The organism is Paenibacillus piri (assembly GCF_004354045.1).
Classification (GTDB): domain Bacteria; phylum Bacillota; class Bacilli; order Paenibacillales; family NBRC-103111; genus Paenibacillus_S; species Paenibacillus_S piri.
The window spans coordinates 230,686-328,377 of sequence record NZ_SMRT01000007.1 but is presented as its reverse complement, the minus strand read 5'-3'; the positions used below and the strand labels follow the sequence as shown (position 1 = coordinate 328,377).

The window sequence follows — 97,692 nt, the reverse complement described above, 5'->3', positions numbered from 1 at the left end:
TTTTAATAGGAGATACTTGAACATGCGGATCGGATCGATCGCATTGCGACCGTTGTCTAAACAGTATTTATCTTTCAATTCATCGTATATGAAAGTAAAGTCCACCAGATCGTTGATTTGGCGCAACATATTGTCCTTTGGCACGACGATGTCATATAACCCTGCATATGGACTTAAAACCATTGATTGTTGTTGCCGAATCATTCGATCACCCGCTCTTCATGATGCTTTAATTATAAGCGAAAAGAGGCACAGCCTGCTCAATTTTCTTGAGGGACTGTACCTCTTATAGATGATGCAGACTTTTTCAGTGGCCTCGTTTTCTCCGGGCGGCTTTTTTATTGTTTAGGAAATGGCGCAGCATATTTCCGTGCATAATCGGGGGCTCCCCCAAAAGTAAGGTCTAGAAATATAAAGTTCATATTCTTAGATTTTTCAATTCACATACTCTAACACCGCTTGGTGAACAATAAGCTTGATTCATTAAATAGGCAAAAGGTTGGTTGGCAAAGGATGAGATTGTATTTAGGCAAGCTTGTGACCGTTTTATTGCTTGGAATCTTTATTGCGGCTGCGGGCCCTGTTCCCGTTGCTTCCGCATTGGCGCCGATTCCGCTCGAAGCCATTCGGGAAGAAGGCGTCTACATTGAAATTAACAAAAAGAGAAACTGGCTTACCGTTTTTGTCAACGGTCACCCCATGTACGGTTTTCCCGTTGCAACCGGACGAAGGAAAGAGCTGACGCCGAACGGGGAGTTTCATATCGTCACCAAAATTGAGAAACCCTGGTATGTCCGAAAACAAATTCCGGGCGGAGACCGGCGCAATCCGTTAGGCACCCGGTGGATGGGCATTAACGTTCCGGGAACAGGCGGATACACATACGGGCTTCATGGAACAAACCGTCCTTATTCGATCGGAAGTCATGCCTCGTCAGGCTGCGTCCGCATGCACAACCGTGATATTGAATGGCTGTACCGCCATATTCCGCTTGGCACGAAAGTCATCATTAAAGATAAATAAAAAGGGTTGTATGAAATCAAAGCATACGGACATACTACTAGAGCGGTGAAAAGAGAGGTGTGGTTCCGTTGAACGTTCCAACGAAACATTCCGGTAATATGGTGTTAGACTCCAGATAGAAGCGGAGGGATGTGCCAAAGACACGTTAGTGTAGTACCTGTACTGCAATAAAGTGACAAGGTTTCTGACCAAGCTTTTGGAAGGTGCTCGAGGCTTTACTACAAAATCAATTCACCGCGAAGAGGATCCCGAGAGGGGTCCTTTTTTGTGTTTGTTTTTTTAAACATAAAGGGGCCGGCAAATCCGACAAAAGAACTAGAAGCTCTTATTATTTCACACTTTTTTTACATTTAAATCATAGTTTCATCATGAATGTGCGCTAAGTTGATGTTATGCTTGAGCATCGGCAATCGAGTATCCATGATCCGCAGCATACGACAGATCAGATACTGGACTTACCCTTGTAGGGGGCGTTGGGAAGCGTTTTCCCGATCGGATAAGAATACATGGAGGTATGGGAATGATCAGGTGGATCCAGAATGTATCCAAAAAATGGGTGGTTGCCGCCATTGCCGTTATTGCGGTTATCGCAGTAGTCGGAGGTTCGTTTATGAACTGGGGGGGCGGAGGCAATACGGCGCAGCAGGGAGCCGGTCAAAGGCCCGGCGCCGGAGCTGCCAGACAATTTCCGGTCGAAACCCAGGTTGTTAAAAAGGCGGAGGTGGGCGGAGGCCAAGTGTTTACCGGCTCCATTACGCCGATCTATACATCGAACGTATCCTCCCGCGTGTCCGGCAGAGTAACCGAGATGATGGTGAAGCCGGGGGACCGGGTCACGGTCGGCCAGCCGCTGGCGAAGATCGACACGACCGCTCTGCAGCAGCAAATCGCCCAATCGGAGAGCGCGGTTGCGGTTAGCGCCGCCCAGCTGCAAAGAACGGCCAACGATCAGGCGAACAGCGCGGCTACCGCGGAAAAGCAGCTGGCCGTTCAGAAGGCCAATCTGGAGAAGGCGATCGTCGACCAGCAAAATGCAGTCGCTGCCGCCAAGCAGCAGGTTGCGCTGTCGCAAGCCAACTATAATAAAGCAATCAACGATCAGCAAAGCTCGATCGCGAACGCCAAGCAGCAGCTGGCGATTTCGCAGCAAAACTTTAATAATGCGATTACTACATACAATACGAACCTGGCGAATGCGCAAAATACGTTGAATTCCCAACAGGATACCATTCAAAACTCGCAGGTAAGCTCCAATAATTCGATAGATACTTTGCAGCTCCAGCTGGAGCAGGCCATCATGAATTTGAACAGCGTCAAGGCCAACAACGCCTCGAACAGCACCGCAATGGATACGGCTCTGCAAAAGGTGCAGTCCGCTCAGCTTGCTCTGGATCAAGCACAGCAGACGACGCCGAATGCGCTTACCTCGGCTTCGGCCGCGCTGTTAAAGGCGCAGAGCGACCTTGCGACGGCGCAAAATTCGCAAACGGTGCAAATCGCGCAGGAGCAGCTGAACCGGGATTCGATCTCGATGGCCAATGCGCAAAATTCGCTTGCGGCTATTATGGAAACGAACCAGCAAACGCTGCAGAAGGATCAGCTTTCATTAACGAATACGCAGGCATCCCAGGAGCTTGCCCTGAATGTGACGAAGGCACAAGTTGAGCAGACCGAGCAAGCGGTGGCGACGGCCAAATCGGTTGATGCGGTTGCCGTAAGCAACGCGCAGTTTCAACAGGCGCAGACGAACCTGAGAGTTCTGAACGAACAGCTGCAGGATGGGGTGCTGCTGTCGCCGGTCGACGGCGTTGTCAGCGCGATTAATACGCCGGTCGGACAAAATGCGGGCGGGACGTCCAACATTTTATCGATCGCCGCTCTGGACCCGACGCAGGCAACGGTGAATATTTCGGAAGCGAATATCGGAAAAATTAAGGTCGGCATGGAAATGAAAGTCAATGTGCCTACGCTAAACAAAACGTATGACGGCGTAGTGGCGGCTATACGTCCGACGATGGATTCAGTCACCAAATCCTACGGCGTCGATATTAAAGTGAACGACGAGAAGCACGAGCTGCTGCCAGGTATGTTCGCCACCTCCAGTCTGAAGAGCGAAGGACGGAGCGCGATCATGGTTCCGGCCGATGCGGTTCTCAGCCAGCCGAGCGGTAATGCCGCGTTTATCGTGCAGGACGGCCGGGCGAAGAAAGTATCGGTAAAAGTCGGCACGCTGACCAGCTCGATGTTTGAAATAACGAATGGATTGGCTGAGGGCGACGAACTGGTCGTGAAAGGACAGGAGCTGCTTTCCGACAAGGCGGCGGTCCAGGTGGTGAAGCCTGGCCAGGAAGGGCAAAAACCGCAGGGCGGTCAAGGCCAGCAGGGCGGTCAAGGCCAGCAGGGCGGCCGGGGCCAGCAAGGAGGCCAAGGACAACAGGGCAGCCAAGGCCAGCAAGGCGGTCAAGGCCAGCAGGGAAACCAGGGCCAGCAAGGAGGCCAAGGACAACAGGGCAGCCAAGGCCAGCAGGGCGGTCAAGGCCAGCAGGGAAGCCAGGGCCAGCAAGGAGGCCAAGGCCAGCAGGGAAGCCAAAGCCAGCAGAGCAGTCAAGGCCAGCCGGCTAATGCAAACGGCGGAGCCTCCGGTCAAGCCCCGAGAGCAGGTGGGGGTCAGTGAATTTAGCCAATTTCTCCGTCAACCGTCCCGTTACCATATTTATGATGATGATCGCGCTCGTTATTATCGGCTCGATCGCGGCACCGCTTTTGCCGGTTGACTTGTACCCGAACATGGAAATTCCGACAGCGAACGTAAGCGTGAACTGGCCGGGTGCCTCGCCGGGGCAGGTGGAGAGCCAGGTGACGAAACGGATCGAAGCTTCCATGGCGACGATAGCCAACGTGCAGTCCGTCTCATCAACGTCACGAACGGGCTCAAGCAACGTGACGGTGCAGTTTAATTTCGGCACGGATATAAGCGAGGCCACCTTGACGATGCGGGACCGCCTGGACAGAGTCAAGCGGCAGCTGCCGACGGATGCGGACGCACCGGTCGTTTCCCGCGCCGATCCGAACAGTCAGCCGATTCTCAACCTGGCGCTGTACAGCAACAGCGTGGACCTGATCACCCTCCGCGATTTGGCGGATAACGTCGTAAGCCCGGCGGTGCAGCGGGCCGATGGCGTAGCGTCGGTCGGCGTGACGGGCGGCCGGGTCCGGCAAATTCAGCTTTTGATCGACCAAAATAAGCTGAATCAATACGGGTTGACTTTTAATCAGGTCACCTCGGCTCTAAGCAACGACAACCAATCGACGGATGCCGGTCTCGTTTACAAGGGCGATCAACTGGTGCCGCTCACCATTAAGGGCGAGTTTAAATCGACCGCCGAGATTGAAAAGGTAAGGGTATCGCTGTCCCGCGGTCAATCGATACCGATCGGCGAGCTTGGCCAAGTCATTGACACGTACCAGGAGATTACGTTTGAATCGCGCCGCAACGGAGAGAAGAGCGTCGGCATCTCGGTACTGAAGCAATCCGACGGAAATACGGTATCGGTTGCCGACAATATCCGCAAGGCGATGGCCGATATTGAAAAAAACTTGCCTGAGGGCGTAAAGCTCGGCGTACTCAACGATTCGTCGAAATTTATTAAAAGCTCGATCAATACCGTCGTTGAGCATACGCTGCTCGGCGGAGTATTCTCCGTTATTATTTTGATGCTGTTTTTGAACAGCATCCGCGCTACGTTGATCATCGGCGTCGTTATTCCAATTTCGGTCATCAGCGCCTTCAGCATGATGTATTTTTCCGGGCAGACGATCAATACGATAACGTTAGGGGGTCTGGCGCTGGGTCTCGGCTCGCTCGTTGACTTTGCCGTTGTCGTGCTGGAAAGCATTTTCCGCAAACGCGAAGAAGGATTGACGCCTGTCGAAGCGGCCAAGCAGGGGACTGCGGAGGTCGGTACCGCGGTTCTCGCTTCGGCATTGGCCCAGATTGCCGTGTTTGCGCCGACCTTGTTTATAAACGGTTTGGTTAAAAACTTTTTCGTTCCGATGGCGCTCACGGTCAGCTTCTCGCATATTGCGGCCTTGTTTGCAGCGATCACGCTGGTTCCGATGCTTGCCGCCAAGCTGTTGAAGAAGCATAGTCATGACGAAACGCTGCCGGAGGGAAGATCGTACAACCCGGCCGTTTGGTTCGGACGCGGCATGAATAGGTTGACAAGGGGCTACAGCGGGTTGTTGAAATGGTCGCTCGGCCACCGTGCCATAATCGTTCTGGTTACGGTGGGCATGCTGGGCGGCAGCGTATTTTTGGCCAGATTCGTCGGTACCGAAATTACGCCGAAAACCGATGAAGGACAGCTGTTTGTCAATATTTCGTTGGCACAGGGCACGAAATTTGAGATTACCAATGCGCTGGCGACGAAAGTGGAAGACTTGATCAAGAATATTCCGGATATCGAGTCAATCTTCACAACAGTCGGCGGCGGAGGTGGAGGAGCATTCCAAAGCGCCTCGACGAACTCGGCCAACATCCAGGTGACGCTGAAGCCGCTTGCCGAACGCAAGCAAAAAACCGAGCAGATTGTGGAGCAAATCCGCAATTTGACGAGCGGCAACCCGGGCGCGCAAATTTCGGTAAACGCCCGTTCGTCCATCCGTCTGCCCGGATTGGGCGGCGGCGGCGGCGCGGACATCCAAGTCAACCTGAACGGACCGGATATGGCGGTGCTGAGCAAGCTGGGCGACATGGTTGCGGAAGAGCTGCGAGCCATTCCTACGCTGCGCAACGTTCAAAATACGCTGGATCGCAACATTCCCGAGTTCGATATGACGATTGACCGCGAAGCGGCGAGCTATTACGGGATATCGGTCAGGGAAGTGATGACGTCAATCCGTACCGCGTATCAAGGCTCGGTGGCGACAAACTTCAAGACAGGAGACTCGCAAATATCGGTGCTTGTCAAATATCCGTCGGAATTTACCAATAATTTGGAAAATTTAAACCAGGTCGTTCTTACTACCGCCTCCGGCGCGCAAATTCCGCTGAACGCCATTGCCAAGGTCGAGCCGGGCTCCGGACCTGCCCAGATCAGACATATTAACCAGCAGCGGCTTGCGACGATCCAAGGCGCGGTATTCAACGCCCCGATCGGCGACGTATCGAAGGAAGTACAGGCAAGACTGGATACGATCCAGCCTCCGGACGGCTATACCATTTCATTGGGCTCGCAGGCGGATTCGAACAATGCGTTTAAAAGCTTGTATATGATGCTCGGTTTATCGATCGTGCTCGTGTATATGGTAATGGCGAGCCAGTTCGAGTCGCTTTACGGTCCGTTTATTATTATGTTCTCGCTGCCTCCGACATTTATCGGGGCGATTCTGGGCTTGTATTTAACGCATCGGACGATAAATATGAACTCGGTCATGGGAATGATCATGCTCGTCGGGATTGTGGTCAACAATGCCATCGTACTGGTCGATTATACGAACCAGCTGCGCAAGCGGGGCATGACGCTGTACGATGCGCTGCTGGAAGCCGGCAGAATTCGGCTGCGGCCGATTCTCATGACGACGGCAACAACCGTGCTCGCAATGCTTCCGCTCGTCATCGGCTTCGGCGAAGGCGCGGAGGCGCAGGCATCGATGGCGACAGTAGTCGCCTTCGGCTTGACGCTGTCCACGATGATTACGCTGCTGCTGGTCCCTGTTGTGTACACGCTGATGGATGGGCTTAAAGATCGTTTGCAGCGCTACTGGAAAAAACAATCCCCTCCAGCCCTGCCGGCCGACCATTAATCGGAACGGTTTGAGAACTCGGGCGCTCATGAACGGAATGAACATGCGGGCTTCTCGATCCTGTACGAATCACACATCAGGTAAGCGGGGTTAGACTGAAATATCATAATGGAGGAGATACGTGCTATGGCTCGGAAACGCCGTAAACAGAACAATGGAAGGCTTGCGTTCGGTCTCGTTTTGGCGCTCGTGCTTCAGCTGCTGCTGGGCACAAGCATGGCTGCGGCGGCGGAAACGTCATCGCCATCCGACGGAAACGGCAGTGCCGCGGCAGAGGCGGTTGCCGGGAACGAAGCTTCGCCGTCCCCGGTCGTTCCCAATTTCAAATATACGCAGATTACCGGCGGTCTCAGTCATACGGTCGCATTGAAAAACGACGGCTCCGTTTGGACTTGGGGAGACAGTCTCCACGGAAAGCTTGGAACCGGAACCGATGTACAGCGCTATATCCCGACACAGGTGAAACCGCTGTTCGATATTATCGCAGTCGCTGCAGGGATGAATCATACATTGGCGCTGCGTAAGGACGGAACTGTATGGGCATGGGGCCAAAACTCGAAGGGGCAGATTGGCGACGGAACGACCATCGACCGCCTTGAGCCATATCAGATCGAAGATTTAAGCGATGTAATTGCGATCGCCGCGGGAAATAATCATTCGCTTGCCCTGAAAAAAGACGGTACGATCGTAAGCTGGGGCGACAATGAGCGGGGACAGTTGGGTAATGGTCTCAATTATGACATCGGATTGAAGCCGAGTCAGCTGACGAATCTTTCGGGGATTAAGGCTATAGCGGCGGGGGGTAATCATTCGCTGGCAATTAACAAGGACGATTATGTCGTCGCCTGGGGAGACAATACTTACGGACAGCTCGGAGACGCCGAAACGAGTTCTCATACGAACAGGCCGACTATCGTGAATTTCACCTATACGACGAAGGCCATTGCCGCCGGAAGCAATTTTTCCGTAACCTTGAAAGAAGACGGCTCCATCTGGACATGGGGCTACAACATTTCCGGCCAGCTGGGCAGCGGTACGGATAAGACCCGCAATTTTGCGGCGGCGGTCGTCGGCATCAAAGACGCCGTTGCGATCTCCGCAGGGAATTCTCATACCCTTATTTTGCATAAAGACGGCTCGGTAAGCAGTTGGGGGTTGAATAATTACGGCCAGCTCGGCATCGGAAACAACGTGAACAGCGTTGTGGAAGTTTCCGTCATGAAAAATGTAGCGATTATCGGAACCGGCCATTTTCATTCGATGGCCATCAATCCCGACGGAACGCTGTGGACTTGGGGAAACAGCACATTAGGCCAGCTGGGCGACGGTTCTGCGACAAGCCGGGTAAACCCCGTTGCGGTCCCGCGCTTTTCGATGCTGACGCGTCCGCCCGATCCATCAGGCGCCAATTTCAGCAATGCGGCTGTCGTCCGGCCGCTTGCTGCCGGAGACAGCTTCAATCTTGTTTTGAAAAACAGCAAGCTGTGGGCATGGGGCGAAAATATTTACAGCCAGCTCGGTGCGGGGATCGGCCCGGCCAAAAATGCACCCGTTCAGGTTGAAGCCGGGGATCAGATCGAAGCCGTATCAGCCGGAACCGGCCATGCGCTTGTGCTGAAGAAGGACGGTACGGTGTGGAGCTGGGGGCTCAATATAAGCGGACAGCTGGCGGACCAAACCACCGGCAATAAGAATACGCCCGCTCCGTCCCCTCTATTAACCGATGTGACCGATATTGCCGGCGGCAACCAGTTTACGGTTGCCTTGAAAAAGGACGGCACCGTCTGGGCTGTAGGCGACAATACGTTCGGCCAACTGGCCAACGGCGGCACCAAGGCAAGCTTGACACCGGTTCAAATACCCGGACTGTTTAAAATCAAAGCGATCGCGGCCGGATACAACCACGCGCTCGCTTTGGCCAATGACGGCACCGTCTGGTCGTGGGGCGACAACAGCAACGGTCAGCTGGGCGACGGCACATTGTCGCTGCGCAGGAGCGTCGTCCAGCTGACGGATTTGACGAATGTAAAGGCGATAGCCGCCGGCAGGAATCATTCGTTGGCGCTTAAGGATGACGGTACGGTGTGGTCATGGGGCTACAACGCGTTCGGCCAGCTCGGGGAAGATTCGACGACGAACCAGTCTTCGCCGGTTTTGGTAAGAACGATGATGAATGTGACGGCGATAGCTGCCGGCAGCTATCATTCGCTCGCCGTCCAGTCCGACGGTACGGTATGGACATGGGGCTTCAACGGCTTCGGCCAACTGGGCGATAACAGTACGGCGAACCGGTCGCGGGCGGTTCAAGTGAAAGGCATCCGCGGCGCTGTGGCCGCCGCCGCAGGAAGCAATCATTCCGCCGCAATCTCGGCGGATGGAACGGTATGGACATGGGGGGCCAACATGTCCGGGCAGCTCGGCGACGGTACGTTCCAGAACCTTACCGTGCCTGCCGCAGTGACCGGCTTCACGGCGTCGTTCAGCGACGCGGCCGGTCACTGGGCTGCCGCCGCGATTGCCGCCGCAGCGGATAAAGGCTACGTGGACGGCTACCCGGACGGCACGTTTCAGCCGGAGCGGACCGTCCTGCGCGCCGAGTTCGCAAAGCTGACGGCAGCTGCGGTCAAGCTGCCGGTAAGCCCGCCTGCTGCAGGACAGGCGTGGTACGAGCCGTATGCGGAGGCGCTGTGGATGGCGGGCTATATCGGCCAGGACGACGTCGGGACCGATTGGGAGAAGCCGATTACGCGTGCGGAAATGGCTAAAATCACCGTGCGCGCCGCCAGCAAGGAGCTGCAGTCCGCCAACACGACGGTGACCGACCAGCTCGCCATGTTATCGGCTGTGCAAAAAGGGATTTTGCAAGGCTTGGACAATGGGAGCCTGGAGCCGCAGGCAACGACGAACCGGGCGCAGGCCGTTACCATCATCGAACGGCTGCTGACATTGCAGAGCGGCGGTACGCTGACCGTGGACGCCAAAGCTTTGCAAAATGCGCAGCAGCAGGCGAATCCGCAGTAAATCACTGCGCTAATAATAATTCAGCTGACAACGCAGCTTTAAAGAAACCTTTCATCTCCGCCAACAAACGGAGGCGAAAGGTTTTTTAACATAATGCCGGTTTGCCGCCGATTGTTATTTGCGGCATCCGGGATATATTTCATTCAATTAGGCGATTGCACATGCCGCCTGGCGTTTTGGCACATACGATATTATCGTCATAATCTATGTAGACGGGAGCCCGAACTTATGCATATTTCCTCTTCTGTCCTTATACTGGTTCTGTTTATTTTATTGGTCATCCTGTTGATGATCATGGTGTAGGAAGTGGCGACGCATGCGATCGTCCTCCCGCAGGGGGCCGGCTCAGTTGGGTTTGCGCAGTGAGTCAGCCCTCGGCAAAAAGCGGATTTTATTCGTTTGATACCATAAAATGAACCTGACGTTCCGCAAACGAAATTTGGATAACGGGAGAGACAGTTGGAGAAAATAACGGTTACCTGAGTCAATGACATCATTTTGCAGCGATTGAATGAAAGGAGGCCGGTTATGGCTACGAAAACGAAGCAAAAAATGACCTGGACCCAAATGGAGTACCAGGACCTGGCCAAAAAGAAAGAGCCGTCCAGACCGGTTGTGAAAAACTGTTTGCGCGCCTTTTTAGTGGGGGGCATCATTTGCATTCTAGGACAAGCCCTAATGGAGCTGTTCGTTAAAGGCTTCGGATTTACCCGGGAAACGGCCGGCAATCCGACGGTGGCTATTTTAATTTTGTTGTCGGTCATCTTGACATGTATGGGGGTTTACGACAAAATCGCGCAGTGGGCGGGTGCAGGCTCCGCGGTGCCTGTTACCGGATTTGCCAACTCCATGTGCTCCGCCGCGCTCGAATCGAAAAGCGAAGGCTACGTGCTTGGCGTCGGCAGCAACATGTTCAAGCTGGCCGGTTCGGTTATCGTATTCGGGACAGTGGCTGCATTTATCGTCGGAATCGTACATCTGATTGTCAATACGACACTTGGGAGGTGAACAAATGCTGCAGGGTCATCAAAGCTGGAAGTTTTTGAACCGTCCGGTCATTCAGTCGACCGCGACTGTCGTTGGCCCCGACGAAGGCAAAGGTCCGCTGGTCGACGATTTCGATATCGTTCACGGCGATCTGCAGCTGGGCCAGGACAGCTGGGAGAAAGCGGAGCGTTCGCTCATGGAGGAAGCCTCCAGCATTGCGGTGAAAAATGCCGGTTTGACAACCGGCGAGGTTCAGTTTTATATAGGCGGCGACTTGATGAATCAAATCATCAGCAACACGTTTGCGGCCAGGACGCTGACGATCCCGTATTTAGGCATTTTCGGTGCTTGCTCCACCTCTATGGAGGGACTTGCGCTTGCAGCGCAGCTGGTTGATTCGGGCGGCGCGAAGCATGCCATGGCGGGCACCTGCAGCCATAACTGCACATCCGAGAAGCAGTTCCGCTACCCGACCGAATACGGCTCCCAGAAGCCGCCAACCGCACAGTATACCGTGACGGGAGCGGGCGCCGCCGTATTGGCAAAATCGGGCGACGGTCCTGTCGTGACGGGAGCGACCATCGGCAGAGTGGTCGATATGGGGATCAAGGATCCTTTCAATATGGGTGCGGCGATGGCGCCCGCGGCCGTGGATACGCTGCAGGCGCATCTTCGCGATTTTAAACGCCAGCCGGGCTACTACGATCTGATTGTGACCGGCGATCTGGCCAAAGTCGGCTACGAGATTGCGCTTGAATTGATGGACAAGCACAAGCTGCCGATCGCGCAAACGACTTATAAAGATTGCGGCTTGATGATTTATGATATTGAAAATCAGGCTGTGAATGCGGGCGGCAGCGGCTGCGGCTGCTCTGCGGCCGTAACGTACGGTCATATTCTAAAGCAGCTGCGCAACGGCAGCCTCAAACGCGTGCTGGTAATCGCAACCGGAGCCTTGCTGTCCCCGCTCTCTTTTCAGCAGGGCGAAAGCATTCCGTGCATTGCCCATGCCGTATCGATTGAAAGCGGAGGTTGAACAGATGGAAACCTTTATGCATTTTGTATGGGCGTTCGTCATTGGCGGCGCAATCTGCGTAGTCGGACAATTGATGATGGATTTAGGCAAATTGTCGCCGGCACATACGATGAGCACCTTGGTCGTAGCCGGAGCGGTTGCCGACGGGGTCGGCTGGTACGATCCTTTCATCAAGTTTGCCGGCGCCGGCGCGACCGTCCCGATAACAAGCTTCGGCAACTCGCTGGTTCATGGCGCGCTGCAGGAATTGAACCAACATGGAGCGATAGGCATTATAACCGGCATTTTTGAAGTGACGAGCGCGGGTATTTCGGCCGCGATTATATTTTCTTTTCTCGCTGCGCTTGTGTTCAGGCCCCGGGGCTGACAAGGGCGCAGCCCAGGCAATAAGCATCAATGACATACGAACAATCGAAAGTCCCAAGACCTATAAAGCTTGGGGCTTTTTTTGTCGTTATCAATGAAGTTGCCTCAAAAAAAGGCGAAAAAGCGCAATAATGTGCAACTGTACAAACAAATTCAGCATTTTAGCATGTATACGGCGTTTTTTGAATCCTGTAGAATAGAAGATAAGTCACTTTACCCAAAACTTAGAAACCCAAGGAGGATCAGGAACATGGAGGCCATCGTCAAAGAAGACATACAAATACTGAAGCGCGTTCAAGCGAATTTGGAATCTTGTATCCTTGGTAAAACGGACGAAATCAAGCTGCTGCTGACAGCGATGCTGGCAGGCGGACACGTTCTGCTCGAGGATGTTCCGGGCACCGGGAAAACAGTGCTTATAAAATCGCTCGCCAAATCGATTCGCGGACAATTTCGCCGGATCCAATGCAATCCTGACTTGCTCCCTACAGATATTACAGGGGTTTCCATCTATCACCCGAAGGATGAAGTTTTCGTATTCAGACCGGGGCCGGTCATGACCCATATTTTATTGGCGGATGAAATCAACCGCGCAACGACGAAGACGCAATCCGCGCTGCTTGAGGCAATGGAGGAGGGCCACATTACGGTCGACGGAGAAACGCATACGCTGCCCAAGCCGTTTCTGCTGCTGGCCACGCAAAACCCGATAGATTTTGAAGGTACCTACATGCTGCCCGAAGCCCAACTGGACCGGTTTATGATGAAGTTCAGCCTTGGTTACCCCGACGAAGCAACCGAAACGAAAATGATTATTTCGCAAAGCGTTTCCCACCCGTTGGAGCATCTTCAGCCGGTGGCCGATGTCGAACATATCGGCGAAATTCAGCAGCGCGCGAAGCAGGTTCATCTGGATGATGCGGTTGCGGGCTATTTGGTGGCCGTCATCCGTAAAACCCGCGAGCATGCCGCCATTTTCTTAGGCGCAAGCCCGCGCGCGACCCTCGCTTTAGTGCAAGCCTCCAAAGCTTACGCTTTAATTCAGGAACGCGATTATGTCATCCCTGACGACATAAAATTTCTGGCTCCGTTCGTGCTGGGGCATCGTATTATTTTGCAGGCGGAGGCCCGCATGGACGGCGCTACCGTACAATCCGTACTGCAGTCCGTCTTTCAGCAGGTTAGAGTGCCCGTGCGATTGGAGAAGTGAGGATGATGAGGGAATCGATTGTGCAGAAACTGACAGAAATTCCCCGATTAAGCAAACAATTTTGGGCGGTGCTTATCAGCCTGTTCGGCAGCCTCGGATTTTTACTGTTTCAGGGCGGCAAGCTGGCGCTCATGCTTTTCGTTATTATTTTGATTTTAAGCATATATTTGCTGCTCGGGCAGTGGAGCGGCATCAAACGGACTCAAGGCGTGCGCCAGCTGCAAAACATGGAGCACTCCGGCTTGCTTGAGGCGGGCACCACGCTTGCCGTTTCCATCCGGCTGCAAATCCCCGGCTTTTGGCCGATGCCATACGTTTTCGTCAAAGACCGGTTGTTCCATAAAAACGGCAGAGAGCTGGTTTTCGAAACGACGATCGTTCCAGATTGGCGCCGCCGCGGCGACTTGGAATTCCGGACGCCGCCGTTGCGGCGCGGCGCCTATTCGTTCGGCGCGACGGAATGCGTGACCGAGGACATATTCGGCCTGTTCGAGCACAGCGGAATGCTGGAGCTCCCTCACAGCTTCGTCGTAGTGCCGCAAACGATTCCGATTCGCGATTGGCATCAGTTTCATCAGATGATGAAAGGAACGAATCACCACTCCTCAACGACGCGGGCTACGCGCGAAACGACGCAGATTAACGGTGTGCGCGAATATATGTACGGCGACCGGCTGTCAAGAATCCATTGGAATGCGACGGCGAAGACGGGGACGTGGAAATCGAAGGAATTCGAGCGGGAATCTTTGCCGAAAAGCTATCTGGTGCTGGATCGCCAAAGCAGCGCGTTTAAGGATGCCGAACAATTCGAGCTTGCGGTATCGATTGCCGCCTCGCTGTCCCAATACGGGATAAGCCGAAACCTGGCGCTCGGGCTGATCTCGACCGGTTCGGATGATGTGTACTTTGAGCCGAGGAACGGGCAAAATCAATTCAAGGCGGTACAGCAGCACTTCATTCATGTGGAAGCGGACGGCGTACATCCGTTGAGACAAGTATTGAGGGAAAAAGCGCAAAATATGGTGCCTGGCAGCTTTGTCGTATTAATTACGCCGCATTATGGCGAGCAGCTTTTGCCGATTTTCAGCTGGTTGAAGCAGCTGCAGCTGAACCCTTGCCACCTTTGGATCAGCACGGACCTTGAAGCGGACAAAGACATGTGGCTGCGTCAGCTGCATTCGCTCGGAATAACCGGCTATGCCGTCGGCTCGCTGCAAGAGCTTCCGGCCGCGTTGGGAGGTCGGAGCGGATGAACGAACCTAACGTATGGTGGCACCGTTTGTTATGGCAAAATTGGCCGCATCGGCTGAGCTCGCTGTTGGTCGGGCTGATCCTGCTGCAAGTCGTATTCTGGATTACGAAGGAACAGGGAACCTGGCTTCCCGAAACGGTTGTTATCGTCGAGCTTGCGCTGCTTGCGACCTTTGTGCTGGAGCATTTTCCGAAGCTGCATTGGCTTATTCGCGGACTTATTCAATTAGCTATACTTATATTCATTAATGTGCGGGTCCTGGTCAGCTATAATGTGATTGAAGAGATGTCGCTCGGCAGCTTCTTTTCATCCAAGCTATTTTTAAATTTATATCAGCTTACCCCTTATTTATGGTTCAGTCTCAGCGCTTGGGTTATTTATTTGACCTTAATATGGTGGGTCGAGGTCAAATGGCGGGTCTATCTGCTCATGATTGTCGGTATTTTGGCAATGTGTATCCGGGATTCGTTTTCGACCGTCTATTTATGGCCGCAGGTGGCCATGACGCTGGGCTGCGGTCTGTTCTTATTGATCCTGTGCCATTTTCAGCGGCTTCGCCGAAAAGATCCGGCCGCTTGGAGCTACTTGGCCGATTATCCGATGTCGATTGCGGTTCCGGTCATCTCTCTGGTCAGTTTGACCTTGGCGTTCGGGGCCATTATGCCGGAGGTGAGCCCGATTTTGACCGATCCGTATACCGCATGGCGCAATTTCCGCGGGCAGCCGGTCAATTTCACTACGGGCAAGGGCAATGAGGTGGCCGTCATGGCCGCAGCCGGCGATACGTCTTCCGGCTACAGCCGCAGCGATGCCGCGCTGGGGAGCGGCTTCGAATACGATTTTACCCCGGTGATGACCGTCGAGACTTCCCATCGCAGCTATTGGCGCGGCGAAACACGTTCATTTTACAGCGGCAAAGGATGGGAGGCTAGCGACGGCGACAAACGCGCTGCCGTGATCGGAGTAAGGGCGGACGCCGTGCTGCCGGGAGATCCCCGGGCAGCGGGCAGTCCGTTGAAATCGATTGAAGTGAAGCAGACGGTGACGCTGCTGTCCGAGGAAAAATATCCGGTGCTGTTCGGCGCGTACAATGTGCAAAAGCTTATCGATATCAATGGCGCCAAAACCGGCTTCGACCCGATTTACTGGGCGGCCGGCCAGTCGGAGCTCCGCTTTAACGAGCAGCGGCAGGCGCCGTACCCGAAAACGTATTCGCTCGTCTCGCAGATGCCGATTGTCGATGAGGAGGCGCTGCGCCAATCGCCGCTGGAACCGCCGAACCGGGCGGAGCTTGCGCCTTATCTGCAGCTGCCGGATAATGTGCCGGCCCGGGTCAAGCAGTTGGCCGCCGATATTACGAAGGATTCGGCGAATCCGTACGATAAGGCCAAAAAGATCGAGCAATATTTGCGCGAAAAGTATCCGTATACGAACAAGCCGGATGTCAGCAAAGGGCGCAGCCGCGATTTTGTCGACCGTTTTCTGTTCGAAATCAAGGAGGGCTATTGCGATTACTACTCCTCGGCAATGGCGGTTTTGTCCCGCAGCGTCGGTCTGCCTACCCGTTGGGTAAAGGGCTACGCTTCCGGAATTTCCGCCATGCAGGAAGAAATGATGTTTTCCATGGGCGACGAAAGCTTGATCGATCCGGATGCCGCCGGCGTTTATACCGTCCGGAATGCGGATGCACATTCCTGGGTGGAAGTGTATTTCAGCGGGCTGGGCTGGATTCCGTTCGAGCCGACCTCCGGATTTGCGCTGCCGCGCGCCGTACCGGAGCAGGAGCTGACCTTCGATCTGTCTATGCTGCCGGACGTTCCCGCTACACCGGAGGAGACGACCGTATTTGCCAATCCGGGCCAAGCGGCCGGAATCGGCGGAATCGCAGTGCTGCTTGCGGCGCTTGCCACCTTTCTCGCCTGGAAGCTGCAGATTGTCGAGCTGATCCGCGAGCGGCTGGAACGCCGGCGCGCTTCGCTTTTGAAGCAAAAGGTGATCGTCGAGTGCGAGAGGCTGCTGCGGATTTGCCGGCGCAACGGGTATACACGCTTGGAGCATGAGACTTTGCGGGAAGCGGTTCGCCGCTGGTCGAAGCAGAGCAAGTGGCTGAAGGCCGATTTGGAGCAGGTGCTGTCGATTTTCGAAAAAGCGAAATACAGCAAGGCGGAAATAACCGAGGAGGATTGGCAGAGCACGTCGCAGCTCGTTGAGAAGCTTCGCTCGCAATTTTAATAACGCTGCACAAGCTTGATCGGGTTGTTTAGCCCAGGTCAAGCTTTTTTTTGAACGGAAACCATAAGATGTTATACTTAGTTTTTGTACAATCTTGACAAATGCGCTCGTTCTCGAAGGACGGCGAAGCCGTTTATCCTTGCTTGAAAGGCGAGAAGGCATACACCTTTCGGATCACAAGAGAGGCCGCTGCTCTCGCGGAGCGGCTCCGAAAATATTTGATTCGGCATTTTGCAACAAAAAGGACATATATGGTATAGTTTGCGTATATAAGCATGTTCTTGAGGTGAATTCGTTGTTGAAAAAGCTTCTGCCCGGTTTACAGGTAAATACGATTTACGATCTGGATTTAAACGCATTATGGGAGCAAGGAATCCGCGGCATTATTACGGATCTTGATAATACATTGGTCGGCGCCAAGGCCCCGTTGGCCACGCCGGAGCTGTTGGATTGGCTGAAGGTCGTCGGACAGATCGGCTTTCAAGTCGTGATCGTATCAAACAATAACCGGCCGCGCGTCAGCAAGTTTGCCGAGCCGTTGTCGCTGCCTTTTATTTACCGGGCCAAGAAGCCCACAAGCGCCGCATTTCGTAAAGCTATGGGAATGATGGGGTTGACGCCGGAGCAGACGGCTGTTATCGGCGATCAGATGATGACGGATGTGCTTGGCGGAAACCGGCTCGGGCTTTATACGATACTGGTGCTGCCGATAGCCCGGGCGGATGAAGGCATTTTTACAAAAGTCATTAACCGTTCATTAGAGAAAGTCGCTTTAAGCTGGATGAAAAGGTAGGTAAACCATGACACAATTGCAATCCGAACAAACCGGCTGTGCCGGCTGCGGCGTCAAGCTGCAGACCGAAAGCCCCGATAAGCTCGGCTATGTGCCGCCGCAAGCGTTAAACCGCACGCCGGTAATATGCCAGCGCTGCTTCCGCATCAAAAACTATAACGAATCGTCGGGCATCACGTTGAATCACGACGATTTTTTAAAGCTGTTAAGCCATGTCGGACATACGAAAGCGCTCGTGGTCAACATTATCGATATTTTTGATTTCGAGGGCAGTCTGATCAGCGGGTTGCCGCGGTTTGTGGGCGACAATCCGGTCGTGCTCTGCGTCAACAAAATCGATCTGCTGCCGAAGGTGACCAATTTTAACAAAATCGTCAACTGGGTGCGCAAGCAGGCGAAAGAATTCGGTCTCAAAACCGTTGAAGTGGTGCTCTGCTCAGCTAAGCAAAATATGGGCTTTGACAGAGTCATTCAAGCGTTGGACGAGTACCGGAACGGTCATGATATTTATGTGGTCGGGGCGACCAATGTCGGCAAGTCGACGCTCATTAACCGTTTGATCCGCGATTACAGCGATCTTGACGCAGAGCTGACGACATCGCAATATCCGGGCACGACGCTGGATATTGTCAAAATTCCGATGGACGACGGCACTTTCATCATCGACACGCCGGGGATCGTGTATCCGCATCGGTTGACGGAGTTGGTCAATAAACGGGATTTGCAGAAGCTGATGCCGGACCGGCCGGTGAAGCCCATCGTTTTTCAACTGAACGAGCGCCAGACGATCTTTTTCGGCGGTCTCGTCCGGTTCGATTTTGTCCAGGGCGCGAGACAGTCGTTTACATTCTATGTATCGAATGCGCTTCAGGCGCACCGGACGAAGCTCGAACGGGCGGATGAGCTGTATGAGGAGCATAAGGGCGAGCTGCTCAGCCCGCCTTCGCGCGACGAACTGGAGCAGCTGCCCAAGCTGACCAAGCATCCGGTACGGATTCCAAAGGGCAAGGTGTACGATGTGTCCATTTCAGGCTTGGGTTGGGTGAAAGTCAACAGCGATATCGGAGCGGACTTGATGATTCATGTGCCCAAAGGCGTAAAAGTGGCGGTTAGAGAATCGCTTATTTAAGGGGATCAAGGCGGGAGGAAAAGAAATACAATGGGGACACGCAATTTGGACAGCTACACGATTATGTACGCGGTTTTCGGAGATCCGATCCGGCATTCCAAGTCGCCGATCATGCTGAACCGCGCATTCGAAGAGACGGGAATCAATGCGGCATACGCGGCTTTTCATATTTTACCCGGGCAGTTGAAGGATGCGGTAAACGGCATCCGGGCGATGCAGTTTCGCGGCGTTAACGTGACGATTCCGCATAAGCTGGAGGTCATGGATTACCTCGACGAAATCGACGAAGGCGCACGCATCATCGGCGCCGTCAACACGATCGTTAACGATAACGGCAGGCTGATCGGCTATAATACGGACGGAATCGGTTACGTGCGTTCCTTGAAGGAAGAAACCGGAATCGAGCTGAGCGGTAAAAAAGTGCTGATGATCGGCGCCGGCGGTGCCGCCCGAGGTGTCGGCTACGCGCTGGCGAAGGAAGGGGCCTCGCATATTTACATCGCGAACCGGACGCGCGGGAAAGCCGACGAGCTGGCGCGGAACATGTCCGAATTTACGTCGGCCAGCGGCCTCGGTCTGGACGAAATTGCCGGTGTGATCGGCGAGGTCAGTCTGATCGTTAACAATACGTCGCTCGGCATGCATCCGAATGAGGACGGCGTGCCGATGGACACATCGCTGATCGGGGATCGGCTGGTCGTCAGCGATCTCGTATACAATCCGATCATCACGCGATTTCTGCGTGAATCCGAGGCGCGGGGGGCGAAAATCCACAGCGGCTTGGGCATGTTTATTTATCAGGGAGCGTACGCGTTCGAATATTGGACCGGCGTACCGGCCCCTATCGCCGCCATGCGGCAGGTCGTTATCGACTCATTTTAGACACACCCTTGACAAACGCGCCCGTCCCCTAAAAGGACGGCGGAGCCGTTTATCCTGGAATTTCAACCGAATTGAGGCAAACACATGTTAACTGGCAAACAAAAAAGATATCTCCGCTCTTTGGCGCATCATCTGGACCCGATTTTTCAAGTGGGCAAAGGCGGCGTCAACGAGCATTTAATCCGGCACATCGAAGAAGCGCTGGAGGTGCGGGAGCTGATTAAAGTTACCGTATTGAACAACAGCGGAGAAGACCGCGACGAGGTCGGTCAGCAGCTGGCCGAAGGCGCGGGTGCGGAATTGGTTCAAGTGATCGGCAAAATTATTGTGCTGTACAAGGAATCCCGCGATCATAAAACGATCGAACTGCCGTAAAAAATAGTATAAGCAATAACCGTAAAAAGAGGTGCAAGGATGAAGGTTGGAATCATGGGGGGGACCTTTGATCCGATCCATATCGGCCACATGATAGCGGCGCAGTGCGCTTACGAGCAGGCGGGGCTGAGCGAGGTGTGGTTTATGCCGACCAACGTTCCGCCCCACAAACAGCAAGCAACCATGGCAAGCAGCGGACAAAGATGGGAAATGGTTTGCAGAGCGGTTGAGGGGCAGCCCCATTTCCGTCCGTTCGATTTCGAATTGAAAAAAGGCGGCATTTCCTACACGTTCGATACGATAAGCCTGCTGCTCAAGGAATATCCCGGCATTCATTTTTATTATATAATCGGGGCCGACATGGTTCAGTTTTTGCCCAAATGGTATAAGATCGGCGAGCTGGCGAAGCTCATCTCGTTTATCGGTCTGCAGCGTCCGGGATACACGCCCGGGATGGAGCAGCTGCCGGAATCGCTGCGCGATGCGGTCGAGCTTGCCACGATGCCTCTTATCGAGCTTTCGTCAACGTCGATCCGGCAGCGTAAATCCGAAGGCAGAACGATTCGGCATCTGGTGCCGGATCGCGTACACGAATATATCGAGGAGAGCGGATGCTATGGACCCTAAACATTTAATTGAAGCGGTGCAATCGCAGATGCCGGCTAAACGTTGGGAGCATACGCTGGGTGTAATGGAGACGTCAGTCCGATTGGCGAAGGCTTACGGCTGCGATCCGGATAAAGCTTATGTGGCCGCTATTCTGCACGATGTCGTCAAATATTGGCCGGTCCAGGCTCAAGGCGACGTTATCCGCAAAAACGGCCTGCAGCCCGATCTGCTTGACTACGATAAAGAAATTTGGCATGCGCATGCGGGAGCTTTCGTGGCCCGGAGGGATTACGGCATTGACGACGAAGAAGTGCTGGACGCGATCCGCTATCATACGACCGGACGCGAAAAGATGACAATGCTGGAAAAAGTGGTTTGTCTTGCCGATTATATCGAGCCGGGCCGTGATTTTCCGGGAGTGCATAATATTCGTGAAATCGCCGAACATAGTGTTGAGAAGGCGCTGCTTGCCGCTTTTGACGGAACGGTTCTATTTTTGGTGGAAAAGGGTAAAAAGGTTTATCCGTTGACGATATTGGCCCGAAACGGCTTAATTGAGGAAATCAAACAACAATCCCAAGGAGGAAATTGAATGAGTATAACCCCGGATAAATTGATGGCTCTGATCGTGGACGCGGCTGACGACAAAAAAGCGATGAACATCGTTACCTTGAATCTGCAAGGCATTTCCCTGATCGCCGATTATTTCATCATCTGCCACGGAAATTCCGAGACACAGGTGCAGGCGATCGCAGCTGAGGTACGTAAAAAAGCCGACGAGCAGGGCGTTCGAGTTCGCGGATTGGAAGGTATGGACACGGCGCGCTGGGTGCTTATCGACTTAGGCGACGTCGTCGTGCACGTATTCCACCGCGATGACCGGGAATATTACAATATTGAGCGCTTATGGTCCGATGCGAAAGTGGTTGAGAACGTATGAGGCTTGAAGCGGGCAAGCGGGTTGCGCTGCAAGTGGCAAAGGAGGTTTCGCCGAACGGCTACTTTGTGACGAATGGCGTTCAGGAAGTGCTGCTCCATTACAGCGAGGTAATCGGCGAAATTGAGGTAGGCGACCGGGTGGAAGTATTCCTGTACTACGATACGGAGGACCGGCTGGCGGCAACAATGCGCAAGCCGCTCATCGAGCTCGGAGAAGTCGCGCTGCTGGAGGTCGTCGATGTTCACCCGAGATTCGGCTGCTTTCTGGAGATGGGCCTGGGCCGCAACCTGCTGCTCCCGTTTAAAGAGCAGCCTGACCTTAAGGAGCTGCGGCCGCAGGTAGGCGACAAGGTATTCGTCGTGCTGAACCACGACCGTCAAGGCCGGCTGGTCGCCAAGACGGCCGGAGAAGCGGAGCTGAAGCCGCTTTGCTTCGATGCGCCGGCAAGCTGGAAAAACAAAAAGGTGCTTGCCCGCGTGTATAAGCCACTGCAAATGGGAACGTTCGTCGTGTGTGATGGAGGAATCGTCGGGTTCGGCGTCATCGGATTGATCCACGACGCCGATCGGACGCGGCTGCTCCGATTGGGCGAGGAAGTAGAGATACGGATTACGTTCATCCGTGAAGACGGCAACGTTAACGGCTCGATGAGGGCCGCGAAGCATATCGGCCGCGATGAAGATTCGGAGCGGATATTGGCGGTGCTGAGAGACAGGCCGAACGGCGCGATGCCTTATTCGGACGAAACGCCGGCGGATGTGGTCAGCCAACGGTTTCAGATCAGCAAAGCCGCATTTAAACGAGCGCTTGGCAAGCTGATGAAGGAAGGCTTGGTTTATCAAAAGGGCAGCTGGACGCACTTGAAGCAGGAGCAGGGAAGCTCCGAAGAGTGACGTGAAGCTCCGAAGAGTGACGTGAAGCTCCGAAGCGAATTCCGCTAACCCGTATCCACCGGGTTTCGTCAAGAGTGCAGGCAACTCTTGACCTTACTTTTGGGGGCGCCCCCAACTTAAGTCCCCCAAAAGCCGAACGGCCATAATCGGCAAGCAGATCAAAATCCGGAAGGTTGCTGAAAGCTTTGGCTTATGATGAATTCGCATTTTATTACGACCGGTTGATGGAGGATATGCCCTACGACGAATGGCTCGGATTTCTGCGACAATGCTGGGACAAGTACGGCCAGCCGCGATCGATTGCCGATTTGGGCTGCGGTACGGGCAGTATAGCCATCCCGCTGGCGGAGCAGGGCTTCGAGGTGTTCGGGATCGATCTGTCCGAGGACATGCTCGCCGTGGCGCGGGACAAGTCGGATGAAGCCGCGCGGCGGAGCGCTTTTCCCGGATCGGGGGGAGTGACCTGGCTGCAGCAGGATCTGCGCGATTGGGAGCTGCTGCGTCCAGTCGATGCGGCCGTTTCGCTATGCGATTGCATCAATTACTTGCTTGAGGAAGAAGATGTGGCGCAAGCATTCGCTCAAGCTTATGCGGGATTGAAGGACGGCGGCATTTTTGTATTCGACGTTCATACGCCGTATCAACTGGAAGCTTATGCCGCGGCGCAGCCTTTTTTTCTGAACGAGGAGGACATCGCTTATATTTGGACAAGTGAACTGAATGCGGGGCGCGGCGAAATCGAACATGCGCTGACGATTTTCGCCAAGGAGACGCCGGCCGTTCAGGGCAGCTCGGACGATACGGCGGCGGACCGGTTTCGCCGGATCGAAGAATATCACGTCCAGCGGGCTTACCCGATCGACTGGCTGAAAAAGCGGCTGCTTGCGACCGGTTTTCGGGAAGCGGAATGCTATGCGGACTTTTTGTGGAAGCCTGTGACGGAGACGACGCGGCGGGCGTTTTTTGTGGCGTTAAAGTAAACGATAAAATAGAAAGTTCTGCATCGGAACAATCCGGCGCCATTTAATGCGAAACGATCAGACGCACAATCCCAAGTATAATGCCCCATAAGGGCAGAGCCAGAGCGACGCCGTTTATGAAACCTGTCAATGTGAACACCTCTTCAACTTTCGGCTTGGTTGAACCGCTATAGCATCATCTTTTCCAGATTGGGTCGAAATTAATCCACAGCCGGAGGAAAGACGTACGGGCCTGCTTGCGGCCTAACGCTTCCATCGTGAGAGAAGGATACTTGACATGGTTGCCTGTTTTTACATATAATCGCTTTATATCATGACTAACGGCAGTGAAAAGAAGCAGTAGCTCTGTCCCCAATGTTCAGAGAGCCAGCGATTCGGTGCGAGCTGGTACTTGGCAGGAGTGAACTCGTCTTGGAGCCAGAGGGTGAAACGCTTTGCATCGCAGGCCATGTCCCGCAGGACGCAAAGCACAAGCCTGATCGAATCCCCCGCGTTAAGGGGAAGAGTGAACTCGGGCAAAGAATGCCTGCAGTTAACTAGGGTGGTACCACGGGAAGCATGCCTCTCGTCCCTAGCCGTTGCGCTAGCGATGAGAGGCTTTTTTATAATAATAGAAAGTATAAGTTTTCAGCGGAGCTGAAGCTTTCTATCATTGCAAGAAAACCTACATTTTAATCGCGGTCGCTCATCCTTGAAAGGCCTCGATAGAGGGTTTCTTATAATATCAGAAAGTATAAGTTTTCAGCGGAACTGAAGCTTTCTATCATTGCAAGAAAACCTACATTTAAATCGCGGTCGCTCATCTTGGATAGGCCTCGATAGAGGTTTTCTTAAATGCACAGGAAATATGTGCAAGCAGTTTCCTATGGATAGGGGGCTCTCCCGAAAGCAGCTGCGAACGGCAGCTTTTGATAGATTGTCGATGAACAAGGAGGCACAACCGAAAATGACACAGGATCAAAAAGAACAACAGGGCTATAACCCGCTTGTAATCGAGCCGAAATGGCAGACGTATTGGGAGCGGAACAAAACGTTTAAAGTGCTCGATGACGACAGCTTGCCGAAGTTTTACGCGCTGGATATGTTCCCTTACCCGTCCGGCGCAGGTCTGCATGTAGGCCATCCGGAAGGCTATACGGCAACGGACATCGTATCGCGTTTTAAAAGAATGCGCGGGTTCAATGTGCTTCATCCTATGGGCTGGGACGCGTTCGGACTGCCGGCTGAGCAGCATGCGCTCGATACGGGCCAGCATCCGCGCGATATTACGTTCAAAAATATCGATAATTTCCGCCGTCAAATCAAATCGCTCGGCTTCTCTTACGACTGGGACCGCGAAATAAGCACGACCGATCCGGATTATTACAAATGGACGCAGTGGATTTTTATCCAGCTGTATAACAAAGGCTTGGCTTATGTCGATGAAGTGCCGGTCAACTGGTGCCCTGCATTAGGGACTGTGCTCGCCAACGAAGAAGTCATCGACGGTTTGAGCGAGCGCGGTGGCCATCCGGTCATCCGCAAGCCGATGCGGCAATGGGTGCTGCGGATTACGGAATATGCCGAACGGCTGCTGGAAGATTTGGAGGAGCTCGACTGGTCGGAATCGATCAAAGATATGCAGCGCAACTGGATCGGCAAGTCGAAGGGAGCCGAAGTGACGTTCGGCATCGAAGGCGCCCAAGGCGAAGGGCTGAAAGTGTTTACGACGCGTCCGGATACGCTGTTCGGAGCGACGTACTGCGTCATTGCGCCCGAGCACGAGCTTGTCGACCGGATCACGACGCCGGAGCAGGCAGCGGCCGTGAAGGAATACCAGGAGAAAGCGGCGCGCAAGAGCGATTTGGAGCGTACCGATCTGGCGAAGGTGAAAACCGGCGTATTTATAGGCGCTTATGCGATCAATCCGGTGAATGGCGCCAGCACGCCGATCTGGGTTGCGGATTACGTGCTGGCCGGCTACGGCACCGGCGCTATTATGGCCGTTCCTGCGCATGATCAGCGGGACTGGGAGTTTGCCAAGCAGTTCGGCATCGACATCGTCGAGGTCGTACAGGGCGGGGACGTATCCAAGGAAGCGTATGCGGGCGACGGCGTGCATGTGAATTCGGGACTGCTGAACGGCATGAATAACGAGCAGGCGATTGCCGCGATAATCGAATGGCTGGAAGCGAACGGTAAAGGGCAGGGCAAAGTGACCTACCGGCTGCGCGACTGGCTGTTCAGCCGTCAACGGTATTGGGGAGAGCCGATCCCGATTTTGCATCTGGAAGACGGCATGATGAAGACAGTGCCTGTGGATCAATTGCCTCTGCTTCTGCCGGATGTCGATCAGATCGCACCGTCGGGCACCGGCGAATCGCCGCTTGCCAACGTTACCGAATGGGTCGAAACGGTCGACCCGGAAACCGGCATGAAAGCGCGCCGCGAAACGAATACGATGCCGCAATGGGCGGGCAGCTGCTGGTATTATTTGAGGTTTATCGATCCGAAGAACAACGACGAGCTGTGCTCGCAGGAGCTGCAAAAGAAATGGCTGCCGGTCGATCTTTATATCGGCGGCGCCGAGCATGCGGTGCTTCATCTGCTGTATGCGCGCTTCTGGCATAAGGTGTTATACGACCTGGGTGTAGTTTCGACGAAGGAGCCGTTCTACAAGCTGGTCAACCAGGGCATGATTTTGGGCGAAAACAACGAGAAAATGAGCAAGTCCCGCGGCAATGTCATTAATCCTGACGTTATCGTTAACGAATTCGGCGCGGATACTTTGCGCATGTACGAAATGTTCATGGGGCCGCTGGAAGCGACGAAGCCTTGGAATGTGAACGGAGTGGAAGGAACGTACCGCTTCCTGGCACGGGTTTGGCGGTTGTTTGTGGGCGAGGACGGCCAATTGAACGGCAAAATCAGCGACGACGAGTCGGCCGTTGGCGACAGCTTCAAGCGAACATGGCACCGCACGATCAAAAAAATTACGGAGGATATCGAAGCTCTTCGCTTCAATACGGCGATCAGCCAGCTGATGATTTTCGTGAACGAGGCGTACAAGACAGAAATTTTGCCGAAAGCGGCCATGGCCAACTTCGTCCAAATGCTGTCCCCGATCGCGCCGCATATCGCCGAGGAGCTGTGGGAGAAGCTGGGTCATAGCGAATCCGTTACTTATGCGGCATGGCCCGTTTATGAAGAGGCTTGGACGGTGGACAACGAGGTAGAGATCGTCGTGCAGGTCAACGGCAAAATCGTAGAGCGCGCGCTTGTATCCAAAGATGCCGATGAAGCGGCATTGCAGGAGCTGGCGTTGGGCCTGGACAAAGTTCAGGAAGCGATGTCGGGCAAAACCGTTCGGAAAGTAATCGCCGTAAAAGGCAAGCTGGTCAATATTGTTGCAGGATAATACGTCGGGATAAGCCAAAGTCGGCACAGCAAAATATAAACCCAAATTCTTTACAACAAAAACAACCGCCCTGCGGCGCTGCAGGGCGGGTTCATACGGAAAAGACGTAAAAGCATTGCGTTTTAGTCGACACTCGTGCCGAAAAACCGGCTTTCTACCTTTTCCAAATCTTCTTCGTATTTGGCATGAGTTGTGTGGATGAGTTGACTAAACAATCCGCACAGCTCTTTTTCCATTATGCGGAGCCCTTCGGCAGTAATTCCGCCCGGGACCGCTACTCTTTCCTGCAATGCTTCGGGCGTGAAGCCGCCTGCGGTTAACAGCTTCCCGGTCCCTAGCGCCATCTCGCAGGCAAGCCGGGTAGCGTCATCTTTGGAAATGCCGGTTTCCTGCACCGCCACTTCGATATATTTTTGAATAAAATAAGCTAAAAAAGCCGGGCCGCAGCTGGACAGGTCCGAGCAAATCCGGGTATGCCGTTCGTCGATGCGGATCGGTGCGCTAATTGGAGAAAGCAGCTTTTCAATCAGTTCGATATCGTCCTCACCCATTCGTTCGCCGTATACGCAAAGAGTAGCGCCGCTGAACACATAATTGGTGATACTCGGAATAACCTTTACTATTTTGCTGTTAAGCAGCCCCTCCAGCTGCTTGACCATCACCGGGCTCGTGATGGATACAACAATGCACTCCGGACCGGCTTCGCCTTTAATATCGTCGATGACCGTTTTGTATTCAGCCGGTTTAATGCACAAAAAGATGATGGAACAACTGCGTGCAACATCTATATTCGAATGGGCGATTTGCAATTTTGGATAAGCCGCGGCCAACCGTTCCGTTTTCTCGATGGTCCGATTCGTTGCCACGATTTGTTCCGGATTCAAAGCTCCGGATAGGATAAGTGCTTCGATAAGTATACTGCCCATGCTTCCAGTGCCAATGAATCCAACTTTCATGGCCATCCCTCCTGAATAAGTGAAACCTTCTTAATCCCTATGATGTGATCGGGGCGAATATAACCATATTCAATCAATTGGTAAATAATTACCATAATCTTTGGAATAAAGGAGGAATTTATCATGTTGTTTTTGCAACGTTGGGGAAACAAGACTGTGTTTGCCATAGTCGCGGCTGTCATAGCGCTGATCGGTTGGTTGGGCTATGAGTTGGTGCACCGTTCGTCACAGGCCGCCTCCGAATGGCGGTCCGCCGATGAGGAAATGACCCGGCTGCTCGCTCAGCAAGCTGATGCAAGGCATAACAAATCAGGGACCGCGCCCGGATTAGGAAAAGAAGGGCAGCAGGCGGGTCAGCAGACAAGGCAGCAGACCGGACAGCAGACCGGACAGCAGACCGGTAATGGAAGCATGCCGGTTGAGCAAATGGAACCCGAAAAAAAAGAACCCTCTGCTGCCGAGCAAGGAAAAAAACAGGAGGAAGCAGCGGACAAGCAGGAGAATGGCGCAGCGGTGCAGAGGGAAAATGGAGCGAAGCAGGAGGAGGCGTTATCCAAACAGGGGAGTGAGCCGGCAAAACAGGGAAACGAGACGGTCAAGCGGTCGAATGCGGCGCCGGACAGCAAGAGCGGAACCTCCTCCAACGTCGGATCCTTCGATCTGAACAAGGCGACGGCGCAGCAGCTGACCGCGCTTCCCGGTATTGGCGACAGCAAAGCGAAAGCCATCATTGTGTACCGGGAGCAGCTGGGAGGCCGATTTCGAACAGTCGATCAGCTCCTGAATGTAAAGGGAATCGGGGACAAGGTATTGGCCAAAATAAAACCGTATTTGTACATTGATTCGTGATCCGGTATGGCTCTTTTGTTTTTCTAATAAATATGAGAGAATGTAAGCGAATGTAAAGCATTATAATATCGATCATTAAAGGGAGGAACAGCTCAATGACTAACGAACGCAAGCTTGGCTTGGAAACTTTAGCCGTCCACGCCGGACAGGAAATCGACCCGACAACTATGTCGCGCGCGGTGCCTTTGTATCAAACGACCTCTTACGGCTTCCGCGATACGGAACATGCAGCCAATTTATTTGCTTTAAAGGAATTCGGCAATATTTATACGCGCCTGATGAATCCGACCACCGATGTATTCGAGAAGCGGGTCGCCGCACTCGAGGGGGGACCGGCCGCGCTGGCAACGGCTTCGGGACAAGCAGCCATTACATATGCCATATTGAACATTGCCGGAGCGGGCGATGAGATTGTTTCCGCAGCGAGCTTGTACGGAGGTACTTATAATTTATTTTCTACCACACTGTCGAAGCTCGGCATCAAGGTAACGTTCGTCGATCCGTCCGATCCGGAAAATTTCCGCAAGGCGATCACCGGGAAAACGAAAGCGCTGTATGCCGAAACGGTCGGCAATCCAAGAGGCGATGTGCTTGATATCGCCGCCGTTGCGGCGATTGCGCATGAGAACAAAATTCCGTTGATCGTTGACAACACGTTCCCAAGCCCTTACTTGTGCCGGCCGATCGATCACGGCGCGGATATCGTCGTTCATTCGGCAACCAAGTTTATCGGCGGCCACGGTACGTCGATCGGCGGCATCATTGTAGACGGAGGCCGGTTTGACTGGGCGGCCAGCGGCAAGTTCCCGGGCTTGACGGAGCCGGATCCGAGCTACCATGGAGTCGTATATACCGCAGCCGTAGGCCCTATCGCATACATAATCAAAGCGAGAGTCCAACTGCTTCGCGATATGGGCGCAGCGATCTCGCCTTTCAACTCTTTCCAGCTGCTGCAAGGTCTGGAGACGCTGCACTTGCGCATGGAGCGCCACAGCTCCAATGCGTTGAAAGTCGCACAATTTCTGGAGGCACACGAAGCGGTTGAACAAGTGAGCTATGCCGGGCTGCCGAGCCATCCGTCTTACAAGCTGGCGCAAACCTATATGCCGAAAGGTCAAGGAGCCATCATGACCTTTGACATCAAGGGCGGCATCGAAGCCGGCCGCAAGCTGATCAATAGCGTCAAGCTGTTCTCGCATTTGGCCAATGTGGGGGACTCCAAGTCGCTTATCATCCATCCTGCAAGCACAACGCATCAGCAGCTTAGCGAGCAGGAGCAGTCCGCGGCCGGCGTTTCGGCCGGCATGATCCGGTTGTCGATCGGCACCGAGTCGATTGACGACATTATCTATGATCTGGATCAGGCCATTCGAGCCAGCCAGAACTAATCGGAGACAATATGTCATGACCATCCGCAAAGATTGGGACACTTATTTTCTGGATATGGCTTATATGGCTTCAACCCGTTCGCGCTGCAGCCGCAGACATGTAGGAGCTGTGCTGGTGCAGGGGAAGAAGCTGCTCGGAGCCGCATATAACGGCGCGCCTATGGGCGTCCCCGATTGTTCGGAAGCCGGCTGCATGCTGGTTGAGGAAATTGAGCTTGCGGATAACGACGGGGCCGAACAGCTCGTCAAAAAGCAGCGCTGTATCCGAACTATTCATGCCGAGCAAAACCTGCTGCTGTTTACCGATCCGAAGGATCGCGAAGGCTCCGTGGTCTACGTAACGGATCAGCCATGCTGGACCTGCGCCAATATGCTTGCCAACAGCGGCATACTGGAAATCGTTTACCACAGGCCATATCCGAAGGACAGCGAAAAAGTAAAGACCTTAATGCAACAGAAAGGGATCACGTTTCGCCGGCTGGAAGCATACGAGCCTCCTTCAGGAACAATTTCGGAGGTACGGCATTAAGAGACGAACGGCTAAGTTGTGAATTGACGACATCAGGCTGCCGCTATATACAGCCAGGTTCCCGGGAAAGCCCTCTGACAAGCCTGGCACGTTCGTATACAATAGAAAAGCGAATGAACGGGGAAGAACCTCTTGACGCATTGATTTCGCGTCGGGAGGTTCTTTTTTGCTGTTAAAGAAAAGATATGCTGCCTTGAAGGAGGGGACGCAGATGTTGAAACATCGGCCCGCGGTTGCGGCGGCGCTGCTGTGGACAGCCGGCTATGCGCTTGCCTGTTGGACGCAATGGAGCTGGCTGTCCTTGTATACGAGCTTGTTTCTGGCCTTGGCTGCAGCTGCAGTGTGGCTGCTGAGGGCGCCGGGAAGATCCGTTGTTTGCGGTATCCTGCTGATCGGGATAGCGGCAGGATATTATGCGAATTATGACCGTGGCAACCAGACTGCGCTGCCGATTGCAACGCGTATGAGCGAACAGCAGGAAGCAATCGACTACGAAACCGCCGGCTTAATCGTATCGACGGTCGATGTCGATGGGGATAAGGCAGCGTTTACGATTCGCTCGGATCGGGAAGGCGAAGGCGGGGAGGCGATTGCCGTCACTGTCAGGCTGTTGACAAAGGAGGAGCAGGAACAGGCGCGCACGTGGCGGAGGGGAGACGCGGTGAGCCTATCGGGGCTTATTCAGCGGCCCGGTGAAGCGCGAAATTTTGACGGCTTCGATTATCGGGCTTACCTGAGATTAAAGCATATTCATTGGCAGTTGAATGTGAAGGGCGTGGAGCAGATACAAGTGGGCGGGAGCCGTTCCTGGAATTGGTATACCGTACTCAGGTGGAACGATCAATTCCGGGAAACGCTGGGCGGCGGGATTGAACGTATTTTTCCGGCCGATCAGGCGGGATTTATGAAAAGTATGCTGGTTGGTGTAAGGAGCGACATGGATCCGCTGCAGTTCCAACAGTTTTCACAGTTGGGCTTGTCGCATATATTGGCAGTGTCGGGGCTGCATGTCGGAATTTTTCTGGCCTGCCTGTTATGGCTCATGCGTCGGCTCGGTTTCACCAGAGAGGCTTATCTGCTCACGGCAATGGCCATGATGCCCATTTATATCGTCGTGACCGGTGCGGCGCCTTCCATCGTGAGAGCCGGCCTGATGGCGATGATTGCGTTATATGCGGCCTATCGCCATGCATTGAAGGACGGACTGAATACGGTGCTGATCGTCGGCTTCGGAATGCTGGTTTGGGATCCGTACTACATACACGATGTGAGCTTTCAGCTTTCTTTTTTAGTGACGATAGGGCTGATTATTGGCGTTCCGGCGGTCAACCGATTGCTGCCGATCCGATCGGCCGCTTGGAAAAATGCGGTTTCCATCGCATTGGTCGCCCAGCTGGTCTCATTTCCGGTATCGATTTACTATTTTAATCAGTTTTCGTTGCTGTCTCTCGCCGCCAACTTTTTCCTGGTGCCTGTATTCAGTTTGGTATCGATGCCGGGCGGGACCGCCTCCCTAATTCTCGGGCTCATATATGCTCCCGTCGGCAAGGCCGCCGCATGGCTAATTGCCAGGGTGAACGACTTGGTATTCGCGGTGGTTGATGTGTCCAGCCGTTGGGATGTTTTCCAGACGATTTGGCCGAGTCCCGGAATCGGTTGGATCGCCTCTTACTATGCAAGTCTGACTGCGGTGGGCTGGCTCCTGCTTGCGATAAAGGATCGACGGACGGAAAATGATAGACCTATGCTGACGCCGGCAGCTCGAAGCAACCCGATTTCCGGTTTGGCTTCTGGAGCGGCTGGACGTACGGCACCGGCCGTCGGGTTGACGCTTAGCATACTATCCCTGCTGGTGCTGCTGGGCTTTGCCTACAAGCCGGATTTGCTGCGGGATTTTGGCGGGGAAGTGGATTTTATCGATGTGGGGCAAGGCGACAGCATTCTGATTACGACACCGCTAAGCCGCAGCGTTATTCTGATCGACGGCGGCGGTACCGTTTCGTTCCGCAAGCCGGGCGACGAATGGAAGCAGCGAAAAGACCCGTATGAGGTTGGCCGCAAACTGCTTGTACCGCTGTTGAAAAAACGCGGCATTCAGCGAATCGACTATTTAATCGTAACGCATCAGGATACGGATCATATCGGCGGGCTGCAGGCCGTCATCGAACAAATTCCGGTCGGCCGCCTCTTGTTCAACGGAACCTTCAAGCCGGGCCCCGGTGCGGAAAAGCTGTTCCAAACCGCTCTGGACAAACAGGTCCGGTTGGTGAAGGCGCATGCGGGGGATACGCTTCAGCCGGACGGCGCAACTCTGCTGCACATATTGGCACCCGCTCCCCCGGAAGATCATGCCGGCTTGCGGCTGGAAAAAAATCAGAATGGGGAGTCGGTCGTAATTTACATGGAGATGTCAGGCACCCGATGGCTGTTCACCGGCGATATGGACCAGGCTTCCGAGAACGACGTTCTGACCCGATTGGAAGCGGTAAATGCCGCCGGTGGGACAACAACAACCTTGCCAACCATCGATGTGTTGAAGGTGGCGCATCACGGCAGCAAAACATCGACGGGCGTCTTGTGGCTGGACGCCTGGAAGCCTCGCATGGCAGTCATTAGCGCAGGCGTGCACAATAGCTACGGACACCCGAATCCGCTAGTGCTTGGACGTCTGGAGGAGCGGAATGTCAGCATTTTACGTACTGATAAGCACGGGGAGGTGCAGATGAAAGTAAAAGGGGGCAATATCCGGCTGCGGACAAAGCTCACAGACAGTACCGGAAGATGAATCGGATACATGAACATCCCTTACAACGGGCATGATTCATCTGATTTTAAGAGGTTCAGCGGCCGGGTCGAAACCGGACTGCCGCCGCTTGTGCACAGCACGTGGATTGTAGGCATCGATCATCGTACTGAGCCTGATGCCGCCGGCATTTGCGTCATTTACCGGGGATATTCATATCGGAAAATAAGAAGCCGCCCCCCGGGCTCCAGCCGCTGCGATCTGCAGGCAAGAGCTAAGCTCGGGCAGGGTAGATGGAGCTATCCCGCTTAAGCGGCATGATGGCTTCGACCACATGCTGCTTTGACATAAGCGTGGCTTAAATTTGCATAAGGTTTAACGCAAGTAAGGCGGTACCGACATGAGCATGCAAGCTTCATGGCTGTACCGCCTTTTATATTATGTTCGGTCGAAGCTGCTTCAATATAACGCTTTGTCAATAGGAAAGCTGTCGCCGCTCCATGCTTTTTGGGACGTCCAGGCAGCTTTACCTTGCCAGAACGGATCGTCTGCCGACAAACCGAGCGGCAAAAATACGGCCGAGCATAAATATAGGCTGCCTGTCGAAATATACGTTTCGCCGATTTCCGGCTGGTGACCGCAAAACCCGATCGTGAGCCAACCGTTCTCGTCGAACGTGCCTGGCGCCTCGATCATTCGCCGTATAACGGCGGTCAGCGCGCAGCGTACTTGTGCCGGCTCAAGCGATGCATCGAGGCGATGCTGCAGCGCCATCTGGCTCAGCAGCTGAAATGCGCCGAACCGGTAAGCGAGCGAACGGCCGACAGCGGGGAAGGTGCCCTCCGGCGAAATCAGGCGCTCCTGTTGGACGGCATGCCGCTGGGCGCGCTGGACCGCTTTCTCTTTCATGGCCGACCAAGCGGGATCTTCATGGCCAATCGTATCCAATATGTCGACGAGCATAGGTTGAATAACGAAGCTGTTGTAATAATCGGCGTGGAAATCCGGTCCGTCGCCATAGACGCCGTCGCCCTTGTACCACAGCTCATGCTGTCTGAGCGCGTAGTCAACCCGCATCCGGTCCCAGTCGGCGCCGGCACGGTATAAAACGGTTTCAATCATCGCGGCAAACAGCAGCCAATTGTTGAAGTGAGGCTTGCGAGTGCGCGTTGCTTTCAATGCTTCAATCACATTGCGCTGAACGCGCGGCCCCAGCTTGTCCCACAATTCATGGGGAGCACGGAGAATTGCGTGGGATAAGAAGGCGGCATCAACGATCGGCTGGTAGCCTTCCGAGAAATTCATAAAATCGGCCGAGGCCGGATCGGTTCCCGCATCCACTGCTTGACGCGCCCAATTGGCGTAATGCTCGCGCAGCCGTCCTTCTTCGCCGTCGCGGCTCCCTGCTTCAAGCCAGGGCGCCATGCCGGTAAGCAGCCGGCCCAGCGCTTCCAAATGCGTAAACAGATGTCGGTCATCCATTTTTTTTTCAATCGGCATCGTTTGCTTCAGGCTGCGGTTCGCGAGATGGTGGAGTACAGGCTGAGCAATTCGGCTTAAAGTATCAATCCAATAAATACGGTCCTCTGTAGCTTGCGGCATGCAAGTTTCCCTCCTGAGTAATTTCGACAATATTTTTCTTCTTTTGACCATTTTATAACAAAACGAGATAAGGGTCACTAGCGAACTTGACAATTATATTTGTGTAAAATGGCTTCCCGGGTGCGCTGTCGGGCTGGAAGTCCCCATTTTGCCAAAATGCTCCTCGTATGTACCTTCTATCAAAAATTTGATATCCTTGATAGTATCGGAATCTTTGCGTTCTTTTAACCCTGAATGCTTACGTAAGAAACTTGCACAAACATCGGTAGACTGGAAAAAAGATAGAGTTAAATAAAGAGTGCAACATTATGGAATCGAATTTCGTTTATAAGGTTGCAAGAGAGGGGGATCCCAGTGGTAGCGCCAGAACTTATAAAGGCTGCCCAATCGGGCGATCGCGACGCTCTAATTACCCTACTGCGTGAAATTGAAAATCATGTGTATCGAACTGCTTATTACATTCTGGGCAATGAGCAGGACGCTATGGATGCCGCACAGGAAGCGTTAATACGGATTTACAGTAAAATCAATTCCTATGAAGAAAAGGCTCAGTTTAAAACGTGGGTGCAGCGGATTGTAACCAATCTATGTATTGATAAATTCCGCCGGACCAAGCCCACCGTTTCGATAGAACAGCATGAGTTGAATTTTACTGCGAATAAGACAGTAGAAGATGAGGTTATGTCCGCGTATATTGCCCAAGATATTAGAGAGGCGATTGATAAGCTGCCGGAACATCATCGATCGGTCGTTGTGCTGCGCTATTTGCAGGACTTTTCCTACAGCGAGATTGCCGAATCGTTGGATTTGCCCATCAACACCGTCAAGTCTTATTTATTCAGGGCAAGGCAGCAGTTACAAACGTTATTGCACGATTACAAAAAGACCCGAAGCGACGTTATCCGCGGATAAACGGCGGGACTTGCGTTTAATCTGTACGCATGGAGCGGCTTTAGGGGATTCTTGTCACATGCTTCGTTATTGTAAAATATCAGTTGTGAATCGATCAGAAAGGTAGTGTGCGGGGATGAAGTGTCAAGAGGTGATCGAACTCATGCAGAGATACCTCGATCAGGATCTCGATGAAATGGAATATAATCGGATGCTTGGACATATGCAGCAATGCCCGGTTTGCACAGAGCTGTTTGAACGGCTCGTGGCGCTGTCTCATGAATTGGAACAGCTGCCGAAGGTCACTCCGGCCTATAGTATAGTGGATTCAATATTGCCCAAGCTGCAGCAGATCGACTTGGGGATGCCGACAGACACGGCTGTAGCTGTCACACCTGCCGCGGCTCCTCTCGTAACGGATGCGAAGAAGCTGGCGGATAGAGCAGCACGGGAAGACGGTGCATCGGCGGGCCGCCGCCGTCCGCGCGGTCTGGTCTCAACCCGAATCGTCGGCGGGGTCGTCGCAGCGGGACTCGTGCTTGGTTTTTTCATCTTTCAACAGCAGCAGCAGAACGGAATGAAAAATGCCGACGGGCTGATTGCTCCGCTCAGCGTATCTGCGCCGAACCCGAAGTCGGCTGACGGCAAGCAGACCGGAGGCGGAGCTCCGGCTGCGGATACCGGCGCCGTTCATAAAGATTCGGCTGCCGCCAAATCGGAATCGGTCCCTCACGCCAATGAGGCAGGCGCAGCGAAGTCTTCACAAAGCGTCAGCACTGCGTCTCCTGAGCCGACGAAAGATTCGGCCGTTTCGCCGCAAGCGTCGAAAGAGGGCAAGGAAGGCAGTGCGCCCAAGGCAGACGCACCCGCTGCGCAATCGGACAAACCTGATCCCGCGGCGTCCAAAAAAAGCATTGCAGCGGGCGATACCATTCCGCAGGCAGCGGGCAATCAGGGGTCTGCCGATCAAGATAAATCGGTTCCGCCACCTGGCGCGCCGTCGATGTATGGCGGCAGTTCAGTCGTACCCGAGGAGCCGTCTTCAGCCGAGAGGAAGAGCCCGCCGCAATCCGCTGCGCCGGATAAGTCATTGAAAATAGCGCCGACGCAGCAAGCCCCGGCCCTGGTCGCCCCGGATGCGAAGCAAAAAGCCGAGAGCATGGGGATCAGCAGCATCCAAAGCGCGGCTCCGCATGTACTGGCTTCCCCGGACGGAAGCTACAGCGCATCGGTGTCCAGCGACCTGCATGTGATCATTACCGACAAGCAGGGAGCGACTGTATTCACATCGGCGAATAAGGCGGCGAACGCGGATTCGATCGTGCTGGTAAAGTGGGAGTCCGACAACCAGTTCTCGTACGAGTTGAAAAACGGCTCCGAAACAACCGTTTATGTCATTCATGTAAAGGATAAAACCGAAGTAAAAAAATAGGTGTTATTTTACCGATAGCGAGTCACATTTGTTGCGGCATTCACGTATGATAAATTACGTTTCATCAACGAATTTCGTCGTATGACCGCGTGAGGGCGGGTTTCTAGAGCCCCTCCCCATGTGTTTATATAGATGGGGTATCGTACAAAGGGATTACGATAGAACCGCGAGGTTTTAGCGTAATCCTTTTGTTGTTGATCCCTGAATTGCCACTTCCGTGTTTTTGGTTTAACATAAAAGAAATGAACCGCGGATAGAACGCGGGGGTTGAAAGGTGAGTCAGGGGAAATGGACTATAAATCCGCTGTAAAGCAAATTTCCAAAGGGCAGTTTGCCCCGATTTACATATGTTACGGAACGGAATCTTATTTAATTCAGGAACTGATCCGCAAGCTGACGGACAAGCTCATCGATCCTGAACATAGGCCATTCGCGGTATCCAAGTACGATTTGTCGGAAACGCCGATCGACACAGTCATCGAAGAAGCGGAGACCCTGCCCTTCATGGTGCCGAAGAAGCTCGTCATCGCTGCGAACGCTGCGTTTTTGACGGGAGCCAAAGACAGCGGCAAAGTGGAGCACAAGCTGGAGCTGCTGACCGATTATATGAAATCCCCGGCTGAATTTACGGTACTGCTGCTGACCGTTAGTGCGGATAAGCTCGATGAACGGAAAAAAATCGTCAAAACGCTGAAGGAATCGGATTGCCTGGTGCCATGCGCGGCATTGTCGGCGGAAGAGCTGACCCAATGGGTCAGGCAGATGGCGGAGCGGGCGGATTTTTCGTTTGCCCCGGGCGTCGAAGAGAAGTTTATTATGTACACGGGCACCGGCCTGCAGGCACTTTCCAGCGAGCTGGAAAAATGCGCGTTATACGCGGGCCGCGGAGGCGTCATTACCGAGGAAGCGCTGGATCAGCTTGTAACCCGGAGCATCGAGCAAAATATTTTTGTCTTGATCGAGCATATTGTGCAGCTTCAGCTGGAGAAAGCTTTTACCATGCTGTCCGAGCTGCTGCGGCGCAAGGAAGAACCGATCAAAATTATGGCGCTGATCGCCCGGCAATTCCGCATCATGTTCCAAGTGAAAGATCTGCAGCAGCAGGGGTATTCCCAACAACAGATGGCATCGCAGCTTGGTCTTCATCCGTTTGCCGTCAAAGTCGCTTCCGGACAATCCAACCGGTTCGAACTGAAGCGGCTGGCCGATATATTAAGTCAGCTGGCCGATCTGGATTATGAAATGAAAAGCGGGAAAGTGGACAAGGTGCTGGGGCTTGAAATGTTTTTGCTGCGCCTGATCGCCTGATCGCTTGCGGTGACAGACGCAAGCGCCCAAAACGCAAAAAAACGACCGGTTCCTCGAGGGAGCCGGTCGTTTTCCGCGTTACGCCTGAGCAGAAACCTGGTTCAGCTTTTTCGCTAAACGGGATTTTTTGCGGGCAGCGGCATTTTTATGGATTAAACCTTTGGTCGCTGCTTTATCCAACTTTTGGCTGGCAGTGATTAAGGCTGCTTTTGCAGTTTCCACATTGCTGCTGGCTGCAGCAGTTTCAAAGCTTTTTACTGCAGTGCGGAGAGCGGATTTCTGAGATGCGTTGCGAAGACGGCGCTTCTCGCTTACTTTTACTCTTTTAATCGCGGATTTAATGTTCGGCATTGACGTTCACCTCCTACTACGACTTGCATGAAAACGACCATTTTTCTTTTTGTTGACAACTCTAGATATTCTAACATGACCCATATCAAAATGCAATAGAGTACCGAATCCGGTTGTGACAATAGTTTGCATAACGTTTGGCGCTTTATCACACAATAATCGGGCATGTTTAAAGGTGAAAGGAGATGGCACGATGGATTTGAGCGAATACTCCGTCAGGACCGATCTTGCCTTGGAGGCTCACGAGATGGCCTCTTCATCCGGGCAGTTGATTCCCGGCGTACATAGGACATCGGAAAATTTGGACGGCATCCGGATCAGCAAAATTGATATCACGTCCCAGGAGGGTGCCGCCGCGATCGGAAAGCTCCAGGGCCACTATGTCACATTCGAGGTGCCGGAGCTGCGGAATAAGGACAGCGAGCTGCAGGATCGGGTAGCGACGGTGTTTGCGCGTGAGTTTGAAGCTTTTTTGGCCAAGCTGAACTTTAACCCGATGGGCAAGGTGCTGGTGATCGGTCTTGGCAACTGGAATGTGACGCCCGATGCGCTGGGGCCGATTGTGGTCGAGAATATCATGGTAACCCGCCACTATTTCGAACTGATGCCCGGCGAGGTTAGTCCGGGCTATCGGCCGGTGAGCGCCGTTGCGCCGGGGGTGCTGGGGACGACCGGCATCGAGACGAGCGAAATTGTCCAAGGTATCGTCGAAAAGTCGAAGCCGGATCTTGTGATCGCTATCGATGCTTTGGCTTCCAGATCGCTCGATCGGGTCAACACGACGATCCAGATTGCCGACACAGGCATACATCCCGGATCGGGCATCGGCAACAAGCGAAAAGGATTGACGCTGGATTCGCTGGGAGTTCCGGTAATTGCGATCGGCGTTCCGACCGTAGTTTATGCGTCTACCATTGTTAACAGCACATTCGATATGATGCGCAACCATTTTCAGAAGCAAACGGACAATACGGCTCAAATACTCGGGCTGCTCGACAATATGGAAGAGCAGGAACGGCTGCAGCTTGTCAAGGAAGTGCTCAGTCCGATCGGCCATGACCTGTTGGTCACGCCGAAGGAAATCGACCAATTTATCGAGGATGTGGCGAATATTATCGCCAGCGGCTTGAATGCGGCGCTGCATGAATCGGTCAATTCAGACAATGTGTCTGCCTATACGCATTAGAATAATACTGCATTAGAATAGTTCTATAGAAGAAAAGCGATTCAGGGCTGCAGCGGAACAGCCCATGGATCGCTTTTTGTATGACCGGATTCGTTTTTTAAGGGTGAGAACTACGACATTGAATTGAAAGTTCTATATTCTATCATTCGCTCATAGATTTGATAATAGAGGCAGGTTGGACAACTATTCCGGTAGAGAGCTTCATAGAAAGTTTCGCACAGCTGAAACTGCAGACGCTTACGAAGTCAGTTTTTTTCTGGCGCAAAAACTTGAGCCCACGCTTACGAAGTCAGTTTTTGCTGACGCAAAAACTTGGAGGAGGAATACAAATGAAATGGACAGCGGTCACCATCAACGTAAACAAAAACCGGAAAGCTGGCTATGATTTCGGCCTTTATTTCCGGCTCATCACGGCGCTCGTTTCGGGCTGCCTGCTGTTTTTTATAGCGCTTGGCCTGCTCGGCTACGTCCAAACCAAAACGAACAATTCGGAGCCCGTTTCATCCATGAAAGGGCTGGCCGCATCGGTATCGAGCCGGTTTTTTCTGGATATGATGGGAATGGAAGTGCCTCACATGCAAGCGAAGGGCCAACCGTATACGTTTTCTCAGTCGAATGTATCGGGCTTTTTATTTTCGCTGCTGACCGATTTAAATTGGAAGGAGCCCAAAACTTTTATTGCGAGAGAAATGCCGGGCCTGGCCCAGGACCGTTCAGTCGTACTGCGCAAAAGCACTGCGACCGGGGACGGGGGGCCGGAAGATTACTTGCCGCACGGGGATGCTATACCGAAAAACGGGGAAGGCGGAGAAGGCTCCATCACGGCGAATCCGACAGCGCCTCCGGAAGCGGGTGAAGCGGTACATGGCCTTGACCTTCCTTCGGCACAGCCGCCAAGAACGGCAGGCCGCAATGTTGCATTTATATATCAATCTCACAATCAAGAATCGTATTTGCCCGAGCTGAGCGGAGTGAAGGACCCGGACAAAGCGTTTGATCCGAAAATAAACGTTACGCTGGTCGGTTTAAGACTTGCGCAGCGGCTGGAAAAAGAAGGGATCGGCGCTGTCCATTCCGATAAAAATTACCCTGTGATCGAGAAAAATTTTAATTACGCCTTTTCCTATAAATATTCGCTCAAAACATTGCAGGAGGCTACGGCATCCCATCCCGACCTGAAGTTTTATTTCGACATTCACCGGGATTCGCAGCGTCGGGGCAAGACGACGGCCGAGCTGAACGGCAAAAGCTATGCACAAGTATATTTTGTAATCGGCGGCAAAAATCCGAACTGGAAAGACAATGAAAAGTTTGCATCGGACATTCATCATGCGCTTGAAAGCAAATACCCTGGCATCTCCAAGGGCACGTTTGCCAAGGCAGGCGAAGGCAACGGCGTGTACAACCAAAATTTTTCGACGGACAGCGTGCTGATCGAGGTGGGCGGCGTCGACAATACGTTGGAGGAATGCTACCGGACGGTGGATGCGCTGGCAGAAGCGATTTCGGAAGTCGTACTGAACGTGCAAAAGGTGGACGCAACGCCGGCGGACGCTGCGAACGGCAAGAAGCCGAATTAACCGTTCGTACCGGATGGCGAGCGGAGCAAATTCAGATCAGTTTATTTGGCGAAATTCCCGCCCGTTCAAGCGGGCGGTTATTCCCAATTCAAACGAATAGACGCGGGGGCTGGGACGATGGGCAAATTTTATATCAGGCTGCTGCTGGTCCTGTTGGGTATGGGGTTTTGCATATTTTTCGGAGTCGACCTGGCGACGCGCGGGCTCGAGCAAATTCAAGGGCCGATCGTCAAAGCGGCGCCCGATTCCATGGGGACGGTACGCATGTGGCCGCAGCCGGCGGATAAGAAGCAGGACGCCAAAGCCGTAGGGGAGCCGCAGGCTCATGACGTCAAATCGAACGGATCGGCGGCGAAAACGAAAAAGGAACAGGAAGATACGGAGCCTAAAGCGGAGGTTACCGAGACGGCCGGCATTGCCCGCATCGGCAATAAGGCGGGGGACCTGCTGCAAATTATCGCCTACCACGGAATCAAGCTGTTCATCTCGCTGTTCGATCTGATTACCGGCTAAACAAGGTAAATACCCGGATTGCTGCGCTCCCTCACAACTGTTATAATTAGAGGTATTGTAAATTTGTAGGTTAGTGAGGGTCAGCGCAAATGGATATTCAAGCCAGACAGAAAAAGATAAGAAACTTTTCGATTATTGCTCATATCGACCACGGAAAATCGACGCTGGCCGACCGCATATTGGAATATACGGGCGCGCTTTCTTCCCGCGAGATGCAGGAGCAGGTGCTCGACCAGATGGATCTCGAACGGGAGCGCGGCATTACGATCAAGCTGCAGGCGGTCCGGCTCAACTACCGCGCGGACGACGGTGAAGAATATATTTTGAATCTGATCGACACGCCGGGGCATGTCGACTTTACGTACGAGGTGTCCCGCAGCCTTGCGGCCTGCGAAGGAGCATTGCTTGTCGTGGACGCGGCGCAGGGCATCGAGGCGCAGACGCTGGCAAACGTGTATTTGGCGCTGGACAACAATCTCGAAATATTGCCGGTTATCAATAAAATCGATTTGCCGAGCGCAGACCCGGATCGGGTCAAGCAGGAGATCGAGGATGTGATCGGGCTTGACGCAAGCGAGGCGGTGTTGGCTTCCGCCAAGGCCGGAATCGGGATTAAAGATATTTTGGAGCAGGTCGTCAGCCGTGTTCCGGCGCCTGCCGGCGATCCGGACAAACCGCTGAAGGCGCTTATTTTCGATTCCCATTACGATCCGTATAAAGGCGTCATCGTATATGTGCGCGTCATTGACGGCTCGATCCGTCACGGCTCGAAAATCAAATTCATGGCGACGGACAAAGTGTTCGAGGTCATCGAGGTCGGCGCGTTCAAGCCGCGGATGTCGATCGTCGACTCGCTGGATATCGGGGATGTCGGCTTCATCGTGGCAGGAATTAAAAATGTCGGCGATACGCGGGTAGGGGATACGGTGACGGACGCGAAAAATCCGGCTCCCGAAGCGCTGCCCGGCTACCGTAAAATCAACCCGATGGTATTTTGCGGGCTGTATCCGATCGAAACGAGCGATTACAACGATTTGCGCGAGGCGTTGGAGAAGCTGCAGCTGAACGACGCGTCGCTCAGCTTCGAGCCTGAAACATCGACGGCGCTCGGGTTCGGCTTCCGCTGCGGCTTCCTCGGTCTGCTTCATATGGACGTCATTCAGGAACGGATCGAGCGCGAGTTCAACATCGATTTGATTACGACCGCGCCAAGCGTAGTATTCAAGGTTACGCAGACGAACGGCGAAGTTCTGAGTATCGAGAACCCTTCGCTGTTTCCGGAGGTCGGCAAAATCGAATATGTCGAGGAGCCTTACGTCAAGGCGGCCGTCATCGTCCCGAACGATTATGTCGGCGCGATCATGGAGCTGTGTCAGGGCAAGCGCGGCGAGTTTATAAACATGGAATACTTGGATACGACCCGCGTAACGTTAACTTACGATATTCCGCTGTCCGAAATCGTGTACGATTTTTTCGATCAGTTAAAGTCGAGCACGAAAGGCTATGCTTCCTTCGATTACGAGCTGTCAGGTTACAGAAAATCGAATCTGGTCAAAATGGATATTTTGCTCAACGGCGAGCAGGTCGACGCGCTGTCCTTCATTGTACACCGCGACCGCGCCTTCAACCGCGGACGGATCATTTGCGAGAAGCTGAAGGATCTGATCCCGCGGCAAATGTTCGAGGTGCCGATTCAGGCGGCCATCGGGCAAAAAATCATTTCCCGCGAAACCGTCAAGGCGATGCGCAAAAACGTATTGGCCAAATGCTACGGCGGCGATATTTCACGGAAACGGAAGCTGTTGGAGAAACAGAAGGAAGGCAAAAAGCGGATGAAGCAGGTCGGCAGCGTCGAGGTGCCGCAGGAAGCGTTCATGGCCGTGTTGAAAATAGACGAATAACTTATCATCAAACGGGCAAGAAGCAGGTGCGCATAGCTGACGCACCTGTTTTTCCGTCAAAGGAGCGTCAAAGTTTATATTTGGCAAACAGCTTAAATTATAGAAGAGAGGAGGCGGCAGGATGATTCAACGAGTAGAAACGCCGGGAGCGGTATATATCCACATTCCGTTTTGCACGAACAAATGCCATTACTGCGATTTTAACTCCTATGTACTGAAGGGACAGCCGGTGATGGATTACCTGGACGCGCTGGAGCGGGAAATGGAGCGGACCGTACGGCTCGTGCCGCCGCGGACAATCGAAACGATCTTTGTGGGCGGCGGGACGCCGACGGTGCTGCTGCCGGATCAAATGGCCAGCTTCTTGCAGCGGGTACGCGCTTACTTCCCGGACCGGTCGGCGCAGCTCGAATTTTCGATGGAAGCCAACCCCGGTACGACGGATAAAGAAAAGCTGCAGGCGATGAAGGAAGGCGGCGTGAACCGGATCAGCTTCGGCGTACAGTCGTTTGACAATGCCCTTCTCGAAGGGATCGGACGGATCCATAATACCGACGACGTATACCGCAGTATTGACAATGCACGAAGCGTCGGCTTTACGAATATGTCCATCGATCTCATGTTCGGTCTCCCCCGGCAGACGGTGGCGATCATGCACGATACGCTCGACAAAGCGCTGGAGCTCGGGCTTCCTCACTACTCGATCTACAGCTTGAAGGTGGAGGAGAATACGCTGTTTCATACGCTTTATCATAAAAATCAGCTCCCGCTGCCGGATGAGGAGGAGGAACTGGACATGTTTCTGCTCATTATGGAGCGCTTAAAGCAAGCGGGCTACCAGCAGTATGAGATCAGCAATTTTGCCAAGCCTGGCTATGAGAGCAGGCATAACAGCATGTATTGGCTGAACCGGAGCTACTATGGAATAGGGGCCGGAGCGCACGGTTATATGCATGGCAGACGGCATGTCAATATAAAAGGCGTGCAGCCTTACATCGATGCGACCCGCAGCGGGCTGCCGCAGCTTGAGCAGCATGAAATCAGCGAGCAAGAGGCGATGGAAGATTTCATGATGGTGGGACTGCGTTTGCTGCGCGGGGTAAACCGGGCCGATTTCAACAGGCAATTCGGGACGGAGCTTGAAGCGGTATTCGGTTCCGAAATCGACAGGCTGACAGCGCGCAAGCTGCTGGAGCCGACGTTGGAAGGCTACCGGCTGTCGGAGCGCGGAGTGCTGCTGGGCAATGAAGTGTTCGCCGAATTTTTAAGCGCCGAGACGGTATAATTTTATATTGAATTGTTTATACGTTTTGTTGTATATTTATTCATATCAATCGAACTACGACACGGAATGGTGGGTTTTCTATGACAGTTACATCAGTTAAATGCAGAAAAGCAACTGAACACGATATCGAGACGCTGTATGAAATTATACAAGGCTATGCCGAGCAGGGGATTATGCTCCCGAGGTCGCGCGAAACGTTGGCCGAGCAAATCGATACTTTCGTTGTGGCTGTTATAGAAGACCGTCTGGTCGGATGCGGTTCGTTGACCCGGCTTGGTCAAGATCTGGTCGAAATTCGCTCGCTCGGCGTCACGCACGGCCACAAAGGTCAGGGCATCGGCAATGCGCTCGTCGAATTTCTGGTCGAGGAAGCGCGCCGGCAGGGCATTCCGAAAGTAATGGCTTTAACGTATGCCGTCAACTTTTTTGAGCGGAACGGCTTTAATGTCGTGGAGAAGGAGATTTTCCCGGAGAAGGTGTGGCGGGACTGCGTTCATTGCAAAAAGCAGCATTGCTGCGATGAAATAGCCGTATTGAAGCGGGTGGATTAAGCTTGTTTGAACTTGACACAGACCTTCGGGTCTGTTATTTTTGTATTATGCATTAGCACTCGTTAGATTGGAGTGCTAACGATTTCGAATAAAGCGGAACGGGAATGGGGGCATGCACCATGTTGACTGAACGCCAACGTCATATATTAAGCGCCATCGTGGATGATTACATTCGGTCTGCGGAGCCCGTAGGATCGCGCAGCATATCGAAGCGCGGCAACGTGGGGTTTAGCCCGGCAACCATCCGCAACGAAATGTCCGACCTGGAGGAAATGGGCTACCTGGAGCAGCCTCATACCTCGGCGGGCCGTATCCCATCCCATAAAGGCTACCGTTATTACGTGGATCACCTCGTTACCTTCGGAGGTCTGAATCCGCGTGAGATTGACGTGCTTAAATTATTTTTTGCCGAAAAAATGCAAGAGATGGAGAAAGTCATCCACCAGGCTGCGATGATTTTGTCGAATCTCACCAACTATACATCGATTGTCATGGGACCGGAAATGTTCGGTACGACGCTTCGCCATTTGCAGCTTGTTCCGTTGAACGAACAGACGGCGGTCGCTATCGTCGTCACCAATACCGGACAGGTGGAGAATAAAACCGTTACGATTCCCGAAGGCGTACCGATTTCGGAAATCGAGAAGGTTGTCAACCTGCTGAACGCGCGGCTTAAAAACGTGCCGCTGCTGCAGTTTAAATCCAAGCTTTACACCGAAATCGGCGAGGAAATGCGAAGCTGCGTATCCGGGTACGAAGAAATTCTTGCCATGCTGAACAGCGTAATCGATCAAGGCGAAGAGGAGAAAATCATCCTCGGCGGTACGACGAATATGCTGACGCAGCCGGAATTTCAGGATATGGAAAAGGTTAAAAGCATTTTGGATCTTTTATCCGAGGCGCCGATGCTCGCCAAGCTGTTTACAGGATCGGCTGCGGGCATTCAAGTGCGGATCGGCAGCGAAAATCGGGTAGAGGCGATAAACGATTGCAGCCTGATCACAGCATCGTATACTTTTGAAGGCAAGCATCTCGGAACGATCGGTATCCTGGGTCCGACCCGTATGGATTACGGCAGAGTCATTCAACTGCTGGATCATTTGTCGAAGGATATGACGCTGGTGCTGGAGCGATGGTATAAATGAATGCGATAAAGCCGGCCTCGCAAGAAGGCGACGATACGTACGCAACGCTTCTGAATAATGCAGGCGCGATTCGCGCGATCTGCTCCGCTGTCGAAGGAACGCTTGGGCCCAAAGGCCTGGACACGATGCTTGTCGGGGGTCATGGCGAGGTTGTGATTACGAATGACGGCGTGACGATTTTGGAGAAAATGGACGTCACGCATCCTGCCGCCCGGCTGCTCATTCAAGTTGCCCGCTCGCAGCAGCAGCAGGTAGGCGACGGCACGACCACGGCCACGGTTTTGGCCGGGGCGATCGTCGCGGAAGGCGTTGCGCAGGTTACGAGGGGCGTTCCGGTTGCGAAGGTGGTGAAGGGCATACAAGAGGGAGTTGCGCAGGCGCTGTCGTCGCTGGCGAAACGCAGCCGCCGGATCGATGGGCTCAAGGACCCGCTGCTGTACCGGATCGGCTACATTGCCGGACGGGAGCATGCCGATTTGGCGGAGCTCATTCTCGAAGGAGCGAAGCGGCTTGGCGTTCATAAGCTGCAGGAGGAGAGCTTCCGCTTTGCGGATGTCGTCATCTCGCACAGCCGTGCGGTCAGCGAAGTGTGGCCGGGCCTTCTCATTCAGAAGAAGCCGGTCAACGCGCAGCTTGATTTCCCGCCCGATGCCGCCTCCGTGCTTGTGTTTCAGGATGCGTTCGAGCCGGAGACGATCGATGAGGAAGCGCTGATGACCGAGGCGGGCTTCCAGAAGCAGATGCAGCTGAAGGAACAATTCCGCCAGTCGCTGAACAAGCTTGTTGAGCTGCAGGTCGGACTGGTTATCGCCGATCGCGGGGTCAACCCGGAGGCGGAGCAGTTTTGCACCGACCATGGCATTATGGTTGTGCAGCGGGCGCCGCGCCACGACCTACGGCTCGTGTGCGAATATACCGGCGCGCGGCCGATCCGCCGCAGCGGGCTGCGCAAGCCTGCCTCGGAGCTGGCAGGCTATCTCGGCTTCGCCGGGCGCGTCTCCTACGACGAGCGGCTCGAATGCGTCCGCATGGCCGAAGGCAAGGGGCGGACGCAGGTGACGATCGTCGTAGGCGCCAGCACGAGCGAGGTCGTTGGCGAGCGGCTGCGCATCGCCAAGGACGCGGCATCCGCCGTGCAGGCGGCGCTGCGCGGCGGATGCTTGCCCGGCGGCGGCGCGGCCGAGATGGCCGCCGCCTATGATCTGGATCGTCACCGCGAGACGATCCAGGGGATGGAAGGCTTCGGCGTCGCAGCCGTCGCCCAGGCGCTGCGCAAGCCGCTTGCGCAGATCGTCGTCAACGCCGGCTACAATCCGCTCGAGAAGGTCGAGGAAGTGAAGGCGGCGCAAATCGCCTCGGGATCCGATGCGATAGGAATCGATTGCGATACCGGCGCTCTGGTCAACATGCTCGAGCACGGCGTAATCGATCCCGCTCAGGTCAAGCTGCACGCGCTGCAGGCGGCCGGAGAAGTAGCGGCGGCGGTGCTGCGGATTCATACGGTCATCAAGATGAAGCAGCCCCGCACGGAAGAATAGCAGAATAGCTGTTGCTGTTATGTATGGAATCCCCGGCCACGATTGGGCCCATGGGAAGTTGTACTATCCCTGGAAGCCGAAAAAGCGAGATGCTTACATCTCCCGCAGGCTGGTTAAAATATGGAGTATAGAGAGAACAGCGGATTCGGATCAAGGAGGTGACACAAATTGAGTGCTGAACAAAAAAATCAGACAGAAGTAAACGCAGAAGCTGAGCAGCAGGCCGAAGCTACATATGCCGGCAGCGAGGCGGGCGAGGAGAATTTGACGTCGGAAGCCGAGGAGGCCGCTCAAGAGCAAGGCTCTGTCGAGGCGCCTGAAATCGAGCAGCTCCGCAAGGAAGCCGATGATAACTATCAGCGTTTTTTGCGCACCCAGGCGGATTTTGACAACTTTAGAAGAAGAACGCGCCAGGAAAAAGAAGAATTTGCGAAATACGCTTCGTTGAAGCTGATCGAGCAGCTTTTGCCGGTGGTGGATAACTTTGAGCGCGCATTGAATGCCGGCAAAGAGGTCAGCGATACCGATGCTTTGCTGAAAGGCGTCGACATGATTTTCCGGCAGCTGAGCCAGGTGCTGGGCAATGAAGGATTGCAATCTATGGAAACGGTGGGGCAGCCGTTCAACCCCGAATTCCACCAAGCGATTATGCAGGTAGAGTCGGATGAATATGATGAGGGTATCGTCGTCGAGGAAGTACAGAAGGGCTATATGCTGAAAGATAAAGTATTGCGTCCCGCGATGGTGAAGGTAAGCTCCTAAGTGGAGCTTCTGCTTTTACGGACTCGTACTCTTTATAAGAAACCCCCTATCGAGGCCTTTCAAGATGAGCGACCGCGATTAAAATGTAGGTTTTCTTGCAATGATAGAAAGCTTCAGCTCCGCTGAAAACTTATACTTTCTATCATTATAAGAAACCCCCTATCGAGGCCTTTCAAGATGAGCGACCGCGATTAAAATGTAGCTTTTCTTGCAATATCACAATGGTTCAGCTCCGCTGAAAACTTATACATTCTGATATTATAAGAAAACTTTTCGGCTCTTCCATATAGATGATGACTATTTTTCGCTAATTAAAGGAGGATAACCTGACATGAGTAAAGTTATTGGTATTGACTTGGGAACGACCAACTCCTGCGTAGCCGTAATGGAAGGCGGAGAAGCTGTCGTTATTCCTAATGCGGAAGGCAACCGCACAACTCCATCCGTAGTCGGTTTTAAAAAAGACGGCGAGCGCATCGTCGGCGAAACGGCCAAGCGCCAAGCGATCACCAACCCTGACCGCACCGTCATTTCGATCAAACGGCACATGGGCACCAACCATAAGGAAACGATTGAAGGCACGGAATACACGCCGCAAGAAATTTCCGCAATGATCCTGCAAAAGCTGAAAGCCGACGCCGAGGCATACCTGGGCGCAACGGTAACGCAGGCCGTTATTACGGTTCCTGCCTACTTCAATGACAGCCAACGCCAAGCGACCAAGGATGCGGGTAAAATCGCAGGTCTTGAGGTGCTGCGGATCGTCAACGAGCCGACAGCTTCCGCTCTGGCCTATGGTATGGAAAAATCCGACGATCATACGATTCTCGTATACGACTTGGGCGGCGGTACATTCGACGTATCGATCCTTGAGCTGGGCGACGGCATCTTCGAAGTAAAAGCGACCAGCGGAGACAACCGTCTCGGCGGCGACGATTTTGACCAAGTCATCATCGATTATTTGGTAGCCGAATTCAAAAAAGAGCATGGCATCGATTTGAGCAAGGACAAAGCGGCGGTTCAGCGTTTGAAGGATGCTGCGGAAAAAGCGAAAAAAGAGCTTTCCGGCGTTTTAACGACAACGATCTCGCTTCCGTTTATTACGGTCGTTGACGGCGTACCTCAGCATATGGAAATTAACCTGTCCCGCGCCAAATTTGAAGAGCTTTCTTCCGCTCTCGTTGAGCGCACAATGGGACCAACGCGTCAAGCGTTGAGCGATGCCGGATTATCGCCGAACCAAATCGATAAAGTCGTTCTTGTCGGCGGTTCCACGCGGATTCCTGCCGTACAGGAAGCAGTGAAGAAGCTGATCGGCAAAGAGCCGCATAAAGGCGTAAATCCGGATGAGGTCGTAGCGTTGGGCGCCGCTGTTCAAGCAGGCGTGTTGACCGGCGACGTGAAGGATGTTGTATTGCTGGACGTAACGCCATTGTCGCTTGGCATCGAAACGGCGGGCGGCGTATTTACGAAAATGATCGAACGCAATACGACGATTCCGACAACTAAATCTCAGGTGTTCACGACTTATGCCGACAACCAGCCGAGCGTTGAAATCCATGTGCTGCAGGGTGAGCGCGCGATGTCCGCAGACAACAAGACGCTGGGACGCTTTATGCTGGGCGATATTCCTCCGGCGCCGCGCGGTATCCCGCAAATCGAAGTTACGTTTGACATTGACTCCAACGGGATCGTAAATGTTAACGCTACTGATAAAGGCACAGGCAAGAGCCATAAAATTACGATTACTTCCTCAAGCGGCTTGTCCGATGAAGAAATCGACCGCATGATGAAGGATGCCGAAGCAAACGCAGAGGAAGACCGCAAACGTAAAGAAATGGTTGAAGTGCGCAACAACGCGGATCAACTCGTTTATTCCGTAGATAAAACGATCAAGGATCTTGGCGACAAAGTCGATCAGGGGGAAATCGACAAGGCGAACGAAGCGAAGGAAAAAGTGAAAAAAGCGCTGGAAGGCGATAATTTGGATGAAATTAAGGCGGCGACCGACGCGTTGACCGAAGTCGTGCAGCAGCTGTCCGTGAAGCTGTATGAGCAGGCGGCTCAACAAGCCCAGGCCGGCGAAGCGGGCGCGGCAGGTTCGACAGGCGCGGAAGGCGCACCGAAAAAGGATAACGTCGTAGACGCCGATTTCGAAGTTGTCGATGAGAAGAAAAACAACTGATTAAAGTCAATAAGCATAGGTGGAATGAAAGGTCAAAGCCCGTTTTGCGGCTTTGACTTTCCCTTTGTCAATTAGGAAATGAAGCGGCGGGAATTTCCGCGCCCGTCATTGAGGACGGCGCAGCCGTTTATCCTTGGAATGGGAGTGGACTCATGAGTAAACGCGATTATTACGAGGTGCTGGGAGTAAGTAAGGAAGCATCTCAGGACGATATTAAAAAGGCTTACCGCCAAATGGCCCGCCAATACCATCCTGATGTAAACAAAGCCGCCGATGCGGAGACTAAGTTCAAGGAAGCCAAGGAAGCTTACGATGTGTTGAGCGACGACCAGAAAAAGGCTCAGTACGACAGGTTCGGCCATGTCGATCCGAATCAGGGCGTGGGCGGCTTCGGCGGCGGCGGAGCGGATTTCGGCGGCGGCTTCGGTGACCTGTTCGATATGTTTTTCGGCGGCGGCAATCAGCGCCGCAATCCGAATGCGCCGCAGCGGGGCAACGATCTTCAATATACGATGACAATCGAGTTCAAGGAGGCCGTTTTCGGCAAGGAAGCGGATATCCAGATCCCCCGCACCGAAACATGCGATACCTGCCATGGCAACGGGGCGAAACCGGGAACGAAGCCGGAGACCTGCAACGTCTGTCACGGCAGCGGGCAGCAGGAGGTCGTGCAAAATACGGCTTTCGGCCGAATCGTCAACCGCCGCGTCTGCTCGGCTTGTAACGGCCAGGGCGTCACGATCAAGGACAAATGCGGCACATGCCATGGAACGGGCAAAGTGAAAAAGCAGCGCAAGATTCATCTGAACATTCCTGCAGGCGTCGACGACGGGGCTCAGCTGCGCGTTACCGGCGAAGGGGAATCCGGTACGAAGGGCGGCCCTTCCGGTGATTTGTACGTGGTCATTCGCGTCAAGTCGCATGACTTCTTCGAACGCGAGGGTGACGACATTTATTGCGAAATTCCGCTCACGTTCGCGCAGGCGGCGTTAGGCGACGAAATTGAGATTCCTACGTTGACCGAAAAGGTGAAGCTGAAAATTCCCGCCGGGACGCAGACCGACACATACTTTCGCTTAAAGGGCAAAGGCGTTCCGCGCTTGCGCGGCTACGGACAGGGCGATCAGCATGTCAAAGTCGTTGTCGTGACACCGACCAGCATGAATGAGGATCAGAAGGAACTGCTTCGGGAATTTGCCCGTCAAAGCGGCGAGCATACCCACGAGCAGAACCAGACGATTTTTGAACGGATGAAAAAAGCGTTTTTGGGCGATTGATTTCGTATAAAAATATGTGGATTTATTGGACCTGAGGCGCAGCCTCGGGTTTTTTTGTGATTAGGAAATTATGCGCAGCATATTTCCGTGCATAATCGGGGGCTCCCCCAAAAGTAAGGTCAAGAGTTGTTTACACTCTTGACGAAACCCGGTGGACACGGGTTAGAGGAATTCGCTTCAGGGCTTCACTTCACTTGGGGGACTTTGTTTTTTCGGCTCGTTCGCGCAGCGGCGGGGCGAATAGAATTTGCTTTACTGCGGACAATACATAAAGCGTTCATTCTATATTCTATTCAAAGTGAGGGATCCGACCATGACAGACAACTCTATGAGGCAGCAGTTCAATGCGGAGCAGCAGGATGAGACTGACGGCAAATACGAGGATGTGCAATTTAACGCTGAATTGGCCGATGAGGATGATCTGGAGGCTGTAGCAAGAGCGAACGAAGCAGCTGCCAGACAAGAGCAATCCTGAAGCTGCACAACATGGGGAAACCGGTAAGCAGCGGAACAAAGAGAGGTAACGAATATGGCTGAAAAAGGAATACTTGCTTATTTCCGATCTCCGGCGGAGGCCGAAAGCATCGTTCCGAAGCTGAAAGCGCTGAGGGCCGTCGACGTGGCTGTCGACAAAATCGGGCAGTTTTCGGGAGACGGCGCCACCGAATCGATGAACCCGCTGACGGGGGGCTTTCCTGGCTTGTCCTTTTTAACGCTTGGAGCGGAAGGCATCGATCAAGATACGGCAGTGCTCGCGGCGGCGGACCCGGATGCGAGCGGACTCAGCTCGCCGCGAGCGGTTGACGGCTCGATCGAAAACTACGGCGGAATCGAAGGAAGGGATACGCTGCTGACAGTAGTCATAGACGAACGAAGCTATGAGCTGGCGCTGCGGGTCATTCAGGATGCCGGAGGAAAAGTGTAAACGGGATATGCGGGAAAGAAAGCATAATAAGAGAGCCTGGAGGAATGCTGCCAGGCTCTTTTTCATTGACGATGCGAACTGTGAAGGATGAGCTTGCCATTAAAGCCAACCTTGAGATTGAAGAAGCGATCGGCTCGATTCATTAATTCGTTCATCTTATATAGCTTTAACGAACAACAAGGGCTTTGGCAAAAGAATCGGCTTTTGTCAAAGCCTTTTTCCTACCTGCGCTCGTATGTATAGATTTACAAAACCTGGCCATCGGCCAGGTTTTTTGATTGTTTAGGAAATTATGCGCAGCAAATTTCTGTGGATAACCGGGGGCTCCCCCAAAAGTAATCGGAATTGGCTTCGGAGTTTCACGTCACTTTTGGGGGACTTTGTTCTTAAAGGACGCCCAACTGCTTCAGTATCCGTTTAGGCGCTGCGCGCCGGTATGCTTCCGCAATTAACGGCTCGACCTCATCCCATTGCATCTTCGCGACAGAGGCGACCGAAACCCAGCCGTGATGTCCGATGTAAGGCGTTTTGAAATAATCGTCCTGCTGCAGCAGCAGCTCCTGCATAAACGGATCGGCTTTGAACGACATCGTCGGGACGCCGTCCTTTTCACCCATAAATACGAATGGCTTGTCCGCGATACGCATCGTCGTATGCCCGAAGCCGTCGATTTTTTCGACGACCTCAGGCAGCGGCGCGCATATTTGTCTGACGCGTTTCAGCATGTTCAGTCCGGCCTGGGATTGTAACTGCCGTTGCATGTGGCTCATGTGGAATAATCCCCTCTCATTGTATTCATATCAATCGATAATCTCGCTTGTTCTTATAGTAACATATTTGCCGGCCGTGATCTTCTCCCGGAACTACACGACGCGTGCCAGACGTGCGCTCATTGCGGATGGGCTGCTGGCCGCGCAGCAGGCATGGACGAGCTTCAGCCCGCTGCATTTTGCCCGCCACCTTCAAGTATAGTATACTGGGAATCATGTGCATTTTTATGAGCTGAAAGCTTAGGGAGGATTTGACCATGCGTTGGCATGAAGTAACGGTACATACGACAGAAGAAGCGATTGAGATGATTTCGAATTTTATACATGAGCTGGGTGCCGGCGGCGTGTCCATCGAGGAATCCGGCACATTGAACAAGGAACGCGATACTTCGCTGGGGCAATGGTACGAGCTTCCTTTGAACGATATACCGGAGGGCAGGGCAGTCATTAAAGGCTACTTTGCCGATGGGTCCGACATGGAAGCGATAATGGATCAGCTGAAGCGATCGGTCGCCCAATTAACTGAATTCGACATCGATACAGGCAATCCGTCGTTTGAATTGCAGGACGTGGACGACGAGGATTGGGCGAACGCCTGGAAGCAGTACTTCAAGCCGCTTCGCATTTCCGAACGGCTGACAATCAAGCCGACCTGGGAGGAGTACACGGCCGGTCCGGATGAACTGATCATCGAGCTCGATCCGGGCATGGCGTTCGGCACCGGAACCCATGCGACAACCTCGCTCTGCCTGCGGACGCTGGAACAAGTGATCCGGCCCGGCGACGACGTCATCGACGTCGGGACCGGCTCAGGCGTGCTGGCCATCGCGGCGGCCAAATTAGGTGCCAGGCACGTGCTGGCGCTGGATCTCGATCCTGTAGCCGTCTCGAGCGCCAATGAGAACAGCCGGCTGAACGGACTGGAGAACGGCATCACGGTCAAACAGAGCGACCTGCTGCAGGTGCTGCGGGAAAACGCCTCCGAAACAGGAGAGCCGGCTTCCGCGCTTGGCGTGAATATTCCGGTGCAGGTAGTGGTCGCCAACATTTTGGCGGAGATCATTTTGCTGTTCGTTCAGGATGTGTACGATGTGCTGGCGCCGGGAGGCACCTATGTCGTATCGGGCGTCATCAAGAGCAAGCAGGACGATGTGGAGCAGGGGTTGGCGGCTGCAGGATTCCAGGTAACCGAACGCCATGAAGATCAAGATTGGGTTGTCATTATAGCCCGGAAGCCGTAGGTGATTGCTAATGGATTTAAGCTCGTTCTTGCCCTTTCCGTTAGAGCAGCTGCCGTTTGTATTCGTGGTGCTGCTCATATCGTTCGCCGTCCATGAATTTTCGCATGCGTATTTTGCCGACCGGTTCGGCGATCCGACGCCCCGTTCGATGGGGCGGCTGACGCTGAACCCGCGCGTCCATATCGATTGGCTCGGGATGATTTTTTTTCTGCTCATCGGGATCGGCTGGGCGAAGCCGGTGCTGGTAAACCGCGCCCGGTTCAAAAATCCGCGTTTGATGGGAATCATTGTCTCCTTTGCCGGACCTTTGAGCAATCTGGTTCTGTCTTTTATCAGTCTGCTCATTTTTTATACGCTGCTTAAGTTTCATATGCTGGACGGCATGTCCGAAGGCATAGTTAAAGCGATCAAGCTGTTTTTTAATCTGATGATCATTCAAAATATTTTCCTGTTCATCCTGAATCTGATTCCGTTCCCGCCGTTGGATGGCTACCGGATTTTGGAGGATGCGCTGCCGCGCTCCGCGGCAATGAAGCTGAAGTCCTACGAGCAATGGCTGTTTTACGCAATTTTGCTCATGTTCTTTATCCCGCCGATCCGCAGCGTGACGATTGGCCCCGTGATTGCCTTGCAGTGGCCGATTTTAGGCGGTCTTAACGCTGTGGCGGAGCTTATTTTCGGCGGTATGACGTAATGCGTTAATGCCGGAAGCGCACTTGGGGAATGCTGTAAACAATAGCTTTTTCAACAAAAACGTAGTATGATGTAGGTTGGTATTTTTCATTCCATTTCAGACAAGAAGGTAGATTAAGAGATGCAGCGTTATTTTATCGCGCCTGAATTATTCGCGGAAAGCACGGTAACGATTGCAGGCGACGATGCCCATCATTTAATCCGCGTCATGCGGGCGAAGGCCGGGGATCAAGTTATCGTCAGCGACGGCGTGAGCCGTGAAGCGCTCGTGACGATCACGGAAACGGGCAAGGATCAGGTGACCGCCGACATTGTGGAGCGGCTCAAGTTGGACCGCGAGCCCGCTGTCGAGGTATGGATTGCCCAGAGCCTGCCTAAGGGCGATAAGATGGAGCTGGTCATCCAGAAGGGGACGGAAATCGGCGCTGCCCGCTTTATTCCGTTTGTTTCGGAGCGGACCGTCGTTCAGCTGGATGCGAAAAAAGAAGGAAAGCGCGTGGAGCGCTGGCAAAAAATCGCCAAGGAAGCCGCGGAGCAAGCGCACCGCAACCGGGTTCCGGCTGTCGACGCCCCGCTTTCGTGGAAGCAGCTGCTGCAATGCGCCGCCGATGCCGATGCGGCATGGATTTGCTATGAAAAGCAAAACGGGTTACAGTTGAAGCAAGAGATACAAGCCGCTTTATCCGTAGTTTCGGATGAATCGGCTTCCATACATTCCGGCGCTGGTGCAGACCGGTCTCAGTCGGGCGGCCGACAACCGCGATTGATGCTGATCGTAGGGCCCGAAGGGGGATTCAGCGAGCAGGAGGTCGCAGCGGCGGAAGCCGCCGGCTGCCGGTCCGTCAGCCTGGGACGACGTATTTTGCGGACGGAAACGGCTGCTATGGTCGGCCTCACTTGCATATTGTACGAATCCGGAGAGATGGGAGGATAAACAGGAATGGCTACAGTGGCATTTCACACATTAGGCTGTAAAGTTAACTTTTACGATACGGAAGCGATCTGGCAGTTGTTCAAGCATGAAGGCTATGAACAGGTCGATTTCGAAGCGACAGCCGATATATATGTTATTAATACATGTACCGTAACGAATACCGGAGATAAAAAAAGCCGTCAAATGATTCGCCGCGCGGTTCGTCGCAATCCGGAAGCGATCGTTGCGGTTACCGGCTGCTATGCGCAAACCTCGCCTGCGGAAATTTTGGCGATTCCCGGCGTCGATCTGGTCATCGGCACGCAGGACCGGGATAAAATCATTCCTTATGTCCAGCAGCTGCAGCAGGAGCGCCAGCCGATTAACGCCGTGCGCAACATAATGAAGACGCGCCAGTTCGAGGAGCTGGACGTGCCCGATTTCGCCGATCGGACGCGCGCATTTCTGAAAATTCAAGAGGGTTGCAACAACTTCTGTACGTTCTGCATTATTCCCTGGTCCCGCGGGCTGATGCGCAGCCGTGAACCGGAGAGCGTCATCAGACAGGCGCGGATGCTTGTCGATGCGGGCTATCAGGAGATCGTCCTGACCGGAATTCATACCGGCGGCTACGGCGAAGATATTGAAAACTACAGCCTGGCGAAGCTGCTGTGGGATTTGGACAAGGTGGACGGGCTGAAGCGAATCCGCATCAGCTCGATCGAAGCGAGCCAGATTACCGAGGAGGTGCTGGAGGCGCTGCAAGGTTCAGATAAAATGTGCCGTCACCTTCATATTCCGCTGCAGGCCGGCGACGACCGTGTTTTGGCAAGAATGCGCCGGAAATATACGACTGCGGAATTTGGCGGAAAAATCGAACAAATTCATAAAATTATGCCGGGCGTTGCGATTACGACCGATGTGATCGTCGGTTTTCCCGGCGAAACCGAGGAGATGTTCCGCAACGGATACAAGTTTATGGAACAGATGCAGTTTTCGGAAATGCACGTATTCCCTTATTCGAAGCGAACCGGAACGCCTGCGGCGCGGATGGACGATCAAATCGACGAGGAATTGAAAAACGTCCGCGTCCATGAGCTGATCGATTTATCCGAACGGATGCAGCTGACGTACGCGCAGAAATATGTTGGCCAGGTGCTGGAAGTTATTCCGGAGCGCGCCTATAAAGGAGAGCCGGGCAGCGGGCTCATCATGGGTTATTCCGATAATTATTTGCAGCTTGTTTTTGAAGGCAGCGAAGATTGGGTCGGACATATATGCAAGGTGAAGGTAACGGAAGCGGGCGTTAATGAATGCCGCGGCCAACTGGTCCTTATTCCCGATTCGCCTCCCGTTAAAGCTTTGATTGTGTAGCTATAAGCAAGGATTTCATTCCGGCAATGGATGAAATCCTTATTCTTTCTCACAGGAAGGGTGGTTGCGATGAAAGAAATTTCTGCAGGCGGTGTCGTCTATCAAAAAAACGATCAAGGGCTGAAAATTCAAATGATTCAAGACCGATACGGCAAAATCACGCTGCCCAAAGGGAAGATGGAGCCTGGGGAAACGGTCGAACAGACGGCGCTGCGGGAAATTTTTGAGGAAACGGGCATTGTCGGGACGGTCGTGAAGCCGCTTGAAATGATTCGCTACCAATTTTCATTAACGGGAGTCGGCATGATCGATAAAGAAGTCCATTATTTTCTGATCGAGGCCAAGAGCGGCGAGCTGCAAGCCCAGGTCGAGGAAATACGCGGCGTGGAATGGCTGAAACCGATGGACGCATGGCATCAGCAGAAGCATTCCGGCTATGGCAACAATTATTCCGTATTGAAAAAAGCACTACATTACTTAGGTTATGAGGTGAATTGAATGAACGATTTATCGAAAATGTCGAATTTTGACCCGAAGCAGCTTCCCGCTTATATCGATCATACATTATTGAAAGCGGATGCCGGCGCGCAGGCCGTGCGGAAGCTGTGCGACGAAGCGATGCAATACGGCTTTTTCAGCGTCTGCGTTAACGGGGTTTGGGTTCCTTTTTGCCAAAATGCGCTGGCAGGCAGCGGAGTACGGATCAGTGTCGTATGCGGGTTTCCGCTCGGCGCAAACGAGAGTGCGGTCAAAGCTTACGAGGCTGCCAAAGCCGCGGAAGCCGGTGCGAACGAGATCGACATGGTGCTGCAGGTCGGACGGCTGATGGCCGGCGAGCATGACGCGGTGCGCGACGATATTCGGGCGGTCGTCGATGCCGTTAAGGGACAAGCGATTGTCAAAGTCATATTCGAAACGGGTTATTTAAACGAGGAGCAAAAAATTGCCGCCTGCCGTCTCTCCGGGGAAGCGGGCGCACATTACGTGAAAACGTCCACCGGCTTCGGTCCCGGCGGCGCAACGGTCGAAGATATCCGGCTGATGCGCGCTCATGCAGCCTCTTCCATCGGGGTGAAGGCTTCCGGCGGCGTGCGCGATCTGGAAACCGCCAAGGCGATGGTCGAAGCGGGCGCTACCCGTCTCGGTACCAGCTCGGGTGTTGCGATTATGAACGGCGCGAACGATCGGTCGGCCTACTAGTAAAGCCGGCAGATCCGGTATATATATTGTTACATAAGAAGGAGGGACGAGCTTGTCCGCGGTTTATTTGGATAAAAAACGTAAGAAACGGCTTGAAGCCGGGCATCCCTGGATTTACAAGTCTGAGCTGGAGCGTACCGAGGGCGAGCCTGTTCCGGGTCAGCTGGTGCCCGTTTACGCTCATTCAGGCCAATATTTGGCGACCGGCTACTGGAATCCGGCATCGCAAATAACGGTCAGAGTCGTCGCTTACGAACCGCTTGAAGAAATGACGCATGCTTTTTTTGCCGAGCGGTTTCGCCGCTGTCTGGAACAGCGCGAACGTTTTTTGCCGGATGCGCGTTCGTACCGGCTTGCTTATGGCGAAGCGGATTTTTTGCCGGGTCTCATCGTGGACCGGTTTGAAGATGTTCTTGTCGTCCAGCTGCTGACGCTCGGCATGGACAGGGTGCGCGAGGCGATTGTGTCCGCGTTGGTCGAGGTCGTCCAGCCTGCAGGCATCTACGAACGAAGCGATGTCGGCGTACGCGCGCTGGAAGGGCTGGAGCAGCGAACGGGTCTCCTGTACGGCGAATGTCCGCGTCATGTGCAAATTAAGGAAAACGGACTGCTGCTGGAAATCGATATTATGGAGGGCCAGAAAACCGGCTATTTCTTCGATCAACGCGAAAACCGCGCGGCGATCGCCCCATTGATGACCGGCTGGGGAAAACGGAGCGGGATCGGGCTCGCGGATATGCCGACCGACGACGGTTCCGGCGCAACGGTGAAGCTTCCGGTCAATGCGAACGGCAAAGTCGTAACGTTCCCGTTATGGGACGGTGCGACAGTGCTGGAATGCTTTTCCCATACGGGCAGCTTTACGTTGAACGCCTGCAAATACGGTGCGAAAAAGGTGACGTGTCTGGACATTTCCGAGCATGCGATCGAAAGCGCGCGAACCAATGTGTCGCTGAACGGCTTCGGGGATCGGGTGGAATTCGTCGTGGCCGACGCATTCGATTATTTGCGCGAGCAGGTCAAGGGCTTGGACCAGCGGCAGGAGAGAGGGCGAGCCGACGTTAAGAAGGTCGACACCTCCAAGCCTTTGGCGGCCAAGGGCCGTACCTGGGATGTCGTTATTTTGGACCCTCCCGCCTTTGCCAAAACGAAAAGCGCAGTCGAGGGAGCCTGCAGAGGCTACAAGGAAATCAATCTGCAAGGCATGAAGCTGGTTAACGAGGGCGGATATTTGGTGACCGCAAGCTGCTCCTACCATATGAAGCCGGACTTGTTTCTCGAAACGATTCATGCCGCGGCGGCGGATGCGGGAAAAGTGCTGCGGCTGATTGAGTTCCGCGGCGCCGGCAAAGACCATCCGCGCATATTGGGCGTCGATGAGGGACATTACTTGAAGTTCGCTATTTTTGAAGTGCGCAGCAAGTAATCCGCAGCGTTGAACGAAGCTGCAAAATCCGTATGGCGAGGCTGGTCCTGCGCGATTCAGCAGCGCCTGCACGGGTTTTGCATCCCTTTAATAAACTGTATCAATCGGGAAAACTTTCTCATTCAGGGTTGAAAAACGATTGGAACGCTTTTATACTTATGATTGAGAATCATTCTCATGTATATCGTGATTATGTCCAAAGGTGGGATATCGGTGAGCCAACAACATTCGGCGATGAGTGTGGAGGAAGCGATTCGCGGCCGGCGAAGCGTAGGTAAAGTCAAGCAGGACCCGTTGGACCGCAAGCAGATTGAAAGCTTGCTGGAAGCGGCTTCATGGGCGCCCAATCATCACGTGACGGAGCCTTGGCGATTTTTTGTTATGACAGGCGCGGGCCGGCAGGTACTGGCTGATGCTTATAGGGATATTGCAGCGGAATCTTGCCGGGATTTGCCGGCGGAAGAGGGTGAAGCGATGTGCCGGAAGCAGGCGGATAAAGCGTTCCGTGCGCCTGTCGTGATCGCCGCCGCCGTGTCGCCTTCCGCCGCGGCAGGCGTCGATCGGATGGAGGAATTCGCCGCCGTCCATGCAGCGGTTCAAAATATGCTGCTCGCAGCGTACAGCATGGGTCTTGGGGCGATCTGGCGCTCCGGAGCGCCGGCCTATCATCCGCGAATGAGGCAGGCGTTTGGTTTGAGCGAGGAGGAACATATCGTCGGCCTTGTTTACGTGGGTTATCCGGCGGCGCCTCGGCAGCCCGGCAAAAGACAGCCGGCCGCTTCGAAGACCGTTTGGATTACGGAATAGCTTCGCGCCTATATAAGCTCCGCCGGCTTCCCTTCTTGCCCGGGATGCGGCGGGCTTTTTTGGTCTTGGGCAGCGCACGGTTGAAATAAAACAAACATATGTTCCGGATGCATGGTATACTAATCCCATAATATCCCTTTCCCGCCGACCGCACTTATTTGGTAAAATAGTAGAAACGGAGAGAAAGTTATCCAATGTCGAACCTTCCAGGAGGATTACATATATGGCCATGCGATTTGTGCTGGGGAGAGCCGGCAGCGGCAAGAGCGACTATTGTCTGCGCAGCATCAAGGACAAGCTGCTGAAGGAGCCTAACGGCCGGCCGCTCATCCTGCTTGTCCCCGAGCAGGCTACGTCGCTTGCGGAATATGCGCTAGTTTCATCACCGGAGCTGGGCGGGACGCTGCGCGCGCAAGTATTGAGCTTCCGCAGACTGGCCTGGCGCGTTATGCAGGAGGTCGGAGGTACGGCCCGGCTGCCGATCGACGGTACCGGGAAAATACTGCTTTTACATAAAATTTTACATAAGCACCGCGATCATTTGAAATTATTTCATACTTCGATGGATCAAATGGGCTTTATCGAAAAAATCGAAGAGCTGTTCACCGAATTTAAAAGATACTGCATCTCATCCGATAGTCTGTCCGAGTTCGCCGCAAATGCATCCTTTAGTTCGATGCAGGCGGCGATGCTGCCGGATAAGCTGCACGATCTGCAGCTGTTGTACAGGGAGTTCGAGACGGAGCTGTCCCAAGCATATTTGGACGGTGAAGATTATTTAACGCTGCTGGCCGAGCAGCTGCCGCATTCCGGCTATATCCGCGACGCTGAATGCTGGATCGACGGCTTTCACGGATTCACGCCGCAGGAGCTCGCAATAATAGAAGGCTTGACAAGCCATTGCAATAGCGTCACGTTGACGCTCACCCTGGACCGGGAATACCGGATTGGCGAGAAGCTGCACGATCTGGATTTGTTCCACCCGCCGGCCCGTACGATGCTGCAATTAAAGGAAAGGCTCGACCGGCTGCAATTGTCCATAGAGGAGACGCTTATCCTGCCGTCGCAGCCGCCGGTCCGTTTTCAGGAGAGCCCGATGCTGGCTTATATGGAGACGACGTTCGAGCAGCGTTTGAAAAAGCCGTTTCCTGACGGAAACCTTGTCAGGACAAATGAAATAGGGATTCGTCTGTCCGCAGCCGTGAGCCGCAGAGCGGAGGTGGAGGGGACGGCCAGAGATATTTTACGGCTCGTCCGGGAAGGGCGGCTGCGATACCGGGAAATTGCCGTGACGGTTCGAAATGCCGAAGGCTACGGACCTTTGCTGGCGATGACGTTTGCCGATTTCGGCATCCCCCATTTTTTCGATCAGAAGCGTTCGGTTATGGATCACCCGCTTGTGGAGCTTATCCGTTCCGCCATGGATGTGATTCTTCACTATTGGAAGTACGATGCGGTGTTCCGCTGTGTAAAAACGGGTTTCTTTTTGCCGCTTCAGTCGGAAAATAATCCGGATCGGCTGGACCGCCATTCGATGGACCAACTGGAAAATTACGTGCTTGCATTCGGCATTCAAGGCGCGCGCTGGTTTGACGGCAAGCCGTGGACGTATTCGCTGCGTTCGAGTCTGGAACGGCCCGAAGCGGAGGTGAATGAAGCGGAAGCCGCTTTTATGCGTCTCATTCATGCCGGACGAAGACGGGTAGCCGAGCCGCTGCATCTTTTCCAGGAGGAGATGAAGCAATCGGGTCGGGTCGAACACCGTGTGGCGACGCTGTTCCGCCTGCTGACCGCGCTGCAGGTGCCCGACCGGCTGGAGAGCTGGAGCCAGGCCGCCGTTCAGGCCGGCGATACGGAAAAGGCGAGGGAGCATGCCCAGGTATGGGACCGCATCATCGATATGCTCGATCAGCTTGTTGAAATTATGGGCGGGGAAGAGGTATCGACCGAAGCGTTTGCACGGCTGCTCGAAACCGGGATGGAGAGCATAAAGCTCGGGCTCGTGCCTCCTTCCTTGGATCAGGTGCTGATCGGCAGCATGGACCGCACCCGCATGGGGAGCGTGAAGCATGTCTTTGTGCTGGGCGTGAACGATGGCGTCATTCCGGCCAAAATGAATGAGGAAAGCGTTTTGTCCGAACAGGAGCGGGAGACGCTGGCCGTCGGCGGTCTTCCGATGGCCGAGGACAGCAGGCGAAAGCTGCTGGACGAGCAATTTTTGATTTACAGCGCCTTTTGCGCGCCGTCGGCCTGCTTGTGGCTGAGCTATCCGCTGGCGGACGAGGAGGGAAAATCACTGCTGCCGTCCGATGTGATCCGGCATATGAAGCGGTTGTTTCCATTTGTTCGCGAGCGTCTGCTATTGAACGAGCCGGCTGCGCAAATGAGTATGACGGAGCAGCTCGATTATGTGGAGCATCCGGCCAAAGCGATGTCGTTCCTGATCGTGCAGCTGAAGCAATGGCTGCGGGGCGAGCAGATGTCCGACGTCTGGTGGGCGGTCTACAACTGGTTTATTCGTCAGCCGGGCTGGAGCAAACGGTTGAAGGCGCTGATGCAGTCTCTGCTCTACACGAATGAGGCGAAGCCGCTGAGCAGCCGGATGAGCCGCCTGTTATACGGGGATCATGTGCTGACGAGCGTATCCAGGATGGAGCGGTTTGTCGCCTGCCCATTCTCGCAATTTGCTTCCCATGGCTTAAGGCTTCAGGAAAGAAGAATTTACCGGCTGGAGGCGCCGGATATCGGTCAATTGTTTCATGCGGCGCTCAGCATGTTTGCCGCTCAGGTAGTAAGCCGGGGCGGACATTGGAGCCGGCTGACGCCGGAAGATTGCATGGCGATTGCCGGCGATGCGGTTGACCTGCTGGCGCCAAGGCTGCAGAGCGAAATTTTGTTCAGCTCCAAACGTCATCATTACATAACCCGCAAGCTGAAACAGGTGGTCGGGCGGGCGGCCATGATGCTGGGCGAGCATGCAAGACGGGGCCGATTCGAACCGATCGGCCTGGAGATCGGGTTCGGCGCGGATCAGCCGATACCGCCATTATCTTATATGCTGGAAAATGGCGTCCGCATGGACGTTAGAGGCCGCATTGACCGCGTAGACCGAGCGGATACGGAGCAGGGGACGCTGCTTCGCGTTATCGATTACAAATCGAGTCCGACGGCGCTGCATTTGGCCGAAGTTTTTTACGGCTTGTCGCTGCAGATGCTGACTTATCTGGACGTTATTTTAACTCACTCGAAGACATGGCTCGGTACGGAAGCGAAGCCTGCAGGCGTGCTCTATTTTCACGTTCATAATCCGCTGCTGCAGCTTAAAAACCGGATATCGGCGGAAAAAGCGGACGAGGAGCTGCGCAAGCGGTTCAAGATGAGAGGGCTTGTCCGCGCCGATGCGGAAACGGCGCAGCTGATGGACAGCGCGCTGTCAGAGTCGAGCGGCCATTCGCAGCTGATTCCGGTAGCCTTGAAGGCGGACGGCAGCTTCTATAAGTCCTCGTCGGTGGCGGACGACGGGCAGTGGAATTTGCTGCGCAATTATGTCCGCGGAACGATCAAGGGAATCGGCTCGGCCATGACCGGAGGCAGCGTAAACATCGAGCCGTACCGGATGGGGACGGAGGCGGCATGCACGTTTTGCTCCTTCAAGCCGGTCTGCCATTTCGATACGCAGTTCGAAGCGAATCAGTACAAGGTGCTGAAGCCGATGGGGAAAGACCGCGCTATGGAGCTGATGGCGTCCCGGTTGGAGCCCAAGACGATGCCGGCAGAACGGCCGGAGTCGCCCGGTACGGATAACGTGGTACAATTTCGCGCTTCCAAAGCGGAGGACGGGAATTCACAGGAGACGGGACGGGGCAATGGATTCAAGCCTGCGTCCAATCCGGCGAAAAAGGCGGGGGAATACGCTGCGGCGGACGATACGGTGCAAGCGGGGGCAGAAGCGAATACGGATAGTCCGGTTCATGCGGAAGCGGAGGTGAATAAGGGCCGTCCAGTGCAAGCTGAGACAGAAGCGAATGCCGATGGTCCGACGCCAGCGGGGGCAGAGGCAAATGCGGGCGGCACGGTGCATGCGGACGATGCGCCGGAGGGGAATCCGCTGTTGGGCGCACCGGAGTCAAATGAGGGCAGAGGCCCCGACATGAACGCAGGCGAGACTGGCGAGCTTGCATCCGAACAGCTTGAAGAAACCGAACAGCTGTTTATGGATTTTGGCGAATTGGACGGATTTGCAATAGAAAGCCATCCGAACAAAAAACGTGCAAGGGTCAGCAATAAGAATGCAGGTAACTCCAATGAAGACAGGCCGGCCGGCGATGCGCGCGGGAACGGAATCAGGCAGGATGATTGGCCGAAATCGGATCATCGCGATCTTGCCGGCGGTGCAGGGTTGGGCGAAGGAGGTGCGACCGATCGATGATCAATAAAATAAATAAGCCCGAAGGTACTTCCTGGACGGACGATCAATGGGACGCCATATCGATTCATGGCCACGATATGCTGGTGGCGGCCGCAGCCGGATCAGGAAAAACCGCCGTGCTCGTCGAGCGGATTATACGGCGCGTTTCCGACGAACAGCAGCCGGTCGATATCGACCGGCTGCTGGTTGCCACGTTTACGAAGGCGGCCGCAGCGGAGATGCGGCACCGGATCAGCGAAGCGCTGGAAAAAGCGCTGGAACGCCATCCCGGCTCGGATCATCTTCGCCGGCAGCTTGCGTTAATCGGACGGGCTCCGATTACGACGCTGCATTCCTTTTGTCTGGAAGTTATTCAAACGCATTACCAGCGAATCGGGCTCGATCCCGGATTTCGGATCGCCAACGAAACCGAAAGCGAGCTGATGCGTCAGGAGCTGATCGAAGAGCTGTTCGAGGAGCAGTACGGAGCGGCGGTTGAGAACGGCGAATTTTGGCAACTGGTCGATTGGTTCGGCGGAGAACGGAGCGACGATGCTTTATTCCGGCTTGTCCAGCGGCTGTACGACGAGTCGCGCAGCCATCCGCAGCCGTCGAAGTGGCTGAGAGATACGGCACTCATGTTCGAGCGCGATCCGGAGGTGCCGAATCCGTGGCTGCCGGGTCTGCTGGCGTCCGTCCGGCTGGAGCTCGAAGGCGTCATATCCATGCTGAAGGAAGCGGTGGAGCTGGCGGAGAAGCCGGGAGGGCCGGAGCCATACCTGCATAATTTGCGCGAGGATATCGAAGCCGTAGCCTATTTGCAGCAAGTGGCGGACTACTCCTGGGAGCATTTGACCGATTCGTTCCAGGGAGTCTCCTTCGGCAAGCTGAAGCCGTGCCGGGGAGATCATGTGGATAAATTGCTGCAGGAGCAGGTGAAGGATTTAAGAAATAAAGCGAAGGAACAGCTGACCGGCATGGCCGAGGAGCTGTTCTCGCGGACGCTGGAGCAGTACGACGATGAGCTGCGGGCGATGGCCCCGTTAATGGAAACGTTGGTCGAGCTTGTCATTGAGTTTGGACATCGGTACCAGCATGCGAAAAAAACGAAGGGGCTCGTCGATTTTGGCGACCTGGAGCATTTTTGCCTGCACATTTTGTATGACGAGGACCGGGAGTCGGGCGGGATGAAACCTTCGGAGGCGGCGCAAAGCTACCGGGAACGGTTTGTCGAGGTGCTGCTGGATGAATACCAGGATACGAACCGGGTTCAGGAAGCGATCGTCGCTTTAATTTCGCGGGAAGATCCGGGAAACCGCTTTATGGTGGGAGACGTGAAGCAGAGCATTTACCGGTTCCGGCTGGCCGAGCCCGGGTTATTTTTGGACAAGTACAGAAATTACCGAAGCGGCGAAAGCGAACCGGGACAAAGGATTGATCTGGCCAAAAATTTCCGCAGCCGTACACGTATCGTTGACGGGGTCAACTATATTTTTCATCAGCTGATGGGGGAGACGGTCGGAGAGATCGAATACGACGACCGGGCCGAGCTGGTTTACGGCGCAAGCTACTATCCCGAGTGGAATCGTATAGCCAACGGCAACGATGCTGTCGAATTGCTGCTGGTCGATCGCTCGGACGATGAGTTCGGCAGCGATGACAGGGATGGCGAAGCTGATCGATATGACGAGTCGGCCGATGAGGGTAACGGCGATGCTGCGGACGGCATCGATCCGGCCGGCGAGGCGCGCGAGCTGGAAACCGTCCAGCTGGAAGCGCGCATGATCGCGGCGCAAATCCGAAAACTGACGGGGAAGAGCGGGGACCGCATATTTCAGGTTCTTGATAAAACAAGCGGCGGGCAGAGGGATATCACATTCCGCGACATCGTTATTTTAATGCGGGCTACCCAGCAGTGGTCGCCCGTATTGATCGAAGAGCTGCGGCTGCAGGGCATTCCCGCTTATGCGGAGTTGAATACCGGCTATTTCTCGGCTACCGAGGTGGAAGTGCTGCTTTCGCTGTTAAAAATAATTGACAATCCGTTTCAGGATATCCCGCTGGCGTCCGTGCTCCGTTCCCCCATCGTGCAATGCACGACGGAGCAGCTGGCGCATATCCGGATTATGGGGCGCTACGGCAGCTTTTATGAAGCGGTGCATGCGTATGCGAAGCAAGAAACCGCCGATGAAACGGCTGCCGATCCGGATATTGCTGTCGGCGGGCCTGCCGCGGAAGGCGGATTATGGGAGCTGTCGGCTTCCGGCTTGCTGCTGCCTGCGGACCGGCATGTGAAGGGCGCCGGTCCTGAGACCGGAAGCGGCGAGGATTTGTCAGGGCTGGAGGTCGACGCCGCGCTGCAGATCAAGCTCCGCCGCTTTTTGAAGCAGCTCGAAGCCTGGAGGCTGGAGGCGCAGCAAGGCGCTTTGGCCGACTTGATTTGGAATATTTACCGGGCTACCGGGTTTTATGACTTTGTCGGGGGGCTGCCGGGAGGACAGCAGCGTCAGGCTAATCTGAGGGCGCTGTATGACCGCGCGCGTCAATATGAATCGACCTCATTCCGCGGTTTGTTCCGCTTTTTGCGGTTTGTGGAACGGATGAAGGACAGCGGAGGCGATCTGGGTACGGCAAGGGCGCTTGGCGAGCAGGAGGACGTCGTCAGGATCATGTCCATACATAAAAGCAAAGGCTTGGAGTTTCCCGTCGTGTTTGTCGCCGGTATGGCCAAACGGTTTAACCAACGCGATTTGGCCGATTCCTTCATGATGCATAAAGACTTGGGGTTCGGTCCGAAATTTTTCGAGGCGGAGGCGAGGATCAGCTACCCGACTTTACCGTGGCTCGCCATCCGGCGTAAAGTACGGATGGAGATGCTGGCCGAAGAAATGCGCGTCCTGTATGTCGCGTTGACCCGGGCGAGAGAAAAGCTGTATTTGCTGGCAACGGTAAAAGAAACGGACAAGCTGCTGCAAAATTGGTCGCGTTATTTGCGCCATCAAGACCGTCTGCCGGATGAGGCGCTGGCGAAGGCGCGCAGCTACCTGGATTGGATCGGTCCTGCGCTGATGCGCCATCCCGATGGAGCCGCGCTGCGCGAGCGGGCGGGGGCCGTACTGCCCGTTCCGGCACTGTTCGCCGATGAGCGTTCCCGCTGGTACGTGCAGCTGGTTCGTCCGGAGGTGTTCGCAGCGATCGCCGAAGCCGCAGCGGCCCATGAAGCGCCGCTCGCCTCTAGGCAAGCCGTATTGGCGCTGGAGCCGGTTCCGGAAGGCGGTTACTGGGAAACGCAAGTATGGGACAGGCTGTCATGGCGATACGAACACGAACGGGCTGCGACACTGCTGTCCAAGACGTCGGTAACCGAGCTGAAGCGGCTGTCCGAGCATCATAAGCTGTTGGAGCTGCTGACGGACGAACCTATGTATACGGGAGCCGAATCCGGCCCGTCGTACAGGCCCGCAATTGTGCGGCGCCCGCGGTTTATGGAGCAGGCGAAGCTGAGCGCCGCCGAGCGGGGGACCGTCTTTCACTCGGTCATGCAGCATATGCCGCTGAGCCGGGAATTGTCCGTGCAGGACGTCAAGGAAACGCTGGCCGATATGGTCCGCAGAGAGCTTTTGACGGAGGCGCAGAGCGATGTGGTGGAGCCGGAAGTGATTGCCGCTTTTTTCCGCAGCGAGCTCGGGCTCAGGCTGCTGCGGTCGCCGCAGGTTCACCGCGAAATGCCGTTCAGCTACGGGCTGCCGGCGCGTGAGGTTTACGGCGTCACGGATGAAGCGACCGCCGATGAGACGATAATGCTGCAGGGTGTGATCGATTGTATATTTGAAGAGTCGGATGGCCTCGTATTGCTTGATTACAAGACCGACCATTTAAAGGGCGGAGGGCCGGCGGCGCTGGATGCTATTCGCGAGCGATACCGGATGCAGCTTGACCTATATGCCAAAGCGGTGGAAAAAATTTGGAAACGGCCGGTGACGGGCAAATATATTTTCTTGTTCGACGGCACCCATATTTTGGAATTGTAGTCGATCGATTGTTGAATTGATTAAAATTACCAACTAATTGGAAAACGCTATTGGGGAGGGAGGCGGTTTCATGCGGATTTTGCATACGGCGGACTGGCATTTTGGCCGAACCTTGGAAGGCAGAAGCCGGCTGGCGGAACAGGAGGCGTTCGTGGATGAACTCGTTCGTCTCGTTCATGACCAGCAGATCGATCTCGTCCTGTTGGCGGGCGATGTATACGATTCCGTAAACCCGCCGGCTGCGGCGGAGCAGCTGTTTTACGACGCCTTGGCCCGGCTGGCCGATCACGGAACGCGGCCTGTTGCAGTCATCGCGGGCAATCATGACCATCCCGACCGTCTGGCCGCAGCCGCGCCGCTGGCTCAGAAGCTGGGCGTTATCCTGATGGGCCTGCCGGAGGACCGGCATGAGATGATTCCCATTTCCCGGACGGGAGAGCAAGCCTGTTTATTCGGACTGCCTTACCCATCGGAATCGAGGCTGAAGGAGCTTTTATCGGAAGGCGCGGAGGAGGAGCTGCTGCGCGCGGCTTATTCCGACCGGGTCAAGCATATTGCGCTGGGACAGGCGAAGCATTTTCGTACGGATACCGTTAATTTGATCATGAGCCATGTTTACGTATTGGGCGGAGCGGAAAGCGAGTCGGAGCGGCCTATTCAGGTCGGCGGCGCCTATACGGTAGATACGTCCGCACTGTCGGTTGGAGCGCAGTATGTGGCGCTCGGGCATTTGCACAGGCCGCAGACGATAAAAACAGCCTCGCTTATGCGGTATAGCGGATCTCCATTGGCTTACAGCTTTTCCGAGCACGGTCAAGCCAAGTCGGTGACGGTGCTGGATGTGAGGCCGGGGGAAGTCGCGAAGCCGGAAGAGCTGTTTTTGACGAGCGGCAGGCCTTTGACGCGCTGGAAAGCGGATATGGGCTTGGCCCAGGTGCATGGCTGGCTTCAGGAAGGACGCGACGCAAACGCCTGGATCGATCTCGAGATACGGATGACCGAAGCGATGTCGATGGAACAAATCCACGCGCTGCGCAAAGCAAGGGAAGGGATCGTCAACATTCGTCCGGTCTATCCCGAAATGGAAGCAGCGGCGGCGGGAGAAGCCGCCATGCGCAGCATGCCGATGGACGAGCTGTTCCGCCGCTTTTATGCGCGTCAAACAGGCGGCGCCGAGCCGGAGCCGGAGCTGGTACACTTGTTCATGGAGCTGCTGGAGGCGCCGCAGACTTTATCCTAGAAGATTGCGTTCAACATAATATTCGCACCGGAAGTCCGCGGATCCGGCTTATTCGACGGGCGGCGCCCGCTTGTTTGGATGGGCACTGCGCTATTCGTTCGAGGCCGCTGCATCGCTGCGCTAACGGACTTGAGATGCCGCTATTTAGCCCATTCACTTTCCTTTTGCAATGTGACGGACACGAGAAACGTTATATGACGCGCCGGTCGTTCATTTGCACCATTTTCCGCGAAATACGTTTCCTAGGAGACTGTCGATTAATAGGGATAAGGGCTTGGAGAATAGCTTCAGGGCGAGTTTTTTATTGCATGGATACCGAAAAGTGTAATCAAGTGAACTCGTTCAGCTTTGCTGAACATCGGGGAATCAGATGGGGACTCTACCCCACCTGATTCAAGGCCCACCCTAGAGGTGGGGGTCTTAACCCGACAAAGTCGAAATCGGATCAAGGCAATAAAACGTGTTTGAGCTTCGAAGTCATCTCCAAAGCCCGTTCCCGTCCTTTAATCGATAGTCTCCCTAGATCCGTTAGATTTGAAAAACCGCCTTTTTGCAGCAAATAAGGGCTCTGGAGTCCCGTACGCGAAATTCAATCGGCTTCATCGTTTATAGATTCAATGATTCGCATCAAACGGAGAGGAGCGAAATAAGGATGCGACCGATTCTTTTACAAATGGCCGGGCTGCAAAGCTACAGGGAGCTGCAGGAGATCGATTTCACGCAGCTGTGCGATGCCGGAGTATTTGGTATTTTCGGGCCAACGGGCAGCGGAAAATCAACGATATTGGATGCGATGACCTTGGCGCTGTTCGGTAAAGTAGAGCGGGCGGCCAACGGCACGCAGGGCATCATGAATCATGCGGAGCAATCGTTGTCCGTATCGTTTACATTCGAGCTGGGGCATGCAGGCGGAGCGCTGCGCTACCGCGTCGACCGGCAGTTCAAACGGGGCGGCGACGTCGCCGTCCATAATACGGTCAGTCGGCTCATCCGTTATCAGGATGAGGAAACTGTCGTGCTGGCGGATAAATCGGGCGACGTAAATCAGCAGGTGCAAGATATATTGGGCCTGTCGATGCAGGATTTTACCCGGGCGGTTGTGCTGCCGCAAGGAAAATTTGCGGAATTTCTCGCCTTGAAGGGAAGCGAGCGGCGGCAAATGCTGCAGCGGCTCTTTCATTTGGAGCCGTATGGCGACCAACTCAATGCCAAGGCGTCGGGCCGTTTTAAAGAGGCCGATGTCGCGGTCAAGGAGCTGCATGCCGAGCAGCAGGGCCTCGGCGACGCCTCGCAGCAGGCGCTGGACGCGGCCGCCGGGGAGCTGCGCGCCGCGGCGGAGGCTGCGCGGCAGCGGCGCGCGCAGCTCGCCGCTTGCGAGGCCCGCGCCGCCGAGCTGCGCCGCGTGCGCGAGCTGCAGCAGGCGCTCGCGCTGACGCGGCGGCAGCTCGCGGAGCACGCGACCCGCGCGCCGCAGGTGCTCGCGCTGCAGGAGCGGCTCGCGCGGGCCGGGCAGGCCGAGCGTGCGCAGCCGTACGCCCGCCAGCGCGGGCTCGCCGCAGCGCGGCTCGAACGCGAGCGCGACGCGGCCTCGCGGGCGGATCAGGCGCGGCAGCTCACGCAAGCGGCGCTTGAGCGCGCCGGCGAGGCGCACGCAGCCGCCCGCGAAGCGCTGGCGGCGCAGGAGACGCCGCTCTTGCTGCGGCTCGACAAGCTGCAGCAGGCGCGCGAGCTGGCTGCAGAGCTGGCGAAGCTGCGGGCCGCACTGAGCGGCCTCGCAGCTCAGGAGTCGCAGACGGCGGCCGCGCTGCAAGCGGCGCGGGGGCAGCAGCTGCGCGAGCAGGAGCTGCGCGACAAGGCGTTGAAGCGGCAGGCCGAGCTGAAGGAGGAGCTGCAGCAGGCGGAGGTGCGCAGCGAGGACCGCGAGCGGCTGCGCGAGGCGCTCCAGGAGAAGCGGGCGATCGAGCAGCGCATGCGTCAGCTGGAGGAGCAGCAGGCGGAGCTTGTCCAGCACCGGCAAGAGCTGGACGGCCTGCAGCGGCAGCTGGATGCCGCCGGGCAGCAGGAGGCGCAGTGGGGACGGCGGCTCGGGCAATGGCTGGCGGATGCGGCCGAGTCGTTTGCCGCTTCACTGCAGCAGGACGACAGGCTGCAGCGCATCGCGGAAGAGGCTGCCCGCCTGCAGAAGGAAAGCGCCAAGCTGAACCGGCAGGCGGAGCTGCATGCAATGGCCGCTGAATTGGCGGAGCAGCTTGCAGAGGGCGAGAGCTGCCCGGTCTGTGGCTCCGAGCGCCATCCGCGGCCATTTGCGCCGGAGCAGTCGGAAGCGGACGTTGCGCTTGCGGCTGACGCCGCCGCTGCGCTGGAGCTGGAACAGCTTCTGCTGCGGACGAAGGAACGGATGCTGGACAATAACCGGCTGCAGGTCATGCTGAACGGAATCATTCAGCAGTGGCAGCCGATGCTGCCCCGCCTGCAAGCGAACGAGCTGTTGGCCGAGGCGGCGGCGGCGCTGCATGCCTGGGGGCAAATGTGCGATGAAGCGCGCCTTAAACCGGCCGGCGCCGAATACAGCGAGTCTCTTAACATCGAAGAGCTGCAGACGGAGGAAGAGACATCAGCGCTTGTCTTGCGGCAGACGAAGCGGCAGGAACAACGGCTGCAGCAGGAGCTGCAAGCGCTTGTGCAGGAGCGCGGGCAGTTGGATCTGCTGATGGGAGACCCGAAAGCGAAGCAGCAATCGTTAAACCATCTTATACATACAACCGAGCAAAAGGCCGGGCAGCTTGCCCTTTCCGTACAGGAGCTAACCCGGGCTTGGAACAGCCGGTTCGCAACGTCGTTTGCTTACGAAACGGTAGAATCGGCAATGGAGCAGCAGCGGCTGCAGGAGCAGCGTGCTGAAGATTTGCGTCAGCGGCTCGATAAAAGCATAAGCTTTATCGAGGACAAGCAAACCGCGCTGGCCGGGCTTCAGGAGCAGGCGAATAGCCTGGACCGTACGCTGGTGCAGCTGCAAACCGAGCTGAAGCATACGCAGCGGCAGGAAGCGGAGAAGGCGGAGCGCGTGCGTGAATGGGCCGGCGAGCAGCCGGTTGAAGAACAGATCGCTGAGGCTCATGCGCAGCTGGAGCAGGTACGGAGCGCGACGGAGCAGGCGAAGCAATCGTTCGAACAGGCGCAGCAGGCAGCCCAGCAGGCAGCCCAGACTTACGCGGCAGCCGCCCAAGCTGCCGAAACGGCCGCTGAGCAGGCCGCGGCGGCCGAAGCGGAATGGAGGCAGCAGGCCGATATGCTCGGCTTCATGGATCCGCTTGACGTTCAAGCCGCCTTAATTACGGAGGAGCAAAAGCGGCTTTGGACGGCCGAAACCGAAGCGCATGGCAAGCTTGAGCATCAGCTGCAGTCGCAGGAAAGGCAGTGGATCGAACAGCTGGACGGACGCTCGGTATCCGAGGAAGTGTGGCAGGCAGCGGAAGCCGAGCTTACGGAGAGCAAGCGTCAGGATGAGGATGCGCTACAGGCGAAGGCGAAGGCGGAACGGGACTGGGAATCGCTGCAGGCCAAGCATGAGCGCTGGCTTGAACTGGAAATGAGGCGGGCCGCGAAGCAGGGGGAATTGACGCTGCTGGGCAAGCTGCAGAGCGTGCTTCGCGGCAACGCGTTTGTCGAATTTTTGGCCGAGGAACAATTGATGCAGGTTAGCCGTTCGGCATCGGAGCGTTTGGGCCAGCTGACCCGCCAAAGATACGCCATTGAAGTGGATTCGGCCGGCGGCTTTATCATTCGCGACGATGCCAACGGCGGCGTCAAACGGCCGGTTTCCACCTTGTCGGGAGGAGAAACCTTCTTGACCTCGCTCTCGCTGGCGCTTGCGTTATCAGCGCAAATTCAACTGAAGGGCCAGTACCCGCTCGAGTTTTTCTTTTTGGACGAAGGCTTCGGAACGCTCGATCAGGAGCTGCTGGAGACAGTCATAATCGCATTGGAGAAGCTGCATTTCGACCGATTGACCGTAGGCGTGATCAGCCACGTGCCCGAGCTGCGCGCCCGCCTGCCCCGCAGGCTTGTCGTCCAGCCTCCGGAGCCGGGCGGCCGCGGCAGCAGCGTCTTTTTAGAAACGCTGTAACGTGAGCGTTGAATACGGCTGAAGAAACCTTGCCATCTTTACAACGTATATATGGTAAACCGTACAAGCGCTTATCCGCTGCGTCCAGCTGTATTCATTGTCCGGCGGCATAAGCGTTTTATTTTTATTTGATGGGAGGGGATCGGGTATGGCGTTTCAGCATCTGCGCAAATCCCGCTTGTTCAAAAGGGCGGCAGCACTTGTATTGGCTGCAGGCTTGTTGGCGGGAGCAACAACGGTTCAGGCTGACCCGGTTTGGGATCGCTGGAAAGCGGCGGAGGCGGCGGTCGGCAGCGGAAAGCCGGAAGAGGCGGTGCCGCATTGGAAATACCTTGTCGAGCACTACGCTTCCACGGGAGATTGGCAGAACGCCGCGTTGTTTTGCGGAAAGCTGGATGAATATTATGATAAAATCCAGGATTACGAGAACGCGATTCATTACTATGAGCTTGAAAACGAATATTGGCTTAAATTCGGCAAAGACTGGGGGGCCGTCGATCTGCAGCGCGCCGAGCAAATCCGTACTATTTCGGATGTGTACATGTCCACCCGGGACGAGGAGCTGCTGAAGCGCCAGGCTGCTCCGTCCAACGGCAAGCTGGCCAAATTCGAACCCGAATACGGCATTTATATCGGCATGTACTCCGAGCAGGACCCGGCGATGCAAAATCAGTTCACCAAATCAACGGCCATTTACGGAAAGCAGCATGCATTATACTTGGCTTACTCTCCTTATGACAATGCGTTTCCAAAGCAGTATGCGGCGCGGGCCAAAGAAGCCGGAGCGGCGCTGCAGATTGCGTGGGAACCAAGCAAGGGCCTTGATTCGGTTAAGGACGATGCGCATTTGCGGGAATGGGCCAAAGCGGCCAAAGCATCCGGGATCCCGGTCTTTTTGCGCTATGCAAGCGAAATGAACGGCGATTGGGTGGTATGGCACGGCGATCCGCAAAAATATATCGAAAAATTCCGTCTCGTTCACGACGTCATGGCCGAGGAGGCGCCGAATGTGGCGATGGTATGGAGCCCCGGCGACGTGCCTGCCTATTCGATGGATGTTTATTACCCGGGGGACGACTATGTGGATTGGGTTGGCGTCAGCATGTACACGGAGCCTTACGAGAACGGCGATCCTGCGCAAAGCAACATGCAGGCGACGAGTCCGATCGAACGGCTCGATTATTTATACAAGACGTACTCCGACCGCAAGCCGCTGATGATCAGCGAAACCGCGGTTTCCCATTATGCGCATATCCCGCAGGAGTCGTTTACGGATTACGGTCTGCTCAATTTGCACAGGCTGTACGAGGTAATGCCGTTCAAATATCCGCGGTTGAAATCGATCACTTACTTTAATGTCGATTTAAAAAACCGCGAGTCCCGAAACAATTATTTGCTCGGAGCCAACGATGCGATGAAAGCTTTATATACGAAAATGATCGCGGCGCCTTATTATTTGTCCAAGGTCGAGCAGGGGGCGAAGCCAGCCGACCGGACCGGTTATATCAAGCTGTCCGGCGCCGCCGGCGATCCGGCCTTCGCCGAACGGACAAAGCTGATCCCATGGGTTAAAATACCCGATATTTATATCGGAAAAATCGACTACTCGATCAACGGGAAGCTGATTCAGACCCAATCGGGGCCGCCGTTCGGGATCGAGCTGGATGCGGACGATGTGCCGGACGGCTCGACTTTGAAGCTTGACGTGTATAACCGCGAGGGCAATAAAGCGGCGAGCCGGTCATTCCCGCTCTCCTCCCAGGTAAGCGTGAAAATAAACGGCAAGCTACAAAAATACGAGCAGCCGCCCGTTATTAAGGACGGCAGTACGCTGGCGCCGATGCGCGCGATTTTTGAATCGATGGGAGCGACGGTCAGTTGGGACGCGGCTACTCGAACCGCAACCGGAAGGAAAGGCGATACGACCGTATCGTTCAAGATTGGCGACCGTCAAGCGTCGGTAAACGGCAAGATCGTGGAGCTGGAGGCGGCGGCCCAGCTGATCAACGGCAGTACGCTGGCGCCGGCCCGGTTTATCGGGGAAGCTTTCGGCGGATCGCTGCAGTGGGACGGGAAGACGCGGACTGTGCTGATACAAACGGCGGGCGGCGTGGCGGTGAATCCGTTCGGCGCGAACGGCACGGTTGCCGATGCGCCATCGAAGCGGGCCGACTCTGCCGTGCCTTATTCACAAGACGCCGACGCGGCAGCTTCACCGCCCGGCTCCGCGCAGCTGCAGCTGAACGAGCAAAAACCCGATTCATCCGAATCGGGTTGGCTCCGGCGGCAGCTCGCCTCATCTTACCAACTGGCGTACAGAAGCTTTAAAGCTGTCGCTGCTCTCATTTACAGCCTCATTCCCCGCAACGCCTGAGCTTCATTGTCCCGGCCTGCCGATAGCTGCGCCCTGACCGGATTGCGGTCTGCGGACTTGAAGACATCTACACACCGACCTTCATATGCTCCATAATGGACTTCGCAACCTCGCGCGCGCTGGAGAACGCCCGCTCTGCCAATTCTCCCTTTCCGACACAGCCATCACCGCAAAAATAAAACGGAACATGATCCATGCGCGTCGGCAGCAGCTTGTTGGAGACGATGTTTTTAACGCTGGCCACCATCGCCTTTTTCGATACGCGCTTGACGGCCGTTTCTTCCCGCCATCCCGGATAATAATGGTCGAACAAAGCTTCCATTTGCTGCGTTTTGCTGTCCAGGTATGCTTTTCGCATTTCTTCGTCGTCGAACTTGTCGGTTAAGTAAGCTATCCCCTGCAGCAGCTGCCCGCCTTCCGGCACAAGAGTATGGTCGGTAGCGGAAACATCGCTGATAAAGAGCTTGTTATCCATATCGCTTATATAGCTGAAAGGTCGCGCGACGACGCGGTTCAAGCCGATATCGTAGACCATAACCTCGGTTGCGGTATTGTTTTCGTACGGAGCAAGGAACGGCTCCCAGGGCGAGCCTCTGAGCAGCTTGCCGATCTGCTGCACCGGCATGGCGAACACAACTTTATCAAAACCGAGCTCGCGGTTTTTCGTTTTGAGCATAAACTTGTGATCCGCATAGCTGACGGACTCGACGCCTTCCTTCAGCGCCATTTCCCATCTGCCGGAGACGCCGATTTTTTGTCTGAGCTGATTCGTAATGACAGCCCAGCTGCCGAGCACATAGTTGACCGGACGTCCGGATAAAAACAGGTTGTGATAATATTCGCTGATGACTTGCCCGGAAACATTGCGCGCTTCCTCCGGCGTAATGAAGAAATTGGAGCAGACCAGATGCTCCCAAAGCTCCTTGAGATCTTCGTCGGCATCCGACTGGGCCAAATAATCGCCGAGCGTGTCGTAATGCTTCAAATTGTGTATGTTGGCGATAATAGCTGTAATCTCTCCTACAAAACGAACCTTTTGCATCGGATTCAGCAGCTCCGTCCGCATGAGGTTCACAAAGTCGAGCGGTGCGGGCGTCAGCTGATCATGCTTCGCATACATGACCTTCCGCTTATCCACCTGTCTGGAGCTGAACGAAAGCCCGAGCTCGCGTTCCATCACAGTAAGCTCATGCCGGTCGATGCCATAAACCGCGTGAGCCCCGTAATTCAGCGTGAATCCCGCTTTTTCGTAGGTAAAGGCTCGGCCTCCCCATTGCGGACTGCGTTCGAACAGCACGCCTTCAATTCCCGGTTCCTCCGACAAATAAGCGGCCGCGGTCAAACCGGCTAAACCGCCACCGATAATGGCAACCTTCATTTTTCTCGTCTCCTTTTCCTTAAGTCCAAACCAAGCTGTCTCAGGCATAGTCTTTCCTGAATTATCGGATATTAGCTCCGCATTTTGCCCGGAACGCAAGCCGGACCAGGTCCACGCCAGGTTGCGCCGCAGCAGATCCGTCAAGTCATGATCGTTTTGCGAGCACCATGCCAATAAAGTTCCCCGGTATACCGAGAGCAGCAGCATCGCTTTATCCGGATGGGGCAGCCAGCGCAGCAGCCGGTCAAGCAGCAGCTGATACTGCTCCTCTTCGACGCCTTGCAAAGCTTCATTTTGTAAGGAAAGAGCGATTAAGCTGCGTACCAGCTTGGGATGCGCGTCAATATTAGAAGCCAGGTCTAATAACAGCCGGTTAATATGACCTTCCAGTGACAGCACTTGCCCCGGCGTCGTTTCCGACCATAGATGGATCGTTTTCATCTGCCGGTATGAAAATTCCCGCAGCAGCTCATCCTTGCCTTTGAAATAATGATAAAAAGTTCCTTTCGAAGTGTGGGTCGCAGCGATGATGTCATCGACCGATACTTGCTCGTATCCGCGTTCCATAAACAGCCGCAAAGCCACCTCAGTCATAAATTCGCGCTTTTTTCGCGTGGCGGCGCGCATGAACCGGTTCACAGGAACAATCACCTCATTTGGGAAAAATTTAGCATAGCTTTATTATATACAATATTAGACTGACAGTCTATAAACGTCTGCCGCATTTTGATTTGCTTCATTTTTCGGAGTCAAAGCGTCGGACTGGATTTTTTTTGCAGTATTCGTTATGATAAACGTATCGCATTTTCAAACATGCAGGATGGAAGAGGGGGGTCTGAATTGGATTGCATATTTTGTAAAATTGTAGAGGGGTCCGTCCCATCGAAAAAAGTGTACGAGAACGAGCATGTGCTGGCCTTCCATGATATTCAGCCTTCTGCGCCGGTACATATTTTAATTATCCCGAAGAAGCATATCCCTACGATGAATGATGTAGAGGCTGGCGATTGGGGCTTGATCGGGGAAGTTCATCGTGCCGCACAAGAAATTGCAAGGCAAGAAGGCGTCGCGGAAAGTGGTTACAGACTCATTAATAATTGCGGTTCAGACAGCGGTCAGGTCGTTTTCCATATCCATTATCACCTGCTTGCGGGGACGAAATTGGGCCCGCTCAACGCGATCTAATTTATATGGGTTCTGGGTTGACACCTACTTTATGTTTGCCATATAATGAAGTTTGATGAACTGCTTTTTTTCGTCTTGGACGGTCTGTTCGGAGGGAGGGAAAACTGGTGTCAGAAACTCGAGTTCGCAAAAATGAAACTATAGATGCTGCCCTTCGTCGCTTTAAGCGCTCCATCGCAAAAGATGGTGTACTAGCGGAGGTTAAGAAACGCAAGCATTATGAGAAGCCTAGCGTCAAGCGCAAGAAGAAGTCAGAGGCTGCTCGTAAAAGAAAGTTCTAGGAGGCTTAATCCATGAGCTTAAGCGAGAGATTAAACGAAGATATGAAGCTCGCGATGAAGAGCCAGGCCAAGTTTAAACTCTCCGTAATCCGTATGGTTCGTGCTGCTATCAAGAACATTGAAATAGATCAGCGGAAAACCTTAGATGACCAAGAAGTACTTGACGTGCTTAGTCGTGAGATCAAACAGCGTAAAGATTCCCTCCAAGAATTTGAAAAGGCCGGTCGCGACGACCTGGCTGAAACCGTTAAGGCTGAAATCGATATTCTGATGGAGTACTTGCCGCAGCAGTTGACTGAAGAAGAAGTAAAAGCCATTGTACAGCAGACCATCCAAGAAGTGGGTGCTTCTTCTAAAGCGGATATGGGAAAAGTTATGAGTGCATTGATGCCGAAGGTAAAAGGACGTGCGGATGGCAAGCTTGTCAATCAGGCCGTTCAACAATATTTAATTTAGCAATCAAGAGGAGCGCTCCTGCAAAAGGGGGCGCTCTTTTTTTTGGAAATTATGCGCAGCAAATTTCTGTGGATAACCGGGGGCTCCCCCAAAAGTAAGGTCAAGAGTTGCTTGCACTCTTGACGAAACCCGGTGGATACGGGTTAGCGGAATTGGCTTCAGAGCTTCACGTCACTTTTGGGGGACTTTGTTCTGCGCTGCCGTTTTCCGTGGATAACCGGGGTCTCCTTTGAAAATACTCGGAATAAGCTTCAGAGAAAGCTTCGCTTTCGGGGATTTGTTTTGAAAGTTTGAATCGAATCGGCTATCGTTGACGTAAGTATGGTAAGATGCTATCGAAGCAAGTTTTTAACTTACGTAAAAATGAAGGAAGGAGGGGATTACCGGATGGTCATCAAGAAATACGGCCGCCTGTGTCTGAGAGCTTGCTTTCTGGCTTTGTTGACGCTGCTTTTGCTGCTGCCGGGATTTACTGCATTTGCCGACGTCAATCCGCCCGCTCAGCCTGGTGCCTCGGCTCCTGCAGCGGCTCCGGTTGTCATCGTTCCTGTACACCAGAGCGTCGAAAACGGTCTGCACAAATTTTTGTCCCGGGCTTTGAAAGAAGCCGAGGAGATGCGGGCCATCCATGTTATTCTCGATATCAATACACTAGGCGGCAGAGTCGACTCGGCTGAAGCGATCGGGGAAATGGTACGCGGCAGCAAAATTCCGACGATTGCCTACGTTCATGGAAAAGCGGTCTCGGCAGGGAGCTATATCGCTTTGAACGCAGGGAAAATCGCGATGGAGCCCGGCAGCTCGATCGGAGCCGCAGCCGTCGTGGACGTTTCGGGCAACGAGGTGGACAATGCCAAGGTCGTAGCCCATTGGTCGAGCGAAATGCGTGCCGCGGCGGAATTAAGAGGCCGCAATCCGAAAATCGCAGAAGCGATGGTGGATAAAAACGCCGGAGTCGCCATGAATGAAATTGCCCGAACCGTACCTCAAGGCCAGCTCGTCTCTCTGACCGCCGAAGAAGCGGTAAAAGTAGGCTATGCGGAGCTTGTTGCGGGCAATGTGGATGAAGTTATCCGGTATATCGGCGGAGAGGGTCATCCTGTACTGCATATCGAGCCGACGCCGGCGGAAACTTTTTCACGGTTTATTACACAACCGCTGGTTTCCATGATTTTGTTGTTTCTCGGAATTGCGGGCATTGCGATCGAGCTGTTCGTGCCGGGCTTCGGCGTGCCGGGAATTATCGGTCTGCTTGGCTTCGGGCTTTACTTTTTCGGCAATTATATTAACGGCTTTGCGGGGGTGGAGGACATTGCGCTCTTTGTGATCGGCGTCGTACTGCTCATTATTGAAATTTTTGTATCCAGCTTCGGCATCTTGGGCTTTATCGGAATCGCCTGTTTGTTCACCAGCGTCATCATGGCGGCGAATAATACGAAGCAGGCGGCCTTGAATTTATCCGGCGCCTTTGTGCTTGCCGTCATTGTTGTAGCCATCTTCATCAAATACTTCAAGCATCGCGGCGTATGGAACCGTTTTATACTCCGGGAAAAGCTGACGACGGAGCAGGGGTTTACATCGACATCGATCCGATCCGATCTGCTTGGCAGGTCGGGTCAAGCGCTCACGCCGCTGCGCCCGGCAGGCACGATTATCGTGGACGATGAGCGGATCGATGCCGTTACCGGCGGTGAGTTCATTCCGGCCCGCCAACGGGTGGTCATCATCCGGGTGGAGGGCGCGAGGATTGTCGTACGCGCCGCCGATGAGAACGGGCCTGAATAAAATCGCAAACCATTTGTAAAATAAGTGGAACATGGTGCCCGTTTGCAGCTGACGAGCGGGCACCCCTAATTTATGTAACCGGGAGGGTATTTGAATGGATTCGATCGTGTATATTTTTTTGTTGGCAGCCGTGATCATTATTGCGCTGTCCGTGTTTCTCAGCTTTGTTCCGATTATGCTATGGATTTCGGCGCTTGCTTCAGGGGTGCGCATCGGCATCATTACTTTGGTTGCCATGCGGTTGCGCCGCGTTATTCCGAGCCGGATCGTCAACCCGATGATCAAGGCGACCAAGGCAGGGATCGATATTTCGATCAACCAGCTGGAAAGCCATTTTCTTGCCGGCGGTAACGTTGACCGTGTCGTGAATGCGCTGATCGCCGCTCACCGGGCGAATATTCTTCTTCCGTTCGAGCGCGCGGCAGCGATCGATTTGGCCGGGCGGGACGTACTGCAGGCCGTGCAAATGAGCGTTAACCCGCGCGTTATCGAGACGCCTACGGTTTCGGCGGTCGCGAAAAACGGGATTGAAGTGAAGGTCATCGCACGCGTCACCGTACGCGCGAATATCGAGCGTTTGGTCGGGGGCGCTGGGGAAGAAACGATCATCGCCCGGGTCGGCGAAGGAATAGTAACGACAGTGGGTTCGTCGGATTCCCATAAGGACGTGCTTGAAAATCCAGATTTGATATCCCGTACGGTACTGGGAAAAGGACTGGATGCGGGAACGGCTTTCGAAATTTTATCCATTGATATCGCCGATGTCGATGTAGGTAAAAATATCGGGGCTAATCTGCAAACCGAGCAGGCGGAAGCGGATAAACGGATCGCCCAGGCGAAGGCGGAGGAACGCCGCGCGATGGCCGTAGCGCAGGAGCAGGAAATGAAAGCGCGCGTTGTGGAAATGAAAGCGAAGGTAGTCGAATCCGAATCGCAGGTTCCGCTCGCGATGGCCGAGGCGCTGCGCAGCGGCCAACTAGGCGTCATGGATTACATGAATTTGAAAAATATCGATGCGGATACGCAAATGCGCTCCTCTTTGGGCAAAATGAATGAGAACGGCAAGCAGAATGGTCAGGATTAACGGGATTAACACCACGCAAAATGCTTTCCATCCCGATCCAAATAGTTCATTCTGCCGCGAGAGGAGGGTGACGGCATGAAGCTGATCGAGTTTATTTTGAATAACTGGTATTTGGCGGTGGTGGCGTTCTTTTTGCTCAGCGGTCTTATTAAGCGCTCTAAGGGCAGCCAGCCGCCAAAGAAGTCGATGCCGCCGTTTGGGGGCGGCCCCGGCGGATGGGGCGGCGGTACGACGCCGACGATCACGACAGCCAAGCGGCCCGGACAGGAAGAAGGCCGTGCAAGAGGCGAGGATGCCCAGCCGCGACCGCGTCCTGAACCTCGCCATGCGCCAGAATATAAACACGAATCATCGGAGGTCGATGTTTGGCAGCAGTCGGACATCGATATGAGGAAGGGCGAGATCTCGATGCCTAAACATACGGATAACGCATATGCGGCCGCAGAACCGCACGCATCCCGTTCATCTGTGTTTGATGCCGACAAGCTCGCGCAGGGCATCATGTGGGCGGAAATATTAGGGCCTCCCAGGGCCAAGAAGCCATATCGGAAAATAAAATAATCATTTTATTATTTGCAAAGCGCCGGTACCAGCCGCAGGTTGGTCGACCGGCGCTTTTTGCCGTGTTTTCATATTCCTGCATTTTGGCGCATATGGTGTAAATAGCCTATGTTTTTGGATGTATGTGAAATCCGGCAATGCCGATGCAAACACAGTACCGTTTACGAAGCAGTTTTTGCCCGCAAAAACGGAGTATCGCTTACGACGCTAACTTTCCTTGAGAAAGTTAAGCTTATGCTTACGTAGCAGTTTTTGCCCCGCAAAAACTAAGTATCGCTTACGACGCTAACTTTCTTTCAGAAAGTTTTTAGGAGGGAAAAAATGCGCAGTGTGCCACGAAGGTTCAACCAATTCACAACCAAGCTGCTGGACCTCCCCCAAGATGTTGCGATGGACTTGCCGCGGATGACGATGATCGGCAACGTGCAGCTGTATATCGAGAATCACCGCGGCGTGCTGCATTTTTCAAGCGACAGGCTGCTGCTTGCATTTCCGAAAGGAAGGCTGGAGGTGCACGGCAAGGAGCTCGTCATCCGGGCCATTTTAACCGAGGAAGTATTAGTCGAAGGGGTCATTGGAGAGATCAAATTTTATCCGTAAAGAGGGTGCCTGTTTTGAAGACATCGATCCTGTTAGCGCTGCGTGGCTATGTTTTGATTGAAGTGAGAGGCGAGCATCTGGAGCGGCTGATTAACCGGTCCACCGAGAAGCGGCTGTCGATTTGGGACATTCGGTTTCGCGGCGACTCCCATGCCGAGCTGTACATTACGATAAAAGATTTTTTCCGGCTTCGCCCGCTCTTAAAAGAGACAGGCTGCCGGTTTCATGTCCTGCGGCGGCACGGGTTTCCGTTCGTACTGGACAGACTGGAGAAGCGCAAGCTTTTTGTCGCGGGAATGATCGGTTTTGTTATCGGCATCTACCTTCTTTCCTCGATCGTATGGCAGGTCAATGTCGAAGGGAACGAGCATATCGATAAAAACGCCATTTTGCAGGCGGCCAAAGAGGAGGGCGTTTACAAGCTGCAATGGAAGTTCCGATTGAAAAGCGCCTCCGAGCTGTCCAAAAGCTTGCAGGACAAGCTGCCGGAAGCGGCATGGGTCGGAGTCGAGCTGCACGGCACGCATGTGACCATCAAAGTGGTCGAGGCCGTCATCCCCGATAAGCCGCCGCTGCTCAACCCGCGCCATCTGATCGCATCGAAGAGCGCTATGATCACCTCCATTTTTGCCGAAAAAGGGCGCCCCGTCGCCAAACCGAATATGTACGTGAAAAAAGGAGATATTTTGATTTCCGGTATTTTAGGCGAAGGGGCCTACCAGAAAAGCGTAGTCGCATCCGGCCAGGTGAAAGGCTTGGTCTGGTATGCGCCGAAAATCGAAGTGCCGCTCGTGCAGCAGTATAAAGTATACACGGGCGACGTGCGCAAACGGTTTTACCTCGTAATCGGCAGCCGTGCGCTGCAGCTCACCGGATACGGGAATATTCCGTACCAGCAATTCGAGGCGCAGTCGGAGCGTAAGACGCTGCAGTGGAGAGACTTTGTGCTGCCTGTAGGCTGGCTCCGCGAACGGGTGATGGAGGTGGGAGTCGTCGAGCAGCCTGTCGATCCTCAAGAGGCCAAGGCGCGCGGTTTGGAGCAGGCGAAGGGCGAAATTTTGGCAGCGGCTGGAAAAGATGCGAAGGTCGTGAGCGAAAAAATTTTGCATGAAAAGACGGAGAATGGTAAAGTTTATATGGAAGCACATTTGGAGGTCGAAGAATCGATCGCGCAAGAACTGCCCATAATGCCTGCACCCTAACACCTGCATAATTCGAAGGAGAAGAGGCCTGTTGATCGGAAAAGGTAATTATGTAAAAATCGCTTTGAAAAATACGGCGGAAGGACTCGCACTGTTCGGTCCCCAGGACAAATTTCTCCATTTGATCGAGCAGCACACCCACGCAAAAATTCAATCGCGCGAGGAAGACATCGTCATTCAGGGGGAACCCGGCGAACTGCAGTCGGTGCAGCAGCTGTTTGAAGTATTGCTGGAGCTGGTGCGCAATAATTATATATTAAACGAACGCGACGTATTGTATGCGCTGGAGCTGGCAAAGCAGATGAAAGCGGATCAATTGCTCGATTTATTCAAAGGGGACATAGCCGTTACCTATAAGGGCAAGCCCATCCGGGTCAAGACGATCGGACAAAAGCAGTATGTTTCGACCATAAAAAAGCTGGATATTGTGTTCGGTATCGGTCCCGCCGGTACGGGAAAAACATATATAGCGGTCGTGCTTGCGGTCGCCGCGCTCAAGGAAGGCAAGGTAAAGCGGATCGTGCTGACGCGGCCTGCGGTTGAAGCGGGAGAGAGCCTCGGCTTTTTGCCCGGCGATCTACAGGAAAAGGTTGACCCGTATCTGCGCCCATTGTATGATGCTCTTAACGACGTGCTGGGACCCGAACAGGTGCTCAAGTCGTTGGAGCGCGGCCTCATCGAGATCGCTCCGCTCGCCTACATGCGGGGAAGAACGCTGGACGACTCTTTTATTATTTTGGACGAAGCGCAAAATACAACACCCGAGCAGATGAAAATGTTTTTAACCCGTCTTGGCTTCGGCTCGAAGATGGTTATCACCGGAGACGTGACCCAGATCGACCTGCCGCGCGGCAAAAACTCGGGTCTCGTGGAAGCGCAGCGCATCTTGAAAAATATTGAAGAAATTGGGTTCATTGAGTTTTCCGACGCCGACGTTGTCAGACATTCCTTGGTACAAAAAATCATCGTTGCTTACCATATGGATCAAGAGAAATAGCTTGATGCTCTAATTGTGGAGGAGCAGAGAAAGGGCTGACCTTTCGCATGAAAAACCAGGTATCCATTCAAGGAAAATTTCAATACCGATTGGCAGGATGGAAATACAGCGCCCTTGTGCGCTTTCTTCTGTTTTTATTGCTTACCGCCGTGTTCTATTCGGCGTTAACGAGCAAAATTATTCCGCAAACGTACGATATCCAGAAAGGATCGCTGGCGGAGAAAGATATACTGGCGCCCCGGGCGATCGAAAATGCCGTCGCTACGGAGCAGTCCAAGGAGGATGCCGCACAGCGCGTCCAGCCCGTTTACAAAATCGTGTCGCTGAAAAACGACACGCTCGTGGAAACGATTTTTGAAAAGCTGCAGCAGATCAATGCGGACGCCGAGGTGACGCTTGGCGACAAGGTCAATATTTTTAAAACCGTGATTCCGAACATCGTTCAGGATCATACCGACAAGCTGCTCAAGTCATACTCCGGCAGCGGCCAGTATAACGAGGCGATGCTGGAGGAAATGAGGAAAAAAATCGCCGAGCAGCAGTACCGGATACCCGAGGAAACGTACTATAAAATGCCTCGTCTGCTCAAGGAAGATTTGACGGTCATGGAGCCGGTCGCCAAAGATATCGTCAATCGGCTGATGAACGATCAAATCATCGACGCCCAAGCCGTAAGGGCGAAAGTGGCGGAGCTGGTGAACAGCTCGACGCTGACCAAGAGCTCTTCCCGGGAAATGGTGCAGGAGCTCGTGCGGGCCGCGATTACGCCCAACAAGTTTTTCGATCAGAAGGGAACGGACGAAGCGAAGGGCCATGCGCGCGACAACGTGAAGCCGGTCATTATTAACAAAAACGAAGTACTGGTCAAAAAAGGCGAAACGATCACCGAAGAGCTGTATGCGCGATTAAACGCTCTGGAAATGCTGAAGGACGAATCGAGCAATTTGCCTAAAATCGGGCTTCTGCTGTTTGTATCGATGTTCTCTCTGGCGATTTATATGTTTGTGCGGCAAAGCGCGCTGCCGATCAAATCGAACAATACGCAGCTGTTGATGCTCGTTCTTATACTGCTTATTACCATTTTCGGCATGAAAATATTTGCGTTGGCGCAAAATCTGGATTATCCGCATATCGGCTTTTTGGCTCCCTCCGCGATGGGGGCAATGCTGATCACGATTCTTTTGGATACCAGCATATCGTTTATCGCAGCCGTCGTATTCGCGGTCATGTCGAGCGTTATTTTCAATACGGATCATTTGCAGCCGTTCGATTTCCGGTACGGGCTGTTAACGCTTGCCGCTTCGTTCGCCGCCATTTTTTCGATACAGCGCGCGAGTCAGCGTTCCTCGATTTTGAAAGCGGGGATGATCATTGCGCTGCTCGGCATGGTGCTGGTCGGCTCGCTGCTGCTGCTGGATGATCACGAAACGAAGCGCAGCATCCTGTTCGCCCTGGCGTTTACGGTGGGCGGCGGCCTGTTGACCGCGGTCATTGTGATCGGGCTGCTGCCCTTTTTCGAAGCCGCATTCGGCATTTTGTCGCCGCTCAAGCTGGTGGAGCTGTCGAACCCGAATCATCCGCTGCTGCGCAAGCTGCTGACGGAGACACCGGGGACGTATCATCACAGCATCATGGTCGGCAATTTGTCGGAGGCCGCCGCCGAGGCGATCGGCGCCAACGGCTTGCTGTGCCGCGTAGGCGCGTACTACCATGATATCGGCAAGACGAAGCGGCCGATTTATTTTATCGAGAACCAATCGAACATCGAAAATCCGCATGACAAGATGGATCCGAACTTAAGCAAGTCCATTATTGTGGCGCACGCTCGCGACGGTGTCGAGATGCAGAAGGAGCATCATATTCCGAAGCAGATCCGCGATATCGCGGAGCAGCACCACGGTACGACGCTGCTCCAGTTCTTTTATCATAAGGCGAAGAAAATGGCCGAGGCCGAAGGGCAGACGAAGCCGGTGGAGGAAGCCGATTTCCGCTATCCCGGCCCCAAGGCGCAGTCCAAGGAGGCCGCTATCGTCGGAATCGCCGACTGTGTGGAAGCGGCTGTCCGTTCCCTGCGCAACCCGACGCTGGAGCAGATCGATTCGATGGTGCGCAAAATTGTGAAGAACCGGCTCGATGACGGACAGTTTAACGAATGCGATCTGACGATTAAAGAGCTGGATCAAATCGCAAAAACGTTGAACGAAACATTGCTCGGGATTTTTCATTCAAGGATCGAATATCCTAACGATTTGCCGGGGCAGGCGGGAAACAACGAAGCGGGCAAAAAGGAGTTAAAGGCATGAGCTTACGTTTGGAATGGAATAATGAACAGCATGAATACGAAATGTCGCCGGCGTTTATCGCCAAGCTGGAGCAGCTGCTCCAGCTTGCCGGAGAAATGGAGCATGTGAACGAGGGCGAGGTGGCGCTAACCTTTGTGGACGATGCGGAAATTCACCGGCTGAACAAGGAGTACCGCGGCATCGACAGGCCGACGGACGTGCTTTCCTTTGCGATGCAGGAAGTCGGAGAAGACGAGTTGGAAATCGTGTACGCTGACCGCGATTTCGTTCAAGACGGCGATTTGCGCGACGGGGAACGGCTTGATGCCTACGGAGAGGATGTCGAAGGGACCGATGCGGAGGAGGGCATGGAAGCGATGTTCGACGAGCCGCTCGGTGACATTATTATTTCCGTGCCGCGCGCCATCGCGCAAAGCGAGGATTACGGACATTCCGTAGAGCGCGAGCTCGGATTTTTGTTCGTTCACGGCTTTCTTCATTTGATCGGTTACGACCATCAGGACGAGGAAGCGGAGAAAGAAATGTTCGCGAAGCAAGAGCTTATTTTGCAGCAGGCAGGTCTTTTCAGGTGAGACCGAAGGTAAAGTGGCACAGAAGCTTCCGGTTCGCTTATGAAGGAGTCAAATACGCCTTATTTACTCAGCGCAACATGAAGTTCCATTTTTTCGCCGCTTTTGTCGTGCTGCTGCTGGCATTATACTTGGGATTGCCGAAGCTGGAAATCTTGTTCATCTTGTTGGCCGTCACCTTGATGATCGTCACGGAGCTGATTAACACGGCCGTTGAAAAGGCTGTAGATCTGGCGATGCCGGAGCAGCATCCGCTCGCCAAAATAGCCAAGGACGTCGCCGCAGCCTCCGTATTGGTGTCTGCGGCTTTTGCCGCTATGGTCGGGATGATCGTATTTTACGAGCCGGTCGACCGGCTGTTCCGGCATGTCCGAGCGGCCGAAGGCCACACGTTTTCCGCGGGAATGGTCTGGGTGCTGCTGAGTCTTGTTATTTTGACGGTTATCGTGGTCGAGACACGGTTTTCAACAAAAGGCAACCGTACGCAGCCTAGCCTATTGGCGGCAGTCGCTTTTGCGATCGCAACGTTTATTACGAGCTATGTGACCGTCACGTTAATTGCGTTATTGGCCTACTTGCTGGCGCTGCTCGTGCTGCTCGTGCTGTATGATAAGCGCAACCGGTCCGCTCCTTCCCTGGTGGCGGGGGCTGTCATCGGCAGCTTTGTTGCCGTGCTGGCCTATTACCTGGTCCATTTATAGCTTTCTGAATTTCAAAGTGCAAGTCGGTTTCATTACATAAAAAGGGGTGACCGGCATGGAGCCGAAGCAGCTTGTCGCATGGGCGAGAGAAGCAAGAGAGAGGGCGTACGTTCCGTATTCGCAGTTTAAAGTGGGCAGCGCGCTGCTGGGGACCGACGGGCAGGTTCATCTGGGCTGCAATGTGGAAAATGCGGCCTACGGACCGACCAACTGCGCGGAACGAACCGCCCTGTTTCGGGCGATTGCCGACGGAGCGGCGCCGCGTTCATTTCAGGCGATCGCCGTCATCGGCGACACGCAGCAGCCGATCGCGCCCTGCGGCGTCTGCCGCCAAGTTCTGATTGAGCTGTGTGCGCCGGATATGCCGGTTTATATGGCCAACTTAAACGGGGACATTACGGTTACGACCGTTGCCGGGCTATTGCCGGGCGCTTTTACAAGCAACGATCTCAATGGAGGAATCGAATCATGACATCACCAGCCAAACAAGCATATAAATCAGGCTTTGTCGCCATTATCGGCCGCCCGAATGTGGGCAAATCGACGCTGATGAATCAAGTGATCGGGCAAAAAATCGCAATTATGTCGGACAAGCCGCAAACGACGCGCAATAAAATCCACGGCGTCTATACGACGAACGATGCGCAAATCGTCTTTCTGGATACGCCGGGCATCCATAAGCCTACGTCCAAGCTTGGCGAGCATATGATGAAAATTGCCGAAGGCTCGCTCAGCGAAGTCGATGCGATCTTGTTTTTGATCGACGTTGTGGAAGGTTTGGGCGGCGGCGACCGATTTATTATCGAAAATTTAAAAAAAGTAAAAACGCCGGTTATTTTGGTGATGAACAAAATCGATCAGGTACAGCCGGAAGCGCTTCTTCCAGTCATTACTACGTACAAGGACTTGTACGACTTTGCCGAAATCGTCCCGATCTCGGCGATTCAGGGCAACAATGTCACAACGCTGCTGGAGCAGGTTACGAAGTTTTTGCCCGAGGGCCCTCAGTATTATCCGGCCGATCAGGTGACCGACCATCCGGAGCAGTTCGTCTGCGCCGAGCTGATTCGGGAAAAGATTTTGCATCTGACCCGGGAGGAAATCCCGCATTCGATCGCCGTCTCGATCGAGGATATGAAGGCGGAGAAAAACGGCGTCGTCCATATTTCGGCCGTCATATATGTCGAACGCGATTCGCAAAAAGGCATCATCATCGGCAAAAAAGGCGCGCTCCTCAAAGAGGTCGGGCAAAAAGCGCGGCATGATATCGAGGCTCTGCTAGGCTCCAAAACGTTTCTCGAGCTATGGGTAAAAGTGAAAAAAGATTGGCGCAATCACGAGCGGGTGCTGCGGGATCTCGGCTTCCGCGACGAATAGTCCGTCCACCCCGTACCAGTTATTGTATCGCATACTTCCGCGTCTTTCGTACCATCCTAATCGTATCAACAGGCACCGTCTAGCTTCGAAGTTTTTTGCTTCGCAAGCTGTTAGGAGAGGGGAATGATACATCATGAGAGATTTTTCGTGGAAGTATTTTTCAATAACCGGTGATGTGGATGCTTATTTGCTTTATAAGGAAATAGCCGCACCAGCCGAGGAAGACGATCCGGAAGAGGAAGCGGAAGAGGATGATGTGATACAATAGCCTTATGATATATAGTCGGATTCTTAATTAAGGCTTGGGGGAAACGGGCGATGCAGTACCGTGTGCAAGGGATTGTCATCCGCAGCATGGACTATGGGGAAGGCAACAAAATCATTACATTGTTTACCCGCGAAATGGGTAAAGCGGCTGTCATCGTGCGCGGCGCCAAAAAAGTAAAGAGCCGTTTTTCCTCGGTTGCCCAGTTGTTTACCTGCGGCGACTATTTGTTTTTTAAATCGGGGCAGCTCGGAACGTTGAATCATGCGGAAATCGTGGAATCTCATCATCATATACGCGAGGATCTGCATATGGCGGCTTATGCTTCCTATATGGCTGAGCTGACCGACCGGATGCTGGGCGATCAGGAAGCTAGCGCATTTTTATACGAGCAGCTTGCTGCCGCCCTTCACGGGCTGGAGACCGGCAAGGATATGCAGATTATCAGTCATATATATGAAATGAAAATATGGATGCTGGCCGGCTACCAGCCGGAGCTGGAGGAATGCGTCTCCTGCCGCAATGCGGAGGGCGATATGAGCTTCAGCGCCGCGCTGGGCGGCATACTGTGCAGCCGCTGCCGCGCCAAGGATCAGCAAGCGCTCCCATTGTCGGCCGGACTGCTGAAGCTGCTGAGGCTGTTCGCGCAGATGGATATAAGGCGGCTCGGACAGATCGACGTCAAGCCGGAGACGAAGGAAAGCCTTAAGCGGCTAATGCGCGGATACTTTGACACGCATGTCGGTCTGGCGCTCAAATCAAGGCATTTTTTGGATCAGATGGACAAGTACGGCGTATAAAGTTGCGCGATTCGTCAAACTATCTTTGACATTTTTAAACCGCTTTGGTAATATGATATATTAACATAAAAAGACGATTTCTCGTCAAAAGTCTTATCGGGGCTTGGGGGCGGGATATTTTTTTTGGCGTTGCTTTCAAACTCAGAATTGTAGAAGCAGGGAGGGGTCGATCGTGGCAATGGGGAAAAATCCCGTGATCTTTATCGCCTCCGATTCGGCGGGCGAAACCGGGGAGGCGGTTGTGCGCGCAGCGGCGGTGCAGTTTTATCCGCAGCACGTGGATGTGCGGATCGTGCCGTTTCTGGAAGATCGCGCAGGCATCGACCGGCTGGTTCGAACCGCAAAGGAGCAGGACGGGATTATCGTATTTACGCTCGTCATTCCCGAGCTGAGAGATTATTTGGTCGAGCAGTCGATACGCCATCAGCTGCTGTACATTGACCTGCTCGGACCGATTCTCGGCTCGCTCGAAAAGAAGCTGGAGCAGGAATCGCGTCATCAGCCCGGCATGATTCATCCGCTGGACGAGGATTACTTTAAAAAGGTCGAGGCCGTCGAGTTCGCCGTCAAATATGACGACGGGCGTGATTTTACCGGCGTGCTGCAGGCCGACATCGTGCTGGTCGGCGTCTCGAGAACGTCGAAAACGCCGCTATCGATGTATTTGGCGCATAAAAAGTTCAAGGTCGCCAATGTGCCGCTTGTGCCGGAAATTCAGCCGCCGGAGCAGTTGTTCACCGTCTCCAATAAAAAAATCGTCGGGCTGCGCATTACGCCGGAGAAGCTCAATATTATACGTTCGGAACGGCTTAAAGCGTTGGGCTTGCCGAAGACGGCGATGTACGCTACGGTGGAGCGGATCAACAAGGAGCTGGAGTATGCCGATCAGATTATGAACCGGATCGGCTGCACGGTAATCGATGTTTCCAATAAAGCCGTCGAGGAGACCGCGAGCTTGATCATCGACTTGTACCGCGGCGGGTAGCTTCTTTTTCATCATGGAAAGGCTTCGATAGAGGTTTTCTTTCAGGACGCAAGCAGGATTTTTTGCTTCTTCATCGTATATAATATTACGGTAGTATTTATAAGGATTCCGGTGGAATGAGATGGCTTACAAAATTATTGTGGACGCCGACGCTTGTCCGGTTAAACCCGAAATCGTCAAGGCCGCGGCGCAGTTTCAAACCGAAGTGGTCATGGTCGCCTCTTTCGACCATCGTCTGGCGCCGATGGATGGCGTTCAGATCGTGCAGGTGGACCGCTCGGATCAATCGGCAGATTTGTATATAGCGAATCGAATTGCTCCAGGCGACGTATTAATAACACAGGACTTCGGATTAGCGGCGATCGCGCTGGGTAAAAAGGCAATTGCGCTGTCCAACCGGGGCCAGACTTACAGCGACCGGACGATCGATTTCCTGCTCGACCGGCGGCATGAGCAAGCCAAGCAGCGGCGCGGCGGCAAGCATTCGAAGGGCCCCAAGCCGTTTACGGAGGAGGATCGACAGTTTTTTCTACAAACTTTGACAAAAGTTTTGCGCCGCTTGCAGGATAATTCAACGCTGTAGCGAATACTATTACGTGTTAATTTGATCGAAGGTGGATAGGATGAGTAATGGACGTATTCCAGAGGAAGTCATCGAGGCTGTTCTCAAGCATCATGATATTGTCGATGTAGTAGGCCGTTACGTCCATCTAAGCAAGCAGGGTCACTACATGAAGGGACTTTGTCCCTTTCATTCGGAGAAAACGCCCTCCTTCACCGTTACACCGGAAAAGCAGATTTATCATTGCTTTGGATGCGGCGCCGGAGGCGGCGCGATTCAATTCGTGATGGCGATGGAAGGGTATTCTTTTGCGGAAGCCGTAAGCCGGCTAGCCAAGGAAGCGAATCTGGATATCGGGATCGATCCGACGCCGGGCGGACACTCGCGGCAAAACCCGGAAATCGCGAAGCTGCTTGAGGCTTACGAGTTGGCCGGCAAGCTGTATCAGTATATTTTGAAAAATACGGAGCAGGGCAAGCAGGCCATGCACTATTTGCGCTCCCGCGGCTTGAACGACAGGCTGATCGATACGTTCGGCATCGGTTACGCGCCCGCACCGTGGGACACGCTAACCCAGCTGCTGGAAAGACGGCAGTTCCCTTTGCCGTTGATGGAGAAAGGCGGACTTCTATCGGTCAGACAGGACGGACAAGGCTATTTCGACAAATTCAGGGACCGCATCATGTTCCCGATTCACGACTGGAAGGGACAGCTGATCGCGTTCGGAGGCCGGGCCATGGGAGATGCGCAGCCGAAATATTTGAACAGCCCGGAAACGATGCTGTTTCATAAAAGCCGCAGCTTGTACAACATGCATCTTGCGCGGCCGCAAATCCGCAAGCGGCGGCAGCTCGTATTGTTCGAAGGATATATGGATGTTATTAAAGCATGGGAAGCCGGGGTAACGGACGGGGTGGCCACAATGGGCACGGCGTTGACCGAGGAGCATGCCGATGTGATCCGCAAGCAGGCCGATCAAGTGACGGTTGCTTATGACGGAGACGCGGCCGGTCAAAATGCGGCTTATAAAAGCATTCCGATTCTAGAGAAAGCGGGCTGTCTCGTGAAGATCGCCGTACTCCCGAACTTGCAGGATCCGGACGAGTACATTACGGCCAACGGTTCTGAACGATTCGTACGGGAAGTGATTGAAGCTGCCGTACCGTCGATCAAATATAAACTTCTATATTTTCGTAAAAATTTCAAATTGCAGGAGGATGGGGAAAAGCTTCGCTACATTCAACAAGCGCTTCGAGTGATTGCGGAACTTCCTTCGCCGGTTGAGCGAGAACATTATGTGAAGGAATTGGCTGCCGAATTTCGTCTAACGTTTGAAGCGGCTTGGCAGGATCTGAATGAAATCAGGCTTCAATCGGAAAAAAACAACAAATTCGGGGATAATAAAGACAAACCGTGGAATAATGTTATGAATGGTGGGAGACCGCAGGAACGCGCGCCTTCCTTGCTTAAAGCATATCATAACGCGGAGCGTCAGCTGCTGGCCATTATGCTGCACGACCGCGATACGACGCAGTACGTGGAGCGTCAGCTGGGAGACCAATTTAATGTCGACGAGCATTCGGCCCTGGCAGCTTATTTATACGCTTATTATACGCAAGGGTTTGAGCCGAATACGGGCAGCTTTATCGCGATGCTTCAAAACGAAGAGCTGGAGAGTTTGGCCAGTTCCATTGCAATGATGGGTAATTCTCATGGGGTCAATAGTCAAGTGATTGATGATTACATCCGCGAAATAAAGAAATATCCTCAACAGCAGTTGATTGAACGAAAAAGAGAAGAAATGGTTCAGGCGGCAAACTCAGGCAATCTGATGCTGGCTGGGCAAATAGGCAATGAGATTATGTCCCTGGAGAAGCAGTTGAAATCATCTTGAGCAGCCATGGCGAAAGATGATGACCCCGGGGAGGAGGGAGTTGGCGAATGGCGAACGATCAACGTACTGAGATAGAGAATGAGTTGACGTTGGATCAAGTAAAGGAGCAGCTGATTGAGCAAGGCAAGAAGCGTTCCTCATTGACCTACAAAGATATTATGGAGAAACTGGCTCCTTTTGATCAGGATCCTGAGCAGATCGACGAGTTTTTCGAGCAGCTTTCGGAGATGGGGATTGATGTCGGAAACGAATCGGATGAAGATCACGATATGAATCC

Annotated in this window: 81 protein-coding genes and 1 other annotated feature (1 of these 82 only partly in view); of the genes, 75 read left to right on the top strand and 6 right to left on the bottom strand. The window is 54.1% G+C overall.

The genetic code is table 11. The annotated features are described in order from the left end of the window. On the bottom strand, nt 1-204 hold a 204-nt coding region (locus tag E1757_RS17115; RefSeq protein ID WP_484217465.1), incomplete at its 3' end, for a transposase. A gap of 309 nt (nt 205-513) precedes the next feature. Between E1757_RS17115 and E1757_RS17110 the strand changes: the two genes are divergently transcribed. From E1757_RS17110 to leuS, 20 genes are all read left to right on the top strand, one after another. Next, complete coding sequence (locus E1757_RS17110; RefSeq protein WP_133230229.1) at nt 514-1,023, top strand: L,D-transpeptidase; 510 nt, start codon at nt 514-516, stop codon at nt 1,021-1,023. Between the two features lie 520 nt (nt 1,024-1,543). Beyond that, a complete protein-coding gene (locus tag E1757_RS17105; RefSeq protein WP_165972157.1) occupies nt 1,544-3,697 on the top strand; it encodes an efflux RND transporter periplasmic adaptor subunit in 2,154 nt (717 codons plus the stop codon). Beyond that, on the top strand, nt 3,694-6,828 hold the full coding sequence (locus E1757_RS17100; protein WP_133230225.1) for an efflux RND transporter permease subunit: 3,135 nt from the start codon (nt 3,694-3,696) through the stop codon (nt 6,826-6,828). The genes E1757_RS17105 and E1757_RS17100 overlap by 4 nt, the downstream gene beginning before the upstream one ends. Nucleotides 6,829-6,954: 126 nt before the next feature. After that, nucleotides 6,955-9,849 carry an RCC1 domain-containing protein gene (locus tag E1757_RS17095; protein ID WP_165972156.1) on the top strand — a complete coding sequence of 965 codons (2,895 nt, stop codon included), beginning with the start codon at nt 6,955-6,957 and terminating at the stop codon, nt 9,847-9,849. Nucleotides 9,850-10,377: 528 nt separating this feature from the next. Continuing rightward, the gene (spoVAC, locus tag E1757_RS17090) at nt 10,378-10,857 is read left to right on the top strand and encodes a stage V sporulation protein AC (protein WP_133230222.1); all 480 of its coding nucleotides are present in this window, start codon (nt 10,378-10,380) and stop codon (nt 10,855-10,857) included. Nucleotides 10,858-10,861: 4 nt separating this feature from the next. Beyond that, nucleotides 10,862-11,872 (top strand): stage V sporulation protein AD, encoded by a 1,011-nt coding sequence (spoVAD, locus tag E1757_RS17085; RefSeq protein ID WP_133230221.1) that lies wholly within the window; start codon nt 10,862-10,864, stop codon nt 11,870-11,872. A 16-nt stretch (nt 11,873-11,888) separates the two neighbouring features. Continuing rightward, nucleotides 11,889-12,239, top strand: a complete 351-nt coding sequence (gene spoVAE / locus E1757_RS17080) for a stage V sporulation protein AE (protein ID WP_133230277.1) — start codon at nt 11,889-11,891, stop codon at nt 12,237-12,239. Between the two features lie 249 nt (nt 12,240-12,488). Next, a complete protein-coding gene (locus E1757_RS17075; RefSeq protein ID WP_133230220.1) occupies nt 12,489-13,448 on the top strand; it encodes an AAA family ATPase in 960 nt (319 codons plus the stop codon). A 20-nt stretch (nt 13,449-13,468) separates the two neighbouring features. After that, the gene (locus E1757_RS17070; RefSeq protein WP_246079234.1) at nt 13,469-14,701 is read left to right on the top strand and encodes a DUF58 domain-containing protein; all 1,233 of its coding nucleotides are present in this window, start codon (nt 13,469-13,471) and stop codon (nt 14,699-14,701) included. After that, nucleotides 14,698-16,932, top strand: a complete 2,235-nt coding sequence (locus E1757_RS17065) for a transglutaminase TgpA family protein (RefSeq protein ID WP_133230217.1) — start codon at nt 14,698-14,700, stop codon at nt 16,930-16,932. The genes E1757_RS17070 and E1757_RS17065 overlap by 4 nt, the downstream gene beginning before the upstream one ends. Before the next feature lie 295 nt (nt 16,933-17,227). After that, nucleotides 17,228-17,725: a YqeG family HAD IIIA-type phosphatase gene (locus tag E1757_RS17060; RefSeq protein WP_133230215.1), complete on the top strand. Its 498-nt coding sequence runs from the start codon at nt 17,228-17,230 to the stop codon at nt 17,723-17,725. 7 nt (nt 17,726-17,732) lie between these two features. After that, complete coding sequence (gene yqeH / locus E1757_RS17055; RefSeq protein WP_133230213.1) at nt 17,733-18,854, top strand: ribosome biogenesis GTPase YqeH; 1,122 nt, start codon at nt 17,733-17,735, stop codon at nt 18,852-18,854. A 30-nt stretch (nt 18,855-18,884) separates the two neighbouring features. Then, the gene (aroE, locus tag E1757_RS17050) at nt 18,885-19,736 is read left to right on the top strand and encodes a shikimate dehydrogenase (protein ID WP_133230211.1); all 852 of its coding nucleotides are present in this window, start codon (nt 18,885-18,887) and stop codon (nt 19,734-19,736) included. A gap of 84 nt (nt 19,737-19,820) precedes the next feature. Further along, the gene (gene yhbY, locus E1757_RS17045) at nt 19,821-20,111 is read left to right on the top strand and encodes a ribosome assembly RNA-binding protein YhbY (protein ID WP_133230209.1); all 291 of its coding nucleotides are present in this window, start codon (nt 19,821-19,823) and stop codon (nt 20,109-20,111) included. 39 nt (nt 20,112-20,150) lie between these two features. Beyond that, nucleotides 20,151-20,738 carry a nicotinate-nucleotide adenylyltransferase gene (locus tag E1757_RS17040; RefSeq protein WP_133230207.1) on the top strand — a complete coding sequence of 196 codons (588 nt, stop codon included), beginning with the start codon at nt 20,151-20,153 and terminating at the stop codon, nt 20,736-20,738. After that, nucleotides 20,728-21,312 carry a bis(5'-nucleosyl)-tetraphosphatase (symmetrical) YqeK gene (yqeK, locus tag E1757_RS17035; protein WP_133230205.1) on the top strand — a complete coding sequence of 195 codons (585 nt, stop codon included), beginning with the start codon at nt 20,728-20,730 and terminating at the stop codon, nt 21,310-21,312. The genes E1757_RS17040 and yqeK overlap by 11 nt, the downstream gene beginning before the upstream one ends. Beyond that, complete coding sequence (gene rsfS, locus E1757_RS17030; RefSeq protein WP_133230203.1) at nt 21,313-21,660, top strand: ribosome silencing factor; 348 nt, start codon at nt 21,313-21,315, stop codon at nt 21,658-21,660. It begins immediately after the preceding gene. After that, the gene (locus E1757_RS17025) at nt 21,657-22,553 is read left to right on the top strand and encodes a CvfB family protein (protein ID WP_133230201.1); all 897 of its coding nucleotides are present in this window, start codon (nt 21,657-21,659) and stop codon (nt 22,551-22,553) included. The genes rsfS and E1757_RS17025 overlap by 4 nt, the downstream gene beginning before the upstream one ends. Nucleotides 22,554-22,738: 185 nt before the next feature. After that, nucleotides 22,739-23,533: a class I SAM-dependent DNA methyltransferase gene (locus E1757_RS17020; RefSeq protein WP_133230199.1), complete on the top strand. Its 795-nt coding sequence runs from the start codon at nt 22,739-22,741 to the stop codon at nt 23,531-23,533. A gap of 317 nt (nt 23,534-23,850) precedes the next feature. After that, nucleotides 23,851-24,109: a binding site (T-box leader), on the top strand. A gap of 370 nt (nt 24,110-24,479) precedes the next feature. Next, on the top strand, nt 24,480-26,930 hold the full coding sequence (leuS, locus tag E1757_RS17015) for a leucine--tRNA ligase (RefSeq protein WP_133230197.1): 2,451 nt from the start codon (nt 24,480-24,482) through the stop codon (nt 26,928-26,930). Nucleotides 26,931-27,052: 122 nt separating this feature from the next. Here leuS and comER read toward each other — a convergent pair whose 3' ends face one another. Continuing rightward, the gene (gene comER / locus E1757_RS17010) at nt 27,053-27,886 is read right to left on the bottom strand and encodes a late competence protein ComER (RefSeq protein WP_133230195.1); all 834 of its coding nucleotides are present in this window, start codon (nt 27,884-27,886) and stop codon (nt 27,053-27,055) included. A gap of 123 nt (nt 27,887-28,009) precedes the next feature. Here comER and E1757_RS17005 point away from each other — a divergent pair, with 123 nt between their 5' ends. The 5 genes from E1757_RS17005 (at nt 28,010) to E1757_RS16985 (ending at nt 33,707) form a co-directional block, all read left to right on the top strand. Then, entirely contained in the window at nt 28,010-28,735 is a 726-nt protein-coding gene (locus E1757_RS17005; protein WP_246079232.1) for a ComEA family DNA-binding protein, read from the top strand. Between the two features lie 95 nt (nt 28,736-28,830). Continuing rightward, nucleotides 28,831-30,123 (top strand): homocysteine synthase, encoded by a 1,293-nt coding sequence (locus E1757_RS17000; protein WP_133230193.1) that lies wholly within the window; start codon nt 28,831-28,833, stop codon nt 30,121-30,123. A gap of 16 nt (nt 30,124-30,139) precedes the next feature. Continuing rightward, complete coding sequence (locus tag E1757_RS16995; RefSeq protein ID WP_133230191.1) at nt 30,140-30,652, top strand: deoxycytidylate deaminase; 513 nt, start codon at nt 30,140-30,142, stop codon at nt 30,650-30,652. A gap of 211 nt (nt 30,653-30,863) precedes the next feature. Then, complete coding sequence (locus tag E1757_RS16990) at nt 30,864-33,437, top strand: ComEC/Rec2 family competence protein (protein ID WP_133230189.1); 2,574 nt, start codon at nt 30,864-30,866, stop codon at nt 33,435-33,437. A gap of 9 nt (nt 33,438-33,446) precedes the next feature. Then, on the top strand, nt 33,447-33,707 hold the full coding sequence (locus tag E1757_RS16985) for a hypothetical protein (protein ID WP_133230187.1): 261 nt from the start codon (nt 33,447-33,449) through the stop codon (nt 33,705-33,707). Between the two features lie 147 nt (nt 33,708-33,854). Here E1757_RS16985 and E1757_RS16980 read toward each other — a convergent pair whose 3' ends face one another. Continuing rightward, complete coding sequence (locus tag E1757_RS16980) at nt 33,855-34,997, bottom strand: DUF2264 domain-containing protein (protein ID WP_133230185.1); 1,143 nt, start codon at nt 34,995-34,997, stop codon at nt 33,855-33,857. A gap of 354 nt (nt 34,998-35,351) precedes the next feature. On the opposite strand from E1757_RS16980, the gene E1757_RS16975 reads away from it, so the two are divergent. From E1757_RS16975 to holA, 3 genes are all read left to right on the top strand, one after another. After that, nucleotides 35,352-35,909, top strand: coding sequence for an RNA polymerase sigma factor (locus E1757_RS16975; RefSeq protein ID WP_133230183.1), 558 nt, complete (start codon nt 35,352-35,354; stop codon nt 35,907-35,909). 115 nt (nt 35,910-36,024) lie between these two features. Next, entirely contained in the window at nt 36,025-37,320 is a 1,296-nt protein-coding gene (locus E1757_RS16970) for an anti-sigma factor family protein (RefSeq protein WP_133230181.1), read from the top strand. Between the two features lie 288 nt (nt 37,321-37,608). Next, nucleotides 37,609-38,628, top strand: coding sequence for a DNA polymerase III subunit delta (gene holA / locus E1757_RS16965; protein ID WP_133230179.1), 1,020 nt, complete (start codon nt 37,609-37,611; stop codon nt 38,626-38,628). 78 nt (nt 38,629-38,706) lie between these two features. Here the strand turns inward: holA and rpsT are convergent, their stop codons facing one another. After that, nucleotides 38,707-38,979 carry a 30S ribosomal protein S20 gene (rpsT, locus tag E1757_RS16960; protein WP_133230177.1) on the bottom strand — a complete coding sequence of 91 codons (273 nt, stop codon included), beginning with the start codon at nt 38,977-38,979 and terminating at the stop codon, nt 38,707-38,709. Between the two features lie 193 nt (nt 38,980-39,172). On the opposite strand from rpsT, the gene gpr reads away from it, so the two are divergent. From gpr to E1757_RS16895, 13 genes are all read left to right on the top strand, one after another. Then, complete coding sequence (gene gpr, locus E1757_RS16955; protein WP_133230175.1) at nt 39,173-40,165, top strand: GPR endopeptidase; 993 nt, start codon at nt 39,173-39,175, stop codon at nt 40,163-40,165. A gap of 329 nt (nt 40,166-40,494) precedes the next feature. Next, on the top strand, nt 40,495-41,745 hold the full coding sequence (spoIIP, locus tag E1757_RS16950) for a stage II sporulation protein P (RefSeq protein WP_133230173.1): 1,251 nt from the start codon (nt 40,495-40,497) through the stop codon (nt 41,743-41,745). A 117-nt stretch (nt 41,746-41,862) separates the two neighbouring features. After that, the gene (locus tag E1757_RS16945) at nt 41,863-42,258 is read left to right on the top strand and encodes a DUF3679 domain-containing protein (protein WP_133230171.1); all 396 of its coding nucleotides are present in this window, start codon (nt 41,863-41,865) and stop codon (nt 42,256-42,258) included. Between the two features lie 89 nt (nt 42,259-42,347). Continuing rightward, nucleotides 42,348-44,159, top strand: a complete 1,812-nt coding sequence (gene lepA, locus E1757_RS16940) for a translation elongation factor 4 (protein WP_133230169.1) — start codon at nt 42,348-42,350, stop codon at nt 44,157-44,159. A 121-nt stretch (nt 44,160-44,280) separates the two neighbouring features. Then, nucleotides 44,281-45,444 (top strand): radical SAM family heme chaperone HemW, encoded by a 1,164-nt coding sequence (hemW, locus tag E1757_RS16935; RefSeq protein WP_133230167.1) that lies wholly within the window; start codon nt 44,281-44,283, stop codon nt 45,442-45,444. A gap of 80 nt (nt 45,445-45,524) precedes the next feature. Next, a complete protein-coding gene (locus E1757_RS16930) occupies nt 45,525-45,995 on the top strand; it encodes an N-acetyltransferase (protein WP_133230165.1) in 471 nt (156 codons plus the stop codon). Nucleotides 45,996-46,114: 119 nt separating this feature from the next. Continuing rightward, nucleotides 46,115-47,140 carry a heat-inducible transcriptional repressor HrcA gene (gene hrcA, locus E1757_RS16925; RefSeq protein WP_133230163.1) on the top strand — a complete coding sequence of 342 codons (1,026 nt, stop codon included), beginning with the start codon at nt 46,115-46,117 and terminating at the stop codon, nt 47,138-47,140. Continuing rightward, complete coding sequence (locus E1757_RS16920) at nt 47,137-48,678, top strand: TCP-1/cpn60 chaperonin family protein (RefSeq protein WP_133230161.1); 1,542 nt, start codon at nt 47,137-47,139, stop codon at nt 48,676-48,678. The genes hrcA and E1757_RS16920 overlap by 4 nt, the downstream gene beginning before the upstream one ends. Before the next feature lie 168 nt (nt 48,679-48,846). Then, nucleotides 48,847-49,440 (top strand): nucleotide exchange factor GrpE, encoded by a 594-nt coding sequence (gene grpE / locus E1757_RS16915; protein ID WP_133230159.1) that lies wholly within the window; start codon nt 48,847-48,849, stop codon nt 49,438-49,440. Nucleotides 49,441-49,771: 331 nt separating this feature from the next. Continuing rightward, a complete protein-coding gene (gene dnaK / locus E1757_RS16910; RefSeq protein ID WP_133230158.1) occupies nt 49,772-51,625 on the top strand; it encodes a molecular chaperone DnaK in 1,854 nt (617 codons plus the stop codon). Nucleotides 51,626-51,777: 152 nt separating this feature from the next. Beyond that, nucleotides 51,778-52,902 carry a molecular chaperone DnaJ gene (gene dnaJ / locus E1757_RS16905; RefSeq protein ID WP_133230157.1) on the top strand — a complete coding sequence of 375 codons (1,125 nt, stop codon included), beginning with the start codon at nt 51,778-51,780 and terminating at the stop codon, nt 52,900-52,902. 313 nt (nt 52,903-53,215) lie between these two features. Continuing rightward, entirely contained in the window at nt 53,216-53,377 is a 162-nt protein-coding gene (locus E1757_RS16900) for a YfhD family protein (RefSeq protein ID WP_246079231.1), read from the top strand. A 54-nt stretch (nt 53,378-53,431) separates the two neighbouring features. Beyond that, entirely contained in the window at nt 53,432-53,827 is a 396-nt protein-coding gene (locus tag E1757_RS16895) for a hypothetical protein (RefSeq protein WP_133230156.1), read from the top strand. A 386-nt stretch (nt 53,828-54,213) separates the two neighbouring features. Here the strand turns inward: E1757_RS16895 and E1757_RS16890 are convergent, their stop codons facing one another. Continuing rightward, the gene (locus tag E1757_RS16890) at nt 54,214-54,597 is read right to left on the bottom strand and encodes an MmcQ/YjbR family DNA-binding protein (protein ID WP_133230154.1); all 384 of its coding nucleotides are present in this window, start codon (nt 54,595-54,597) and stop codon (nt 54,214-54,216) included. Nucleotides 54,598-54,616: 19 nt separating this feature from the next. Between E1757_RS16890 and E1757_RS16885 the strand changes: the two genes are divergently transcribed. From E1757_RS16885 to E1757_RS16820, 14 genes are all read left to right on the top strand, one after another. Then, a complete protein-coding gene (locus tag E1757_RS16885) occupies nt 54,617-54,799 on the top strand; it encodes a hypothetical protein (protein ID WP_133230153.1) in 183 nt (60 codons plus the stop codon). A gap of 55 nt (nt 54,800-54,854) precedes the next feature. Continuing rightward, nucleotides 54,855-55,838: a 50S ribosomal protein L11 methyltransferase gene (gene prmA / locus E1757_RS16880; RefSeq protein WP_133230152.1), complete on the top strand. Its 984-nt coding sequence runs from the start codon at nt 54,855-54,857 to the stop codon at nt 55,836-55,838. 10 nt (nt 55,839-55,848) lie between these two features. Then, entirely contained in the window at nt 55,849-56,532 is a 684-nt protein-coding gene (locus E1757_RS16875; RefSeq protein WP_133230151.1) for a site-2 protease family protein, read from the top strand. A 120-nt stretch (nt 56,533-56,652) separates the two neighbouring features. Next, nucleotides 56,653-57,465 carry a 16S rRNA (uracil(1498)-N(3))-methyltransferase gene (locus E1757_RS16870; protein WP_133230150.1) on the top strand — a complete coding sequence of 271 codons (813 nt, stop codon included), beginning with the start codon at nt 56,653-56,655 and terminating at the stop codon, nt 57,463-57,465. Nucleotides 57,466-57,471: 6 nt separating this feature from the next. Then, complete coding sequence (gene mtaB, locus E1757_RS16865; protein ID WP_133230149.1) at nt 57,472-58,818, top strand: tRNA (N(6)-L-threonylcarbamoyladenosine(37)-C(2))-methylthiotransferase MtaB; 1,347 nt, start codon at nt 57,472-57,474, stop codon at nt 58,816-58,818. 69 nt (nt 58,819-58,887) lie between these two features. Beyond that, a complete protein-coding gene (locus tag E1757_RS16860; RefSeq protein ID WP_133230148.1) occupies nt 58,888-59,316 on the top strand; it encodes an NUDIX hydrolase in 429 nt (142 codons plus the stop codon). Further along, on the top strand, nt 59,317-60,018 hold the full coding sequence (gene deoC, locus E1757_RS16855; protein WP_246079229.1) for a deoxyribose-phosphate aldolase: 702 nt from the start codon (nt 59,317-59,319) through the stop codon (nt 60,016-60,018). A gap of 52 nt (nt 60,019-60,070) precedes the next feature. Beyond that, on the top strand, nt 60,071-61,444 hold the full coding sequence (locus tag E1757_RS16850) for a class I SAM-dependent rRNA methyltransferase (protein ID WP_133230147.1): 1,374 nt from the start codon (nt 60,071-60,073) through the stop codon (nt 61,442-61,444). A 234-nt stretch (nt 61,445-61,678) separates the two neighbouring features. Next, a complete protein-coding gene (locus E1757_RS16845) occupies nt 61,679-62,251 on the top strand; it encodes a nitroreductase family protein (RefSeq protein ID WP_133230269.1) in 573 nt (190 codons plus the stop codon). Nucleotides 62,252-62,474: 223 nt separating this feature from the next. Next, nucleotides 62,475-66,680 (top strand): helicase-exonuclease AddAB subunit AddB, encoded by a 4,206-nt coding sequence (gene addB / locus E1757_RS16840; protein ID WP_133230146.1) that lies wholly within the window; start codon nt 62,475-62,477, stop codon nt 66,678-66,680. Continuing rightward, nucleotides 66,677-70,690: a helicase-exonuclease AddAB subunit AddA gene (addA, locus tag E1757_RS16835; protein ID WP_133230145.1), complete on the top strand. Its 4,014-nt coding sequence runs from the start codon at nt 66,677-66,679 to the stop codon at nt 70,688-70,690. The genes addB and addA overlap by 4 nt, the downstream gene beginning before the upstream one ends. A 70-nt stretch (nt 70,691-70,760) precedes the next feature. After that, nucleotides 70,761-71,930 (top strand): exonuclease SbcCD subunit D, encoded by a 1,170-nt coding sequence (locus tag E1757_RS16830; RefSeq protein ID WP_133230144.1) that lies wholly within the window; start codon nt 70,761-70,763, stop codon nt 71,928-71,930. Between the two features lie 652 nt (nt 71,931-72,582). Beyond that, a complete protein-coding gene (locus E1757_RS16825) occupies nt 72,583-76,056 on the top strand; it encodes an AAA family ATPase (protein ID WP_133230142.1) in 3,474 nt (1,157 codons plus the stop codon). A gap of 148 nt (nt 76,057-76,204) precedes the next feature. After that, on the top strand, nt 76,205-78,430 hold the full coding sequence (locus tag E1757_RS16820; protein WP_133230140.1) for a stalk domain-containing protein: 2,226 nt from the start codon (nt 76,205-76,207) through the stop codon (nt 78,428-78,430). A 67-nt stretch (nt 78,431-78,497) separates the two neighbouring features. On the opposite strand, the gene E1757_RS16815 is transcribed toward E1757_RS16820, so the two are convergent. After that, nucleotides 78,498-80,447, bottom strand: a complete 1,950-nt coding sequence (locus E1757_RS16815) for an FAD-dependent oxidoreductase (protein ID WP_133230138.1) — start codon at nt 80,445-80,447, stop codon at nt 78,498-78,500. 201 nt (nt 80,448-80,648) lie between these two features. Here E1757_RS16815 and E1757_RS16810 point away from each other — a divergent pair, with 201 nt between their 5' ends. The 20 genes from E1757_RS16810 to rpoD all read left to right on the top strand — a co-directional run. Further along, nucleotides 80,649-80,993: a histidine triad nucleotide-binding protein gene (locus E1757_RS16810; protein ID WP_133230136.1), complete on the top strand. Its 345-nt coding sequence runs from the start codon at nt 80,649-80,651 to the stop codon at nt 80,991-80,993. 107 nt (nt 80,994-81,100) lie between these two features. Next, nucleotides 81,101-81,274: a 30S ribosomal protein S21 gene (gene rpsU, locus E1757_RS16805; RefSeq protein ID WP_010491812.1), complete on the top strand. Its 174-nt coding sequence runs from the start codon at nt 81,101-81,103 to the stop codon at nt 81,272-81,274. Nucleotides 81,275-81,286: 12 nt separating this feature from the next. Next, entirely contained in the window at nt 81,287-81,730 is a 444-nt protein-coding gene (locus E1757_RS16800) for a GatB/YqeY domain-containing protein (protein WP_133230134.1), read from the top strand. Between the two features lie 387 nt (nt 81,731-82,117). Next, a complete protein-coding gene (locus E1757_RS16795) occupies nt 82,118-83,515 on the top strand; it encodes an NfeD family protein (protein ID WP_133230132.1) in 1,398 nt (465 codons plus the stop codon). Between the two features lie 94 nt (nt 83,516-83,609). Then, entirely contained in the window at nt 83,610-84,599 is a 990-nt protein-coding gene (gene floA, locus E1757_RS16790; RefSeq protein ID WP_133230130.1) for a flotillin-like protein FloA, read from the top strand. A 75-nt stretch (nt 84,600-84,674) separates the two neighbouring features. After that, on the top strand, nt 84,675-85,160 hold the full coding sequence (locus tag E1757_RS16785; RefSeq protein WP_133230128.1) for a hypothetical protein: 486 nt from the start codon (nt 84,675-84,677) through the stop codon (nt 85,158-85,160). 321 nt (nt 85,161-85,481) lie between these two features. Continuing rightward, nucleotides 85,482-85,760, top strand: a complete 279-nt coding sequence (gene yqfC, locus E1757_RS16780; protein WP_133230126.1) for a sporulation protein YqfC — start codon at nt 85,482-85,484, stop codon at nt 85,758-85,760. Between the two features lie 5 nt (nt 85,761-85,765). Further along, nucleotides 85,766-86,962, top strand: a complete 1,197-nt coding sequence (gene yqfD, locus E1757_RS16775; protein ID WP_425464847.1) for a sporulation protein YqfD — start codon at nt 85,766-85,768, stop codon at nt 86,960-86,962. Between the two features lie 31 nt (nt 86,963-86,993). Beyond that, nucleotides 86,994-87,959 carry a PhoH family protein gene (locus tag E1757_RS16770; protein WP_246079227.1) on the top strand — a complete coding sequence of 322 codons (966 nt, stop codon included), beginning with the start codon at nt 86,994-86,996 and terminating at the stop codon, nt 87,957-87,959. A 47-nt stretch (nt 87,960-88,006) separates the two neighbouring features. Further along, entirely contained in the window at nt 88,007-90,262 is a 2,256-nt protein-coding gene (locus tag E1757_RS16765) for an HD family phosphohydrolase (RefSeq protein ID WP_133230122.1), read from the top strand. Beyond that, nucleotides 90,259-90,834, top strand: a complete 576-nt coding sequence (gene ybeY, locus E1757_RS16760; protein WP_133230121.1) for an rRNA maturation RNase YbeY — start codon at nt 90,259-90,261, stop codon at nt 90,832-90,834. The genes E1757_RS16765 and ybeY overlap by 4 nt, the downstream gene beginning before the upstream one ends. Then, the gene (locus tag E1757_RS16755; RefSeq protein ID WP_133230119.1) at nt 90,831-91,532 is read left to right on the top strand and encodes a diacylglycerol kinase family protein; all 702 of its coding nucleotides are present in this window, start codon (nt 90,831-90,833) and stop codon (nt 91,530-91,532) included. The genes ybeY and E1757_RS16755 overlap by 4 nt, the downstream gene beginning before the upstream one ends. A 55-nt stretch (nt 91,533-91,587) precedes the next feature. After that, a complete protein-coding gene (cdd, locus tag E1757_RS16750; protein ID WP_133230117.1) occupies nt 91,588-92,004 on the top strand; it encodes a cytidine deaminase in 417 nt (138 codons plus the stop codon). Next, nucleotides 92,001-92,909 (top strand): GTPase Era, encoded by a 909-nt coding sequence (gene era, locus E1757_RS16745; protein WP_133230115.1) that lies wholly within the window; start codon nt 92,001-92,003, stop codon nt 92,907-92,909. Before cdd ends, era begins: the two co-directional genes overlap by 4 nt. Nucleotides 92,910-93,042: 133 nt before the next feature. Next, complete coding sequence (locus E1757_RS16740; RefSeq protein WP_133230112.1) at nt 93,043-93,177, top strand: YqzL family protein; 135 nt, start codon at nt 93,043-93,045, stop codon at nt 93,175-93,177. Between the two features lie 50 nt (nt 93,178-93,227). Then, the gene (recO, locus tag E1757_RS16735; protein WP_133230110.1) at nt 93,228-93,974 is read left to right on the top strand and encodes a DNA repair protein RecO; all 747 of its coding nucleotides are present in this window, start codon (nt 93,228-93,230) and stop codon (nt 93,972-93,974) included. Between the two features lie 178 nt (nt 93,975-94,152). Then, nucleotides 94,153-94,959, top strand: coding sequence for a pyruvate, water dikinase regulatory protein (locus E1757_RS16730; RefSeq protein WP_181956659.1), 807 nt, complete (start codon nt 94,153-94,155; stop codon nt 94,957-94,959). A gap of 121 nt (nt 94,960-95,080) precedes the next feature. Further along, a complete protein-coding gene (locus E1757_RS16725) occupies nt 95,081-95,542 on the top strand; it encodes a YaiI/YqxD family protein (protein ID WP_133230108.1) in 462 nt (153 codons plus the stop codon). A gap of 40 nt (nt 95,543-95,582) precedes the next feature. Continuing rightward, entirely contained in the window at nt 95,583-97,415 is a 1,833-nt protein-coding gene (gene dnaG, locus E1757_RS16720) for a DNA primase (RefSeq protein WP_133230106.1), read from the top strand. Nucleotides 97,416-97,462: 47 nt separating this feature from the next. Next, on the top strand, nt 97,463-97,692 hold the 5' portion of the coding sequence (rpoD, locus tag E1757_RS16715; protein ID WP_133230104.1) for an RNA polymerase sigma factor RpoD. Its footprint extends 889 nt past the window's final position; 230 of the gene's 1,119 nt are visible here — the first part of the coding sequence; its start codon is at nt 97,463-97,465; its stop codon lies off the right edge, out of view.

Bases quoted from the DNA above. Each gene is read 5' to 3' on its own strand.
- E1757_RS16930 (WP_133230165.1), top strand. From the start codon at position 45,525: ATGACAGTTACATCAGTTAAATGCAGAAAAGCAACTGAACACGATATC.
- E1757_RS16800 (WP_133230134.1), top strand. From the start codon at position 81,287: ATGAGCTTAAGCGAGAGATTAAACGAAGATATGAAGCTCGCGATGAAG.
- ybeY (WP_133230121.1), top strand. From the start codon at position 90,259: ATGAGCTTACGTTTGGAATGGAATAATGAACAGCATGAATACGAAATG.
- E1757_RS17065 (WP_133230217.1), top strand. From the start codon at position 14,698: ATGAACGAACCTAACGTATGGTGGCACCGTTTGTTATGGCAAAATTGG.
- E1757_RS16990 (WP_133230189.1), top strand. From the start codon at position 30,864: ATGTTGAAACATCGGCCCGCGGTTGCGGCGGCGCTGCTGTGGACAGCC.
- E1757_RS17095 (WP_165972156.1), top strand. From the start codon at position 6,955: ATGGCTCGGAAACGCCGTAAACAGAACAATGGAAGGCTTGCGTTCGGT.
- E1757_RS16985 (WP_133230187.1), top strand. From the start codon at position 33,447: ATGAACATCCCTTACAACGGGCATGATTCATCTGATTTTAAGAGGTTC.
- E1757_RS16970 (WP_133230181.1), top strand. From the start codon at position 36,025: ATGAAGTGTCAAGAGGTGATCGAACTCATGCAGAGATACCTCGATCAG.
- spoVAE (WP_133230277.1), top strand. From the start codon at position 11,889: ATGCATTTTGTATGGGCGTTCGTCATTGGCGGCGCAATCTGCGTAGTC.
- E1757_RS16860 (WP_133230148.1), top strand. From the start codon at position 58,888: ATGAAAGAAATTTCTGCAGGCGGTGTCGTCTATCAAAAAAACGATCAA.
- E1757_RS16945 (WP_133230171.1), top strand. From the start codon at position 41,863: ATGGGCAAATTTTATATCAGGCTGCTGCTGGTCCTGTTGGGTATGGGG.
- yqfC (WP_133230126.1), top strand. From the start codon at position 85,482: ATGCGCAGTGTGCCACGAAGGTTCAACCAATTCACAACCAAGCTGCTG.
- E1757_RS16870 (WP_133230150.1), top strand. From the start codon at position 56,653: ATGCAGCGTTATTTTATCGCGCCTGAATTATTCGCGGAAAGCACGGTA.
- E1757_RS17040 (WP_133230207.1), top strand. From the start codon at position 20,151: ATGAAGGTTGGAATCATGGGGGGGACCTTTGATCCGATCCATATCGGC.
- aroE (WP_133230211.1), top strand. From the start codon at position 18,885: ATGGGGACACGCAATTTGGACAGCTACACGATTATGTACGCGGTTTTC.
- E1757_RS17110 (WP_133230229.1), top strand. From the start codon at position 514: ATGAGATTGTATTTAGGCAAGCTTGTGACCGTTTTATTGCTTGGAATC.
- deoC (WP_246079229.1), top strand. From the start codon at position 59,317: ATGAACGATTTATCGAAAATGTCGAATTTTGACCCGAAGCAGCTTCCC.
- yqeH (WP_133230213.1), top strand. From the start codon at position 17,733: ATGACACAATTGCAATCCGAACAAACCGGCTGTGCCGGCTGCGGCGTC.
- leuS (WP_133230197.1), top strand. From the start codon at position 24,480: ATGACACAGGATCAAAAAGAACAACAGGGCTATAACCCGCTTGTAATC.
- spoVAC (WP_133230222.1), top strand. From the start codon at position 10,378: ATGGCTACGAAAACGAAGCAAAAAATGACCTGGACCCAAATGGAGTAC.
- E1757_RS16725 (WP_133230108.1), top strand. From the start codon at position 95,081: ATGGCTTACAAAATTATTGTGGACGCCGACGCTTGTCCGGTTAAACCC.
- E1757_RS16995 (WP_133230191.1), top strand. From the start codon at position 30,140: ATGACCATCCGCAAAGATTGGGACACTTATTTTCTGGATATGGCTTAT.
- cdd (WP_133230117.1), top strand. From the start codon at position 91,588: ATGGAGCCGAAGCAGCTTGTCGCATGGGCGAGAGAAGCAAGAGAGAGG.
- dnaK (WP_133230158.1), top strand. From the start codon at position 49,772: ATGAGTAAAGTTATTGGTATTGACTTGGGAACGACCAACTCCTGCGTA.
- E1757_RS16830 (WP_133230144.1), top strand. From the start codon at position 70,761: ATGCGGATTTTGCATACGGCGGACTGGCATTTTGGCCGAACCTTGGAA.
- era (WP_133230115.1), top strand. From the start codon at position 92,001: ATGACATCACCAGCCAAACAAGCATATAAATCAGGCTTTGTCGCCATT.
- recO (WP_133230110.1), top strand. From the start codon at position 93,228: ATGCAGTACCGTGTGCAAGGGATTGTCATCCGCAGCATGGACTATGGG.
- dnaG (WP_133230106.1), top strand. From the start codon at position 95,583: ATGAGTAATGGACGTATTCCAGAGGAAGTCATCGAGGCTGTTCTCAAG.
- addB (WP_133230146.1), top strand. From the start codon at position 62,475: ATGGCCATGCGATTTGTGCTGGGGAGAGCCGGCAGCGGCAAGAGCGAC.
- E1757_RS16825 (WP_133230142.1), top strand. From the start codon at position 72,583: ATGCGACCGATTCTTTTACAAATGGCCGGGCTGCAAAGCTACAGGGAG.
- yqeK (WP_133230205.1), top strand. From the start codon at position 20,728: ATGGACCCTAAACATTTAATTGAAGCGGTGCAATCGCAGATGCCGGCT.
- E1757_RS16875 (WP_133230151.1), top strand. From the start codon at position 55,849: ATGGATTTAAGCTCGTTCTTGCCCTTTCCGTTAGAGCAGCTGCCGTTT.
- yhbY (WP_133230209.1), top strand. From the start codon at position 19,821: ATGTTAACTGGCAAACAAAAAAGATATCTCCGCTCTTTGGCGCATCAT.
- E1757_RS16895 (WP_133230156.1), top strand. From the start codon at position 53,432: ATGGCTGAAAAAGGAATACTTGCTTATTTCCGATCTCCGGCGGAGGCC.
- E1757_RS16740 (WP_133230112.1), top strand. From the start codon at position 93,043: ATGAGAGATTTTTCGTGGAAGTATTTTTCAATAACCGGTGATGTGGAT.
- E1757_RS16900 (WP_246079231.1), top strand. From the start codon at position 53,216: ATGACAGACAACTCTATGAGGCAGCAGTTCAATGCGGAGCAGCAGGAT.
- E1757_RS17025 (WP_133230201.1), top strand. From the start codon at position 21,657: ATGAGGCTTGAAGCGGGCAAGCGGGTTGCGCTGCAAGTGGCAAAGGAG.
- floA (WP_133230130.1), top strand. From the start codon at position 83,610: ATGGATTCGATCGTGTATATTTTTTTGTTGGCAGCCGTGATCATTATT.
- rsfS (WP_133230203.1), top strand. From the start codon at position 21,313: ATGAGTATAACCCCGGATAAATTGATGGCTCTGATCGTGGACGCGGCT.
- E1757_RS16980 (WP_133230185.1), bottom strand. From the start codon at position 34,997: ATGCCGCAAGCTACAGAGGACCGTATTTATTGGATTGATACTTTAAGC.
- E1757_RS16795 (WP_133230132.1), top strand. From the start codon at position 82,118: ATGGTCATCAAGAAATACGGCCGCCTGTGTCTGAGAGCTTGCTTTCTG.
- E1757_RS16785 (WP_133230128.1), top strand. From the start codon at position 84,675: ATGAAGCTGATCGAGTTTATTTTGAATAACTGGTATTTGGCGGTGGTG.
- comER (WP_133230195.1), bottom strand. From the start codon at position 27,886: ATGAAAGTTGGATTCATTGGCACTGGAAGCATGGGCAGTATACTTATC.
- E1757_RS16765 (WP_133230122.1), top strand. From the start codon at position 88,007: ATGAAAAACCAGGTATCCATTCAAGGAAAATTTCAATACCGATTGGCA.
- hemW (WP_133230167.1), top strand. From the start codon at position 44,281: ATGATTCAACGAGTAGAAACGCCGGGAGCGGTATATATCCACATTCCG.
- E1757_RS16890 (WP_133230154.1), bottom strand. From the start codon at position 54,597: ATGAGCCACATGCAACGGCAGTTACAATCCCAGGCCGGACTGAACATG.
- E1757_RS17075 (WP_133230220.1), top strand. From the start codon at position 12,489: ATGGAGGCCATCGTCAAAGAAGACATACAAATACTGAAGCGCGTTCAA.
- spoVAD (WP_133230221.1), top strand. From the start codon at position 10,862: ATGCTGCAGGGTCATCAAAGCTGGAAGTTTTTGAACCGTCCGGTCATT.
- E1757_RS16820 (WP_133230140.1), top strand. From the start codon at position 76,205: ATGGCGTTTCAGCATCTGCGCAAATCCCGCTTGTTCAAAAGGGCGGCA.
- rpsT (WP_133230177.1), bottom strand. From the start codon at position 38,979: ATGCCGAACATTAAATCCGCGATTAAAAGAGTAAAAGTAAGCGAGAAG.
- E1757_RS16730 (WP_181956659.1), top strand. From the start codon at position 94,153: ATGGGGAAAAATCCCGTGATCTTTATCGCCTCCGATTCGGCGGGCGAA.
- E1757_RS16845 (WP_133230269.1), top strand. From the start codon at position 61,679: ATGAGTGTGGAGGAAGCGATTCGCGGCCGGCGAAGCGTAGGTAAAGTC.
- prmA (WP_133230152.1), top strand. From the start codon at position 54,855: ATGCGTTGGCATGAAGTAACGGTACATACGACAGAAGAAGCGATTGAG.
- addA (WP_133230145.1), top strand. From the start codon at position 66,677: ATGATCAATAAAATAAATAAGCCCGAAGGTACTTCCTGGACGGACGAT.
- E1757_RS16920 (WP_133230161.1), top strand. From the start codon at position 47,137: ATGAATGCGATAAAGCCGGCCTCGCAAGAAGGCGACGATACGTACGCA.
- hrcA (WP_133230163.1), top strand. From the start codon at position 46,115: ATGTTGACTGAACGCCAACGTCATATATTAAGCGCCATCGTGGATGAT.
- holA (WP_133230179.1), top strand. From the start codon at position 37,609: ATGGACTATAAATCCGCTGTAAAGCAAATTTCCAAAGGGCAGTTTGCC.
- E1757_RS17105 (WP_165972157.1), top strand. From the start codon at position 1,544: ATGATCAGGTGGATCCAGAATGTATCCAAAAAATGGGTGGTTGCCGCC.
- E1757_RS17000 (WP_133230193.1), top strand. From the start codon at position 28,831: ATGACTAACGAACGCAAGCTTGGCTTGGAAACTTTAGCCGTCCACGCC.
- dnaJ (WP_133230157.1), top strand. From the start codon at position 51,778: ATGAGTAAACGCGATTATTACGAGGTGCTGGGAGTAAGTAAGGAAGCA.
- lepA (WP_133230169.1), top strand. From the start codon at position 42,348: ATGGATATTCAAGCCAGACAGAAAAAGATAAGAAACTTTTCGATTATT.
- mtaB (WP_133230149.1), top strand. From the start codon at position 57,472: ATGGCTACAGTGGCATTTCACACATTAGGCTGTAAAGTTAACTTTTAC.
- spoIIP (WP_133230173.1), top strand. From the start codon at position 40,495: ATGAAATGGACAGCGGTCACCATCAACGTAAACAAAAACCGGAAAGCT.
- E1757_RS17005 (WP_246079232.1), top strand. From the start codon at position 28,010: ATGTTGTTTTTGCAACGTTGGGGAAACAAGACTGTGTTTGCCATAGTC.
- gpr (WP_133230175.1), top strand. From the start codon at position 39,173: ATGGATTTGAGCGAATACTCCGTCAGGACCGATCTTGCCTTGGAGGCT.